The organism is Bifidobacterium intestinale (assembly GCF_023656765.1).
Classification (GTDB): Bacteria; Actinomycetota; Actinomycetes; order Actinomycetales; family Bifidobacteriaceae; genus Bifidobacterium; species Bifidobacterium hominis.
Window position 1 is genome coordinate 57,672 of sequence record NZ_JAMOKR010000004.1, and the last position, 115,343, is coordinate 173,014.

A 115,343-nucleotide genomic window follows, 5' to 3' on the forward strand; every position below is an offset into this window, starting at 1 on the left:
CGTAATGCAGTTGTCGCGAGTTAACGAATATGCCTTGCCCCTCATCGAGGCGGATTGTTTCGCCATTCACGAAATACCACATATGGCCGCGCATAATGTAAGTGAATTCGAAATCGATATGCCAATGGCATTCCGCACGCATGTTCGGATATTGGCTCAATAACGAATGCTCGGTGAATGAGAAGAACATCGGAGCGTCGTATTGCACCATTTCCGCACCATTGGGCAAACGTCCCCATCCAGTGATCGGCATGCATACACAAGAAACGTTCAAACCGCCTGTTGCCGCGCTTTCTGCTTGCGTCACGGTCATATCGCATGCCATATCATTCACCACTGTATTCCACCATTTCGGTAAATAATGCAAATTCTGGGAACGATAATACAGGCAGATACTGTGTTGCCGGGCAATCATGCCATTGAATGATATGCGTAAGACCATTATTGACCAGAAGGGGCGTGCGGCATGCTATCGCACGACTCATAACACAGGAGCATTACCATGGCAGATACTGCAAAGCAGCCAGCGGCAGATGAGTGGGAGCGCATGCTCTCCGGTGAACTGTATGTGGCCGATAGTCCACAACAGCATGACGCGAATATGCGCAAACGTCGCTTGGTGCAGGCCATCAACACATCCAAGTACGACGCGTTCAAGGAACGTGACGAGCTGTTTCACGAATTGTTCGGTGCCTTTGGAGAAGGCGGATTCGTAGAGCCACCGTTCAATTGCGATTATGGATGCAACACGTTCATCGGCAAGAATTTCTATGCCAATATGGATTGCATTTTCCTTGATGTGGCACGCATCACCATCGGCGACCGCGTTTTTTTCGGACCTCGCGTGGGCCTGTACACGCCGTATCATCCGATTGATGCGGCCGTACGTTCCTCTGGGCCGGAAGGTGCACGCCCGATCACCATCGGCAATGATGTCTGGTTCGGCGGCAATGTGGTGGTCGGCCCCGGCATTACCATCGGTGACGATGTGGTGATCGGCGCGGGATCGGTAGTGGTCAAGGATATTCCTTCGCATTCGGTGGCAGTCGGCAATCCATGTCACGTGATCCGTGAGATCACCGATGCCGACCGCGAATATTGGGAAGGCAAGGCAGCGGAATATCGCGCTTGGAAGGGTTCGATTCAGTAAATCGTTAGTTCACGCACCGCAATTTCACTCGGGTGCGGGCATTGGCTATCATCGACCACACCCCATCAATGTATTTCTCGTACATTTCCTACACGCACCAACCATTCTCACATCATCATGCAATCTTCCATCACTTGGCGCGAGTTTCTTCGACAGACGTTGACGCTCGCCCTGCCCATCGCGTTTCAACAACTAATGCTGGCGCTGTCATCGTGCGCCGACACTCTTATGCTGACGAACGTTGGTCAAAATGAGCTGTCGGCAGTGTCTCTTGCCACACAGTTCCAGTTCATTTTCAGTTTGTGTCTTGCCGCGCTCACGCTTGGCATGAGTATTCTGGTGGCCCAGTATTGGGGTGCGGGCAACACGAATGCCGTCGAACGTGTATTGGCGTTCATCATGCTGTATGCCGGCGGATTGTCGCTGGTGTTTTTCGCATTGACGCTACTCATTCCGGAAACGTTGATGTCGATTATGACGAACGACATAACGCTGATTGCTATCGGCTCACAGTATTTGCGGGTTTCGTCGGTTTCGTACCTGTTCATCGGTTTGTCTCAGATGTATTTGTGCCTGATGAAGAATGTGGGTGCGGCGGTCACCGGAATGACGATAAGCACGGTTGGCGTGATCGTGCATGTTGCGCTGAACGCGGTGCTGATCTATGGTTGGTTCGGTTTACCTGCATTAGGTATTTTCGGCGCGGCGATTTCCACGGTGATTTCCCGAGCTATCGAACTGGTGTGGTCTGTGCTTGTAGCCAGCCGCAATGGTCGCCCACATTTGCGGTTGTCGATGATGCTGCATCCGGATGTGGCGTTGCAGAAGGATTTTTGGAAGTATAGTCTGCCCGTGCTGGGCAATGAGCTGGTTTGGGGTTGCGGTTTCACCATGTACACCGTGATTATGGGTCATCTTGGTACGGATGCGGTGGCGGCCAATTCCATTGCGAATATCGTCAAGGATCTGTTGGTCTGTTTGAGTCTTGGCCTTGGCAATGCGGGCGGCATTCTTGTCGGTAATCTGCTTGGCCGCAATGCTTTCGATCAGGCGAAGGTTATGGGCGATAGGCTCTGTGTACTGGTGGCGGCAGTTGGCGTTGGAACCGGCCTGTTGATTATCGCGGTACGTCCTTTGGCGTTGCAGTGGGCGGGATTGACGCCGCAGGCCACGCATTATCTGTCGGTTATGCTGTTCATCTGCGCCTATTATGCTGCATGCGGGTGCATGACGAATCTGACTATCGCCGGCATTTTCCCTGCCGGAGGCGATTCCCGGTTCGGACTTGTCTGCGATGCGATCGTTATGTGGCTGATTGTCGTACCGGTCGGTCTGTTGGCGGCTTTCGTGTGGAAGCTGCCGGTATTGGCGGTCTATGCTTTGCTGAATACCGATGAATGCCTCAAGATGATCCCTGCTTTGCTGCATTATCGGAAGTATCGTTGGGTCAACAATGTGACGCGACAAACCGATTCCGCCGCAGTATCAAACGCATGAACAATCCGACATCAACAAAGCCCGCGTCATACTGCATTGCGCAGTGCGACACGGGCTTTGTCACTTGCCGATCTCAATCATTTGATATTTATTTCATGAGATTGCGCAGCACGTACTGGAGGATGCCTCCGTTGCGGTAGTAGTCGGCCTCGCCAGGAGTGTCGATGCGCACGACCGCATCGAATTCGGTCGTGGAACCGTCACCATGGGTGGCAGTGACATGAACCGTCTTCGGAGTGACGCCATCGTTAAGCCCTTCAACACCAGAAATATCGTATGTTTCAGTGCCATCAAGACCAAGGCTCTCATAGGATTCGCCTGCGGGGAACTGCAACGGCAGCACGCCCATGCCGATCAGGTTCGAACGGTGGATACGTTCAAAGCTTTCGGTGATGACGGCTTTGACACCCAGCATGACGGTTCCCTTGGCGGCCCAATCACGAGACGAGCCGGTACCGTATTCCTTGCCTGCGAGCACCACCAACGGTACATCATGTTCGATGTAGTCACGGGACGCCTCGAAAATCGTGGCCGGCTTCTGGTCAAGGAAATCATACGTAAAGCCGCCAGGAGTGACCTCCTCGCCTACAGATGCAAGCAGCTGGTTGCGCAGTCGGATATTGCCGAACGTGCCACGTACCATGACCTCATGGTTGCCTCGACGGGAACCATAGGAGTTGAAGTTCTTCGGTTCGACGCCGCGGTCGGTCAGGTATTTGCCAGCAGGACTGGAAGCTTTGAACGCGCCGGCCGGAGAAATATGGTCGGTGGTCACGGAATCACCGAGCAGCGCGAGCACGCGGGCGCCATGAATGTCTTCGACGGGGTCCGGAGTGGCCTTCATGCCATCGAAGAACGTCTGCTTACGCACGTAGGTGGAATCCTCATTCCATGCGAACAGTTCGCCTTCCGGAACGTCAAGTCCTTTCCAACGACGGTCGCCTTCGAATACGGAAGCGTAATCCTTCAGGAACATCTCACGGCTGACGGTACCATCCACCACGGAGGCGACTTCGCTATTGGTTGGCCAGATATCCTTCAGATACACATCATTGCCGTCCGAATCCTTGCCAAGCGGCTGGGTTTCAAAATCGAAATCCATGGTGCCTGCGAGCGCATAGGCGATGACGAGCGGCGGGGATGCTAGGTAGTTCATCTTGACGTCCGGGCTGATGCGGCCTTCGAAGTTGCGGTTGCCTGACAGCACTGAGGTGACGGTCAGATCGTTGGCGTTGATGGCTTCGGAGATTTCCGGCAGCAGCGGGCCGGAGTTGCCGATGCAGGTGGCGCAGCCGAAACCGACCAGCTGGTAACCGAGCGCATCGAGATCGTCTTGCAAGCCAGCCGCCTTAAGATAGTCGGCCACAACCTGAGAGCCCGGTGCGAGCGAGGTCTTGACCCACGGCTTGGGCTTCAAACCCTTGGCATGCGCGTTGCGTGCAATCAGACCGGCTGCGATCATCACGGACGGATTGGACGTATTCGTGCACGAGGTGATGGAAGCAATCGCCACATCACCGTTGGTGATGTCGAAGTCGCCGCGGAAGTCGGTGGAAACGGCAACCGGCTCCTGCACGGTCTTGTCCGTTTCGTACGCGGGCAATGTTTCGGCGAATTTCGCTTTGGATTCAGACAGTTTGATGCGATCCTGCGGGCGCTTCGGTCCCGCGATCGACGGCACGACAGTACCGAGGTCGAGTTCCAGATATTCGGAATACTGCGGTTCGACGTAGTTCGGATCAGTGGTGTCGCCCCACAGCTTGTTCGCCTTGGCATACGCTTCGACCAACGCGATCTGTTCTTCGGAACGACCGGTCAAACGCAGATAGTCAAGCGTGACGCCGTCGATTGGGAAAATGCCGCAAGTCGAACCAAATTCCGGACCCATATTGCCGATGGTGGCACGGTTGGCCAGCGGAACGGAGGCGATGCCCTCGCCATAGAACTCCACGAATTTGCCGACTACACCATGCTGACGAAGCATGTCGGTGATGGTCAATACCACATCAGTGGCGGTGACGCCTTCAGGAATGGAACCGGTCAGCTTGAAACCAACGACACGCGGCACCAGCATGGAAATCGGCTGGCCAAGCATGGCCGCTTCGGCCTCAATGCCGCCAACGCCCCAGCCAAGTACGCCCAAACCATTGACGGTGGTGGTGTGCGAGTCGGTACCCACGCAGGAATCAAGATAGGCAAGAGTCTTGCCGCTGTTTTCTTCAACCTTGGTCATGATGACCTTGGCGAGATATTCGATATTGACCTGGTGGATGATGCCCGTTCCCGGCGGTACCACGCGGAAGTTCTTGAATGCCTGCTGACCCCAACGCAGGAACTGGTAACGTTCGCCGTTGCGCTGGTATTCGATGTCCATGTTCTGTTCGACCGCGTCGGCGATACCGTACTTGTCGATCTGTACGGAATGATCGATGACCATGTCGGACTGTACCTGCGGGTTGATGACCTCCGGGTCTCCCCCAAGATCCTTGACCGCGTCACGCATGGTGGCGAGATCCACGATGCAGGGCACGCCAGTGAAGTCCTGCATGACCACACGGGACGGGGTGAACTGGATCTCATGGCTCGGCTGTGCAGCCGGATTCCAATCCAACAGTGCCTTGACATGATCATCCGTGATGTTGGCGCCATCGATGTTACGTACCAGGTTCTCGGCGAGAACCTTCAACGAATACGGCAGATGATCGATGCCCGGCAGATCTGCGATGCGGTAATATTCATAATCCTTGCCGTCCACCTTCAAGGTGTCGAGCTGGTCGTCGCGCACAGACATGCTACCTCCGAGCTTCTTGGCTGTATAACACAGCTGATTATTCGTTGCCTACGATACAGTCAAGTTAATTCAGCTCTGGCGTGTCTTCTTAAAGTATGGGACAATACTCAGAATTTTCGGCACCAAACGCAAACACACCAAGAACACGAGCGCCGAAAGCACCATTGCCACCGTCGTCGCAGCCAGCATCTGCCCGGTCGGCACCACCAGCGCGAAGAAATTCGCCACCGGTTTTACGAGCACGCCCCCGAATCCAATTGCGGCAAAGGCCAATACCAATATGCCACGCCACGAATGCAGCGGCTTTGCCACCCGCGCAAGCACGAACACTCCCATCATGAGCAGAATAATCGCGTTGACGCCACGCAGCATCGCCAACTGCGCACCCGAATCTTGCACATTCCACTTCATGAATATCGGCAGCAGCCACGACGTGGACAAAATCGACAATCCGACCGCCACACCGCAGGGCACGGCAAAATGCAGCACGCGTTTCAGGAATCCTGGAATATAACGACGCGTGTTCGGAGCCAACGCAAGAATGAATGCCGGCATGCCAATCGTCAATCCACCCACATATGTGATGTGGCGAGGCAGATACGGGAATGGCATCTGCGTCAACACCACACCCAACGAAATCAGTGCGGAATACACGGTTTTCACGAGGAATAGGCTTGCCACACGTTCCATATTGGCCATAACCTGACGCCCTCGCGCCACCACATCGGGCAGATGTGAGAACTTCGAATCGACAAGCACCACCTGTGCCACGGCCTTGGTGGCGGGCGCAGCATTGCCCATCGCAATACCCAGATCGGCCTCTTTGATGGCGAGCGCGTCGTTCACGCCGTCGCCGGTCATCGCCACCACATGCTCACCCGCATGCAACGCCTCCACGATCGCCTTTTTCTGATCGGGCAGCACACGCCCAAGCACATCCACGTTTTCCAGTACTTGCGCCAGTTCCGTAATGTCGGCAGGCAACTCACGCGCGTCCATGAATCGTGGTTCATGTTCGCCGGTCAGATGCACTTTTCTTGCGATCGCGCCGACGGTTACAGGATTGTCGCCGGAGATAATGCGGCAACGCACGCCTTGTTCACGGAACCATGCAAGCGTTTCTTCGGCGTCGGCACGAATATGTTCGGAACAGCACACCAATGCGACAGGGCACGATGCCGGATTGAGTTTTGGATCGGTTTCGTAATCGTCGGGTGCCGCACCGTCGATTCGCGCGACCAGAAGCACACGGTTGCCGTCGTTGGCGAAATCATTGACTTGCCTGAGTATGTCGGCATGGTCGCCGTTGATTTGGGAAAGAATGACTTCCGGCGCACCCATCGTCCATACTGCATTGCCGTCATAGATCGAACTCCACTTGCGTGCCGACGAGAACGGTACTCGTGCCTCGACAGTGCCATCCGCAAATCCCTGTTCCCATAGTCCAGACAGAATCGCCTGTCCTGTACCGTTGGGCTGTCCTTCGTTCGATAGGTCGAATAGAGCCTGTTTGACGTCATGCTCATTCACGTTGCCGCACATAGTGCCGGAGCTTCGAATATCCAGCAATTCCACAGAATCAAGTCGGATGGTGCCGTCGGTGACAGTACCGGTTTTGTCAAGGTTCAGGCAATCCACACGAGCGAGAGTCTCCACGGATTCCAGCTCCTGCACCAGCGTGTTCTTACGTGCCAAACGAATGGCTGCGAGCGCGAAATTCAGCGAGGTGAGCAGCACCAGGCCTTCAGGGATCATACCGACCACACCGGCCACTGCGGAAATAACTGCGGAACGCCATTCACCGGTTGAGATGGCCGCATTCCAGCCGCCAACAGTGCGTACCTGCGACCAGATGAGCAGCACGCAGAGCGGCACCACCAGGAAGGTCATGAATTTCAGAATCGTATTGATGCCCTTGTTTAGGTCGGATACGGTTTTCTTGTAGACCTTTGCCTGTGCGGTAAGTTTGGCTGCGTAGCTGTGTTCCCCGGTGGCGGTGACTTTCACCAATGCCATGCCGGAGATGGCGGTGGATCCGGAGAAAATGTCGCAGCCTTCGCCTTTGCGTACGGTCCGTGATTCGCCGGTGAGCATGGATTCGTCCAGTTCCAGTCCCCAAGTGTGCACGATCTGTGCGTCCGCGGGTACCTGTTCGCCGGAGCGGATCCACATGAGATCACCGAGCACGATATCGTTGTGTGGTACTTCAACGTCTTTGCCGTCGCGATGCACAAGGTAATCGGAGGCCACCAGAATCGATAGTTTGTCAAGCGTACGTTTGGCTTTCAGTTCGGTGCAGATGCCGATGCCGGTATTGATGATGATGATCAGACCGAACACCGCGTCTTTCCACGAACCGGTGATCAGTACCATGACCATGGCGGCGAAAATGATACCGTTGAACAGGGTGAACACGTTGGCTCGCACGATGTCGACAAGAGAACGCGAAGTCGATGCTTTGACTGTGTTATCCAGTCCGCTTTTTTTGAGGGTGATCACTTCGCCTTGTGTTAGCCCCGTCTCTTCGATGGGAGGCATTGTTCGACTTTCGCTCATAATTGCCAGACTACCGTCACAGTCCCGTTTTCTGGTCAACTTCTTGTGAAACACAGGTAAAAATCAGGGAATTTTCAGGGTACTCGCCGAGCACTGATTTGGCATCCATCTCACGTAGGCAAGGCACAGAGCCATGTCAGTGGTCGATTGTAGTCACCAGCATCTCACGGTCGTGGGGATCGTTGTTGGCTACGGCCACGACCGCATCGTCGAGCGGCGTCGCGTCGGTCATGCGGTCGTTGATGGTCATGGTTGCCGCATAGAGTTTGTTGTCTTCCGGCACAGCGATAGGATCGAGAAGCGCCACTGGAACGCCCGCTTTTCTTGCGGTTTCCAAAGCATCATTCCAGTTTTCGGCATTGGTTTTGTCCACGTCGATTCCTGCGATGACAATGAGGTCGGCCTTGCGTTGCGCCATGTCACGCACGCCTTGCTGCGCGGTGGATTGCGCGTCCACAGTGCCTGAGACGGTAATGTACACCGGCTTGAGCTTACCGGCTTTCATGGCATCCATTGCCATGGAATCGGCAGTGACATCATCCGATCCAATCATGGCGATGGACAGGCTGTCACGATCCTCCATGGAGTGCGCCACCGCGGTACCGGGAGATTGCGTATCCCCCACCGCGGCATTCGACGGCACGCAACCAGATAGCGACGCGCAAAGCAACGCAATCGCGGTCATTCCATAAAACGCACGACGTGCGAATAACGGCATGCTCACTGCTCGTGCTTTCTGAACAGCGCCACAGTCTCAACATGATGGGTCATGGGGTAAATGTCGAATGCGCGGATATCCGCCAATTCGTAGCCCAGCGACACGAGTGTGGCAGTATCTCTGGCGAGGCTTGCCGGATCGCATGCGATATAGACCACGCTTTTCGCTTCGGCTTCGGCAATCTGCCTGCACACTTTCGCACGAGCGCCGGCACGCGGCGGATCAAGCACCACCACATCGGGTTTGGCGAGATCATTGCGCACGTTGGCAAGTGTTTTCGCCACATCGCCCACACGTGCATCGACGTTGCCCAGATGAATGTGCCTCAAATTACGCTGCGCGTTCCTTACCGCGGTTTTGCCGCCTTCGACGCTCAACATGCGAGTGCGCTCCGCCGTCAGCGTAGCCAACGGCAGCGTGAACAGACCTGAACCGGAATACAAATCCCACAGGCATGCGGATTTGGCGCCGTCGAGCTCGCCGCGTGCCAAATCAATCACATGGTTGGTCAAAGCGATCGGCGCATGCCTATGCATCTGCCAGAAACCGCCTGCATCCACGTTGTATTCGAATGCACGGCCGGCAACAGTCACCTTTTCCGTAAGCTCACGGCTTCCAGCAACCACCTCACCGTTCACAAGCACGGCGTAATTGTCTGGAATCGGCGCATTATCGCGAGGTTCCGGAACGGATAGACGAATCTGGGAACCCGGCTCGAAGCCACCCTCCCATACATGCTCACGCTCGGCCACTTCCAGCAACCTACGGCTGGCCAACGGCATGGTATCAATCGGAACGCGCACATGCGTGCCCCGACGGCGCATCGACGGACGGCCATCTGCATCAGCGATCATCTCGATGCGAGTACGCCAATGCAGACCTTGCTCCGCATCGTCTTCCGGCATACGCTCAATGGGCACTTCCGTATCAACGTGGCCGAGTCTTGCCATCTGTTCCGCAACCGACGCGGCTTTCCACTTGAGTTGCCCGGCAAGCGACACATGCACCAGATCGGCGCCGCCGACGCCACCGCCCATGGCAAGGGGGCCTGCCAATGACCATATTGGATCAGTACGGTCTTCGCTCGCCTCGAGCACTTCCACCACTTCGCCCGTCCAGAAGCGATCCTCACGATCATGTGGCTCGTCCAATGCGACACGGACCAGTTCTCCGGGCAATGCGAATCGCACGAACACAACACGTCCGTCAATATGACCGACACAACGGCCTTGGTCGGCGTACCGTTCAATGCGGATGGTTGTTTCCATCAGTGTTCTTCCCTCATTTCGGTGGTTTGTGCTGCCTCAGCATCGTCCTCGGAAGCTTCCTGCACCATCTTATGCCGGTGCATTGGCGTCGCCACGATCAGATACGAGACCCAGATCGCGAGCGCCCAGAACGGAATGCCCATCAGCAGACGCGCCGTTCCCAGCCAGCCGACGTGATTGCCGAAATAGAGCGGCACCTGCACGATCAGACGCAGCGCGAACACCCCGATCCACATCGCGGTGATGATGGTATAGGCGCGATTGAGCGCCTTGTCACCTCGCCAATCGGCAAGCCAGGCACGAAAATGTTCGGTCGGTAACGTTCTGATGAACTCGATGACCAATCCTAAGCCAGGCACTCGGGCCAGCAGTGAAATCGTCAGCAGAATAACGTAAAAGGCGTTGGTCAGGAATCCGAACATGTAATAGTTACGTGCCTCGTGACTGTTCCATGCCCAAATCAGGCAGATACCTACTGCCAGCAAGCCTGATACCGCTCCCATGACGGACTGTCGTTGGCACAGGCGCACGATCACCTGCAGCACGGCCAACACTGCGGACACGCCGATGGTCAGTTGCAAATTGGACGTGATGACGAACAACACCACGAACACGACGCCCGGCAGCATTGATTCGATGACGCCTCTCGGACCGCCAATGGCGTCGATCACGGAAAAATCGTCAGTATTACCGGCATCGGCAAGCGCACCAAGACCGGTTCGTTTTTTTGCTTCGGTTTCAGCCATACGTATTAGTTATCGGTTCGAGCGGCTCAGCGCACTTCGGAGAACATCGGTCCACGAGACAGCGTGGTCTTGACCTCAACCTGCTGGTCGGAGTCGAATGGACCCTTCGGCTTGCCTGGAATCTCGGTCTTCTGCTCAGCCTCTTCCGCAGCGGCCTTCGCGGCCTTGCGTTCGGCCGGAGCGACCGGCGGATGCATGGGAATCAGGTCGCGCGGCGCCAACGGATCATCGCCTCGCTCCACCACAATATCGGCGAAGAACTGGTTCAACGCCTTTGCTTCCTCACCCTCAGGATCGGTGGCGGCCTTGCCGGAGAAGATGCCACGCAGCATCCAACGCGGACCGTCGACGCCTACGATGCGGGTAAGCACCTTGCGCCCACCTTTGACGGTGACCGGCAATGCCAGTTCGGTGCCGAACACACCTTCGACTTCTTTCGCGTCCTTGTTGGCTTCAATCAGGTCGGCGCGAACGTCATCCCACAATCCGAGCGTCTTCGGAGCCGCGAACGCTTCAATCTCCACGCTGGAGGAACCATAGGTGATGGTGGTGCCAAGAACCTGCTGAGTGGCACGGTTGGCTTTCACGCGCAATTCAATGCCCTTCAGGAACGGCAGATAATATGATCCCATATCGAGGTACTCGTCGTAATCAGGAACGTTCTCATCTTCCACGTCCCACGGACCATGCTTGTCACCGCGACCCTCGTATTCAGCGGAAGGCTTCGGAAGCGCCACGCCCTCCTGAGCTTCGTCAACATTTTCAGCTGCGTCGACAGCCTCTTCGTTTTCTTCGGCGGACGCTTCAAGAGCTTCCTCGCTCTGACGCTTCTTCTTACCGAATCCAAACAATCCCATGATGTTCCTCATTTCATAACGTTTGCAACCGTGACTAGCCTAGCACCCATGCTTAATATGGGCTGGGAATCGGGGTGTGATATTCCAATTCCCAGTCTGTGCACGGTAAACAGTGGCTTAAATGTCATACATAATGCTGAGCGGCGCATGATCGGACCAGCGCAGGTCGTAGGTCGGAGCCTTATCGATCATGAATCCGCAGGCCGTTTCCGCAAGTTCCGGTGTTGCGAACTGGTAGTCGATTCTCCAGCCGACATTGTTGTCGAATGCACGACCTCGCTGACTCCACCATGTGTACGGTCCCTGGATGTCTCCGGCGAGATCACGCATCACATCCACAAATTCCAGTTCTCCCAGCCATTTGTCGACATATGCGCGCTCTTCGGGGAGAAATCCGGCATGCGTTTCGTTGGCTTTGGCGTTTTTGATGTCGAGCGGCGTGTGCGCGATATTGAAATCACCGCACAGCACCGCTTGTTTCCCACCATGTGCAGCTTCATCGCGCAATTGCTCCATACGTACCAGCATGGTGTCGAGGAAACGGTATTTCTGCTTCATTTTTTCCGGATCATCGGTATTTCCCGCATGCACATACACGCAAACCACGGTAACGACATAGCCTTGCGGAGTTTGCACGTCCGCTTCGATCCAGCGTCCAGAATCAACATCCTCATCAAGTCCCGGCAAGCCATACCGCCGTTCGGCAACAGGCAATGCCGACAGTAGACCGACACCGGCACGCCCTTTGATGCGGCAGATCTCGTTCATGCGATGCAATTCACTTTGATCAGCGATACGGCCTGCAGTCGAATATTCAAAACCGAATTCGTCAAAGATGGGATCGATTTCGTTTTGCGGAGCACGTACTTCCTGCATGCACCATACGTCGGGAGTGTTGCGACCCGCCCATTCCTCGATGCCTTTGCGTTTCGCCGCGCGGATTCCATTCACATTAGAGGTTGTGATAGTGATCGTCATAGCGTCCTAGAGTAGCCGGAATACAAGAAAAGCCTCCGGCAATGCCGAAGGCTTTATTTTGAGACATATCGGTCGGATCAGTCAAGACCGAGCTGCAGCTTGCCGCCGGGGATGGCGTCAAGCAGATCACGAGTGTACTGCTTCTGCGGATGCTCGAAGACCTCGTCAGTGGTGGCGTGCTCCACAAGTTTGCCGTGCTGCATCACTACGACCTCATCGGCAATCTGGCGCACAACCGCCAAATCGTGGGTGATGAACAGGTAGCTCAGTCCCTTTTCCGTCTGCAGGTCATTGAGCAATCGCAACACCTGGTCCTGTACCAGCACGTCCAAAGCGGATACGGCCTCGTCGCAGACGATCACGTCCGGATCGAGAGCCATGGCTCGTGCGATGGCGATGCGCTGTCGCTGACCACCGGAAAGCTCGTTCGGGTAGCGGAAACGCACAGACCCCGGCAGTTCCACCATATCGAGCAACTCACGCACACGGGCAGCACGACTTTTCTTGTCTCCAATGCCGTGGATGCGCAGTGGTTCTTCGATGGAACGGTAAATGGAGTACATCGGGTCAAGCGAACCATACGGATTCTGGAACACCGGCTGCACGTGACGGCGGAAGTCAAGCAATTCCTTGCCTTGGAAGCCGGAAATGTCCTTGCCTTCATAGGTGACGGTGCCTGAGGTCGGTTCAAGCAGCTTCAGCACCATGTTGGCCACCGTGGACTTGCCGGAACCGGATTCGCCCACAATCGCCAGCGTGGTACCCTTTTTGACGGAGAAGCTCACATCGTCAACGGCCTTGAACATCTCCTTCTTGCGCGGCAGCTTGAACTCGCGCGTCAGATGATTCACCGTGATGATGGATTCGCCGGTCTTCAGAGAATCCTCATTCACCTTGTGTTCCATCACACGGCTGGCATCGCCACCATGCTCCTTGACGGAGATGATGCGCTGCGAGGCCAACGACGGCGCTGCCGACACCAGTCGTTTGGTGTACGGATGCTGCGGATGCTGCAGTACTTCCAGAGATGGGCCGGACTCAACGACCTGTCCCTTGTACATGACCACGATGTGCTGCGCACGCTCAGCCGCCAAGCCCAAGTCATGGGTGATGAACAGCACTGCGGTTCCCAACGAATCGGTGAGCATCTGCAGGTGATCAAGGATCTTCTTCTGCACGGTCACATCAAGCGCGGAGGTCGGCTCGTCGGCGATCAGCAGTTCCGGACGGCATGCCAAGCCGATGGCGATGAGCGCACGCTGGCGCATACCACCGGAAAACTCGTGCGGATACTGGCGTGCACGAGTGGCGGCATCCGGCAGACCTGCCTCAGAAAGAAGACCTGCGATGCGGTCGTCCATGGTAGAGCCGATTACATACTTCTTGGCGATGTACCAAGCGTCATCCTCGGCCACGCCGGCCTTGATCAGGTCGTCGGCCACGCGCCAACGCGTTTCAGATCCCGGGACCCACTCCGACTCGAAGTATGCCACGGTCTTGTCGAAGTCGTCGCCGGTCTTGCCGATCTTGGACAGCGCTTCCTTCGCCGCGGACAACAGCTCCGGAAGATCCTTGGAGCCAAGGAAAGTCTCATCGTCGTTGTTTTTAAGCTCGACATCAGCATCGGCGAGAGCCTTCGACAGCGAGGAACGCTTCTCATGGGCGATATCCATATTGTTGGCGACCAGCGCCTCCTTCACCTGGGTGCCGATACGCCACACCGGATTCAGGTTGCTCATCGGATCCTGCGGGACAAGACCCATCTTGTTGCCGCGCAACTTGTCGAAATCCCTCCGCTTGTAACCGGAGATTTCCTCGCCATCAAGCTTGATGGATCCTCCGACCACATGGCCTGTGCCTGGAAGCAGACCAAGCACTGCCATAGCGGACGTGGACTTGCCGGAGCCGGACTCACCAACGATAGCCACCCACTGACCCGGGTATACGCTGAAAGAGGAGTTGCGCACCGCATGTATCGGCCGGCCATCATCAGTGGTGAAGTCGACCTGGAGGTTCTTGACTTCCAGCAGCGGACCGTTGGCGCGTTGCATGGCCTCGAGCTTGTTTTCGGTATTCATTTCAGTCATCGAATATCCCTCACTTACACTCACGCACGGCTCTTCGGATCAAGCGCATCCTTCACAGCGTCGCCCATCATGATGAAGGCAAGCACAGTGATGGCAAGCGCCGCGGACGGGTAGAACAGCACCATCGGATCTGTACGCAGAATGGACTGCGCGTTGGAGATGTCGCCACCCCAGCTGACGGTAGTGGTCGGCAGACCCAGACCAAGGAAGCTCAACGTTGCTTCCAACACGATGTAGGTAGCCAGAGACGTTGTGCCCACCACAATGATCGGTGCCAAGGAATTCGGCAGAATGTGGCGGAACAGGTTACGCCATGGCGTTGAGCCAAGTGCGGTGGAAGCCGTATTGAACTCCAGATTCTTGGCTTCCATAACAGCGCCTCGCGCAATTCGCGCAACAGATGTCCAGCCGAACAACGTCATGACCAGAATAATCTTCCAAATGGAACCGTTGGTCTTGAACATCTGCAGCACCACGATGGCACCAAGCAAAATCGGCAAAGCCAGGAAAATATCGGTCAAACGGCTGAGAATGCCGTCAACCCAGCCTCCGAAGAAGCCGCTCAATGCACCGATCAGCGTGCCCAACAGCACCACCAGCACCGTAGCGAACACGCCGACGCTCAGCGAGGTACGAGTACCATACACCACGCGAGAGTACACGTCGCATCCTTGCAGATCGAATCCGAAAGGATGTCCCTTCGAAGCCGATTCCAAGGAGTTCTCAAGCGTGCAGTAATTCGGATTCTGCTTGGTCATCACTCCTGGGAACAGCGCCACGAAGATAATGAACACAATAAGCACAGCGGAGATGATGAACATCGGGTTCTTGCGCAGGGTACGCCATGCGTCAGCCCAAAGGCTTGAAGCCGGTACGGACTCGTCGACCGAGTCAACGTCCTTAAGCGGCGTCTCCTCAAGAGGAGCAACATATCGTTCCTGTCCCGGAAGTGCGTGGGAAAGATTCGTTTCGTTCATATCAGTCATTGTTCAATCCTCCCAACTCACGCGTAGCGGATTCGCGGATCAAGCGCCGCATAGAGCATATCGACCAGCAGGTTGCACACTGCGAAAATCAACATAAGCAGAGTCACAATGGACACCACCAGGTTGCCTTCGCCCTTGAGGATGCTTTGATAAGTCAGGTAACCAATGCCGTGCACATTGAAGATGGTTTCGGAAATCATGGCACCGCCCATCAGTGCGCCAAGATCCTGACCAAGGTAAGTGACGACAGGAATCATGGAGTTACGCAAAACGTGACGATTCATGACCGACCTATTGCTCATGCCTTTGGCGCGTGCGGTGCGCACATAGTCAAGCGCGATATTGGAGGAAATCTCCGAACGACTCAATCTGATGATATATGCCATAGACACAGATCCAAGCACTATTGCCGGCATCAGTAGATCGATGAATCCTGGATTGGCGCCGGCCGTAACTGGAAGCAGACGCAACTTCACGCCTAGGAAATACTGGGCAAGGAAGCCCGTGACAAAGGTCGGGACGGAGATGAGCAGCAGAGAGATGATCAGGATCACGGTATCGCACCACTTGCCCTTGTTCAGACCGGAAATCGCGCCGAAAATCACGCCGAATACGGCTTCGAACACGAAAGCCATCAGTGCGAGCTTGATAGTGACCGGGAATGCACGTCCGATCTGGTCGATGACCAGCTGGCCGGAGAAGGTCTTGCCAAAATCAAGAGTCAGCGCATTTTTCAGGAACAGCAAATACTGTACGATGAACGGTTTATCCAGATTGTATTCGGCACGAATCTGCGCAGCGACGGCCTCATTGACCGGCTTATCGCCAAACATCGCCTTAACCGGGTCGCCCGGCAATGCGAACACCAGGGCGTACACCAAAAGCGTCGTGCCGAGAACCACAGGGATCATCTGCAGAATGCGTCGCAGAAGATATCTGCCCATTGGTTTCTCCTTTTATTGCTTATTCATTGTCAACCTTTTCAGATTATTACTCATAATCATCGGGGAAGGTTAACGATTTACCCCGCAAGTTTTGTGGCAACACACAACAAACTGCTTTATATTGCAGTTTCATGGGAATCAGCTGGGAAAAATGCATTGGTTGCCGGCATCTATCCCTGACGCCTCTTGGCCACACTGATCTCACCCTAAAAAACGGTGCGTATTACATGGAAAGGAAGGAACGGATATGATCCGTCCCTTCCTTCAATTGGCTCAGCGAGATTCACTCACGAAGATCGGCTCACTTGCCGGACTTGGTCATGTTCTCGTAGACCGGCAGGTTCTGCCAGTTCATTTCGAAACCGGAAACGCCGGTAGCAGCCACACCGTAGGCGTTGGCGTAGTACAGCGGAACGGCCGGGAGATCGTTCAACAGAATCTCCTGAGCCTGCTGGTACAGCTTGTTGGCCTCGTCGGTGGTCTGAGCGGCAGCGGCCTTGGAGCACAGATCGTCGAACGCCGAACTCTTGTAATCGCCATCGTTGGAACCATTGCCATCAGCAGCGGAGGAAGCGAAGTTGGCCACCAGATAGTTTTCGGCGGACGGATAATCCGGCTGCCAGCCGCTACGGAACGCGCCCTGCACCTTGCGATCGGACACGGCGGTACGGTAATCGTTGAAGGTCGGGTACGGGTTGGTGGCAGCCACTTCGGAACCAAGCGTGTTGTTGATGGAGTTCACCACAGCGGTGTAGGTGGTCTCGTGGCCACCGTCAGCGTTGTAGGCGAAGGTAAGCTTGTCGTCGGAAGTCCACGGGCTGATGGCGTTGGCCTTCTCCCAGAGTTCCTTGGCCTTCTTCTCGTTGTACTTCAGATTCTCGCTACCCTTGAGAGAGTCGGAATAGCCCGGGGTCAGAGGAGAGGTGAAGTCGACGGCCGGAGTACCGGTGCCGTTGAGCACCTTGTCGCAGATGTTCTCGCGGTTGATGGCCATGGAGATGGCCTGACGACGCAGGGTGCCTTCCTCGGTACCAGCCTCGAAGTGCTTCAGGCTGGACGGAATGGTGAACTGCTGGATGACGGAACCGGCCTTGTTGTAGGCCTGTACGGTCTCATCGGTTTCGAAGGTCTTGGTGGCGGAGGCCGGCACGGACTCCATCACGTCGAGGGCACCGGACTGGATGTCGGCGTAGGCGGCGTCATCCTTGGTGTAAACCTTGAAGGTCACGCCGTCGTTCTTCGGGGTGCGGTTGCCCTTGTAGTCAGGGTTCTTCACGAGCACGATCTCGTTGTCGTGATCCCAGGACTGGAACTTGTACGGACCATTGCCGACCGGAGCCTCACCGAAGGCATCCGTGTCCTTGTAGAAGGATTCCGGCAGCGGAGCGAATGCGGAATAGCCCACCTTGATGGCGAACACGGAATCGGACTGGTTCAGGTCGACGGTGAACTCGTGATCGTTGACGATCTTCAGACCTTCAAGCTGCTCGTCACCCTTGAGGTTGTCGGTGTTCTGCAGTGCGTCATAGCCCTTGATGGTGGAGAAGAAGGAGGAGCCGACCATGCCATTCTTGGCGTTGGCCACGTAGCTCCAAGCCTTGGTGAAGGACTCGGCGGTCACATCGGTGCCGTCAGTGAACTTCCAACCATCCTTGAGCTTGATGTCGTACTGGGTGGCGTCATCGTTAGCCTCAATGGACTCAGCCACTTCGTTGGAAGCATTGCCCTGGGCGTCGAAGGAAATCAGGCGGGAGAACAGCAGATCAACCGGTTTGCCACCACCGGTCTCGTTAGTGTTGCCCGGAATGAGCGGGTGCTGCGGTTCGGAATTGTATGCGGTGATGATGTTGGCACCTTCAGCGGCGGTATCGCTGCCGTTGGAAGAGCCACAGCCGCTCAGCAGCATACCAAAAGCGCATGCCGCGGCAGCGAAAGCCAATGCTTTCTTCTTCATATAATCATTCTCCTATTCGATATCACATCGGGATTGTCCTCCCGCAAATGGAAACGAGCCGACCTACTCACCGACGCATCTCTATTTGGCGATAGTGCACTATTCTTGCTCAATTGACGGACAACCTTCCCGTGAAACCAAAAAACGCATACCGTTCCTTAACGATATGACGGCGGAAAACATACGTTTTCCACCGTCATATCGAACAATGTATCCGAGGAATAAGTCAGCTCTTCGAAATCTCGTTATACATCGGAACATTCTGCCAGTTCATGACGAAGTTCTTCACGCCGGATGCTGCAACGCCATTGGCATTGGAGTAATACAGCGGAACGGCCGGGAGGTCGTTCAACAGAATCTCCTGAGCCTGCTGGTACAGCTTGTTGGCCTCGTCGGTGGTCTGAGCGGCAGCGGCCTTGGAGCACAGATCGTCGAACGCCGAATTCTTGTAATCGCCATCGTTGGAACCATTGCCATCGGCAGCGGAGGAGGAATACAGCTGGTACAGGTAGTTTTCAGGAGAAGGATAATCCGGCTGCCAGCCGGTACGGAACGCGCCGGTCATCTTACGGTCGGTAACGTCGTTTCGGAATTCCTGGAAGGTCGGCACCGGGTTGGTGGTCACGTCGATACCAAGCGTGTTCTTCACGGAATTCACCACGGCTTCAAAAATCGGCTTGGCCCCGCCGTCTGCGTTATAGGAGAACGTAAGCTTGTCGTCGGAAGTCCACGGGCTGATGGCGTTGGCCTTCTCCCAGAGTTCCTTGGCCTTCTTTTTGTTGTACTTCAGATTCTCGTTGCCCTTGAGCGAATCGGAGTAGCCCGGAGTCTTCGGAGACGTGAATTCGACTGCCGGAGTTCCCAAACCATTCAGCACCTTGTCACAGATGGCCTGACGGTCGATGGACATGGACAATGCCTGTCGACGCAACTGGCCTTCTTCAGTGGATGTCTTCCAATGTTCAAGATCCGACGGAATGGTGAACGTCTGAATCACGGAACCGGCCTTGTTGTATGGCACCACGGAGGAATCGGATTCGAAGGTCTTGCTGTCGGCGGACGGCACGGTATCCATCACATCAAGGTTGCCGGCCTGAACATCGGCATAGGCCGCGTTGGCGTCCGTGTAGATCTTGAACGTCACACCGTCGTTATTCACCTTGCGATTGCCCTTGTAGTCGGGATTCTTGACCAGCTTGATTTCCTTGTCATGATCCCAGGAACTGAACTTGTACGGGCCATCGGAAACCGGCGACTCTCCGAAGGCCTTCGGATCCTTGTAGAAGGATTCTGGCAGCGGATAGAATCCCGAGTAACCCAGCTTGATGGAGAACGCGGAATCCGGCTGGCTCAGGTCGACGGTGAACTCGTGATCGTTGACGATCTTCAGACCTTCAAGCTGCTCGTCACCCTTGAGGTTGTCGGTGTTCTGCAGCGCGTCATAGCCCTTGATGCTGGAGAAGAAGGAGGAGCACAGCTGCGCGTTCTTCGCATTGGCCGTATAGCTCCAAGCCTTGGTGAAGGACTCGGCGGTCACATCGGTGCCGTCAGTGAACTTCCAACCATCCTTGAGCTTGATGTCGTACTGGGTGGCGTCATCATTGGCAGTAATGGAGTCGGCCACTTCATTCTTGGCCTTGCCATCCTTATCGAAAGACACCAATCCGGCGAACATCAGATCGATAGGACGACCACCGCCGGTTTCATTGGTGTTGCCCGGAATCAAGCTATTCTGCGGTTCGGAGTCAAATGCCGTAATGACATTCGACCCTTTAGCCGCGTCCCCAGATGTGGAAGATCCACAGCCGCCCAGCGCCATGCCAAGCACACAGGCCGCCGCCGCAACGGCAAACACCTTGCTTTTCCTCACATTCATTATGTTTCCCTTCATTATTTTGATTACCGGTCGGTATCGTTTCCCCGTACCAGCTCCACCTAGTAAATACACCCTAAATCAAGAAGAAACACCAATTTCTGTTACAGGAATGTAACGAAATATCCATGGACCGCGTCTACGCACGGGGAAAAGCCTGACCGTATCGGGTTTTCAGCTGTTCAATGGAGACATGCGTGTACCGTTGCGTGGTCTTCAGCGAGGAATGTCCCAAGAGCTCCTGCACCTCACGCAAATCCGCTCCCCCGTCAAGCATATGCGTGGCGGCACTGTGCCGCAGAGCATGAGGGCTAATGTCGGGAACGCCGGCATCACGCGCGCATGCGTGCACCACACGACGTACCATCCGCTGATCAATGCGTTTGCCTTGCATTCCAAGAAACAGCGCTGCCGCGGACTGCTCCCCCACCAACAGGGGACGCCCATCATCCAGCCAACGACATATCGCTTTTTGCGCCGGAGCACCAAATGGCATGACTCGTTGTTTGTTACCTTTGCCGGTCACTTTGACCGTTCGATTGGAAAAGACCACATCCGGCACATCGAGTCCCACCAGTTCAGCCACACGCATGCCCGTCGCATACAGCAGTTCCAGCATTGCTGCGTCACGCAGCTCAATGGCCTGCTGCTTCATGGTCCGCTCCTTCGAATGAGACGTTTCACCCTCCTCATCCACGCGTTCCATCAGTTGTTCGGCCTGTGATTCGCTGAGCACCTCCGGCAACGTATCGGGTATCTTCGGGGTCATGAGCACACAAGCCGGATCCGACATCGTCACGCCATGCTCATGCGTCCACGCGAAAAAACCACGTACCGCCACGGTTTTTCGGGCCATGCTGCTTCTCGCATGGTTTTTCGATGATTCTGCCATCCACATGCGAAGATCTTCGATGGTCACCTCGTTAAGATCCCTGCATCCAAGCCGTTCCAAGGCAAGCAGACATTCTTCGACATCACCTCGGTATGCCTTCCGCGTGTTTTCACTCAATCCACGGTTAGCTTTCAGATATGTATCGAATGCCTCTACACTCTCATCGAACAGCATGCCGATCAGCCTTTCCCGAGCTCAACAGCAAGCCCGAATCCATGAATTTCTCTCCATTATGTGTCCATTCTCCGATAGAAACCGCAATCCCGACACAACTTGAAAGGAGACCAACTATGCTATCCAGTAGCGTTCGCTTAGCGAATCCGTCGATAATCGTCTATTCGAAGGGGAGATTATGCCGATTCCAAACGAAATTCCAGCAGGCGCGCGCATTGTGGTGCGCACATGCGAAGGTGTTGATCCAAAGGACCAGCGCATGAAATTCCGCGATTATGTCGGTCACGTGCGTTCTTGGGACGGGCAGACACTGGAAATGACGCGCGATGCGGCAGCCAACGGTTCGCGTCCGGAGCAACGTGTCAGCATTCCCGCCGACACCGTCGTCACCATCAAACCGGTTCCGGAACGTTCCATGACCAGGCCGCGCCCATAGCGCGTCATACTGAGGAACGCACCTGTGCCATGGCTTGACGGTAGCCGTTGAATCGCACAATATGCTCTCCCCTGCGTGCCGAATCCAGCAGCATCTTCTGCCAACCGGTCTCAGGGATTGACAGTTCGGCCGTTTCGCAACGTTCTGCGAAATCAGGTTCTTTGGCGAGAGCCTTGTATTCACGGAATGGCTGTCCCTGTACGAAGAAACGCGCCATTTCCTTATCATCGCCCGCAGTAGGCGCGCCCTGCTGCGCGGTCATGCCATGCAACACATTGGCCATAAGCGTCAAGCGATTGGCCATGTTACGCAATAATGCTTCAACGTTGGCCGCGTCCTCTTCCACCATTGCACGGGTACGGTTCGGATCGGTCAGCGCAACACGGGTCATATCTCGCCACGAGCCGGCGGCGAGCGCTGCCGCGATGTTTCGATCGGGATTGGCCACCAGCTCGTTGATCATGGCCGTGGAAATGACGTGTGGCATGTGAGAGATCAGTGCCGCGCAACGATCGTGGGTCACATCGTCGAGTACGATGAGACGATTCGCGCAATGGTCGACGATCATTGTCGCAACGGCGCGGAAACGCTGGTATTCAGTGTTTCCATCCACGGTAATGGCCCAAAGGGCACCGTCGTAAAGCGTTGGATCCGACGATTCCCAACCGGAAAGTTCATTGCCGGCCATGGGGTGCGCCCCCACATAGCAGTGTTCCAGACCTGCGGCCCTGACCTGCTCCCTGACCATTCCCTTGACGCTGCCTACATCGGTGAGCGTGGTGACGCTTGGATCGATCAGCGGTTTGAGTGCACCCAGAATTTCCGGCATGGCTTTAAGCGGATTGCATAGCACAAGCACGTCAGGTTTTGCATCAGTAAGCACAGCCAGCGTGGGCACGCATCGTATGCCGTCCGCCTCCGCGGTTTCATATGGCCGATCGTTATGGTTCCATGCGACGACCTCGCAGCCCGCATTGACGAGCCTGCGCGCCAGGGACCCCCCAATAAGTCCGAGACCCACGATTGCGATACGTTGCTTCACCACATCAGCTCCTTTTTGGCCGTTTCACTGTCCTGCCAATCGTTTGGCAGATGCTGTTCGTCAAGACGTACGCCTCCCTGGGGCAGCATCCATGAGGTGACTGGAGGATTAGGGCGTTCTCTACGCGGATATACGGCCAGAGTTTTGGCCCAGTCACCATGTTCTGCGATTTCGACCAGAGCATCGTGGAAACGTTGCTCCCACGGTGCCGCATCGAACGTCGCAATAAAACTGTAGGTGCCTGTGCGTCCTTTGATTGGCCGTGAGATGAAGCTTGTCATGTTGAGTCCCGCGTCGCGGAATACGTCCAGCAGGTTCGCAAGTACGCCGGGGCCGGTGACGAGCGGGATAAGCGTCAACACGGATTCGTATTCCATACCGGCTTGGGAACGTGGCTGTTCCAACAGTTTCTCTGCTTCCCCGCGCGGGGCGAGCACAAGGAAATCAGTTTGCGCGCCTTGATAATCCTGCACGGCAGTGTCGATGCGTGTGACGTTGTAGAGTTCACCGCAGACCCTTGGCCCAAAGGCTATTTCGTTCGCTTTAATGTCTCGACATGCGGCGGCGTTGGATGGTGCTGGAACCGGCTGCAAACGGTGTTCCGCGATAAAACGTTTGCATTGCGCAAGTCCGTGCGAATGCGCGGTGGCCACGGTGGCATTTTTCGGATCGGATCCCGAACGCACGTACGCGTCAAAAGTAACATCGACGCCCACACGCGCGAATCCGGCCAGGTCTTTGGCGTCGATCAGCGCGTCCAAGTTCGGTACCACGAAGCCTTCGACATTGTTTTCCCATGCCACGACGCCCCAGCCCTCACCCTGCTGCACGGCTTCAAGAATCTGCGGCACATCGTCCAAAGCCACCAATTCGAACCCTTCAGGTTCGAGATGGGCCAGCTCCTGCGATGCATTGACCGCAGCCTGATGGGTGAAGGTGCCTTGCGGCCCCAGATAGAACAGCTTTCGTGCGCTCATTCAACCCCATTTCTTGTCTTGGTGTTTCCATGCACCTTATCTCATTGACATGGAATCAGCCGCCAATCATTTCACTGGTTGGGCGATGCCAGACGTTTCGGGCCCTCTCGTTTGGGTGTCGGCAACAAACGTATCATCATGCGTCTTCTTGCGCGGAGGCGTGACGAACCAACATTTCGGTAATACCAGCATCACGATCGGAATGAGCACGACTCCGTATAGCCAAAAATATCCCGCTTGTACACTGAAGAACGGCATGGGATCGTCTCCGCCGAATCCAACGGGAATCATGGCATCTCCGCCAGGGCCATACCCAGCCATCACTGTCCAGACCACCAGAGAAGAGCTAATCAGATGCAACGCGAGGCCTGAAACGCCGTCACGCGATCGAGCGGACCATGTTGAGATGATCACCATGAGATAGGCGATCAGCAATCCGTAGGGAACGTTCACGGACGCCCCCATACGGTGAGCCATGGTTCCCACCATGCCAACTACGATTCCAGAAGCAAGATCGATCAGGAATCGTCCCCACATCGGCAGGCGATACGACCATGGCATCAATCGCGCATCAGCCACCATCCGTTGATTGGATTCATCCGTATCATGCGATTGCTTCATCTGTTGCGTCATATCTCCACTATCTCTCGCTAACCTGAAAAGAAAAAGAGACACGTGAGAACACGTATCTCTTTTCGTAAAAGCAACGCGAAAATCACTTGTTATTTTGAGCGTTGTCCTGCTGAGCCGTCAAACGGAGAGCCCAGTGGGCTCACCGTAGGCGAAGTGAGCAAGCACACTACCGTGCTTGCGAAGCCGACAGAACAACGCGAAAATCACTTGTTATTTTGAGCGTTGTTCTGTCGGCGCTGCTTTGCGCGCCACTTATACCAGTCCTCACGGCTGAGAATGATCTTGCGCACGCGGATGGATTCCGGGGTGACTTCCACGCACTCGTCCTCGTTGGCGAAGTCCAAAGACTCCTCGAGGCTCATCTTGATCGGCGGAGTCAGAGTTTCAAGCACATCCGCGGTAGAGGAACGCATATTGGTCATATGCTTGGCCAATGTGATGTTCACATCAAGCTCGTCCGGCTTATTGTTCACGCCGACGACCTGACCCTCGTACACCGGAGACTGCGGCTCAACAAAGAAGTTGCCGCGCGCCTGCAGACGCTGCATAGCGTACGGGGTTGCGATACCCTTACGATCGCAGACCATGGAGCCGTTCTGGCGCGTCACAATCTGACCGGCCCACGGAGCGTAGCCGGCGGAGATGGAGGATGCGATGCCGGTGCCGCGGGTGGCGGACAGCAGCGCGGTACGGAAGCCAATCAGGCCACGGGACGGCACGGTGAACTGCAGACGGACCCAACCGGTGCCGTGGTTGGTCATGTTCTCCATACGGCCCTTACGGTCGGCAAGCAGCTGAGTGACGGTGCCCATGTACTCTTCCGGAACGTCGATGGTGGTGTTTTCCATCGGCTCGTTGATCACGCCGTCGATGGTCTTGGTGACCACCTGCGGACGGCCGACGGTCAACTCATAGCCTTCGCGACGCATCTGCTCAGCAAGCACGGCCAGCGCGAGTTCACCACGGCCCTGAACCTCCCAAGCATCCGGACGCTCGGTCGGCAGCACCTTGATGGACACGTTGCCGATGAGCTCGCGGTCGAGGCGATCCTTGATCATGCGGGCGGTAAGCTTGTGGTCTTTGCCTTCAGTGCCTGCAAGCGGGGAATCGTTGATACCGAAGGTCATGGAGATGGCCGGGTCATCAACGTGAATTAGCGGCAGCGGACGCGGATCAGACGGGTCGACGATGGTCTCGCCGATCATGATGTCGTTCACACCTGCGACTGCGACGATGTCGCCAGGGCCTGCGGAATCGACCGGAGTACGCTCAAGGCCCTGCGTACGCAACAGTTCGGAAACACGGAAGTTTTCAATGGAACCGTCCACACGGGACAGCCCGTAGGTCTTACCCTTCTCAAGGGTGCCATTGTAGATGCGCACCAAGCCGAGTCGTCCAAGGAAGTCGGAGGAATCGATGTTGGCGACGTGTGCCTGAAGAGGCGCACCTTCCTCATATTCCGGAGCCGGAATGTTCTTGATGATGGCCTCGAACAACGGTTCGAGATCTTCATTGTCTGGCAGACCGCCATTTTCCGGCTGGTTTTCAGAAGCATAGCCAGCCTTTGCCGCACAGTAAATGACCGGAAGGTCGAACAGTGCGTCTTCATCGAGGTCGATGCCTTCCTCGATAACATCCTGGGCCAAGCCGAGCAACAGGTCGGAGGATTCACCCACGACTTCTTCAATACGGGCGTCCGGACGATCGGTCTTATTCACGCACAGGATAACCGGCAGTTTGGCTTCCAGAGCCTTGCGCAGCACGAAGCGGGTCTGCGGCAGCGGGCCTTCGGAAGCGTCGACAAGGAGCACAACGCCGTCCACCATGGAGATACCGCGCTCGACCTCACCACCGAAATCGGCGTGGCCAGGGGTGTCGATGATGTTCAGGGTGATGCCTTCCGGATGCCCGTACTTGGCTGCCAGCGGACCGGTGTACTGCACAGCGGTGTTCTTGGCGAGAATGGTAATGCCCTTCTCACGCTCCAGATCATTGGAATCCATCACACGATCCGGAACTTCCTCACGCTCGTTGAACACGTGGGACTGTGCCAGCATGGCATTTACCAGCGTGGTCTTGCCATGATCGACGTGTGCCACAATCGCTACATTTCGAATATCGCCGCGAACCGCCATCGAAACCTCTCTTAGTATTACTGTTCTTGTTGCGTAATGTTCGGTACGTGATTGATTATCTGCACTTACACATAAACCGAGCCAATACTAGCGAGGTAATGCGACAGCGTCCGTGTGGGTGAGTAAACGGCAGGATTCCTCAATGGCCGCAGCAACGCGGTTGATCTGTTCGGACGTAAGCGGCGTGCGGAAGGTCATACGCAACGCCGATTTCGCAACCGGCGCGGTGAATCCCATGGCCAACAGCGTTGCGGGCGCCTCATGGCGGCCAAGCGCGCACGCCGAACCGGATGAGCAGGCGATGCCACGCGCATCCAGATCGACCAGCAGAGCCTCGCCCGACAGGCCGGGGAACACGAACGACGCGTGACCGGGAAGCCTGCGTTTCGGGTCACCGGTCACCTGCGCCCTCGGTTCGACGCGCAGCACGGCATCCATCAGCCTGTCGCGCGATTCGGTCAACGCCTGATATTGCCCGGCCATGCGCGTGTTCGATTCATGCAACGCGATGGCGAGCGCCACGGCACCGGCCACGTTTTGCGTGCCGGATCGCAATCCCCGCTCCTGCCCGCCGCCGGACAGCACCGGTTCGGCCGGCGTGCGACCGCGCAGCAGCAAGGCGCCGAGCCCTTTCGGGGTGCCGAACTTATGCCCGGATACGCTCAGCGCGTCCACATCCCAGTCGCGCATACGAATCGGGATCTGTCCGGCCGCCTGCACTGCGTCGACATGTATGGGTACGCCGTGGGCGTGCGCGATGTGCGCGATCTCATCGACGGGTTCGATGGTGCCGACCTCGTTGTTGGCGAGCATGACGGACACCAGCAGCGTACGGTTGGTCAGGGCAAGCGTACTTCCACTCCCCTGCCCGGCCATTTCGTGTTCGCCGTTGTCGATGCCGGTCATATCGCCTTGCGCGAGTTCACGCTCCAACGCCGCCATATCGATATGGGCCTGTTCGTCGACGGGGACGCGTACGACTGCCACGCCGAACCAGCGTTCCATCCAAGCTACCGACTGCAGTACGGCAGGATGTTCAATCGCGGAGACGATGATACGCGGTTTCACCGATTCGCCGTACTTGTCGCGCAACATGCGCATCCGGGCCATGCCGATGCCTTTGACGGCGAGATTGTCGGATTCAGTGCCACCCGAAGTGAAGATCACATCATCCGGACGTGCCCCCAAATCGGCGGCCAGCGAGGCGCGGGCCGCGTCGAGCGCACGCGCCGCGGTTTTGCCCGGCTGATGCACGCTCAGCGGATTCGCGTATGCCTCGGTGAGGAACGGCATCATCGCTTCAATTACATCGCGTGACACCGGTTCGGTGGACGCCGCGTCCAAATACAGTTCGTCCCCTGCTCCGTTCCCGCTCATCGCACCCAATCCAATCCCAAGTCGATGCTGCGCACGCTGTGCGTCAACGCGCCCACGGAGATCACGTCCACGCCCGTGGACGCCACTTCGGGTACGCGTTCCACCGTCATGGTGCCGCTGGCTTCCACAATCGCACGGCCATCGATCATATCCACGCCGGCGCGCGTATCCTCCAGCGTGAAATTGTCGAGCATGATGGTGTCTGCGCCGCCGTCGAGCGCCGCCGGAATCTGTTCGAGCCGGTCGACTTCCACCTCGATATGCGTGGTATGCCCCACCTGTTCGCGGATATGCCTGATCGCGCCGGCCATGTCGATGCCTTGTTCGGCAAGCGCGGCCAAGTGGTTGTCCTTGACCATCACCGCGTCGGACAGCCCGTACCTGTGGTTGTGCCCACCGCCGCAGACGACCGCGTATTTCTCGAACGGACGCAGTCCGGGCGTGGTTTTGCGCGTGTCGACGATGCGCGTGGCGTCGTAGGTGCGCGGGACGCGATACCCGGGCAGGGTTCTCGCCTGATCGGCCGCGGCCACGAACGTGTCGGTCATGGTGGCGATGCCGCACATGCGCTGGGTGAAGTTCAATGCCACGCGTTCCGCGGTGAGCAGGTCACGCACCGGGCCGCTCACGGTGGCGAGCATCCGCCCCGGTTCGAAACGCTCACCATCGGCGATTGCCGGCGTGACCACGATTTCGGGATTCTGCATCTTGAATGCCGCGGCAAACACGTCGATGCCGCTCATCACGCCACGCTCGCGGGCGACGAGATGCACCTCTCCCCATGCCTGCAGCGGAATCGTAGTGGCGCAGGTGATGTCGCCGTTGGGCGCATCCTCTTCAAGAGCGGCCTCCACGGCCTTGCGGATGACCTGACGGGTCAGCATGACGTTCCTTTCAGACGGTAGGCGATGGAATGCGCGATGGTCGGATTGACCGTCGCATAGTCGGTGCGGGTGTGCGCGCCACGCGATTCGCAACGGTTCAGCGCGGCGACGGCCTCGACGTATCCGACGGTGAGCAGATTACGGTTCTCCAGCACGGCGATGCAATCGGCATACGAACCAGCACCTGACATGCCGGGTACCGCGGCGTTCGCTCCGGCGAGCGCGTCGGCAAGATCCGTCACCGCAGCGGCAAGCCCGTCATGGTCGCGCAGCACACCGACATGCTTCCACATCTCGTCCTCGATGTGCTTGCGGTCCCATACGCCCGTGTTCGCGTTGCCATCATCATGGCTGGGCATGTCCAGCACCATCGGCTCTTGGGCGACCGGCAGGCTTGCAATCGCACTGTTGCTAAGAGTTTGCGGCTGCCATACGGCATCGTCCGTATCACGCACCGCGGCGAGTCCCGCGCGGTATCCGTAAACGAGTCCTTCAAGCAGTGAGTTGGAGGCGAGACGGTTCGCACCTTGCACGCCGGTTCGCGCACATTCGCCCGCGGCATACAGGCCGGGGATGCTGGACCGTCCGAACAGGTCGGTGCGGATGCCGCCCATCCAGTAATGCGCGGCTGGGGCGACCGGAATCGGCTCCTTGCTCCAGTCGAAGCCGAGGGAGCGCGTGTATGCGTCGATGGTCGGGAACCGGTGACGTAGGAACGCCGCCAAATCAGGGTTCTCTTTGGCCATGGGTGAAACGTCAAGCATGACCGGCTTGCCGCCCTGCGCCTGCATGGTGCGGAAGTTGGCACGTGCCACCACGTCGCGCGGTGCGAGTTCGGCCTTGTGGTCCACGTCGGTCATGAACCGGTGCCCATGCTCGTCGAGCAGTATCGCGCCTTCTCCTCGGACGGCTTCGGAGACGAGGAAGTGTTCGCCAATGGCCATGGCCGTGGGGTGGAACTGATAGAACTCAAGATCGGCGACCTGCGCTCCGGCACGCAGTGCGGCGGCCAGTCCATCGCCGGTGGCCACGGCGGGATTGGTGGTGTACGGGTAGAGTCGGCCCGCACCGCCCGTGGCGAGGATCACGCGCGTCGCGTCGATTGTGCGGGATTCGGCTTCGCCGTCCACGCCCCGCACGATGAGCCGCACGCCGGAGACATGCCCGTCGCGCACAATCAGATCGTTCAGAAACGCGTGCTCAAGCACGTGGATGCGCCGATTCTCACGAACCATGGCGCTCACATCGAGTTCGAGCACCTTGCCGGTGGCGTCCCCTCCGGCGTGCACCACGCGGGAACGGCAGTGCGCGGCTTCGAGCCCGCGCAGCACCGAACCGTCCTCGCCGCGATCCACATGCCATCCGGCGGCGATGAGTTCGCGCACGCGGCGCGCCCCCTCATCGGTGAGCACGTCCACTGCGGTGCGGTCGCATAGGCCATGCCCTGCGGCCATGGTGTCCCCGGCATGCAGCTGCGGGTTGTCGTCGCTGAAGATGGCACATGCCACGCCACCTTGGGCATGGTAGGTGTTGGACTCCACGAATTCATCCTTGCAGACGAGCAGCACGTCATCCGAGGAGTCGTTCCCGGCGATGTTCGCGTTCCCGTATGTGGTGAGGCCTTCCGCGCCTACGCGCTTGTCCCCCGCGGCCGCGAGCGCCGCGGACAGTCCGGCGATGCCGGCGCCGATCACGACGATCACGGGTGCACCTCCAGCATGCGCTGCAGGGCGATTTTGGCGTCGCGGGCTGTGGCGTCGTCCACGGTGATGCGGTTGACGATATTGCCTTGTTCGATGTTTTCCAACGCCCAGACGAGGTATGCCGGGTGGATGCGGTACATGGTGGAGCACGGGCAGACCACGGGGTCGAGGCAGAACACGGTCTTGTCGGGGTATTGCGCGGCGAGACGGTTCACGAGGTTGATTTCGGTGCCGACAGCCACGGCGGATCCGGACGGGGCGTTGGCGATTTCCTTGACGATGTAGGCGGTGGAACCGGTGCCGTCCGCCGCATCGACCACGTCCATCGCACATTCGGGGTGCACGATGACCTTCACGCCGGGGTATGCCTTGCGGGCCCGTTCGATTTGTTCGACGGTGAAACGCTGATGCACGGAGCAGAACCCCTTCCACAGGATCATCTTGGCATTGGCGTACACGGACGGGTCTTCGGCGCCGCCGGCGGGCTTGAACGGATCCCATAGTGGCATTTCTTCCAGCGGGATGCCCATGGCGCGGGCGGTGTTGCGGCCCAAATGCTGATCGGGGAAGAACAGGACGCGCTTGCCGCGGGCGAATGCCCATTCGAGTACGGCGTGCGCGTTGGATGAGGTGCATACGATGCCGCCGTTGCGTCCGCAGAACGCCTTCAGCGCGGCGGACGAGTTCATGTAGGTAACGGGCACGATCTGCTGGCGACCATCTGAACCGGGCTGGGTGCCGCAGATTTCGCCGAGCTGCTGCCAGCATTCCTCGACCTGGTCGATGTTGGCCATGTCGGCCATGGAGCAGCCGGCGGAGAGATTCGGCAGGGTCACGGTCTGTTCGGGCGTGGAGAGAATGTCGGCGGTTTCGGCCATGAAATGCACGCCGCAGAAGACGATATGGTCGGCGTCGGGACGTTCGGTGGCGTTCTTGGCGAGTTGGAAGGAGTCGCCCACGAAGTCGGCATGGCAGATGATTTCATCGCGCTGGTAGAAGTGGCCGAGGATCAGCAGTTTCTTGCCAAGGCGGGATTTGGCTGCGCGGATGCGTTCCTGCAGTTCCTCGTCGGAGGCGTTACGGTATTCCTCCGGGAGCACCTGCTGTCTGGGGGCGTTGCTCGGCAGCGGATCGAACATGGATGCGCCGGGTCCGTAGCTCGGCTTGGTGGTGTCGAAATGCCATGGATCCTGGGTGAGTCCGGCGTCGCAGGTGCTTTGTGCGCCGAGCTTGGCGATGATTTCGTCGACGGACGGCGAGGAGAGTGTTGCAGTCATGCTGCGTTCCTTTCATATGGTGTGTTCACGATGATGCCGACATGGCGCTGTGATGTGCCGATGCCGAAAGATTTCCGATGTGGCTCGCCGTGCCCTGTCACGACGGCATGAGCGCGGATAGCGCGTCGTCGGCAAGGGTTTCCGGTTTGCCGTGTTCCACCGTTGTGGGAAACGTGAATTCGGCGCGTGGCTCGCCGTCATGCCGGTACCGGTATATGGCCGCTGGGCGGCTGCGCCCCACGTGGAGTTTCCTGCCAGTATCTTCCAAATGTCCGGATGCGAGCATTTTTCTGCGGAAGTTCGCCAGGTCGATCGGCTGGCCGGTGACAGCCTCGTATACGTCGTGCAGCTGGCTGAGGGTAAATTCCTCGCCGACGAGTTTGGTGGCGATGTCGGGGTATTCGAATTTGCTGCGCGAGCGCCACAGGGCGTAGTCGATGATGCGTCGATGGTCGAAGGCGAGATCCGGCAGATCGTCGACCGGGAACCATTTGACGTTGTCCTTTTCGGCGAAATCCTTGGTTTCGGCTTCGCCGACGAGCGCCCAATACACGATGGAGACCATGGGAAGCCCACCGCTCGACCGTGAGGGGTCGCCGAACGTGTACAGCTGTTCGAGATATTTCGGATGCAGTTCGGTGGTGGATTCCAGAGCCTTGAACGCTGATTCCTCCAGGGAATGTCCTACACGCAGGTCACCGCCCGGTAACGCCCAGGAACCCATGAAGGGTTGTCTGACGCGGCGGACCAGCGGCAGCCATAGACGGCTGCTTCCGTTGGCCGCGCTGTCGCCATGCGGGCCGAGCGCGAGAATCACCACGGAGATGCCGATGCTCGGTTGCGCCAAACGCCTTTCCGAGACATTTCCGATACCCATGGCCGTTCCTTTCACGGCAGGGTATTTCCCTGCTATGAGACATAGCATAACACCATTTATAGTCAAGTCGACCATAAATGGTGTCACCATGGAATCATCGACTTCCCGCAGCCGGCCCACCGGGCATCAACACCTCTTGGCATACCCGAACAACTGGCTTTGCAGAACGAACGCACCCGCCATCACGGCAGCCGTCGCCATTGCCTGTTTACGCCGTTCCGAGGCATTTCCCATGATCCTTGCGACTTCACTCCTTCAAATTCCCGTCAATACGAATTGTTTCGAAATCACAACGTATCACTTATAGTCAATGTGACTATAAGTTGGGTGTTCCACCAATCAATCATCACAATTCAGCACACATCCAGCCAACGAAAAAGGCCCCGCAAGGGAGCCTTGAACATCTATGCGATAACGCCTTGGAAAATCAGCTCCCGGGCAACCTCACGGTATTCCTTCGCCGTCTTGTGATTCGGCGCATAGATGGTGATCGGCGCAGCAGCGACCGTTGAATCCGGCAACTTGATGGATCGCGAGATCACCGAGTGGAAGACCTTGCCTTGAAACGCCTCATAAATGCGCTGCAACACCTCATCGCAATGCAGAGTATGCGTGAACATGGTGACGAGCACTCCATACACTTCCAGACTCGGATTGATACGGGACTGCACCTTTTCTATGGATTGCATCAGCAAAGCCACGCCACGCAACGCAAAGAACTCGGCAGCCACAGGGATGATCACGCCATCCGCCGCGGTCAGCGCATTCACCGTAAGCAAGCCCAACGAAGGCTGGCAGTCAATGATGATCACGTCATATTCATCCTTGACCTGTCGCAGCACGCCAGCCAGCACCTGTTCACGTCCAACTTCGGTGACCAGCTGCACCTCGGCGGCCGATAGATCGATATTGGCCGGCATGATGTCGAGGTTCTCGAAATCGGTATGCTGAATCACGGTATGTACATCCATGCGCGGATTGAACAGCGCCGTGTACACCGTATCTTCCACGGCATTGGCGTTGATGCCCAGTCCCACCGTGGAAGCACCCTGCGGGTCGAAATCGACGATAAGCACACGACGACCGTACTGGCTCAACGCACCGGCGATATTAATGGAACTGGTGGTCTTGCCAACGCCACCTTTCTGGTTGCACATGGCGATGACCCTCGCCGGACCGTGCGTCTGCAGCGGCTCCGGAGCGGGAAACGTCTCATAATCTCGTCCAAGCAAATCCGTAGGCATACCGTTTACCTTACCAACATCCTTGTGTCAACTTTCACTGTAATCCATGCTAGTCCATTGCCGCCGTTCAAAACGGCAGCAACACCATCATCTGGCGCGGGGGTGAGACGTCAGATACGTTTCAATCAGGTTTTCGGGACTGACGTGCGTGTATATCTGTGTGGTGGTGACGCTTGCATGTCCAAGCAGCTCCTGCACGGTACGTACATCAGCGCCGCCTTGAATAAGATGCGTGGCGAAAGAATGACGCAACGTATGAGGATGCAACGGCTTGTCGATGTGCGCGCGTTCCCCCGCAATCCTTATGATCTCCCAAACCGACTGTCTCGACAATCTTCTTCCGCGCTTGTTGAGAAACAGGGCGCGACGCTCTTGAGGACCTTTCGACTTCGACTCCAGTATTGGGCGTCCCGAACGCACATACCGGCTGATCGCCTCGCATGCGTAGCTGCCGACAGGAACCAAACGTTGTTTTGAACCTTTGCCCATCAGTTTGGCGATCCTGGCTTCCGTATCGACGTCATCAAGATTCGCCCCGCATGCCTCCGACACTCGCGCGCCGGTCGCATACATGAATTCAAGCAGCGCCTTGTCTCGAAGCATCACAGGATCATCCGGGACCTCCAACGAAGCGTCGCCAGGAGCTCTGTTCTGGGAAACGGGAATCGCTTCCAATAATCTGGCGACCTCATCAATAGCCAGCACATCAGGAAGGGTGTTTGCACCTTTGGGAGCCTTCACCTGCGCGGATACATCGTCGGCGACGCTATGTTCGTTCACTGCGAAACGATGAAACGCGTGGATGCTGGCCAACCGGCGGGCCTTGCTTCGGGCGGATTCCCCGGATTCGTCAAGAAAAGCGACGTAGTTCTCCACATCCTGCGTCGTCACGGACGTAATGTCATTAATACCATGATCGGCAAGCCACTGCCGATATTTTTTCAGATCGGCGCCATATGCCGATACCGTTGCTTTTGACAATCCTCTTTCAACATCGATGTGTGCAAGAAACTGTCTGATCATCCGCTCGAAATCGTTCATCACCCTCCTTCCGCCGAAGGTTGCCCGTTTGCATCGTATACCGCCGTTGCCATGGCTATGAGATGGATGGTTTCCGATGCGCAATGCAAGAACCCCCGCCCATTGCTGGAGCGAGGGTTCCCATCAGTCACGCTGAATCAGCGAAGAAGCTCAGGCTTCCTTCGGAGCGTTCACATCAGCCGGAAGAGCAGCCTTGGCCTGCTCAACGATGGCCTTGAAGGTCTCCGGATCGGAGATGGCCAGCTCGGCGAGAGCGCGACGATCCAGCTCGATGCCAGCGAGGTGCAGGCCCTGGATGAAACGGTTGTAAGTGATGCCCTCTGCGCGGACAGCAGCGTTGATGCGCTGGATCCACAGCTTGCGGAAGTCACCCTTGCGAGCCTTGCGGTCGCGGAAGTTGTAGGTAAAGGAGTGAAGCAGCTGCTCCTTGGCCTTACGGTACAGACGGGAGCGCTGGCCGCGGTAGCCGGAAGCCCTCTCGAGAACGACGCGACGCTTCTTGTGGGCGTTTACTGCGCGCTTGACACGTGCCATATTTAATTCCTCAGCTTTCTATTAAGTCTTCTTATTGGCTCTCGCTATGCTCAGCGACCGAGCAGCTTCTTCATGTTCTTGCTCTGGGAAGTAGCCAGAACGCCGTCGGCCTTCAGTGCGCGACGCTTACGAGCGGACTTGTGCTCGAGGTTGTGGCGCATTGCGGAGCCAGCGTGCATCAGCTTGCCGGAACCGGTCACGCGGACGCGCTTGGAAGCGGCGGAATTAGTTTTCATCTTCGGCATTGCTGCCCTCCTTGTTTGTTACTTCGTTTCGGAAGTCTTCGGTTTGTCGGACGTCACTGCGGCCTTGGCTTCGGCTGCTGCCTGAGCCTGGGCTTCCTGCTTGGCCGCCAAGCGTGCGGCCTGACGAGCCTGACGTTCGGCACGGGACTGATCACCACGACGACGCTGCTCGGACTGGGTGTGGACCTTCTTGCCCTTCGGTGCGAGCGTCATGATGATGTTGCGGCCCTCCTGCTTCGGAGCGAATTCGACAGTGCCGTATTCCTCCACTTCGCTAGCAAGACGCTGCAGCAGCTCGACGCCACCAATTGGACGGGACTGCTCGCGACCGCGCAGCATGATGGTGACCTTGACCTTGTCTCCGCCATTCAGGAAGCGCACAACATGGCCCTTCTTGACTTCGAAGTCGTGGTCGTCGATCTTCAGACGGAAGCGAATTTCCTTGATTTCCGCAGTGCTCTGGTTACGACGTGCCTCGCGAGCCTTGATCTTCTCGTTGTACTTGTACTTGCCGTAATCGATGAGCTTGGCAACCGGAGGCTTCGCGTTGGGCGCCACCTCGACGAGATCGAGGTTCGCTTCCTTTGCCAGGTTCAGTGCGACGGAAGTCGCGATGACTCCCACCTGTTCGCCGTTCGGTCCGATCAGACGCACCTGGGAGACGCGAATCTCGTCGTTAATGCGTGGTTCGTCGCTGATGATGACTCCAATCCTCATGTTCCATTCAACGGAATGTTCCCAGATTGGCAGTTCTTCAACGTCTCAAAAGTCCATGGCATGCCAAACGCACCTATAAAGGCACACTGAAGAACGTTCTGATATGCTCTCCACTTCACTGTTCGCCACAGTGACAAGGCATTATGCCCGAACCCGAGGCCCTGAAAGGCTTCCAAGTGGGGATATCCCGCTTTCTTGATTTCTCAAGCCTTGTAGATAATACCACACACCACGACTACCGCGTGTCGTATTTGCAACCAGTTAAAGCGCACCTTACAACAACGCCGGCCAGCCTACTACACTGACCTTGCATGACAAATAATTTCAATACCTGTGTGATTTTCGCGGCAGGTGAATATTACGGAGAAACACCAATAGTTCCGGCGGGTTCGTTCGTCATCGCTGCGGACGGCGGGCTCGATCACGCCCGCGCCCTTGACGTAATGCCCGACGTGGTGGTAGGTGATTTCGATTCGATCACGGGCAAACGCCCCACACCAGACGAGCGCACCGTCGAACTGCCGCCGGAAAAAGACGATCCGGATCTGTTATCCGCCCTCAAAATCGGATGGTTTCACGGTGCGAGGCTTTTCCATATCTACGGCGCGCTCGGAGGGCGAATCGACCATACGATATCCAACATCCAATTGATGGCATTGCTCGCCAATCATGGCGCCATCGGTTTTCTGCATGGCAATGATTCCATTGTGACGGCGATATGCGATGGAGATCTCGACTTCGCAGCAAACGATGTCAAACCGGGTCGCATGATCTCCGTCTTCTCGCATTCCGACACTTCCGTCGGCGTTTGCGAAAAAGGATTGAAATACGAGATAAACGACGTGCTCATGACCAGCACCAAGGTCAACGGAGTCAGTAACGAGTTCCGGCATGGCCTGCCCGCGCATGTCGGGGTTACCCAGGGCACGCTCATCGTGACATTCCCAGCCGAGGCTCCTCTGCCGCAGGTCTCCTGGCATCATGCGTTCAAGGGCGATCTCGGCCCATTGGACACCCAAATCTCGTCTGCGCTTGTCGAATGCGGCCTGAAACCACATGCAGCGTGAGCGCTCACAGAAAATACGACGTTTTCTGAAACACACGCGCGAATGCGTTGCCTTAAGTACAGGTGACGCACTAAAGTGGGTGACGTTGGTAAACAATGGCTTCTGTGTGCCCAGCACACGTGTGGCCTACCCTAAAGGGAGAATTACATGACAGTTAAGATTGGTATCAACGGCTTTGGTCGTATCGGTCGTCTGGCTTTCCGCCGCATCTTCGAGCTGCAGGCTCGTGGCGGCCAGGCCGGTGACATTGAGGTCGCTGCAATCAACGATCTGACCACCCCGTCCATGCTGGCCTACCTGCTGAAGTACGACAGCACCCACGGCACCTTCCGTCATGACGATGGCACCCCGGTTGAGGTCACCTCCACCGAAGACTCCATCGTGGTTGATGGCAAGGAATACAAGGTTTACGCCGAGAAGGATGCCAACAACATCCCGTGGGTCAAGAACGATGGCGTTGAGTTCGTGCTCGAGTGCACCGGCTTCTACACCTCCGCTGAGAAGTCCCAGGCTCACATCAACGCTGGCGCCAAGAAGGTCCTGATCTCCGCTCCGGCAAAGGACGAGACCACCCCGACCGTCGTCTTCGGTGTGAACCAAGACATCCTGAAGGCTTCTGACGTGATCGTGTCCGCCGGCTCCTGCACCACCAACTCCATGGCCGCTATGGTCAAGCTGCTGGACGAGAACTGGGGCATCAAGGCTGGCTTCATGACCACCATCCACGCCTACACCGGCACCCAGATGATCCTTGACGGCCCGCGCTTCCCGAAGGCTCGCAACAACCGCGCCGCCGCAATCAACACCATTCCTCACTCCACCGGTGCTGCCAAGGCCATCGGCAAGGTCGTTCCGTCCGTGAACGGCAAGCTGCAGGGCCACGCCCAGCGTATCCAGGTTCCGGATGGCTCCGTCACCGAGCTGACCACCGTCCTGAACAAGGAAGTCACCGCTGACGAGATCAACGCCGCATTCAAGGCCGCCTTCTCCTCCACCGACTTCTACGGCTACAACGAGGATGGCATCGTATCTTCCGACATCATCGGCGACACCCACGGTGGCGTGTTCGATCCGACCCAGACCGACGTCAACACCGTTGACGGCGTGACTATGGCTCGTACCGTTTCTTGGTACGACAACGAGTACGGCTTCACCTGCAACATGGTGCGCACCCTGCTGTACTTCGCCGAGATCTCCGAGTGAATCAATAGCGGAACAATCCGCACGATTCTAAGTAGAACTTAGTGTAAGGGCTTTCGCTTCACGGCGGAAGCCCTTTTGTTAACCGACGCAAATACGTACCGATACAAATACGTTTTAGAGTAGAGCAACATGGGCAAGAAAAAGCATGAGAAGGGAGCCGGTTCAACACCGGCAACAGTGCAACTCGAACAAGCGGGAATCCCATTCAAGACTTACGAATATGCACATTCAAACGACCATATGGATGACGGCTATGGGGTCGAGGCCGCCACCAAACTAGGCTTTGACGAGCATCAGGTATTCAAAACGCTTATGGCCGATACCGGCTCCGAACGCGTAGTAGGCGTAGTTCCAGTAAGCGGACACATGGATCTGAAGGCGCTGGCCGCAGCGGTCGGAGCCAAAAAAGCCGCCATGGCCGACCCAAAGGTCGCCATGCGCGAATCCGGATATGTGGTTGGAGGCATCTCACCGCTCGGCCAACGCACACATCACAAAACCGTGCTCGACGAAAGCGCTTTGCAATATAGCGAAATACTGCTGTCGGGAGGCAAACGCGGCTTCTCAATCGGTGTCAATCCCAACGATCTGCTCAAAGTGCTTGACGGCGTAGCCGCGCCTATCGGCACTTGGTAAAGTACTCGACAATCGTAAGGTCCAATCAGCAGACCGGTTTCTTGCGAAGTTCACTGGGAAGCACGAAATGCATGTTTTCCTTGATGGTTTCAATGGTGGTCACATCATTGAAACCTTGACTTTGCAACGATTCGATCACGCCTGACACCAATTCGTCAGGTACAGATGCGCCCGACGAGATTCCCACGGATTCAACCCCCTCGAACCATGCGGGATCAAGCTCGGACGCATCATCCACGCGGTAGGCCTTTCCGCAAGCACCATCAAGTACACCGTCAAAACGCGTGTTCAGTCCCTCCTGCGCAACCTCCATCAAGCGTACAGAATTCGACGAATTCGCCGAACCGACGATCACCACGCAATCCGACTGCTCGGCAACGAGTTTGACCGCGGCCTGACGATTCGACGTGGCATAGCAGATATCGGAATTCGGAGGCATCTCAAGCCATGGGAAACGCTCTTTCAACGCGGTGATAGTGCCTGCCGTCTCATCCACGCTCAACGTGGTCTGCGAAAGCAGCACCAACTTCGTGTCCGAAGAAAAATTCAGCGAATCAACATCCGACTCATGCTCAATCAGATGCACATGTTCCGGAGATTCGCCGACCACGCCAACAGCCTCATCATGACCCTTATGCCCGATGTAGATGATTTCGTAGCCTTCTTTGACGAAACGCAACACCTCACGATGCACCTTGCTCACCAAAGGGCATGTGGCATCAACAATATGCATGCCCCGAGCCGCGGCCTCAGCCTTCACTGCAGGAGACACGCCGTGCGCAGAGAAGACAATCGGAATTCCTGCAGAAGCCGCGGAATCGGGAATCTCAGCCAATTCCTGCACGAATACTGCACCTTGAGCCGACAATTCTTCGACGACATGCTTGTTGTGCACAATCTGACGACGAACATACACCGGCGGCAGATCGTCATTCCGAGATGGATTGGCAGCCTTGAGAATCGTCTGCACAGTCAGAATCGCCCTGTCTACGCCCGCACAAAAGCCACGGGGATCCGCCAGTACGATGCGTTTGGTCATGATGGCCGCCTTTCGTCACTTCGTGAAAACCTCATCAATACTAAGACATGAACGGCACGCCGAAGAAACTGCATCGCCATACGACGTAAAACAGTTAGACTGTGGTGTTGGTGGTAACAATACCGTTACCGGAACCTATCCAACGGCACTATGGAGTGACTATGACCTGCATCAACCTGCCTGCCCGCACCGGACAGCAATTCTCCATCTCCCATGGCGACTATGAAGCCGTCATCACCGAACTTGGCGCAACTATGCGCAAACTGACCTATAAGGGCGAGGATCTGACCGTCGCCCTTGGCCCTGATGATCTGGTAACCTGCTGCCACGGCCAGATCCTCATTCCGTTCCCGAACCGTATCAAGGGCGGCGAGTACACGTTCGAAGGTAAAACCTATTCGCTGCCAATCGACGAGCATGACCGCAACACCGCCATCCACGGCTACGGCTACCGCTCGTTCTGGAAGCTGATCTCGCTTGCCGAAGACGCAGTCACCCTCGCCTGGCGCTCCCCCAACATGGTCGGCTACCCGTTTGACCTGTATGTCACCGCCACCTACAGCCTCGCCGATGACGGCATGCACTTGACCGTCAGCGCCTACAACAATGGCAACGCAAACGCGCCGTGGGCTTTGGCCATTCACCCGTGGCTTGCCAACAGCCTTAACGGCTATGGAGACGAGATCGACGAGCACAACGCCAAATGCAGCCTCACGCTGCCGGCTCGAACGCACGTCACCGTAGACGAGAACCTCATTCCGACCGGCACCGAGCCGGTTGACGGCACCAAATACGATCTGCGCGAAGACACTCTGCTTACCGAGCAGCCGTTCGACGATGCATGGACCGATCTGGAGCATGCCGAAGACGGTTCCATCACGGCAGTGTTCACCCGTGCCGACGGCAAGAAGGTCCGTGTTGGCGGCGATGAAACCATTACTTCGTTCCAGGTGTGCACAGGCACGAAGTTCCCCGCATCCCAGCATCCCGCCGGCGTTGCAGTGGAACCGCAGACCGCTTATGCCAACGCGTTCAACACGGGTAACGACCTGATTGTGATCAAGCCGGGCGAAACCACCAGCACGTCGCTGTTCCTCGGTATGGCCGAGTGATCTGATCGTCTGAATCAACCGACTTCGTTCACATCAAGGTCCACGGATAAGCCGAAATGGTCATGTATCGAACACAGGATTTGTCAAACGTCTTGCTTGTGTGCGATAATCCCGAAGGCTTGTTAATCGTAAGTAAAGGAGTCCATCATGGGCATGCGCGGACGTAAGCGCAAGGATCGTCGTAAGAAGGCCGCCAATCACGGCAAGCGTCCAAACGCCTGATCCCTGCCAGCGTGAATAACGCTACAGAACATTGAAAACCCCGCCGAATCACCATTGATTCGCGGGGTTTTCTCATATCTCCCTTCAGTCTGTCACAAGTCCGTCGTGCCAACTGCCACTGCCGATACCAATGCCACTGTCAAACGGCATGCACGAGCTCACTCGCCACAGCAATGGTCGAGTGTGGCTTCAAGACGGTCAATCAGACTCTGCGGGGCGTGTTGCGGACGCAGATACGCGCGCATGGCCGCGATCAATGCCCTTTCATGCTCGTCGCAGCAACGTTCGGGGTCGAAACAATCACCGGAGGCGCTAACGCGCACGCTGGTATGCGTAACCCGGGTCACAACAGTGCCGCCCTCGCTGGTGGTGACAGTGGTGATATGCCGTTCGATCGATTCACTCATGCTCTGCCCTTCCCCGCCGTGGCATAGCCACGTTCCTTCGCATAGTTGGCAAGTTCTCGTTTCAACTGCGTGCGCGCGCGATTGAGACGGCTCATCACCGTACCGATTTTCACACCCTGCTCGTCAGCTACCTGCTGGTATGACTTGCCGTCGATCGCAGCGTCGATGAACACCTGACGGCGTTCCGGCGAAAGCTTGGCGAGCGCCGCCATGATTTCTTCAGGCGCGTAAGCGTCCAAATATTCCTGTTCCGCTGATTTAAGCTCTTCCGGTGAATGCCCAGAAGCCGAATAGATGTCCCAATCGTCGTATTCGCCGGTGGAATCGTTGGCCCGCTGCGGTCTGCGCTTGGCTTTGGCGTATTGATTGAAGTAGGCGTTGCGCTCGATGGTCGTCATCCATGCGGCGAAGTTCGTTCCCTCTTGGAAGGAGTCGAATGCCTTGAATCCTCGTTCGAAAGTATCCTGCACCAAATCTTGGGCGTCGTCGGGATCGTTGGTCAGCTTCATCGCCTGCCGGTACAACGCATCAACCACAGGCATGGCAAGTTTTTCAAAACGCGCCCTTTTGCTTGCCATGGTTTCCGTTCGTACTTCAGTCACAGCTTCATTGTAATCACATCGACTTCCACATGCCATGCACATAGCTGACGGTAGAATGGCTGTTCGGTATCCGAAGAACAGGGAGAACACGAAATATGGCTTTGACTCTGGCATCTGCAGCGCGTCTGCTCAGCGAGTACGGATTGCTGCGCGAAATCATCCAAGGAGACGCCTGGACGCTTGACGTGCAGACCATCAACGGATTCGACAAGCCGTTCGGTTCAATCACCTACGACACCAGGCAGGTCGTATCTGGCACGCTCCTGTGCTGCAAAGGCCGTTTCAAAGCGGAATATCTCAATGGCATCGATGATCGTGGTCTTGCCGCATACGTTGCGGAAAACGACTTCTCCGCAACAACGACGGCCCCTGGACTCATTGTGAACGACGCACGCAAGGCCATGAGCCTACTGTCCGCCGCGTTCTACGGCCATCCGCAGAATCAACTGAAAGTCGTCGGCATTACCGGTACCAAGGGGAAAACCACCACCGCCTATCTCACCCAGGCCATGCTCAACGGCTGCTCCGGAGGAAAATGCGCACTATTCTCCTCCGTCGACAATTGCCTTGACGGACATACCTATGTCGAATCCGACCTGACCACTCCGGAATCCATGGATGCGTTCCGTATGATGCGCGAGGCTGTTGACAATGGCATGGAATACCTGGTCATGGAGGTTTCGTCGCAGGCGTACAAAGTCGACCGTGTTTTCGGACTCACCTTCGACGTCGCCGCATTCCTCAATATCAGCCCGGACCATATCAGCCCCATTGAGCATCCGACATTCGAGGATTACTTCCACTGCAAACGTCAGATCGTAAAGAATTGCCGTTCTCTGGTTCTCGGCACGGCATGCGCACACGCCGATCTTATTCGTCAGGATGCTGCAATCGCCGATATTCCCGTCGCCACGTTCGCTCTTGGCGAAGCATCGGCCGCAGATGTGACCGCGTGGCCGAAATCCGCCGACCATAGTAGATTCGCCATTGCGCTGGAAGGTGAACAGATTGGCTCTCTCAGCCTGCAATTGGATGGCGATTTCAATTATGCGAACGCCGCCGCGGCCATTGCCATTGCGCATGCCGTTGGATTCGATTTCCACGAAACCGCCGCGAAGGAAGCGCTGCGCAATATGGAACCGGTACGTATCGCCGGTCGTATGGAGCATTTCCACGATACGAAATCGAATACCATCGCCATTGTCGATTACGCGCACAATTATGCTTCCGTAACGGCGTTGCTCGACTATGTTGACCAACGTTACGGCAAGGACGATCCTGAAGTCACGCTGGTCACTGGATCCGCAGGCAATAAAGCGTATGACCGCAGATCAGAAATCGTCAGGGCCGCGCAGAATCGCATCGACCATCTGATTCTCACCTTCGAAGACACGGATGATGAGCCTGTGGAACGCGTCTGCCAAGACATGCTTGACAGTGTCACCAATCCTGATCTGGATGCGAGAATCATTCTCGACCGTACGGAAGCAGTGGAATCGACCGTAGCAATCGATCGCAAGAATCCCAACCGCCTCCATATCATCCTCATCATCGGCAAAGGCAACGAGCGCTGGTTCAAAGACCACGGCAAGCATGTTCCCTTCGAAGGCGACGACCACATTGTGGAACGTATTTTTGAACTTGCCTGACCTGCGGCAACAGCCGACCAACATCGAGTAATCACCAACCATAAGGAACAATCCAACAATCATGATCACTCTTGAATTCACCGACGCGGCCACCATGGAGCAGCAGGCTGTGCAGGCGGGTCTTACCCTGCCCATCGAACAGACCGCAGTGTGGGCCAAATATCAGAACACCATTGACGGACGTACGCCGTGGGGTGCGTATGTGGTGAAGCAGGACGACGCCCCAATCGCATTCATCTCATTCATAGATTACGAAACCCATGGCTACCACTATTTGAGGTCCGTTCATGGTCCGGCTTGGCTTGACAAGCCTTCCGCACAGCTGGAAAAGCAGGTTCGTGACCTGCTTGTTGAGGATGTACGCAAGCGCGATAAAAACGTTGTGTTCCTGCGTATCGATTTATGGGATTTCGAAGGCTCGTTCCCGGTGCTTTCCACCGTTCCTTACAACGAGACCGTGTATGTGGACATCACCGGTGGTGATGAGGCGGTTCTTGCACGCATGAAGAAGCGTGGCCGCCGCGACGTACGTAAGGCGTTGAGGGAGAGTCCTGCCGCTTGCGCCGATGAGACCGCGCAGGCGATGGCTGATTTCTCCGAATACTACGAGGTCATGGTTGATACCGCCCGCCGTGATGGCTTCTCCCCCGCCCCGATGAGCGACTACGTCGATATGATCAGCAATCTTGGTCCTGATCATGCTCGCGTATTCGCGGCACGTATCGACGGCAAGGTCGTGGCATGGTCCATCGTCACCATCAATGGCGATCACGCGGTCTATTACTATGCGTGCATGCGCACGGAAATCATGAGCCAGCATGTTCCTGACAAGCTGATTTACGTTATATGCTGCGCGCTTGGAGAGCAGGGCTGCACTGTTCTCGATTTGATGGGCATCGGCAACGATTTCGCCCCTTCGCTCAAGAGCCTGAATGGGTTCAAAACGAAATTCTCAGAGAACATCGTACAGATTTCCGCAGGTCGCGATATCCCAGTCAAGAAAGCGTTCTACCGTTCGCTCACATTGCTGCAGTCGCTGCGTCGCAAACTGCGCAAGTAGTGATCGCACTGCACAATAGATAGTGCAAATATCATAACAAGAAGGATGCCGCGAAACCAGTTCGCTGCATCCTTTTTGTATTGCTTATGGACTGTTTACGAATGCATCGCCGATTGCAAGGATCTCAAGCGACGATGCACCATTCACATGCGTATATGCGATTACCGCACGCCATCGGAAGATGCATCATCCGCACGTTCAGTATCGGCAGCATCTTCGGAAACGTCAGTATCTTCATTTTCAGCAAGATCAGGACCGACACTGCCGAAATCGTTGATATCGAAATCAGGATTGGCGTCGGATTCGAAATCGAGATCCGCCTCGTCCTGATCCTTACGCGGCTCCGGCTCAACAGCCTCCTGGAAGACACGTTCCGACTTCGGCTTCTTCAAATCGGGATTGACTTTCTCTTCCAGCATGAGACGCGCATCGCCAGCCGTAGTGAAGCTACCGCAAATCAGCACACCGTGACCATAGCCAACGCCAAGCTCATCATCGGCGTCAACCATATTAACAGCCTCCTGAATGGCGTCCGGCAGTTCAGGAACACACGTAACCCTTTCCGCCCCAAACACGCGCTCGGCAATCTTTTTCAGATCTTCCGCAGGCATCACACGATCACGCCACGAATTCTCCGTAACGATCACATGGCTCAATAGCGGTTCAAGCACGCCCAAATACTCTTCGACCTGCTTGTCTCCCATCATGGCGATCACGCCAACGAGCTGCTGGAAATCGTAATTTTCCTCGATAGCGGCGCGCAACGATTCCGCAGCATTCACATTATGACCGCCGTCCAAAATAATGGTGGGAGACGTACGGATCTGCTCGATGCGGCCTGGAATCTTCACCGTGCTCAACGCCTCGGCCACAAGATCGCCATCGAGCGCACCGTTGACGGGAATCACCACTTCCGCCGCACACAGGGCCGCGAGCGCATTATGCGCCTGATGTTCGCCGAATTTGGCGACCGGCACTTCCGCGTATGTGCCATTCGGCGTACGCAAGGTCACAACCTGACCGCCGACTGCCGGAATGCGGGTCACGACTTCCGCTTCGATGCCGTCCCTCACCAGATTGGCATGGTTCTGCTTCGCCGCTTCTTCAATGATCGGCATGACGGCCTCTTCATGCGGTTGACGCCCGATGACCGCAGTGCAGCCAGGCTTGATAATGCCGACCTTTTCGGAAGCGATCTGTTCCACGGTATTGCCAAGCCATGCCATATGGTCCATATCGACCGGTCCAATAATGGCCGCATCGGCATCAAGCACGTTGGTGGCGTCCCAGCGGCCGCCCATGCCAACTTCAACGATGGCCACATCGACCGGAGCGTCGGCGAACTTCCAGATGGCCATGGCGGTGAGCACTTCGAAGAAGCTCATTTTCGGCTTGTCGAGTTCTTCCATCTTCATGTCGACCATGGCTACAAGGTCCTTGATCTGATCCCAGGTATCAACGAAATCGTCGTCGGAGAGCTGCTGCCCGTCGATGGCGATGCGCTCGTTGACATGTTCAAGATGCGGTGACGTGTACAAGCCGGTTCGCATGCCGTAGGCACGGCAGATCGCCTCGGCCATGCGTGCGGTAGACCCTTTGCCGTTGGTTCCGGTGATGTGAATCACACGGAACGACTGTTCGGGATGTCCCATGATGTCGAGGATCATCTTCATGCGTTGCAGGTCAAGATTGGTGGTATTGCGCTCTGATGGGCGGCTCATGATGTCGCGTTCGACGTCGATCATGCTTTCATTGTTGCGATTCGGATGTTCGAATGACATATTCTTTCGAATTCCTCCCCTACCTTGGAATTACTCACTCAATCTCCCTTATTCTATGTGCTTGCATGAACGTTGCGCGGCACAAAAAGTTATAGGATGGTTTGCGGTAATTGCGTAAGCATGGATAACAATATTCAGGAGATGTGATGAACGAAGTCATTACCGATAAAGACAAGGAGTATGAAGCCATGGAGCAGTCCAGCGCCCCCGGCCCCGATCAGGCGATGAGCGACCGTGTGAACAATCGTTCGCTGCGCCCGCGTTCCGAGGCGTTCAAGGAGTTCATGACCACCGGTTGGGATGATAATGAGCCGACTATTGAACCGTTGGAATCTTCCCATTACATTCAGGCTCGTCTTGACACGCTGGGTAAGGCTTTTCCCGGAGAGCGCATTGTAATTCCGGCCGGTCAGCCGAAGGTGCGCAACAACGACTGCGATTATGCGTTCCGTCCGGATACGACGTTTTCGTATTACACCGGTTTGGGTGAAGACTACGAGGCCGGTGCAGTACTGGTGTTGAATCCGGTTGATCCTGATTCTCCGGAGGCTGCGGCCGGCAAGACGCATGTGCCGGAATTGTTTGTGGCTCCGCGTGCGAACCATTACACGCAGGACTTTTTCATGGATGCCCATTATGGAGAATATTGGGTTGGACCTCGTGCCGGATTGCGGGAGATGACTGCAATGACCGGTATTGAGACCAATGACATTGCACAGCTGGCTGATGCATTGAGCAAGGATGTCGGTTCTGAGGCTGGTGCCGTGCGCGTGCGTGTGATTCGCGAGGCTGATCCGCAGATCACCGAAATGGTGGAGGATATTCGCGAGGCAAACGGCTTCGCCGATCCGGATGGCAATACCAATGCCGATGACAAGCTTCATGAGTTTGCCGCCGAGGCTCGCATGTGCAAGGACGAATATGAAATTCGTGAGATGCGCAAGGCCGTTGCCGCAACCAAGCATGGTTTCGACAATATTCTGCGCAAGCTGCCGTCATCGCTCGACAAGCCTCGTTCGGAACGTATGCTGGAAGGCGCGTTCAATGCCATTTCCCGCGAGGAAGGCAATGAGGTCGGCTACGATACGATTATCGCTTCCGGCGCTCATGCGCCGATTCTGCATTGGATGCGTAACACCGGTACCGTGGAGTCCGGCGATCTGCTGCTGATTGATGCCGGCGTGGAAGTCAATAGCTTGTATACGGCCGATATCACGCGCACGTTCCCGACCAACGGCAAGTTCACCGATTTCCAGAAGAAGCTGTATCAGGCGGTTTTGGATTCTCAGCAGGCAGGCTTCGAAGCCGCCAAGCCGGGTGCCACGTATTCCGACATTCATCATGCGTGCATGCGTGTGATCGCCGAACGTCTGCATGATTGGGGTATTCTCCCGGTCGATGTCGAGGAGTCGCTTTCTCCGGAAGGACAGCAGCATCGCCGTTGGCTCGCCTGTGGTGTGGCCCATCATCTTGGTTTGGATGTGCATGATTGCGCTCAGGCACGTTATGAGTCGTATCAGGGTGCCGCGATTCGTCCTGGCATGATTTTCACGATTGAGCCGGGTCTGTATTTCCGTGAGGATGATCTGTTGATTCCACCGGAGTATCGCGGCATCGGCATTCGCATTGAAGATGATGTGCTGATGACTGAGGATGGTCCGGAATGGATTTCCGCCGGCATTCCGAAGCAGATCGATGAGGTCGAAGAGTGGATGGCCAACATGGCTGCCGAAGGCGCAAAGGCCTGATATGCCAACGCCTGAATTCATTCTCGAGTTACGCAAGAAAGTCGGTCATGATCTCCTGTGGCTGATGGGCGTCTCCGGCTATGTCGAAGACGAGCAGGGTCGCGTGCTGCTCGGCAGACGTTCCGATACCGGGGAATGGGCCATGGTATATGGCATCAATGAGCCTGGCGAGGAACCTGCCGACACGGTGGCGCGTGAGGTCAAGGAAGAAACGGGCGTGGATGTTATCGTCACCGACTTGGTGTCGGTGAAGTCCTCACGCAGGGTGCTTACCTATGCGAACGGCGACAACACCATGTACATGGATCACCTGTTCGTGTGCAAGCCAGATCCGAATGGCAATGCCGAACCGTTCGTAGGTGACGAGGAAAGCCTCAACGTGGGCTGGTTTTCCCCCGACGACCTGCCTCAGCCCTTAGCCGACACCACAGTGGAACGCATGGGCTACGTGCGCGAGTACCTTAAGAACAGGGCAAACGGAGACGCACACGCACAGTTCTCCTTCAACGGCACGATTCGCTGAACACAGTCACAATTGAATATATAAACCAAGAGCTGGTGTGACGATCATGAACCGTCACACCAGCTCTTGTGTATGTCAGGAAGCCGCGAAACTCACTCCGGAATTAAATTCCTTTGGCGAGCAATTCGTGCAGCTGGGCGCGATGTTCTCGCTGTTCACGCGGATCAGGCACCGGCAGCGATGCCAACAACTTCTGCGTGTAGGGATTCTGCGGGTTATTCATAACCTGATCGGCATCACCATGTTCCACAATCTCACCCTTATGCATCACCATAATGCGATCGGCCAGCATATCGACCACAGCAAGATCATGGGTGATGAACAGGCATGCGAAACCTATTTCCGCCTGCAGTTTCTTGAACAGTTCCAACACCTTCGCCTGTACCGACACATCCAATGCAGAAGTCGGCTCGTCGGCGATAAGCAGGCTTGGCTTAAGCGCCAGTGCTCGCGCCAAGGAGGCACGCTGACGCTGACCGCCGGAAAGCTCGTGCGGGAATCGGTTCATATACGCACGCGGCAACTGCACCATTTCGAGCAGATCTCCCACATAGTCGCTCGCATCCGACACGGACGAGTACTTTTTATGCACAATCAGCGGTTCTGCCACATTCTCCGCGATTGTCATCAGCGGATTGAATGAGCTACCCGGGTCTTGGAACACAAAGCCAATATCAGCACGCTTGGGTTTGAACTGACGTTCCTTGACACCGTTCATTTCTACACCCAACACATTCAGGGAGCCACCGGACACCTTCTGCAAGCCCGCGATGGCACGACCAGTAGTGGATTTGCCTGAACCGGATTCGCCGACCAATCCCAGCACTTCAGAACGGCGAATAGTGAAATCAATGCCATTGACCGCCTTGAAATCAGGCTGCGTCAAATGCCCCGGATAGGTGATAGTCAGTCCCTTGGCCTCGACGGCAATGGGTTGGTCATGCCAATCCTTGCTGCGTTCAATCACCTTGCCCTGCTCATCACGAACGACCAGTTTCTGCCCGATACGCGGCACAGCTGCGAGCAACCGCTTGGTGTAATCGTCTTTTGGCGAGTAGAAGATCTGTTCGACGCTGCCCTGCTCGACCACATGACCTCGATACATGACCACCACTTCATCGGCGATATCGGCGATCACACCCATATTATGAGTAATAATCAGCACGGAAGCGCCGAATTCGTCGCGGGCAAGACGCAACAAGTCAAGGATTTCGGCCTGCACAGTCACGTCGAGTGCAGTAGTCGGTTCATCAGCCAGAATCAGACCTGGATTGAGCACCAACGCCATGGCGATGACGATACGCTGTTTTTGGCCGCCTGAGAACTGATGCGGATAGTAGTCAATTCGAGTTTCGGCATCAGGAATACCTACTTTTTTGAGGATATCCACGGACTTGGCACGAAGCTCCTTCTTGTCTTTCATGCCGTGAGCGCGAAGTCCCTCTTCGATTTGCCATCCGATGGTATACACCGGATTAAGTACCGAATTAGGTTCCTGGAACACCATGGCCGCTTCCGATCCGCGCATACGGCGCAGATCTTCTCCGGAAAGGGACAGCACGTCAAGCTGCTCATTGCCTTCACGGTTCGACAGATAAATCACGCCGGAAGTGGTTGCCGTCTCCGGCAACAGCTTGATAATCGAACGCGCGGTCACGGATTTTCCGGAACCTGATTCGCCAACCACACCTACCACGGTTTTGCGTGGGATGGTGAAGTTGATTTTGTCGATGGCTTTGATGGATCCTGCGTCGGTCATGAAGGAGACGCTCAGATCCTTGACTTGCGCAAGATTGGTTTGTTCGTCACTCATTGCGTCACTCTTCTTCCTTGGAGCCCCATTCGGAGGCGGTAAATGACGGGTCGCGATCCGTAACGGTCACTGGCTGATCGCTGGCTCCCATTGGATTCTTGGCGGCCTCGAGCTCGGCTACGACCTCGTTGCGAACGCCCGGCTTCTGGGTGGGATCAACCGAAGTATCTTCGATGGATCCAACCACCTCACCAGCGGATTTGCGTGCACGCAGACGCGGGTCGGCAAGGTCATTGAGGGATTCGCCCACCAAGGTGATGCCCAGAACAATCAATACGATGGCGATACCCGGGAACACTGCGGTCCACCAAATGCCTGCGGTGACGTCCGACACGGAACGATTCAGATCGTAACCCCATTCAGCGGCTGCGGTAGGCTCGATGCCGAATCCGAGGAAGCCCAATCCTGCAAGAGTCAGAATCGCTTCGGACGAGTTCAACGTCAGAATAACCGGTAACGTTCTGGTGGAGTTCTTAAGAAGGTGCTTGGTCATGATGCGCCATGTCGACGCGCCCACCACGCGAGCGGAATCAACGTAAGCGGATTCCTTGATGCGAATGACTTCGGATCGAATGGTACGGAAATACTGCGGAATATAAACCACGGTGATGGAGATACCCGACGCGAAAATGCCACTCCACAGACCAGACTGACCGCCGGAAATCATAATGGCCATCAAAATCGCAAGCAGCAGCGAGGGGAAAGAATAGATGGCGTCGGCGATCATGACAAGCACACGATCCACCCAGCCACCGAAATATCCGGAAACCAAACCGAGCAATACACCCGCGAAAATAGAAAGCAGCACAGCGATCACAATCGCAATGACAGCAGTACGAGAGCCCCAAATCACACGGCTGAACACGTCATAACCACCTGCGGTGGTACCCCAAATATGTTCGGATGAGGGTGCTGACTGAGCTGGGAATGAAACTCCATTGGCATCTTTGAGCTGCGCATAGCCGTACGGCGCAATCACGGGCGCAAACAAGGCCACGAGCAGGAAGAACGCAGTAAGCGACAGGCCGGTAATCAGCATGCCTTTCTGCCAGCCGACCGCTACGTGAAGCTCCTTGATGATCGGAATCTTGGTCCAGAACGGAGCTTTCCTGCTGATTTTGAGATCGTTCAGACGAGTGTCACCCGGGACGGTGACGTTATTTGCTGATGCAGTCATATCAGTACCTCACTCTCGGATCCACCAACGCAGCGATAACGTCAACGATGAAGTTGACGACGGCCACGATGATGGCGATCAGAATCACAATGCCCTGCACAGCTACGAAGTCACGCGCCTTCAGATATTGGGACAACATGAATCCGAGTCCCTTCCATTCGAAGGTGGTTTCGGTAAGCACCGCGCCGGCGAGCATCAATGCGATCTGCATACCCATAACGGTGATGATTGGAATAAGAGCCGGCCTCCATGCGTGCTTGCTGATCAGACGCTTTTCGGAGACGCCACGCGAACGCGCAGCCTCGACGTAGCCGGAATTGTAGGTGGAAATCACATTGGTACGTACCAAACGAATAAACACGCCTGCGGTGAGCAATCCCAACGCCAGTGCAGGAAGTACGGCGTGACTCAACACGTCGGTAAGCACGCTCATATCACCCAGCTGCAGTGCATCGATAATGTAGAAGCCGGTCGGAGAGACGAGTCGGCTGAACTGCATTTCCGAAGACAACGAGCATCGACCGGATGCCGGCAACACGTTCAGCCAAATGGCGAAAATGAGTTTGAGGACCAATCCCAAGAAGAACACGGGGGTGGCGTAGCACAGAATGGCAAAGGTTCGAATGCCCGCATCGGCAGCGTGATCGCGTCTGCACGCAGCTACACGACCTAAGCCGATACCTACGATCAAAGCAACAATGAGCGATAGGAGCGCCAACTCGAAAGTCGCTGATCCGTAATGAACAAGAATGCTGATAACCGGCTGATTATCAGTCAATGTAGTGCCGAGATCCCCATGGAGCAAACCCCCAAGGTAATCGATATATTGCACAATAAGAGGACGGTCGTAGCCGGCCGCATGAACACGCTTTTGCAACTCGTCAGGGGTAAGACGACCACCCAATGCCGCAGAAATAGGATCGCCTGTAGCTCGCATCACAAAAAACACGACGGTGACGAGAATGAAAACGGTTGGAATAATGAGATAGTTAAGCCCATATCAGGAATCGACGTTCTTCATGACACGCCGAAACACGGAACTTGCATCAAGTAATTAACGTCGTTAATATATCAACTAGTTCAACGAGGGATCCATGCACTGTCGCAGGGAGGTGTCATGAGTAGTTACAGCGCTCAGCAGTCATCGATTTCAGAAAACAATCGTTCCAGGATTTTGCAATACCTCTATCACAACGGCATCAGCTCACGTGCGCAGATCGCCAAAGCCATCGGACTTACGCCCGCGGCCATCACGAAAATCACCGCGAAACTGCTATTCAGAAACGTTATCGAAGAAACCGGAGATATGGAAGGCGATAAGAACCGCCGTTCCATCGGACTGAACCTCAATTGCGCGAAATACCATGTCGTAGGAGTGAAATTCGCACGAAGCCTGGTTCAGATCGCAGTGTTCGATCTGAAATGTAACCGCATCTCGCTTACCGATCTGCCGACCGTCGACGAAAAGAACATTCCAGAAACGGTGGAACAGATCCGCTCCACCGTGCGCCAGCTCATTGCCGACGATCCAAGCATCGTGGCGGTCGGCATGGCCGTTCCCGGTCCATATTTAGTGGAGGAAGGCCACACCGCGCTCGTCTCATCCATGCAGGGTTGGAGGCGAGTCAACTTCATCAAGGAATTCAGCGAAGCCTTCAATGTGCCCGTATTCGTGGAGCAGGACGCACGCGCAGGCGCCCTGGCACAGTTCCTGTTCAACCCGGAGCTGTCCGAAGGATCCCTCGCCTACTATCTGCTTGGCGAAGGCATTGGCCTCGGCATCATCGATAACGGTTCAATCTATTACGGGGCGCATGGCACGGCCACCGAAATCGGCCACATCTCCGTCGACGTCAACGGCAAACCCTGCGATTGCGGCAATGTCGGGTGCCTGGAACGCTACTGCTCGGCCAATGCGATCCACGAGCGGCTCAACGAGCAGCCAAGCATTGTCCCAGGATGCGAAACCATGACCCACGCACGGGCATGCACCGCACTGTTCGCCAAGGTTTCCGCGGGAGACAAGGCAGCCACGGAACTGACTTCCGAAGTCGCACGATATATCGGTTATGGCGCGGTCAACATCATCAACGCCTTCAATCCGACGCATATCGTGTTGGGAGACATCATTTCCCAAGCAGGCCAACCCCTGCTCGACGAAGTCAAGAAAGTCGTTCGTGAGCGCACCATTCCCGAAGTCGGGAACGATACCGAAATCACTCTGTCCAGCCTTCCAACGGACGCCACCGTCACCGGCGCCGCAGCCGTGGCCATCACCAGTTTTCTAGAACATCCTTCGATGTTCTTTGACGTCGCATAGCACGCCACAACCAAAGAAAGGAACACCATGTCCAAGCCAATCGTCATCTCTCTCGGCGAAATCCTATGGGATATGCTCCCCACCGGCAAGCGCGCCGGCGGCGCGCCCGTCAATTTCGCATATCATGCGTCCCAGAATGGCGCGGAAAGCTTCGCCATCAGCGCGGTCGGCAACGACGAGCTGGGCAATGAGCTGCTTGCAGACGCCCACAAGGCCGGCGTCAACACGCTGGTGCAGGTCAACGAATACCCGACCGGCACGGTTGACGTGGCCCTGACCAACGGCATTCCGGAATACACCATCGTCGAAAACGTGGCTTGGGACCACATCAAGCTCACCGACGAGCTCGTCGAAGCCGTGTCCAAGGCCGACGCCGTCTGTTTCGGCACCTTGGGTCTGCGCTCCCCCGAATCCCACGACACCATCGTCGAACTGCTCAAGCACACCAAGGAAAGCGCACTGAAGTTCTTCGACATCAACCTGCGCGCCAACTTCTACTCCAATGAGCTCATCGAAGAGCTGCTCGACTACGCAAACATCTTCAAGATCAACGACGAAGAGCTGATCATGATGCGCGACATGTTCTCCATTCCTAAGTGCAATGACGAAGAGGCATGTAAGTGGTTCATCGACCGCTTCAACCTCGAGTACATCATTCTGACCGGCGGTGCCACGTTCAGCACCATCACTGCCAAGAATGGCGAAGTCTCCACCCTGCTGACCCCGCATGTCGAGGTTGCAGATACCGTCGGTGCCGGCGATTCCTTCTCCGGATCCTTCACCGGCAAGCTGCTGAACGGCGCACCGCTCAAGGAAGCGCATCGTGCGGCTGTGAACACCGCCGCCTACGTGTGCACCAAGGAAGGCGGCTGGCCAACCTACCCTGCGGAAGGCGTTCCGGATTATCTCGCCGAAGCCGGCAAGTAAGCCCAGATTTTCCTTTCATCATCATCAACGAGGCCATGTCTGCCATCATGGCCTCGTTTTTCATACCCATATTCAATCTGCAATTGGTGCAATCACGATTGTCACGATATACGCACCTCAACGAAGAATGATGCCATGAACGACACCAGCAACACCACAAACGCCGCTTCACAATCCGATATTCCGCAGTCAGTTTCCGATTTCATGCAGCATATCACCGACTTGTGTGGCGGCGAACACGCAAGATGGGCCGAAAACTTCAACGCAGGATTCGCCAATACACTCACCACCACCGTGAGACGGCATGATGACGGCACGACGTTTCTGCTGACGGGAGACATACCTGCCATGTGGCTGCGCGACTCCTCAGCGCAATTCCGACCATATCTCGCCGTAGCCGTAGATGATCCCGAGCTCACCGCACTTATTACCGGGCTTGTTCGGCAGCAATTCAGGTTCATCAATATCGATCCATACGCAAACGCGTTCAACGAAAAACCCAGCGGCGCTACCTGGGATCCGAACGATCAGACCGATTCGTTCGGACCATGGTTGTGGGAACGCAAATACGAGGTGGACTCCCTGTGCTACCCCATTCAGCTGGCGTGGCTGTTGTATCGCAATACAGGAACCACCAGCCATTTCGATGATGCGTTTGTAAGCGGCATCCGTCGAATCCTTGACGTGTTCGAAACCGAGCTTGACCATTCGAATTCGCGTTACCGCTTCTTCCGTCCGAATGACGATCCGCGCGACAGCGTGCCCAACCATGGTGCCGGAGGACCTTTTGCCGTCACCGGCATGACATGGTCCGGATTCCGCCCCAGCGACGACGCCTGCGTCTACCCATATCTCGTGCCGTCCAACATGTTCGCCAGCGTGGTCATGGGATATGTGCAAAGGATTTTCATCGACGTACTTGACGATCGTGAAATCGCCGGTCGTGCCGCGGCGCTGCAGCATTCCATCGATGATGGTCTTGCCCATCACGCAACCATCCACAATGCGGCCGGAAACGCTATCTACGCATACGAAGTGGACGGTCTCGGCAACGCGTTGCTTATGGATGACAGCAATGTGCCGAATCTTATGTCGGCACCTTATCTCGGATTCTGCGAAGCGGACGATCCGCTGTATCTCGAAACGCGCAATACTTTGCTGAGTCAGGAGAATCCTTACTATTTCGAGGGTGACTATGCACATGCCATCGGTTCTCCGCATACGCCAGAAGGTTATGTTTGGCCGATCGCCATGGCCATGCAAGGATTGACAAGCCACGACAAAGCCGAAAAAGAACGTATTCTTGATCAACTTGTCGCCGCCGACGCCGGCACGCATCTCATGCACGAAAGCTTTGACGCGAACGACCCGAACTCCTATACCCGTCCGTGGTTCAGCTGGGCCAATATGATGTTCTGTGAATTGGTCATGGATTATTTCGGTATTCACGTCAAGCTGTGAGTGGCTATCAGTTTAAGCTTTGGCTTCGCTCACAGCGCAAGAATTGCGGTAGATGATTTGCACTTATTGACATTCCATGATATCTTGAAAAGTCCGGTCTTGCACCGGGTGCTTGATAATTCAAGATTGGGGATGATCGGTTTCGACGGTGACCTGTTCGTCGCAGGGAAGCGTGCCGAGAACGTAGGGTCCGCTCGTGGATGCCCCCTACAAAAGAATAAGTGCTAAATCTAACCGCACTGAGTTCGCTCTCGCTGCCTGAGCTTCGCGCCAGGATTAACCAGTGAGCAGCCGCTCCGTTCACTCCTTCTCGTCTTTGGGAGGATGCTGAGCGTCGTTTAGAAGACTTGCTTTGTCGACTGAGCCACAGGGCCGGCAAGGGACTTTTACTGTAGATATGCCCGCCATCAGTTGTCTGCGATATCGATGGGAGCAGAAAAACCGCCGCACGGCCAGCAGACTACGCACGTAGAAGACTGAGGGTTCGGTTATCGGACCGGGGTTCAATTCCCCGCATCTCCACAAGTTGAAAGCCGCCAGAAATGGCGGCTTTTCTTTTATTTCCAACGGTTTTCGAAGATTCCTGGGTTTACTCCAAATTACCCCCGATGTGCCGGATATTCTAAAAAATGTGGGCAAAAATCCCTCCTCCGGCTTGCTTAATCTCTTCCAAATTCCATCTGTCTACCACCCTAAACAGCATGCAAGGTACGTTTTTAGGTACTCCTCTTCACAAGACAACCTCGTCAAATCAACATACGAAGAATCCAGCTCTCCCCCATCACAAATCATCAGAATCCCACCACCAAATTCCGCGTGTCGACTTGCATTAACCGCTTAAGTGGTTAACATAGTTAATACATCAACCTAGTTATCACGTCACAGCAGACGACGTCAAGGAAGGACTTGATCGATGACCTGCACTTACTCTCCCGAAGCCTACGTGTTCGACTCCGAAGAAAACCATGCCCTGCTCGAGGCGGAAACCAACGAGCTCCTGCATTTCGGACACAATTTCCCCGCCCCGCAGGGTGGCTCCTACTGGCTGGACGATACCGGCAATCCGGATCTGACCCAAAACATCCACACGTGGATCACCTGCCGCATGGCGCACGTGTATTCCTTGGGATTCCTGCACGGCGAGCCGGGTGCCGCAGAACTGGTTGACAAGGCCATCGCCGGCCTGCGCGGTCCGCTGCATGACGATGAAAACGGCGGATGGTATCCGTCCATTTCCGCAGACGGCTCCACCCATGAAGCAGGCAAGGTCTGCTACGCCCACGCTTTCGTGATTCTTGCCGCCACTTCCGCCAAGCTCATCGGCCGCCCGGACGCGGACGAGCTGCTCGAAGAGGCTCTGGCAACCTACGACAAGCATTTCTGGGATGACGAGATCGGTCTGGCCGTCGATACTTGGAACACGGAATTCACCGAGCTTGACCCCTATCGCGGCATCAATGCCAATATGCACACCACCGAAGCATTCCTTGCCGTTGCCGATGTGACCGGCAACGAGGAATACCGCGAGCGTGCGGGCCGTATCATCGACCATGTGGTCGGCTGGGCGTCCAACAACAGCTGGCGCATTCCAGAGCATTTCACCGCCGACTGGCAGCCGGACCTCGAATGCAACCACGACAAGCCGGATGACCAATTCAAGCCGTACGGAGCAACCCCAGGCCATGGCATTGAATGGGCTCGTCTCATCACCCAGTATGCGCTGAGCTCCAAGCAGCGTTCCGAAAAAGGCAAGCAGCAGCTTATCGAGGCAGCCGAAAACCTGTTCGCTCAGGCACTTTCCGACGCATGGAACGCCGAAGGCACCATTGGCTTGGCCTACACCACCGATTGGAACGGCAAGCCCGTCGTCACCGACCGTATGCATTGGACCCTCGCCGAATCCGTGAACACCTCCGCCACGCTGGCCACCGTCACCGGCAAGCAGATGTACAAGGACTGGTATGCGACCTTCTGGAAGTACATCGACGAATACCTGATCGACCACGAGAATGGTTCCTGGTTCCACCAGCTGAACAAGGACAACGAGGTCATCGGCACCGTCTGGCCAGGCAAGTCCGACCTATACCACGCCACGCAGTGCACGCTGATTCCGCGTCTCGATCCGGCGGTTTCCGTCGCTCCGGCGCTGAAGGCCAATCCGAACGCCTGACGGCACGCAATAATAGAGTCCCCTCTTTCTCTCTCTTCTTTTCTCTCCTCCTATTTGCGAAGAACCCCGGTCACGGCAAAGCGACCGGGGTTCTTCGCATACCAAACCAGACTACTCAACGTATGCAATTCCCCTAATTTCCCATGTCTTCACCACTATTTGATGATCGGGCGTAGAGGCGCAGACACGTCGACGTTGTGTTTGTCTCCAATCACATTTGGATCGTTGATGATCTTGTCGACAACGGCTTTCTTCAACTTAAGATCGGAAGAGTCACCCCATACGATCACACGGTCTCCCCCATTGATTTCCGTGGTGATGGAATCCTGGGTTTCAGCCGTCACCTTGGTAATGGAGTTACGCATAGATTCAGGAAGCGAGCTCAAAATCTTCAGTGCCTCTTTAATGGAGCGGTGGCTCAGACTCGTCTCGACATCCTTCACTTCGATGACGGGAATTCCATCCACGGAGGCACCGCTGACGGAATTCAATATACGGCCCTTGCTATCGACCGCGGTCATGCTGTCTTCACCTGTCTTAAGCATCGCAGCCGGCTTCTGCGCTTTGATGGTCACTTCAAGGGAATTAGGAAGTTGCTTCTTGGATTGCGCGGTGGTGACTCCCGGTATTTCCTTGATTTTCTTCTCCACATCATTGTTTGATACCAGCAGAATCGATTTGCCGGCCTGCTGACCGGCAATATCCAATACTTGCGACTCGCTCACCCATTCGTTGGCTCCGACAACGGAAATATTGCCAGCTTCAAGACGAAACACCGATGAGAAGAAAAACAACCATATCAGCGCCACCACGACGGCCGCAACCGCGGCCGACACGAAAGCTCGCATCGCTACAACACGTGCATTCGCCTTACGTCGTTCTTTCAACCGCGCTTTGAAATCAACCACTTTCGGACGGGTGACCACCCCCAAAGTGCCAGTGGTTTCCTCCAGCGTCTTCGCAACGAAATCCTCACCCGCAAGATTGCGCGCATCCACGAAGTCACCTGACCGGGAGCGACTTGCCTTGTTCTTGCCTCCGTGCGCCATTTTGGCTTCCGCCTGCGCATGACTCACTGAAGAAGACGAACGTCCCGCTCCTCCGGCAATGGAACGACCATTCGGCTGAGACTGAGCCGGGGAGTCGGAATGTTTCCGGCTTTGAATGCTCCTGCCGCGCAACGCATGCTTTTCAGACGTCGTTTCAGAACCATCCGACCCCGTACCGGAGCTGACGACCCTTCGCGCCATCAGCCCTCACAATCCCAGCGATGAGCCTGCAGCGCGTGCAATATCACCTCGTCCATCTGCGTGATATCACCCGCACCAACGGTGAAGATGACATCACCATGATGGGCGCGCATCACCATCATCTGCGCCGCGGTATGCATGTCTTCCACACCACGGATCCAATCCTCGGCAGGCGTATGGTCGAGCTTAAGAGCCTCATCCACAATGGTGGCCGGGCCGACCGTCGGATAATCCTCCTGCTTTTCACGTGCGGGGAAAATGCCAGTGACGATCACATCATCCGCCTTGGCCAGCGCCTCCGCGAATGCTTCCGCGAAGAACTTGGTGCGGGAGAACAAGTGCGGCTGGAAAATCACACGAATCGCCGATTGCGGATATTTACGGCGGGCAGCATCCAACAAAGCCGAAATCTCAGTGGGATGATGCGCGTAATCGTCAACGACGGTCACCTGGCTGACGGTGCCGCGCACTTGGAAGCGACGGGCTGCGCCGAGGAACGACGTGGCCGCTTCAGCGGCCTTCTCAATGTCGACTCCCAGCAATGCTGCCGCGATAATCGCCGCAGAAGCATTGCGCGCATTGTGAATGCCTGGAACGGCGAGCGTCACGGGAACCATACGTTCCTGTTCGCCCAGCAGTCCCGCAGGCACATGCAAGGTGAAATGTTCGGCGCCGCTTTGCGCGCTTTCACTTTCCGATTCGATATGTACGAATGCCGCACCGTTCAGATCACCCAACGAAGCCGCATCCTGCGTCGCATACACGACCGTATGTGCTGCCGCAGACGCGTCAAGAGCGCGCAACACAGCCAGATTCCCTTCGTCGTCACCACACATCACCACCGATTTGATGGCGTGCTGAACATGGTTCACGAAAGCCGCCCGATAGTTTTCCTGCGTTCCATAATGGTCAAGATGGTCAGCTTCGGAATTGGTGACAATCGCGATTTCCGGATGATATTTGGCAAAGCTTCCATCGGATTCGTCGGCTTCCGCCACAAGCACATCGCCTTGGCCTGCATGGCCTCCGTCAAGTATCACGCCATCCTTGCCTTGGATGGATCCGCCAATGGCATAACTTGGATCAGCCAGATTTCCCTCACCGGCATGGGTGAGAATATGGGCGAGCATGGAACTGGTCGTGGTTTTGCCATGGGCTCCCGCAACCGTTACCGCACGTTTCGTATTCATCAGCAACGAAAGAATGTCGCTGCGGTGCACGATGCGTTCGCCCGCCGCATGCGCTGCGACGATTTCCGGATTGTCAGGCTTGATGGCACTGGAAAAAACAATAGTTTGTTTGCCTTCGACGTTTTCCTCGCGCTGCCCGAATTCGACGGCAATGCCAAGCCCCTGCAAACGATCGGTTTTGGCGCTGGGCTCGCGATCCGAGCCATCCACCTCCACACCCTGCTCATGCAGCATCTCGGCAAGTACACTCATGCCCGCTCCTCCGATGCCGATGAAATGGGTGGCCCCCAAATCGTTCACGCCTTCCTGCTGGCTGAATGACACATGGGTTGGATCAAGAATAATGGTACCGGCCTCACGCTGGTTGTCAGTCACGACTGCTCCTCTTGCATATTATGTTTAGCTTGTTCCATTATGGTCTCACCCATGGTCTCGCACTTGGCCGATCATGGGTGAGATTCGGAACGCGACTTCAAATGCGACGGACACACCTGCCGCCGCTACGGCTTACCTTTCGTCAATCATGGAAAGTACACGCTTGGCCATGACTTCGGCGGCATCTCGAATACCATATTTCCAAGCGTTATCGCCATACCTGGCAAGCGCATCCGAATCGGCTAGCAGATTCGGCACATGACGTTTGACCCATTCGGCAGTGAAGTCAGCGTCCGCCACCATCAGGCCACCTTCCGCATCGACGACCGGCTGAGCGTTGAAACGCTGCTCGCCGTTGCCGATCGGTAATGGAACATAAATCGCAGGAAGTCCCAAAGCAGTCAATTCCGAAACGGTGCCCGCTCCGGAACGGCAGATAATCAGATCGGCACAAGCGAACGCAAGATCGATACGTTCCAAGTAAGGCGCGACTCGATAATCACCGTCGTTGGCATGCTCTGGTCCAAGCTCACCAAGCACCTGCTCTCCGGCACTCACCGACACCAACGAACGCACCTCATCGTCTTTGCCTTTTCCCGTCAGGTGAATCACCTGCGCATGTTCCAGCAATTCCTTGGCGGAAGCCGCCACCGCACGATTCACGTTCACAGCACCCAACGATCCTCCGGTCACCACCACCAGAGGACGGTTCGGATCGACTCCCAGCTGCGCTGCAGCCGTTTGCCTTGTGGCCGCACGGTCATGTTCCATACCTTCGGCTATTGCCGCAATTTCAGCACGCAACGGCAATCCCACACGTTCGGCTTCAACACCCTTGCGTGGTTTCAAACCGGTTTGCGCGTACGCGGTGCCGATCATGGACGCCCAGCGTGCACCCAGCTTGTTGGCCATGCCGGCACGGGCGTTCTGCTCATGCATCGCAATCGGAATGCCCATCTTGTGCGCGGCCGCATACACGGGAGCCGACGTGTATCCACCGAATCCGACGACCACCTGCGTCTCGTGGCGGGTGAGAATATCACGTACCTTGGCCGTTTCAGCCTTCCACTGCGCAGGGAACTTCAATGCCGCCATATTGGGTCTACGGGGGAAGGGCACCTTTTCAATGGTTTCCAGCTCGAAGCCCGCTTGCGGAACCAACTCGTGTTCCAGACCGACTGCAGTGCCCACCACCGCAATATCGGCATCCGGCTCAAGCTCGCGAATCACATGTGCCACGGCGAGCAGAGGATTGACATGACCTGCCGTGCCACCGCCGGCTAGAACGATATGCTTCTGATTGCTCATAATGTACGAGCTTAGCCCCACGGTATCCCGGCACACCATGCGCCATACCGATGCTCACAAGGATACTCACATTTCATCTACGTTTGGTTGCCGCCGCATGCGACAGCACCCCGCAGGCAACAGTGGCTTTTCAGACTCTCTGAATCTCCGCTTGGATCTGCGGCTGCTGTTTCATCATGCTGATGGTCACGCCCGCAGCGCCCAAACACAGAATCAACGACGAACCACCGGCCGACACGAAAGGCAAAGGCACACCCATAACAGGGAACAGCCCCACCACGACACCAATGTTCACAAACGCCTGGCCGACGATCCACACGGTAATATTGGCCAGCACCAAAGTGATATATCTGTCATGTGCTTGGATAGCCACCACCAGCATGCACCATCCAAGCACAAGGAACAGCAGAATCACCAACGAAGCGCCGACGAAACCCGTTTCCTCACCAATGATGGCGAAAATGAAATCGTTGTGCGCTTCCGGAAGATATCCCCATTTTTCTCCGGAATTGCCGATCCCAACGCCCAGCAACCCTCCGGAAGCCATGGCGTATTTGCCATGCACCACCTGATAGCAGACACCCTCCATATCAGCTGCGGAACAAGTCTGATATGTAGCCATGACGCGGTTAAGTCGATTCGGACTGCTGATAACAAGACCGCCGACCAAAGCCAGACCGCCACATGCCACAATAGCCAGCCATTTGCCAGGAAAATTTCCCAGCAACAACGCGGTTCCCGCAATCGCAAAGAGAATCATGGCCGTACCAAGATCCTTGCCGCCCATAACCAACAGCAATGCAAGACCAAGCCACGTAATCAACCTGCGATATGCATTGACCGGCCCCACCTTATTTACCCGCTTCTGCGCGCTAATCAGCTCCCGAGGCAGCCATACGCATAGCGCAAGCTTGACGACCTCAGCCGGCTGGAAGGTAAATCCAAAAAGACCAATCCAACCTTTATTACCCTGAGCATCAATACCTAACGGCGTAAATGTCAACGATTGCAAGAACAAGGCGACGAGCAGAAAAGCGAAACTGGCCCTTCTGATAAGCTCCGCCGGAACCATCATGCAGGCCACGCCCACAATAAGTCCGAGAACGCAGAATGCGCCCTGCTTAATCGCTTGCGACCATGGAGATTGGTCATTGGCAATCATATACACCGAAGAGCTGGAAAACACCATGATCACACCGAAAATGGTGAGGATAACCACAGAGACCCTAAACCCGTGAAAACACCAAATCGGATTAAGCATGCTTCGCAGACCGACATAACCACGAAAATCGTCGACCCGTTCTTCAGCAGCAGCCTGCCTCTTCTGACGGGTACCGTCGCTCTGCTTGGTTTTAGGCTTCTCCATGCTCATTCACCCAACGCTGAGCCTGCTGCGCGAACTGGTTTCCACGATCGGCATACGACTTGAACTGATCCATGGACGCACAGGCAGGCGCCATCAGCACCACATCGCCGGATTGGGCATATTCACCCGCAGCATCGACGGCTCGTTCCATAATGACGTCATTATTCGCCGGATCGATGATGGTCAGCGGAATGTCGGGAGCACTCGCTGCGAACGCGTCCAAGATGGGCTGCTGATCTTTGCCGATGACGACCGCGGCTTTGATGGTGTGCGACTGTTCTGCCACCAACTGTTCGAAACGGCTGCCTTTGGCCAATCCGCCAGCGATCCATACCACGGATTTGTCTGCAAAACTATTGAGCGATGCCTTGGCTGCATGTGCATTGGTCGCCTTGGAATCATCTACGAAACGAATGCTGCCCCCATCTGGCGTGGTGGCGGTGGCGACAGTCTGAATGCGATGCCCGCCTGGCGTGAATTGTTCCAGAGATGCGATGGCTTTCTCTTTGTCTGCGCCAAGCCCCAGCACCAGCGCCAATGCGGTCAACGCATCAGCAAGCAAATGCGGGTACACCGTGCCATCAGGCTCAGTCAGATGCGTAAACTCAGACACCTTGGCGACCTGCTCTGGCATTCCAGGCTCGCCACCTGCGATGCCAGACATATCGACGATCCAACCGTCCTTCACGCCGATCTGACCATCTTGCGGCTCAGACAGAGTGAATCCGACCTTGCGGCAGCCTTCCGCCGTCTCGGCTGCGAACGCCAGCCTGGTCACACGCTCGTCATCGGCGTTATATACCAAAGCCTTCTTGACGCGGTGGAAGACTTTCGCCTTATCCGCCGCATAATTTTCAATGCCGCCATGCCAGTCAAGATGATCATCCGCGATATTGGTGATCGCAGCGCAATCCAAAGCCAGCGAATCGGTGAAATGCAACTGGAAGGAACTCAGCTCAACGCATAGCACATCATTTGCCGGATCGACCACGGCATGGGATACCGCCTTGCCGATGTTGCCGACAGCCGGTGCCGTCAGGCCGCAAGCCGTCAGCATTTCCGAAGTCATTTCCGTAGTGGAGGTTTTGCCGTTGGTGCCGGTGATGCCGATCCATCGTGCTGGTTCGCCGGTGGAATCGCAATTCACTCGCAGCTGCCAAGCAAGCTCAACCTCGCTCATCACAGGAATGCCACGACGCTGCGCCTCAAGAATAAACGGAGTCCTCGGATTGAACACCGGCGAAGTCATAACCAAATCAACATGATCCCAGTCGATGCGATCAAAGGAGTGCAAATCAGCATCGGGCTTCTTTTCATCCACGCCAAGCACTTTTTCGGCGCGGGACCCCAACACTTCCATCATGCTTTGGCCAGAAACTCCAAGACCCGCCACAATCACGGTCTTACCGCTCATATCCATATCCATCATCCTTCGATTGTCGGCACCTCATATGCCTTGATATTCCTTACAGATCACAGTCATGTTGCAGCCGTTCACATATCAATGGAACGCAACAGCCGTCACAGACCGGAACGGGAGACCCAATCGCCGTAGAAAATCACCAACGCAATTAACACGAACAGCAATTCAATCATCCAGAAGCGAATTACAACCTTGACTTCCGGCCACCCCTTCAATTCGAAGTGATGATGGATCGGAGCCATCTTGAACACACGCTTGCGAGTCATCTTGAAATAGCCGACCTGAATAACGTCGCTCATGGTTTCAATCACAAACAGGCCGCCAAGGATAATCGCCAAGAATTCCGTATGTGTGGCGATTGACATGGCCGCAAACAAGCCGCCAAGCGCCAGAGAACCGGTATCTCCCATGAAAATGGATGCTGGATTGGAGTTGTACCACAGGAATCCGAAGCACGCCATCGCCGCGCAGGCCGCGATGATGGTCAGATCAAGAGGATCGGACACCGCGTAGGCGAAGCCTTCATGTCCCAAACCCTTGAGGTGGTAGAACTCCCAAAAAGTGATCACCGCATATCCCATGAATGCGATCATCGAAGAACCAGCAGCCAATCCGTCAAGACCATCGGTCAGGTTGATGGCATTGGTCCATGCGGTCATCAGGAAGTTCACCCAGATCACGAACAACACGATGGCCACGGCTTTGCCTGCGAACTCGAAACTGAAAAACGGCTCTTCAATGAAGCTCATGCCGGCCTGCGCGCTGGGGAAGCCGGAATTCGTCGGCAGAATCAACGCCAGCACCGCATAGATGGTGGCGAGAATGAACTGGCCGATGAATTTGCCTTTGACCGTCAGGCCTTCGCTCTGCTTTTTGCGAACCTTCGCGAAATCATCGATGAATCCCAGCATACCCATCGATAGCATGGCGAACAGCACCAGCAGCGCCGACCATGACGGCACCTCTCCCCTGGTGATGAAGCGATACAGTGCCGACGAGCCCCAACCCAACACAACCGCCAGATTGATGACCACGCCACCCAACGTAGGCGTGCCACGCTTGACCAGATGGGACTTCGGACCATCTTGGCGTATGTACTGCCCGTAATTAAGCTTGTGTACCAAACGAATCAGCAGCGGTGTTCCCACAATCGTTACGACCAGCGACACCACAATTCCGATGATGAGCGAAATCACCTGATGTTCTCCGTTTCAGTCAGACATTCTTCAGATAACGTCGATTATTCAAATCTTGCCAAATGCTTTTGTTCTATTGTGCAGCCAGGGCCTGCCAACGTTCGGCCAGAGCGCTCAAGCCGGAAGCGTGGGAACCTTTAAGCAGCACCACGGCACCTGGATGTTCGACGGCGAGTCGCGTCACAAGACGATCGGCCTCATCGATATCGTGAACCCAATCGACATGAGAAGCGTCTCCCGCCGAGGATGCGCCGTCCGCCATGGCACCTGCCAGAGCGTCCAGGGAAGCATCGGATGCACTGCCAACCGTCAGCAGCGCATCAACCCCGCCTTCCAACGCATACCGGCCGATGCCAACATGCAAATCCTTTTCATCCGGACCGAGCTCAAGCATGGCGCCCAACACCGCAACACGGAATGGCTGGCTTTCGGAACCAGCCTTCCAACGCAGCAATCCGTCAAGACCGGCTTTCATGGAATCAGGATTGGCGTTGAATGAATCATCGATCAGCGTGAATGACGTTTCCTGCTTGTTCACGATGGAAACAGCCATGCGATGGGGACTGATGGCCGTCACATCCGACAATGCGGATGCGACATCGCCAATCGACATGCCCAAACGCATCGCCACTGAAGCGGCGGCAAGCGCATTCATGACATTATGCTGACCGCAGATGCCCAAGGTGACTTCGGCATGCTCGCCATCACCGTTTTCTAAAGTGAAGGACGGATGATCCAACTCGTCGCAACGCACATGCTGAGCGGTGATCGCAGGATTGCCACCTTCACCATTCGGAAGTCCGAACCACATCACATCGCCCGGCGCGAAGGCGCTCATCGCAGCCACATGCTCGTCGTTCGCATTCAGCACGGAAAGACCGCCGGGAACGAGACCATGAATGATTTCCGACTTGGCCTGCGCGATGCGTTCCGCGGAGCCGAATTCACCCAAATGCGCAACGCCGACTTTCAGCACAACCGCGATGTCCGGCGGCACCAGCGACGTCAGATTGGCGATTTCCCCAACATGGTTGGCGCCCATTTCCGCTACCAGAAAACGAGTTTCGGCATTTACTTTGAGCGAGGTCAGAGGCAGGCCAATTTCGTTATTGAACGATCCGACCGGCGCAACCGTCGATCCCATGCGAGACAGCAGCGCCTTCATAAGATCCTTAGTGGTGGTCTTGCCGACGGAACCGGTGATGCCGACCACCGTAAACGGAGTTCCCAGCGCGCGACGGCGCTCGATATTATGCTTGGCCAACGCCCCCAAGGCCAGCACCGTATCCTCCACCACAATCTGAGGCACACCGGCGTCGGCGATCTCATGGTCGACTATTGCGGCAACGGCACCTTGAGCGCCCACACGCGGCACGTAATCGTGACCGTCCACACGTTCTCCGGCAATCGCTACGAAAACCGAACCTTCAACGATCTGTCTTGAATCGGTGAATGCGCTGGTGGCCGCCGGCACATTCACTGCCGCAGTTCCGGCAATCAGCCGTCCCTGAACCGCCTGGGCGATCTCCTCCAAGCTCATTGGCATCATGGTCGGGCTGCTCACTGTGTTTTCTCCTCTGTGTTGCTGTTCCGTTTACTGTTCACGTTGTTTTGCGATTATCGTGTGCGTTTTACGCATCCGTTCCGATTGAAACTAGTTCAGATCTCGGGATACGCGCAACGCACTTTTGATGTTGGCCTTGCGCACACCCGCCGCAAGCACCATCGATATGGACAGCGACAATGCGCTGCTGTTCGTCTGCCCGTACGCCGCTGCCGCTTGCGATGCGAGCATATCGGATTCCGGCGTACGGACGGCGATACGGGTCCGCTTCCCGACGGTGCATCCGAATCGCGCAACCGATTTGACGATATCGGCTTCGCTTAGACCATTGTCATCGCAACCAAGCACATCGACACTTACCGACTGTAATGCGTCGTCTTTCAACGTCTCCTCGCTCAGAGCGAGAATCGCAGCCGCAGCACCGTCTTCAGCGCACACGGCCATCGTACGCTGCACGTCAAGAATCGACAACGGATAGTTCAGATCAAGATATCGTTCCAACGATTGCGAGTTGCCCGAGCTGATCACACCAACCGGATTACCAAGCATATGCAGGAAATCAGCGAGATCCCTCACCCCTTGGTCCACCGCCTGCGTATCGCTTCCCGCCACGGCGAACACCGCTAACGAATCGGACGGACTACCCGCCATTTCGCTGGCAAGCCTACCCAACTGCTGTGCGGTCGGCTCGGCATAGATCACAGGAATCTGTATATCTTCTGTCTTTCCACGCAACGCATGAGGTACCACCGCACCATATGCGCCAAGTGCCTGAGCCTGACGCAGCTGTTGCTCATCCACCGGTGCGGACGGCATGAACAACGATCCCGGCCGTACCGAATCGATATCGTCCGCAATGGACGTGATCGTCACTTCAGTGGCAAACGTAGGATCCAAGTCAAAGCCATATCTGCTGGCAAGCAGACCCAATGTCATTCGTCTGTTCATGGACTCACTGATCGCGCTCATCTTTCCACCCCTCCGTTCTTCATGCTTGCATACTCACCAAGTTACTGGAATAGCATCAGTTCGCGGGCTGGACGCAGGCACTTCATACTTCTGCATAAGGAATTCACCAATCTCCGCGGTGACCGGACCTGCCGTCAGACCACCAAAACCGCCTTGCGGGTCCTTCAACACCACCGTGACGACAAAGCGAGGATTGTCCGCAGGAATAATCGCCGAATAATCGCTGATAATCGACGACAGTCTGCCATCGGCACCAGCGACTTCCGCCGTACCGGACTTTGCTGCGACACGATAACCATCCACCTTGACGAACTGGGAGTAATGGTCGGACACGGATTCCATGGCGTTCAGCACCTGAGAGGCCACCTGCTCGTCAATCACGCGCGTTGCCTCGCCCTCGGGCTTTTGCTCTTCGGAATGTCCTTCGGCATCGCTGATCGCCTTGATGATGCGCTGCGGCTTCTTAACGCCCTTATTGGCGATCACGGCAACCGCATTCGTCAGCTGGAGTGCATTGGTCGTGTAAGCCTGGCCGAACAACACAGTGTTCTGGGTTCGCAGATCCCATTGACCGGCCGAATATAGCAAACCATCCGATTCGCCAGGAAGCCCGAGCCCATTGTCCTGGCCGATGCCGAATTTGCTGATGAAATCGTATCGCTGCTCGTTAGACATCTTCTCCCCTGCGATGATCATGCCGACGTTCGACGATTGCTCGAGAATGCCCGCAAGGGTCCAGTGTTCGTCACCGTGGGTGGTCGCGTCGCTGTAGGTCTGCCCGTTCATCGTGATATGGTCCGGTACAGTGAATTTGTCTGACGCCTGATGCAATCCAAGCTGGATCATTCCCGACATTGTGAAGACCTTGCCAATGGAACCTGGCTCAAACGTTTCGCTGACGGCCCTGGAAACCGTCATCTTCGCCTGATCGCTGCCGGCTTCGATCTCGTCACTGTCTGCGAGCGCGAGAATATCCCCTGTTTGAGTGTCCTGCACCACGGCGATTCCCCATGGCGAACTGTATTTTTCGCAGCTTTCTCTCAGTATTTTTTCGACATACCACTGCACGTCGTGGTTGATGGTCAGCGTGACATCGGATCCATTGACCGCATCTTTCGATTCGGTCATGGTTCCTGGGATTTCGACGCCGTTGTTGCCTTGTTGGTAAACCTGGTATCCGTCTTCGCCAGTCAGCGTCTTATTTTCCATTTGTTCGATACCGGCGACGCCTTTGCCTTCGCCATCGACGCCTCCCAGCAACGCTCCCATCAAGGTTCCGTTGGAATAGATACGTTCGTTGCTGAGTTCCGCATAGACGATACCGTCCAAATTGAGCTTGGAGATTTTGCGTTTAACCGCCGGCGTCACGTCTTTCTTCAGTACCGCGTATTGACCTGTTCCCGAGAGCATGGCACCCAATTCGGTAGCATCCATGTCCAGTACCGGGGCGAGCAGCCTGGCCACGGCCGCGGCTCCTGTGGCACCTACCGGTTTGCCGTTGATCTGGTGGCAGATGTCTCCGGTCTGTTTGGTGCACGTTATCGGCGTGAAGGCCTGCGCCCCCTCGGGATTGCCGATGATGGTGTATCGTTCCACGCTCTGTGCGAGGATAGAACCGTTCGTGTCCATGATTTTTCCGCGGCTCGCCTTTAATGTCACTGTGATGGTTCTGCTTTGCGCCGCGGCTTGCGCCATGCTTTTGCCGTTGATCAGCTGAACGTTGGCCAATTGGATAAGGCATGCCGTGCCCATCAGCGCCAGAAGGACGCCGATGGCCATGGTTTTTGTGAGCAGCTTCTTATGGAAACGCGTGTACGTACTGCGAAAAGGATTCACTGAGCGTCGTCTCCGCTTGGCTGATAGCCGTTCAGATCAATCGTCAAGGCACCTTTTTGAGGCACCATACCCATTTCCTCGGCTTTGCTTGGTAGCGAGGCCTCAAGCTCGTCGAGCTTGGTCTGGTCATCTCCCACGTCTTGCGTCAAACGGATGATGTTCGACTCGATCCTGTTCGCGTCGAAGGAATCCTGCACCATTTGGGTGCGTAGCATCAAGGATCCCACAAGGCAGATTCCAAGGAAAATGACAGCAATGACCAAATGCAGCAACGGGGTGCTTCTGGTGCGAGTCCATGTGATGAGCTGTTTGAATCCTCGCTTGACACCATTGCCTTCGGCACGCGTTCCTTTGACGACATGCAATTCAGGGCGAGTGGTGCCTACAGTTTCGGTTTGGTCCCGGCGTCCTGCGGGAGCCGCGTTTGATGCGATCGTTCTTGGTGCAGCCACGTTCAGCCCCTCCTTCCTTGCCGTTTCATGCTTGCGTAGTCATTGCCCTGGTCGAATCGTTTTCGCCAGCGTTCGGGAATTGGCCTGGTCAGTTCCACTGCACGCAATCGTACGGAAGCCGACCTCGGATTCATGGCGATTTCCTCCTCGTCGGCTTTAATGGCGCCTCGCGTGAGTTCCTTGAAGAATGGCATCATATCCGGCGGAACCACCGGCATGTCCGCAGGTACGTCGGCTTTCAGACCTTGGTTCATGAATGTTTTGACGGTTTTGTCTTCCAGCGAATGGTACGACTCCACCACCAAACGCCCTCCCACCGCGAGACGGTTGGCGATCTGGGGCAATGTTCCCGCCAATTTGTCGAGCTCACCGTTGACTTCGATGCGCAACGCTTGGAACACTCGTTTGGCAGGATTTCCTGCAGGACGGTGCGCCTGCGGCACAACCTCATCCACAAGACGGTTAAGCTGCCCTGATGTGGTCAACGGCTCGACCTCACGCCTACGCACGATCGCACGGGCGATCTGCTTGGAGAAGCGTTCCTCACCATACGTACGGAAAATGCGTGCCAGATCGGCAAACGAATATTCGGCAAGCACCTGCTCGGCGGTCAATGGCTGGGTCACGTCCATACGCATATCCAAAGGCGCATCGTGGGAATACGAGAATCCCCGCTCCGTCTCATCAATCTGCAGACTTGACAATCCCAAATCCATGAACACGGCGTTCACTTGATCGATTCCCTGATCATCAAGCACTTGCGCAAAATCGTCGAACGCGGCATGCACAGGTATGAAGCGATCGGCAAGGCCTTCCATCTGCATTCGCTGTGTGGCAAGCGCAAGCGCCTCGGTGTCTCGGTCGATGCCGATCAGGCAAGCATGCGGGCTCGCTTTAAGGAATGCCGTGGAATGCCCGGCCAAGCCAAGCGTGCAATCCACGGCGATCGACCCTGGCTTCGCCAATGCAGGCGCCACCAGATCCACGCAGTCACGCAGCAACACTGGCTGATGAATCGTTGTCACATCTGTCATCAGAATTCCACCGCCGGTAATACGTCATCGGCAATATCGGAATACCCCTGCTCCTTTTCGGCGAGATATTCCTCCCATGCCTGCTTATTCCAAATCTCCGCTCGGGTTCCCACACCAATCACCACAATGTCGCTTCCCAACTTCGCGTAATCGCGCAACATCTGCGGCACGAGCACACGTCCTTGCTTGTCCGGCTCCTGGTCAACAGCACCGGAAAGGAATACGCGCAAATAGTCGCGCGCGGCCTTATTGCCCATGGATGTGCGCTGAATCTGCAACGCGATCCGGCGAAATTCCGATTGGGGCAGCAGGTAAACACAACGCTCCTGACCTCGGGCCATCACCATGCCCGGTCCCAATTGACTGCGAAATTTCGCAGGCAGTGCCATGCGTCCTTTGGCGTCGATTTTTGGAGTGTATGTTCCCAGCAACAATGGCGGCAATCCCACCATCATGTTGCCTGCCTGCATTGCATCGTCCTCGGAGAATGGTGTGGTTTCAACACTTTGAACCATCACCACACCTCCTTATCCGACACACATGAACACCTCAGGCCCGAGACTCTTTCCCACTTTACCCCACAGGTCACCATAAATCCCCACGTAAATGGAAAAAATCAGCAAATAAAAGTCCGTTTCTCCCCACAATGAACAAGCTCCGTCGAAATTCACTCATCATCCTGCCCTAGAAACATCGCTTTTCGTTTGACAATAATGTTTTCGTAGAAGCCTCGGGGTACATTGGAGTGCCTAAGTTTTGTGAGGAAGGGATTGTAGATGTCGAGTTATTCCGCCCAGTTGCGTGAAGAACAACAGGCCGTCAGCCGCGCGTATGGCCGCTTGGACGACCTACGGGCTCAAGCTCGCGCCCGTCTCGACACCGTGCGGGCAGCGGGCTCGCACGGTTCGCCCACGCAACGCACCGAACGCGACTCCTTCGCCACCATGTACGAGGACCGTCTCACCCAGTTGCGTGCGGTCGAGGACCGTCTGGTGTTCGGCAGGCTCGATGATGTTCACGGCACGCACCGGTATATCGGTCGTATCGGATTGTCCGACGAGCACCATGAGCCGATCCTCACCGATTGGCGAGCCGACGCGGCACGCCCGTTCTATGAGGCGACGCCTTCGCACCATGGCGATATCGTAATGCGTCGCCATATCACGCTGAGTTTCCGTGAAGTGGTCGGTGTCGAAGATGAGGTGCTCGATGTGCATTCCGACCAAGTAGGTCAAGCGTCCTCGGACGGCACGCTAACCGGTGAAGGCGCGCTGCTTGCATCATTGAACGCCAAACGCACCGGCAAGATGACCGACATCGTGGCCACCATCCAAGCCGAACAGGACCGTATCATCCGTGCAGACCTCAATCAGGCCGTGGTGGTGCAGGGCGGTCCGGGTACCGGCAAAACCGCCGTTGCCCTGCATCGCGCCGCATATCTGCTCTACACGCATCGAAGAATGCTCGAACGTTCCGGCGTGCTGGTGGTTGGTCCGAGCTCCACGTTCCTGCATTACATCGACCAGGTGCTTCCCTCCCTTGGTGAGACCGGAGTAGTCAGCCGCACCATCGCCGATCTCATTCCCGGCGTAATCGCGACAGCGCATGACGATCCGTTCGTGGCAAAACTCAAGGGCGACCGACGCATGGCCAAGGCCATCGCCAACGCCGTCGCAGCAAGGGAACGCGTTCCTTCGCAATTGCCGTCGATTCGTATCAACGGATTCACTGTGCCCATCGTGCGCACGGATATTGAACAGGCCATCACCGATGCCAAACGCACGCGACAGCAGCACAACAAAGCACGCGAAACCTTCGTGCACAGCATGCTGATCGCCATGCGCAACCGTTATGTGGACAAACTTGATTACGAACCGGAACAAGCCGAGTTGACGGATGTGATGCAGCAGCTGCGCATGAACGACGCACTGCGTAAGACGTTGAATCTCGCCTGGCTGCCGATGACCGGCGAATGGCTGGTCGACCAATTGTTCTGCAAGCCGCAGCAGCTTCGCCGTTTCGCACCTTGGCTTGAGGAACGAGACATCGAAGCGCTGACGCGCCCGAAGGGATCGCCGTTCACAGTCAGCGACGTTCCCTTGTTGGATGAGGCCATGGAGCTGCTTGGCCCCGACCCGAAGGCGGTCGCCCGTCAAAAGGCGTTGGACGCCAAACGCGCCGAAGAAGAGCAATTCGCACAAGACACGTTGGCACAGGCTGGCATCGGGTCCGGCATCGTTACCTCGCAAATGCTGGTGGACAATATCAATGGTATGGACGCCGAACTCACCGCGCAGCGCGCCGCCTCGGACCGCGAATGGACGTATGGCCATATCGTCGTCGATGAGGCTCAGGAGCTCACCGCCATGGATTGGCGTATGCTCATCCGCCGTTGCCCATCGCGTTCGTTCACCATTGTGGGCGACGTAGCGCAAACGTCCGCGTTGGGCGGCACTCGTTCGTGGCGACGCATGATGGATCCTCTATTCGGTCCCCGCAATTGGCAGCTCAACGAATTGACGATCAACTACCGTAATCCAAAGGAAGTGTCGCAACTCGCCTGCGATTTCGCGGCCGCCGAAGGTTTGTACATCTCCACCGTCAATGCGGTTCGCGGCGTGCCTGATTCGGTCAAGCGTCTCACCTTGGCCGATGAAAGTCTGATTTTCGACGCCGTGGCGCAGCAGACCGTCGATCTGGTTCGTTCGTACATATCCGCCGACGGCACTGGACGTGTGGCCATCATTGCGCCTGATGATATGGTCAAGTCACTGCGTAGGCGCGTGTACGAACAGTTGCGTGAAACATTGCCGACAAAGGAATTCGACCGTCTTGATGCGCAAAGCTCCTGGGATGAGCAGGTGACCGTCTGCTCCACCCAAATGGTAAAGGGACTGGAGTATGACGCGGTGATGGTGGTACAGCCGGGAATCATCGAGGAGAACGCTCCTTCGCGCATTGTGGCAGCCGCCGATCTGTATGTCGCCATGACCAGACCGACGCAACGCCTGCTTATAGTCCGGACAAATGCTGACGAAAAACTGCTCAAGCTATAAGGTAGGAATCATGCCTAAAGCATTGTTACTTGAAAACATTCATCCCGACGCGGCGCAGTCGCTGCGTGACCACGGCTTCGAAGTCGAGTGCCTCAAGGGCGCTCTCAACGAAGACGAACTCATCGACGCTCTGGAGGGCGTTGACCTCCTGGGTATCCGATCCAAAACCAGCGTGACCCGCAAGGTCATCGATGCCCGTCCGACGCTCACCGCGGTCGGATGCTTCTGCATAGGCACCAATCAGGTCGATCTTGACTATGCGGGCAAGCATGGCATCGCCGTGTTCAATGCCCCATATTCGAACACCCGTTCCGTGGTGGAACTGGTCATCGGCGATATCATCTGCCTGATGCGCCGCATTCCCGCGCACACCCATCACATGAAGCATGGCATGTGGGATAAGTCCGCTTCCGGCTCCCATGAAGTGCGAGGCAAGACGCTCGGCATCATCGGCTACGGCAATATCGGTTCCCAGCTTTCCGTTATCGCCGAGGCGCTTGGCATGCGTGTGGTGTTCTACGACATCGAAGAGAAGCTTGCCATGGGCAATGCTCACCGTTGCTCCACACTGAACGAGTTGCTTGAGCAGTCCGATGTGGTCACCTTGCATGTCGATGGCCGCAAGTCCAATACCGGTTTCTTCGGTGAGGACCAGTTCTCCCATATGAAGCAGGATTCGATTTTCATCAATCTGTCCCGCGGTTTCGTGGCGGATTTGGACGCGTTGAAGAAGCACTTGGATTCCGGTCATATTTCAGGCGCTGCGGTGGATGTGTTCCCTGTCGAGCCGAAGAAAAGCGGCGATGAATTCCTGACGAGCCTTTCGGATGAAGACAATATGATTCTGACCCCGCATATTGGCGGCTCCACGCTTGAAGCGCAGAAATCCATCGGCCAGTTCGTTTCACAGCGTCTTGAGGATTATTGGTTCAAAGGTTCCACGATGTTGTCGGTTGATCTTCCGCAGATCACCTTGTCCGATATCCGTTCGAACTTCCGTATCGCGCATCTTCATGCGAATCTGCCTGGCGTCCTCGCCAAGGTGAACCACGTGCTTGGCGAAGAGAACATCAATATCGCAGCCCAGGCGCTTGGCACCGAAGGTGAAATCGGCTATGTGGTCACTGATGTGGCGCAGCGCCCGAGCCAGAAGGCTTTGGACGAGCTTGCAGCCATTGAAGGCACGATTCGTATGCGTGTAATCAGCTGACGGTCTGCAATACGACATACGTCAATACGGCATAAATGCATTGTGGGGGTTCCAGCCTAAGCGGCTGGAACCCCCACAATGCATAAATCGTCATGTCATGCCGTAATCGCCCAACTTCTGCGTCACTTAGTCCATCCTTAACGAGACAACGCATTGCCACACGTTTCGATAGCGACTGTCAAACTACTTCAGCGCGTCAGCTTTCAGCTCATTGATAGCGTTCTGAAAATCCCCAAGATTCTCAAAGTTCTGATACACACTGGCGAAACGCATGTAAGCAACCTCGTCAAGATCACGCAACGGTTTCAAAATGGCTTTGCCGACCTCATCAGACTTGACCTGGGCAAGACCTCGAGCACGAAGGTCCTCTTCAACCTGCTGCCCGAGCGCCTTCAAATCGTCTTCCTTGATCGGGCGACCCTGGCATGCTTTTCGAACGCCGGAAATCACCTTGTTCCTATCGAACTGTTCGACGTTGCCGGAACGCTTCACCACCAACAGCATGGTGGTCTCCAGCGTAGTGAAACGCTTGGAACATTTCGGGCACTCTCGCCTACGGCGAATGGAGTGGCCGTCATCGCTGATGCGGGTATCGACCACCTTGGTATCTGGATTCTGACAAAAAGGGCAATGCATGATGTCAAGAATAGCCTGAGCCATTGAACTAGGACAATCCCACGTGAGTTACACCTCGTCAGGAACGATAAGCCTTTGCCCACCCTTAACGAAACAGAATCCAGATTATTCAAGCGCACCAGCTCGTTCACCGCACACGAATCATCACGCCGCCCCTTCTCAAACAGCTGTTCTATCGAACGCACGTTCTGAGTATAGCACATATGTTCGATAATTGCAAACACACCTCGAACAGATGTTTGATTTTCTCAGCGTTTCACGTTATGCTTATCTGAGATCTGAAAGGAGCCCACCGTGAGCACCGTCCCATTCACACCCAAAAAGGATGCTGCGCGTCCGGACGAAAGCACGCTGACCGATCGTCAGCGCAAGGTGCTTGGCGCCATCAAAAAGCATCTGGCCGAACAAGGTTTCGCCCCTTCGTTCCGCGAAATAGGCGAAGCTGCAGGGCTGAAAAGTCCGTCATCCGTCAAACACCAGCTGCAGGTACTTGACGAAAAGGGTTTTATTCGCATGAATGCGAACAAGGGCAGGGCGATTGAAGTCGTAAGCTTTGACGATGAATCCTCGTCAGGCAAGGTGGCACAGGTCATTCCATTTCCAAGCCAATCAAATTCCAGCGGTTCCATCATGGCCTCACGAGATGTTCCTTTGGTGGGGCGCATCGCCGCGGGAGTGCCCATCACCGCCGAACAGCATGTGGATGATGTGATGCGATTGCCCGAACGACTCACCGGTACCGGAAATCTGTTCATGCTTGAGGTGCACGGCGATTCCATGATCGACGCGGCCATTTGCGACGGCGATTTTGTGGTGGTACGCGAGCAAAACACCGCGGAGAACGGGGATATTGTGGCAGCACTGCTCGACGACGAGGCCACGGTGAAGACGTTCCGCAAGGATCATGGTCATGTCTGGCTCATTCCGCACAATCCCGCTTACTCCCCCATTGATGGCACGCATGCTGAGATCATGGGCAAGGTGGTCACCGTGCTCCGCAAAATCTGAGGCATAAGGATCACCTTGTCCTTTACGCAACCGCGCTCTTGGATGTGAGTCAAACGTTTGATTTTCATGTCCAAGAGCGCGGTTTTTCATGACACAGCAGGCTTCCCGTTGGTCAAGAATGCATTTCGGATTTGCTCGCCGAACTGTATCCCTCCGGTTCAAGCTGGAAGGTAGTGTGTGGCACCGACACGGGGAAATGTTCACGTAGGCAATCCTGTAGTTGGGCGAGTATTTCCGCGGCCTCCTTCATGGTGAGGTCTCGTTCGACCACGACATGTGCCATGAGGATCGGCATGCCGGTGGATACGGTGCTGGCGTGAAGGTCGTGCACGGCGATAACATGTGGCACTTGTTCCAAATGCGTCCTTACTTCGTCAAGGTCAAGTCCGTTGGGTGTTTCTTCCAAGAGCACGCGAACCGCGGTGCGCAGGAGTTTGATGGCGCGTGGAATCATCATGAGCGCGATGATGCCGCCTGCAACCGCGTCAAAGCCGGACCAGCCGGTGCAGATGAGTACGATTGCCGATACGATTACGGCTACGGATCCCAAGGCATCGTTCATGACTTCGAGGAACGCCGCTTTCATGTTCATGTTATCTTCGCTTTGCGATGCGAGGATGAAGATTGATCCGATGTTGGCAGCGAGGCCGAGTATGCCCATGAAGAGCAACAGTCGCACGTCGTTTATTTCGTCAGCAGACCCTCCGAAGAGTCTCATGCCTGCTTCCACGAGCGCGTAGATGCCGACGATGAGGAGTATGAGGGCTCCGACTGCCGCGGTGAGCACTTCGAGCCGTGCCCATCCCCAAGTGCGTTTGTTGCTGGGTTTGCGTCGCATCAGCATTGCGGTGACGGTTGATGCGATGAGTACGGACATGTCGGTGAGCATATGGCCTGCATCCACGAGCAGTGCCAATGATCCGGTGATGATTGCGCTGGCGACTTCCGCTATGAATACCGTCGAGGTGAGCCCCAGTGACATCATGAGTCGTTTTTGATGTTCCGCTCCTGCGTTCGCTGTTGTTCCGTGCGAGTGGTCGTGTGCCATGTATGGAATCCTTCAACCTAATTGATTGAGGAACTTATTGAAATTGTTTCTCAATACCATTTTCATTGCTTGTAAAACGCAAGAAACCCCAGCCAAAGGCTGGGGTTTCCGTTATTTCTGCTTGCAGTCTAGCGACTCATCATCCGTCTGTCAATACCCAAGTCAAACAAAAAAACGCGGCAACGTGTGCGACGGCAAGGCGCATATGACGAAGACATACAAAAGTACGTCAAAATCCATGTAACGCAGCTGGCACTCCGTTACCGCGTTTTCTATCAGAAGCCGAATTGGGCGGCAGTTTCCTTCAGCGTCTCTGCAGAGCGCTTAAGGGCTGCGAGCTCGCGGTCAGACACCGGGGTGTTGATGGCGGTGTTGACGCCGGAGCGGTTGAGGAGGGTCGGCACGGACATGCAGACATCGGAGATGCCGTGGAAGTCGTGGAGCATGGAGCTCACCGGCAGGATACGGTTGGAATCGCGCATGACGGCTTCGATGATGTCGACGCCGGACATGCCGATGGCGTAGTTGGTTGCGCCCTTGCCGTTGATGATCTTGTAGGCGGCGTTCTTGACGTCCTGGTGGATCTGCTCACGGACTTCGGCGTCGAGCGGGGCGTGGCCCGGCAGCGGAGTCCAGTCGCACATCGGAACGCCACCGATGGTGGCGGAGGCCCACAGCGGCACTTCGGAGTCGCCGTGTTCGCCGGCGATGTAGGCATGCACGTTCTTGACGTTGACGCCGGTCTGCTGGGCGATCAGGAAGCGCAAGCGTGCGGAGTCCAGGTTGGTGCCGGAGCCGAAGACCTGGTTTGCCGGCAGGCCGGAGATCTTCTGGGCAACATGGGTCGCGATGTCGACCGGGTTGGTGATGAGCATGTAGATGGCGTTCGGAGCAACCTTCACGAGGCCTGGAATGATGGCCTTGAGGATGTTGATGGTGGCACCGACCAGTTCAAGGCGGGACTGGCCCGGCTTCTGACGCGGACCTGCGGTGATGACGATCATATCGGCATCGCGGCAGATTTCCGGATCGTCGGCGCCTGCGATGGACACGGTCGGGAAGAAGCTGGAGCCGTGCTGCATGTCGAGCACTTCGGCTTCGACGCGCTCCTTGGCAATGTCTTCGAGCACGATCTCACGTGCGACGCCACGCTGAGCGGCAGCGAAAGCGAGAGTGGAGCCGACTGCGCCGGCACCGATGATAGCGAGCTTTGTGGGCTTGATTGGTGAATCCACCATGTGCTTACCTCTCTTATAAGAAAAGAATGTCCCGCTAGTAGCAGGTTTTCTCTTAGAACTTCATCTTTACTCTATCCATACAGCATGACGTTTTGACATGCCGTAACACGACTTGCAAGTACTGAAAAAGTGATTTGCCTCACAAAGTATGTGAACGCTCACAAACGCTGTGTCCGTTGCGTTGCACTGTTTTGCAAGGTTTTCAGTCGATTGACTGTTCCACGATTTGCGCAGCCAAATGATCGTCCACTTCCGCTGCGAGCATCATGCCGTCGTCACGGTATTCGACGTTGATCACTTTGCCGTATTCACGTACGCGCGACACCAATGAACCGGCAGTGTATGGCAGCAACGCCTCGACATGCACATTCGGCGTCGGCAGCATGGACTCCACCTGTATACGCAGCTCATCGACACCTTCGCCGGAAAACGCCGACACGATGTGCGCTTCCGGCATCAACGCCTCGATACGCTCGCGTGCAGCCTCATCCATACGGTCGGCCTTGTTGAACACGATGATCGTGGGAATGGTTTCAACGCCATCGATGTCGGCAAGCACATCGTCGACCGCATCGATTTGCGAGAACGGATCCGGATGCGACCCGTCCACCACATGCACGATCAGATCGGCTTCGGCGACCTCCTCCAACGTGGACTTGAACGCTTCAATCAGCTGCGTAGGCAAGCGACGCACGAACCCGACAGTATCGACGTACGCATATTGACGTCCATCTTTGGCGCGCGCCCTGCGCACTGCGGTGTCCAGTGTGGCGAACAACGCATTCTCCACCAGTTCCGCGGAACCAGTCAGCCGATTCGTCAACGACGATTTGCCCGCATTCGTATATCCCACCACGGCAACGGTCGGCAATCCGAAACGACGGCGAGCGCCACGTTTGACGTCACGTGCAGGAGCCATCTGTTCGATCTGTTTGCGGAGTTTGGCGATTCGACTGCGAATCACGCGGCGGTCCATTTCGATTTTCGTTTCGCCTGGTCCTCGCGAGCCGATGCCTGCGTCGCCTGCGGCTCGGCCGCCTGCCTGTCGCGACAGTGATCCGCCCCAGCCTCGCAGTCGTGGCAGCATGTACTGGAGTTGCGCCAGTTCCACTTGGGCTTTGCCTTCACGTGAGGTTGCGTGTTGGGCGAAAATGTCAAGGATCACGGCGGTGCGGTCGACGACTTTTACTTTGGTGGCGTCTTCCAAGGCACGACGTTGGCTTGGCGGCAGGTCATCGTCCACAACGATGGTGTCGGCTTCCTCTTGCGCCACGATTCCGGCGAGTTCGCGGGCTTTGCCGGAGCCAACGTATGTGGCTGCGTCCGGCTTGATACGATGCTGCAGCAGACCGTCGCACACTACGGCGCCTGCGGTTTCCGCGAGCGCGGCAAGTTCTCGCAATGATTCTTCGGCTTGCGCCTGTGTGGTTTCACGGCTTGACCATACGCCGACGAGCACGACGCGTTCGAGGCGGACTTTTCGGTATTCAACTTCGGTAACGTCTTGCATTTCACCGAGTCCGGACACATGCTTCAACGCATTGCGGGATTCTCGCTCCTGCCATTGTTCGTCATGGGATTCGTTGAAATGGTTTTCGCCGTTGGTATCAAGCAGCACTTCGGACTGGTCTGCAAGCACGCCTGACACGTCGTTGGCGCTCATGCTATGCTCGATGTCGTTTTCTTGGCTCAATGGCACCTCTCACGGTTAAACTATGGTGTCTTTATTATCATCATTCTCTAGAGACATGGGTATCGGGCATTCGCCACGTGGACAAGCGTGGCTTGCGTGGTGCCGGAGGCAAGCGTTTGCAAGGAGTGGGTATGGCACAGGCCGAACAGTATTTCGCGGCTGATCCGCAGTCAAAGGACGTGCGTAAGAGACTGCATGTTGTGTTGCGTGGCAATGAGGCCGATGTTGAGGTTTCCAATGGCGTGTTTTCCGGCAATCGTGTGGATTTGGGAACGTCCGTGCTCCTTCGTCAGGCTCCGGAGCCTCCTGAGGAAGGGACGTTCCTTGATTTGGGTTGTGGCTGGGGTCCGATTGCGTTGACGTTTGGTTTTGCTTCGCCGAAGGCTGATATTTGGGCGTTGGACGTGAATGAACGCGCGTTGGATCTGACGCGTCGCAATGCCGAGCTCAATGGTGTGGGGAACATTCGTGCGGTCACTGCCGATGAGATTCCTTCGGATGTGACGTTTGACTTGATTTGGTCGAATCCGCCGATTCGTGTCGGCAAGGATGTGCTGCATGAGCTGTTGATGACATGGCTGCCACGTCTGAATGCGGGTGGTGCCGCCTATTTGGTGGTGCAGAAGAATCTGGGGTCGGATTCGTTGATTCCGTGGCTTGCCACGCAGCTTGGCGATGGTTATGAGGTGAGTAAATACGCGAGTTCGAAGGGCTTCCGCGTTATCGAGGTTATGAAGGCATGAAATTCGAATATCCTTCCCAACTGCCGGTTTCTGCTGCGCGCGGCGATATTGCCGAGGCGGTGAAGTCGAGCCAGGTGGTGATTGTTTCCGGTCAGACTGGTTCCGGTAAGACCACGCAGCTGCCGAAGATTCTGTTGGAATTGGGTCGCGGATCGCATGGCAGGCAGATCGTGCACACGCAGCCGCGTAGGCTGGCCGCGCGTACCGTAGCCGAACGTATCGCCGCGGAGATGGGCGTGCGTCTGGGTGACGAGGTCGGCTATCAGGTGCGTTTCACCGATGAAAGTTCGCCGAAGACTCGTCTTCGTGTGGTGACGGACGGTATTCTGCTGGCGCAGATTCAACGTGATCCGAAGCTGATGCAATACGATACGATCGTTATTGACGAAGCGCATGAACGTAGTCTCAATATTGATTTTCTTCTTGGATATTTGACTGCACTGTTGCCGAAACGTCGTGATCTGAAATTGGTGATCACGTCGGCGACGATTGATTCGGTGAAGTTCCAAGAGCATTTCGAACATGCTTTGCATACGAAAGTACCGGTTATCGAGGTTTCTGGGCGCACCTACCCCGTGCAGGTCGTGTATGAGCCGTTGGGTACCGCTCCCGCGTTGATGCGTTCCGTGCCTGGTTTTGAAACTGGCGCGATGCCGGGCGATGCTGACTATGAAGCATTGTCTGCCGCCCCCGATGCGAAGGATTCTCGCGAGCCGAATGTTGATATGCCGACGGCTGTGGCACGCGCCTGTGCCGAATTGGTGATTCATTCGAGTCATGACCGTGGACCGCGCGATATTCTCGTGTTCGCTTCCGGCGAGCGCGACATTCATGATTTTGAGAATGCGTTGCGTCATCATTATGGCCCGCGTGCTGTTGATATGCGTCGTCCTGATGCGATTGAGATTGTGCCCTTGTTCGCACGATTGTCTGCCAAGGAGCAGCATCGTGTGTTTGAGCCGCATGATCATCAGCGTATTGTGATCGCTACGAATGTGGCTGAAACGTCGTTGACGGTACCGGGCATTCGTTATGTGGTTGATCCTGGTACCGCCCGTATTTCGCGTTATTCGAAGAGTGCGAAGGTACAGAGGCTTCCGGTTGAGCCGATCAGTCAGGCGAGTGCGAATCAGCGTTCGGGCCGTTGCGGCCGTATTGCCGATGGTATTGCGATTCGCTTGTATTCTCGTGAGGATTTTGAGACGCGTCCGGAGTTCACGGAGCCTGAGATTCTGCGCACGTCGTTGGGTGCGGTTGTGTTGCATATGCTATCGGTGGGTGTGGCTCGTACCGCGCAGGATGTTACGGATTTCGGCTTTATCGATCCGCCTGATATGAAGGCGGTGTCTGATGGTTTCAATGAGTTGACCGAATTGAAGGCTGTGGCGCGTAAGCATGGCGAGGTTGTGCTGACGCACACGGGCCGTATGCTCGCGCGCATTCCGATCGACGTGCGTTTGGGCCGTATGGTTATCGAGGCTGCAAAGTCGACTACGCCGAACACGTTGGCCGCGGTGCTGGTGGTGGTCGCGTTTCTGAGTTTGCAGGATCCTCGCGAGCGCCCGGATGAGAATCGTGAGGAGGCCGACCGTATTCATAACCGGTATGCCGATTCGTCCAGTGATTTTCTGACCGCGTTGAACTTGTGGGATCGTGTGTTTCAGGCTGACGGTGAGCCCAGTAATTCCGCGCTTCGTAAGATTTGCAAGACTGAATATTTGAGTTGGCTGCGCATTCGTCAGTGGAAGGATCTGGTCACGCAGTTGCGTGAGATGTGCAAGGAATTCAAGTTCAAGGTTGGTGATCCGATTCCGGTTTCACGTCCACCGCTTGAGATTCGTCAGCTTCCGTTGAACCAGCAGGCTGCGCATTCGCTGTGTTGTTCGTGGGATGCGCAGGGTATTCATACGTCGATGCTTTCGGGCTTGTTGTCGATGATGGGCATGCAGATCGTGCGCGAGCCGAAGGCGTCTGATTTCGCTGGTTTGAAGGGTGCCGCCCGTGCACGTGCCATGAAACGTGCGCAGAAGATGGCGAAGAATGATTATCAGGGTGCGCGTGGCACGCATTTCGCGTTGTTCCCGGCTTCCGCGGTTGCCAAGTCGACGCCGCAATGGGTGATGAGCACGGAGTTGGTGGAGACGAGCCGCTTGTGGGCGCGATATTCCGCCGAGATCGATCCGGCTTGGGCTGAACCGTTGGCGGGTTCGTTGACGCGAACCACGTATGCGGATCCGCATTGGTCTGGTTCGCGTGGTTCCGCGGTGGCGAGCGCGAAAGTGCTGTTGTATGGTCTGCCGATCGTGCAGAATCGTACGGTGCAGTGGGGTCGTATCAACCCGCTGGAGGCCCGTGATTTTCTGATTCGTCAGGGTTTGGTCGAAGGAGATATTCAGCAGCGGTTCTCGTATGACGATTTCATTGCGAAGAATCGTGACGTGCTGGAGGATGCCGCAGACGATGCGAGTCGTACACGTCAAATGGCGCAGACAGTCAGCGACGAGGACCTGTTCGATTTCTATAATTCGGTGATTCCCAATACTGTCACGTCGGTTGCCGATCTTGCGAAATGGTGGAAGTCGAAGCATGACGAGCAGCCGGATTTGTTGGATTTTGATCCGGAAAAGGTGGAGCGTCTTGCTGATGCCGAGTCGGTGTCGTTGGCTGACTATCCAGATCATTGGCATACGTTGGGCACGGACGGCTCCCCTATCGATTTGCGGTTGAGTTATGTGTATGACCCGCATGATCCGCATGATGGCGTGACTGTGCATGTGCCGTTGAAGGTGTTGTCTCGTTTGACACCGGAGCAGTTCACGTGGAATGTTCCCGGATTGTTGGATGAGTTGATTGTCGGCATGATCAAGTCGTTGCCGAAGACGCTACGTGTGCAGTTTGTTCCCGCTCCTGATACGGCTCGTAAGATTCGTGCGTGGATTGATGAGAGATATCCGGATCTGCCTGGTTCTGGTAGCCAGCAGAAACCGAATCTTGCTCCTGCCAATGCGGAGGGTGTGAGCACGTGGCCGGATTTGCCGCATGTGTTTACGCAGGCGGCCATCAGCATTGTCGGCGCGCAGATTCACCCTGAAGTGTTGACTGGTGAATTGTGGAGCAAGCTCACACCGTATTTGCGCGTGACGTTCTCAGTGGAGCAACAGTTGCCTCCGAGTCGTAAGAGTCAGCATGGCAGGCGTCATGCGCGGGGCCCCGTCAAAGTGCTTGGCACGGGAAAATCGTTGGTGGAGTTGCAGCGCAAGTTTGCGGAGCAGGCTGAGGCTTCCGCACGGCAGATGGTGAAGAAGCAGGCGGAGAATGCCGGGAATCAGGGTAAGCTTGTGGAGCAGGCCAATCTGCTGCACAAGGCTGGTGCCACTACTGAAGCCCGTTCCACCATGCTGTGGCGCGGTGCGCTTGATGTTTTGCGTATGCCCAGCGAACGTATTTCGTCGCGTTGGTTGGGTGCGGAGGCGTTGATGTTGGCGTCCGCACCATATCAGTCCACGAAGGATCTTACTGAGGATCTGCAGTTGGCTGCGGTGAAGCGTTTGCTGCCGAATGTTGATGAATTGCCGGATGATGAGGCGTTGGCGAATGCGGTGCTTGATGTGCGTGAAGTGTTCGAAGATACCGTGTATGCGGTTGCGCATGATGTGATTGCTATTTTGAAGCGGTATGCGGAGGTTGATAAGGCCGTGTCAGGCAAGGCTGATCTGCCGATGTTGAGCGTTTTGCAGTCGATTCGTGAGCATATCGCCACGCTGGTGTATCCGGGATTCATTGGCAAGACCCCTCCGGATGCGTTGGCGTCGATTGAACGGTATCTGCATGCCGACGTGCTTCGTTTGGGTAAGGCGAAGAACGACAAGAATCGTGATGTGCGTTGGGCTTGGGAAGCTGATGAGGCCAAGCAGTTGGCTGACAAGGCCATGGCGAAGGCCGAGCGTGAGCCTGCAGGTCCGCGTCATGAGGCGTTGATGAAGCAGGCGGTCACCGCACGTTGGATGCTTGAGGAATTCTACGTATCACTGTGGGCGCAGGAACTCGGCACGCCGAAGCCGATCAGCCTGCAGCGCATCAAGAAAGCGTTGAGCTAACGCATCATCATCTTTCGCATTCCATTGCCGTCGATACTTACATTTTTCCAGTGTCGACGGTGATGGGACCTAATGAAATCATCCTCAACCGAACCATGGTTAGCACTGTCTAGCGTTGCTTGAAGAAACGGAACAACTGCGTTTCACGTATCGTTATACCGACGAGCACGCTTGATACCATCACTCCAGCGAATATCGCACATGACGTGCGCATCGCCCCCAACCATACGGTCATCACATCGGCACTGCTCATGCGAACGCAATACGCGCCCAGCAGCGCGGCCGAAGAGACACACGCCAAACCGCTCCAAATCAACGTTTCCATAGTGATTTCCAGCAATTGCGCACCTTTGGACTGCCCTGAATGCAACGCACCAGCATATTCCAATCTACGATGACGTACGCTGAACGCGCCGAACATCAGCCCCACAGCCAATCCCAGCCACGGCATCCAACGGGTCATACGCTGCCCGTACGAAACCTGCGCATCGTAATGCGAATCGAAACTCTTATTCACCTGCGTCACGCCGGCATTGGATGACGACCCCGACGCGACCAGCGTGGAATATAACAAATCCCCCGTCTGCCCGCTTTGCGGCCACTGTCTGACCCAACATTCGTCGAATGTGCCATTCGACGCGGATACAGGCACAAGGAACGCGTAGGCGAATCGCGTGTCACGACTATCGTTCGGCCAATCAAACACGCCTGCGACGCTCATCGTTCCCTGTTCGGTCTGCATTACGCTGCCTTTGGTGAGACCAAAATCCTCGGCCACGTCGGTAGATACCCACACGCCGGACACATCGGACTTCGTGCTCCCGGCGATCATCCTGATCATGCCGGGCGTCACTTCATACGACGATATATCCTTGCCAGGCGTGGCAAGCGGTACAATCTGTTGACCAGCACGCATCGCACCGGCCAAGGTGCTCATCACACCGCCGCCAGCGTTGGCGAGCCTGTCGCATGCGGCTCCGTCCACCGTTCCCCCGACGATGGCGTTAACGTCGGCATAGGCGTTGATACGTTGTACCGCCTCGGTTTCGAGCCCCACCACATTGACAGCCTCATATCCGCCGAGCAATGTAGACGCAAACAATACCGCTGCGAACATGAGCATCGCATGACTCACTCCCGCGCCAATATTGCGTAACGCTTCGGAAAGTACCGATCGTAATCGCATAATCGTCTACTCGCAGGTGAAATTGTTGAGTCCGCTGCCGATTTCCACATTGGAGATCGAAGCGATGTCTTCGCTGTTGGCTTGCACGAGGCTCACGCCAAGTTCGCCTCCCACGATCGACACTTTCACGGGAGTGTTGCCATGGTTGTTGGATTTGGGCACGATGCAGCCGGTTGAACCGTTGATGCCGAATACCGCGCCGGCGGGAACTCGCAGCACTCGCATCCGTTCGCTCAAGGCCAGAGTGGCGTCCAATCCTGCTTTTTTGGATTCCACATCCACGGATTGGTAGCTGTCGTTCGCTTCGACTTGTTGCAGGAACCCGGCATCCGTGATTTCAGTGGCATGAGCTGGCAATGTTCCCGTAATGCCGAATATCGTCAACGAACGGTCCTGCGCGAATGCAGTGCCGTTTTTGATGGTGAGTTTCGTCAATGATCCGGGGATTTTGCCGATTGCGGTGCCGCCCGTCACCATGGATCCGGCGGTTGCGCTCCACTCGTCAACGGCGACTTCGTGTGCAGGAATCCACAATGTGTCAGCCAATGACAATGATCCGTCCGACGTATTGCCGTTGTCGGCCATCAACTGCTTCCACCCGTCCGATGTGGCCCACCGATAGGCATCCGATCCGGGAACGCTGTTGTAGCCAAGTAAGCTGAGTTCATTATTCAGGGCGAGCACATCGCCGCCGGTGTCTCCGGTCTTCAAATCGCGATACAAGGGGGTTGCGGTGTTCAACGCCACTACCGTGCGATCGTTCACCTGGTAGGCACCTTTGCCTGAGGTCAGGCCGTTGCCGGACCAGTCCGCGGTGACCATGCCACTCGCATTGCCGGAAAGGTCACGGTCACTGGAGATGGTGGGCACCACAGTAACCTGCTGCGTGCCCGCGTATTCCTGTACGCTGGCGGGAGCCACAGCCTTTTCCCCCGCCGAACTGAGCAATGTCGGAGTGCGGTCAGGCAGCCACAATGCGCAGGATCCGACCGCAATACAAGCTGCCGTGACAGCCGCCAGCAGAGTCCAAGTCACAGCAGTGCACTTCGAACGCTTACCGCCCGTCCTTTGTTTCATTCCGAATCGTCGCGTCATACTCACATATACCCATTCACTCACAGCCAACAAGCACCATCAGCGAACACATCACCATGATTCCCCTGGAATCACTTACCTTCTCACCACAACTGTTCCGTATCGTCGGTCGCATATCCCACGTTGTAGCCGTTCGACACAAGGCAACTGCGCACTTGCAGGTTCTGCATGTCAAACGAAGTGTTGCCATCCGTTCCGGAAAACTCCTTGTTGAACCGGCTTACGGTATAGTCCTTCGGCACGAACGAGTCTCTATGCAAACAATCGACCACGGCTTGCGCTTGATCGGCATACAGATTCGGATTGCCTACGATAATGCCGTACACATCTTGCACATCTGCAACATACTCATCGCCGCATTCCGTGGAATCATCGGAATATCGGGATTCCTGAATGGTCGTTCCCTGTTTGTGTCCAGCTTCGGCATAGAGTCCGCTCGGATATTTGATGAGTTTGATTTCCTTATATCCTTTGTCGATCATGCATTGCCGGTAATCGGACCAGGCTTTCTCATAATCCGACGTTGAAATCTCACCCGTACTCTTGACTTTGTCCAATATCGTTTTCTGCGATTCAGCGATATTACCTTGCGATTCCCGCTGTTCAATCCATTCACTCAACGACGCCGCCAACTTCTGTCCGCTGGTTGACCCCTGCTGTGCAGCTCCCGACTGCGCAGCAGAAGACGAAGCTTCAACTTCCTCACCTTTTTGTCCATCTACGATAGACGCGCAAGACATCAATGACAACGTCAAGCCAACTACGCTAATTAGAGGAATAATCCGAAATCGATGCGGCATCTGCCATCAGCCCCACACTCTGGCGCTATCAGTATGATTGCTCGCGCGTGCGGTATGCTCCAGGCCGAGCATGTTGCTAGTTGATGAGCCGACCGCCCAGTTGGATACGCGTACATCGCATTCCGTAAGCCATGTGCTCGGCAATCTGGCCGGTCAAGGCATGATCGTGCTAGTGGCAACCCATGATCCGGACACGCGGGACGCCTGCGCTCGTGTAATCGACCTAGCCGACTACGCTCCGCAAACTGACGAGCCCACTGCCCAGCCCGCCAACATCGCAGTCCACTAATCGTTTTCCGCAATCTCAACGAATTACAGATAAAACTTCTATAACTTTGCCGCTTTCAGAAACCGCTCGTTCAAACCCGACCAAATGCCATCAGGCTTGCTGTTTGGCGTAGAAATCGCGTTCTCGAGCTACGAACGGGCGCAGCAGTGTTGTGGTGCCAACCGCACACAGCAGGAAGATCGCGCCCACAGGGCCAAGCCACATCAATCCCAAATGGGTGTTGACCAGTCCGCCGACCGCGGAGCCGACCGCAATGCCGATGTTGAACGACATGGAATTGAGCGACGCAGCCAGATTCAACGATCCCGGATGCGACTGAGAGGCAACATCCATATATAGCACCTGCGAGGCGGAATTCTGCAAATACATGAACATGCCAAGCACCACCAGCAGCAACGCACCATACACCGGCACCCAATGCGTTACGATCAGCGATGCCATAAGCACGGCGTGCGCGCAGTAGATCGGACGAATATGCGTCAGCGGTTCCACTCCCCTGCCACGGTCGGCAAGCTTGCCGCCATACAGGTTGCTCCACAGGCAGGCCGCGCCGAAAATCACCAGGCCAACGCTTAAATACTGTTCGGGAACATGCACTTCGTCTCGCATGATCGGCGTCAGATACGTATAGAACACGTAAGTTGCCGCCGCGCCAAACACCACGGCAAGCACGCCCAACTGAATACGACGGTCGAAAAACAGGCGGAATTGCGGCAGAAAACCAATCTTCACAATACGGCTGTTGCGCGGCAGCACCATCACCATGAGCACAATAAGTGCCACCGTAAGCACGTTCACCAAATGGAACGCCCAACGCCAGCCGAACGTGTTCGCAACCCACGTGCCAACCGGCACACCCACCACGGATGCGATGGAGAAGCCGGAAAACACCCATGCGATGAACTTCGTGCGGTACTGTTCAGTTGTTACATCGGGCGCGTACGTCATGGCGATAGCCACCAGCGTGCCAGATACCAATGCGATGAGAATTCGCGCCACCACGAGCACGCCATAATTCGGCGCGAACGCGCACAACACGTTGCCAATAAGGAACACCCCAACCAGCGTCAGATGCGTGGCAAAACGCGGAAAACGAGCCGACAACGCCGATCCGAGCGGCGTGACCGGCGCATACACGAACGCGAACAGCGACACAAGATTGCCGACCGTCACCTCCGACACCTTCAAACCGGCCGCGATATCCGGTAGAATGCCAACGACAATGAACTCGCTCATGCCCAACATGAAACTCAGCGAGATCAGCACAATCACAGGCAGATTGAAAAACCGTTCCTTCGCCACATCACTCCTCGCCATGCTCTTCTCCTCCATGACCCCTCACGCTCCCCACGCCTTGCCAGACTCACATTTTCCTTGAATCTTCTCACGTCAATCGTTTGACGAATCAATCGTCAAACAAACGATAAGCCAAACGCGATACAATGACGCGCGATGACACGCAAAACAACCACCACAGCCAAAAACAACCGCAAACCCAAGAAAAACAACCAGCCAAGCTTCACCAAACTCCATAACGTCTGGAAAAAAGCAAACACCAAAAAGCGCATCCTCATAGTCGGCGAAACAACCGTAGCCATTATCGCCACGCTCGCGTTGATCGTTGGATTGGTGCGATTCATCGGTTGGCGTGTGCAAGTGGACGAAGCGGTCGCCTCGCAGGAACAATTGCAGACGAAATACGATTTCAATCCGGGCAACATCATTTCAGATGGTCTGTTCTTTAACGGGAACGCGCTGAGCGAGCAGCAGGTGAACGCCATCATCGAAGAGCAGGGCGCCGCATGCAACGGCGAGAAATGCTTGAAATCCATGACGTTTAGTACCGAATCGCAGCCTGCCAACGAATACTGCGAAGCATATGAGGGAGGGTCGAACGAAAGCGCCGCGGCGATCATCTACAAGTCGGGAAAGGCGTGCGATATCAGTCAAAAAGTGTTGCTTACCGTGCTGCAAAAGGAACAGCATCTGCTTACCGCCACCGATCCAAGCGACTTCCAATTCAAGTCGGCCATGGGATTAAGCTGCCCGGACGACGCGAACTGCGATCCGGAATATGCAGGTTTTTTCAAACAGGTGTATGGCGCGGCGAAACGCTACCAGTATTACGTGCATCATGAGGATCGCTACGGATACCATGCGGGCACGCTCAACTATATTCAATACAATCCGGACGCCAGCTGCGGTGGCAGCAACGTGTACATCGAAAACAAGGCGACCGCACTGCTGTACATTTACACGCCTTATCAGCCGAATACAGCCGCATTGGATGCGGGAGTCGGCGAAGGAGACGCCTGTTCGACCTACGGCAACCGCAACTTCGCAATCATCTACGATTCGATGTTCGACTCTCCTCGAAGCTAATCAGCAATTGTAGATACGTAAATACAAATTTTCAGGCATACGAAAACCCGCTGTGTGATCATTTTCGATCACTACAGCGGGTTTTTGATATGCGATTTTCGATTATGGGAAACCGTTACAGCCTCGGCAAGTACTTCTTCAATTCGAACGGAGTGACCTGCTTGCGATACTCCTCCCATTCCTGACGCTTGTTGCGCAGGAAGTATTCGAACGCGTGCTCGCCGAGCACGCTGGCCACGAAGTCGGACTTCTCCATAACCTTCAACGCCTCGTCAAGAGACTCCGGCAGCGGCTGGATGCCCATGGCCTGACGTTCCGCATCGGTAAGCTCCCAGACGTCATCGCTGGTCGGCTCACCCAACTGCATCTGCTTGTCGATACCATCGAGTCCCGCGGCCAAAAGCACGGAGTATGCGAGGTACGGGTTGGCGACCGGATCGAGCGCACGGAATTCCATGCGGGCGGAATTGCCCTTGCCCGGCTTGTACTGCGGAATGCGCAGCAACGCGGAACGGTTGTTGTGTCCCCAGCAGATGTAGCTCGGAGCCTCATTGCCGCCCCACAGGCGCTTGTAGGAGTTGACGTACTGGTCGGTGACCGCGCAGATTTCAGCCGCATGGTACAGGATGCCGGCGGCGAACTGGCGTGCGGTGACGGACATGTTGAATTCCTGACCCGCCTCATAGAACGCGTTGGAGTCACCTTCGAACAGGCTCAAATGCGTGTGCATGCCTGAACCCGGAGCGTCAGAAAGCGGCTTCGGCATGAAGCTGGCATGAATGCCGCGCTCCAGCGAAATCTCCTTGACGACGGTACGGAAGGTCATGATGTTGTCGGCCGTGGTGAGCGCGTCCGCATAACGCAGATCAATCTCATTCTGGCCTGGACCCGCCTCATGGTGCGAGTATTCCACCGAAATGCCCATCTGTTCGAGCATGTTGACGGTGGCACGGCGGAAGTCCATGCCAGGGCTGCGCGGCACATGGTCGAAATAGCCGCCCTCATCGATTGGGGTTGGCGTCTGGGACCAATCATCCTGCCTTTCGAACAGATAGAATTCAATTTCCGGATGCACATAGAAGGTGAAGCCCTTCTCCTTGGCTTTCGACAGAGCCTGCTTCAGCACATGACGCGGATCACCCAACGACGGCTCGCCATCAGGGGTAAGCACGTCGCAGAACATGCGTGCAGTGCCCTGCGGACCGCCGCGCCATGGAAGAATCTGGAAGGTCGACGGATCGGGTTTGACGATCATATCGTCTTCGGACACACGGGTGAGACCTTCCACCGCGGAACCATCGAATCCGAGCCCTTCCTCGAACGCAGCTTCCAATTCAGCCGGTGCGATAGCCACGGACTTCAATGTTCCCAACACATCCGTGAACCACAAACGAATGAAGCGCACGTCGCGTTCTTCGACTGTGCGCAAAGCAAACTCTTGCTGTTTATCCATAGTGCCCCATCGTTCCATGCGCATGTTACGAAAGTCGTTAACACGCGCCGCAATACGATAGGACCGTCCACGTTGCGAACGATCCTATCATCATTGGCTTGTCGAACAATGTTCAGCGTGCGACTTCAAGAGCCTCTTCCAAGGTGAAAGCGCGTGCGTACAGCGACTTGCCGAGAATGGCGGAGTCCACGCCCAAATCGGCGAGCTCCTTGATGGCACGCAGGTCATCGAGCTTGGAAATACCGCCGGACGCGGTGACCTTCGCATCGGTACGTTCCGCGACTTCACGCAGCAGGTCGATGTTCGGGCCGCTCATCATGCCGTCGCGGGCCACGTCGGTGACCACGTAACGGGAGCAGCCGACGGAATCCAGGAACGCCATGGTTTCGAACAGGTCGCCGCCTTCCTTCACCCATCCGCGTGCCGCGAGGGTGTGGCCACGCACATCAAGGCCGACTGCCACGCGATCACCGTACTTCTTGATGACGGAAGCGGTCCAATCCGGATTCTCAAGAGCGGCCGTGCCAATGTTCACACGGGCTGCTCCTGCTTCCAAGGCCGCATCGAGCGATGCATCGTCGCGCACACCGCCGGACATTTCAATATTGACCTTGTCGCCCAGTTCCTTGACGATGGCACGCAGCTGGTCACGGTTGTTGCCCGTGCCGAACGCGGCGTCAAGATCGACCAGGTGAATCCATTCCGCACCGGACTCAGCCCACGTGCGAGCGGCCTCCAACGGCGAACCGTAGTCGGTTTCCGAACCGGATTCACCCTGACGCAGGCGAACGGCCTTGCCATCACGAACATCGACGGCGGGAAGCAATGTCAAAGACATGTCTGTACCTCTCTGTGATCAACCGATCGCCATTACATGACAATCGCAAGTATGTGCATCAAATAGGCGTGTATCAATCGTATATATGAAGTCATCGTCAAAACAGGCGATGACGGTCTCATATCATCAGAATGTCGCAATCCAATTGCGCAGCAGCTGCGAACCAGCTTCGGCGGACTTTTCAGGGTGGAACTGCGTGGCGAACAGAGGACCGCGCTCGTAGGCCGCCACAAAACGGCTACGTCCGTACGTGCACCAGGTCACGCGCTCCTCGGCGTCACCGAAATCAAGCTGGTCGCCGGACGTGTCGGCGGAAGCGGCGCCCATCGCGGCGAAGGAATGCACGAAGTAGAAACGTTCACCTTCCACACCCTTCATGAGCACGGAACCTTCCGGTGCCTCGACGGTGTCCCATCCCATGTGCGGCACCACATCGGCGTCAAGCAGTTCCACGTCTCCCTTGATCAGACCAAGGCCCGGAGTGTCGGCGCCGTGTTCCATACCACGTTCGAACATGATCTGTTCGCCCACGCACACACCGAGCACCGGTCGCCCGGCACGCAGACGATCTTTGATCACGGTGTCTCCGCCCACCGACTTGAGACCTTCCATGCATGCGCCGAAAGCGCCCACGCCGGGCACTACCAGACCGTCGGCTTCCAAGGCCTGCCGATGGTCGGAAGTGAGGGTCACGTCAAGGTTGAGATTGGCCAGCGCACGAACCATGGAACGCACGTTGCCGAAACCATAATCGAAAACCACCACGGATGTCATGGGCGTTCTCCTTCTTGTGTCATTCGTTGTTCTATGGCGTGAGTCGTCTTGTGTCGCGTAACGCATGTTCGGCAGGATGACTCACGCTTGCCGTCGTTAACTGATGCTTGATGCACCGCGTCCGAACCGCGTATGCTCGGCGATAATGCTCATCGCTGCATCCCGATCGAGGTCGGCGGAATCGAAAATGGTCATATCCGCCTGTTCCAGCGCGTTCATATCGGTGATGCCAAGCATGAGATCTTCAACGAACGGCGCAGTGGAGGTGAATAGCACCGGCGGAGCGAAGGTTTTGCCCGCCTTGCCTTCCACGTACATCGTCGCTTCGAGCTTGTCCGCACGGTTGACGGCAAGAATCGCGGGCATGCCGGCAACGACGATCGTCATGTCTTTGACCGCCGCTTCCGGACCGTCTCCGTCGAGATTGCGCAGCACCGCGACAGCACCTTGCGCCGATCCGATGCACTGTGCGGAAATATCGGACAATTCGCAGAATGCCGCCAGCAATCGTGGCGAGGTCAGTCTGGTGATGATCACAGCCACTTTCGCACGATTGCCAAGCAGTCCCTGCAGCTCGTCTTCGAATTTCAACGAATCCTCAGCCGCGTTGAGCATGTCGTCGATTCCCGAGGATTCGGAGGATTCCGCATCATCGGAAGCTTCGGAGGAATCGAGAGCTTTAGATGGCGGATTGTCCGTCCGCTCATTCTTGCTTGCCTCGGCATCTTTGAATTCCTGCTCGAAGCCGGCCATAGCCGCTTCCAATTCCTCTTCGCTGAAATGCATGCCGTCAGCGTTGGGATCGCCGAAATCGTTGGATCCGTCGAATCCTTGGAAATCGTCGAAATCGTTATTTCGATCGTCGCTCATCACAGAGCGCCCTTCGTGCTCGGAATACCATCGACACGCGGATCCGGCTCGATGGCGAAACGCAGCGCACGCGCCAAGGCCTTGAACTCGGCTTCGGCGATATGGTGCGGATCACGGCCAGAGATCACCTGCAGATGCAGGCAGATTCCGGCATGCATGGCGATGGATTCCATAACGTGACGCACGAGGGAGCCAGTGAAATGGCCGCCGATCATGCAGTATTCGAAGCCTTCCGGCTCTCCGGTGCACACACAGTACGGGCGTCCGGAAATATCGACCACAGCCTTGGCGAGCGCCTCATCCAACGGCACGGTGGCGTCGGCAAAACGACGGATGCCACGCTTGTCACCCAACGCCTGCTTCAACGCCTCGCCGAATACGATGGCGATGTCTTCGACGGTGTGGTGCGCGTCGATGTCGGTGTCACCGGTGGCTTTGATAGTCAGGTCGATCAGCGAATGCTTGCCGAGTGCCGTCATCATATGGTTGTAGAACGGCACCGAAGTGTCGATGTCGGTTTTGCCTGTGCCGTCGAGATTCAGGCTCAGTTCGACCTTGGATTCGCTGGTTTCACGAACGATGGTTGCGGTACGCGCCATGTTGCGACTCCTTTTGAAAATGCTCGATCCTGCTTTGGTGCAGTTTTTACGTATGTATTTCAGTCCTGTTCCACAATACGCAGCACTTCGACCAATGCTTCGCGGAAACGCGCCATTTCCTCGTCGGTGCCCATGCATACGCGCATCCAGCCGTCAGGGCCGACGGTACGGATGAGCACGCCACGCTTGAGCAGTTCGTCGAAGATGCGGCTGCGATCGTCGAAATGACCGCCAAACAGGATGAAGTTGGACTGTGTTTCGGCCACTTCGAGCGGCTGTCCCTTGTAGGTTTGTTCCTTGAGCCACGCTGCGGTCTGATTGCGAATGTCACGCAGGTGTGCCACACGGCTGAGCTGCTCGTCGGTATGTTCGAATGCGGCAAGCGCGGCTGCCTGGGTGACGGCCGACAGGTGGTACGGCATGCGCACGATGCGCACGCAGTCGATGATGCCCTTGTTGGCGGCCAGATAGCCGACTCGTGCGCCTGCGAAGGCGAACGCCTTGCTCATGGTTCGGCTCACGGCGAGATTCTCATACTCGTCGATGAGTTCGAGCGCGGTGGGCGTGCCCGGATCACGGAATTCGATGTAGGCTTCGTCCACCACGACCACCGGATGCACACCCTCGGCGGCACCTTCGACTTCAGCGGTTTTGGCGGCGTCGAGCACACGCTTGAGATCGTCCATCTTCAGCGGAGTGCCGGTCGGATTGTTCGGGCTGGTGAGCACGATCATGGCCGGCTTGACGTCTTCGATCGCTTTGATGGTGGCGTCGACGTTCAGTGAGAAATCCTCGTTGCGGTGCGCAAGCTTCCACGTGGTGAACGTGTCGCGGGCATATTCCGGATACATCGAATACGTCGGATCGCAACCGAGCGCAATGCGCCCTGGACCGCCGAAAGCCTGGAACAGCTGCAGCATGATCTCGTTGGACCCGTTGGCGCCCCACAGCTGGTCGACTTCCATCTTGACGCCGGACTCGCGTTCGAGATAGTCGCAGAACGCCTGACGCAACGCGATATGCTCACGATCCGGGTAACGGTTGAGCGACGGGGCGATCTCCTTGACTCGCTGCGCGATGGTTTCGACCACTGCCGGTTCCGGCGCATACGGGTTCTCGTTGACGTTGAGGCATACAGGCACGTCCAATTGCGGCGCACCGTACGGCTCTTCGCCGATCAGATCGTTGCGCAGCGGGAGATATGCCGGAATGGCGTTGCTGGAAGTCTCACTCATCGAAGGCCTGCCTGCTCTTCCTGTTCCTTGATGGTTTCCTTGTTGTACGGATCGTCGATGAAGCGGCTCAGCACGCTTTCGCCGTGTGCCGGCAGATCTTCCGAAACGGCGAAGGCGTTCACGCGAGCAGCGAGGGTCTTCAGGCCCTGCTCGTCGTATTCGATGACTTCGACCGGCTTCATGAAGGTGTGCACGCCCAGGCCGGAGGCGAAACGTGCAGTGCCGGAGGTCGGCAGCACGTGGTTGGAGCCGGACATGTAGTCGCCCAGCGGCACCGGAGAGTACGGGCCACGGAAGATGGCACCGGCGTTGCGGATCTTGGCGATCACGGCATCCGGGTCGGCGGTCTGGACCTCAAGGTGTTCGGCGGCATACGCGTTGGCCGCGTCGATGGACTGTTCGATGCCATCGGTGAGGATGATGCCGGACTGACGACCACGCAGCGACGTGTTCACACGCTCGGAATGCTCGGTGCGAGGCACGCGGTACTTGAGATCCTCCTGCACCTGTTCGGCGATCTCTTCGCTGTCGGTGATGAGCACGGAACCGGCGAGTTCGTCATGCTCGGCTTGGCCGATCAGATCGGCGGCCAGCCAGCTCGGATTGGCGCCCTTGTCTGCGATGATGGCGATTTCGGTCGGTCCTGCCACGGCGTCGATGCCGACAATGCCCGACACCATACGCTTGGCGGTAGCGACGAAAATGTTGCCAGGACCGGTGATCTTGTCGACCGGATCGCACAGGATCTCACCGTCCTGCGGTTCAGAACCCTTGGCACCGTAGGCGAACATGGCCACGGCCTGAGCGCCGCCGACCGCATACACTTCATCAACGCCAAGAATGGCGCAGGTGGCGAGAATGGTCTTGTCAGGCAGACCATCGGCATTGTTACGGCTCGGCGGGGTTGCGATGGCGAGAGATTCCACACCGGCGGCCTGTGCCGGAACCACGTTCATGATAACGGAGCTCGGGTAGACAGCCTTGCCGCCAGGCACATACAGACCGACACGCTGCACCGGAATCCAACGTTCGGAAACGCGGGCACCCTCAGCCAGATCGGTGTGGAACGGTGCCGGCACCTGGGAAGCGGACACGGCGCGGGAACGACGCACGGACTCTTCGATGGCGGCACGCACTTCCGGATCCAACTCGTCGACGGCGGCCTTCATGGCTTCCACCGGCACGCGCAGATTCTCCGGACGGATATGGTCGAATTTCTCCGCGAAGTCACGCAGGGCCGCAGCACCGCGGGCCTTCACATCGTCAAGAATGGGCTGCACGAGATCGGTCGCCTCGTTGGTGCCCATCTCGGCGCGGGGCATAGCCTCCAGCATTTCAGCTCGGGTCAACTTCTTGCCGCGCAGGTCAATGATTCGCATATAGTTTTCTTCGCTCATAACGCCCCATGGTAACAACGTAATGTCACGAGAACGCCTGCACGTCTCAAGTTCAGCCGCATAGTGAGATATTCGGCTGAACTTTCGGCATCATCCCCACGACCGGTCAGCCCAAAGGCAGAGAACTGGGACCGAAAAGGATTTTGATTTCAGCGAACAGACTCGTGTCGCGGCGCACGCGGAAACGGTCGCCGAACGTCAGTACCTTGGCGTTGCCCTTATCGTCCATCAATGCGAGCTTCACTTCGCAGGGTCCAGGATGATTCGAGAGAATCTGCCCTAACTGCTGCACATGCGATTGGTCAAGCGCGATCGGCGGCAGCATAATCGTCACCGGCTTCTCATCTTGCGCCTCCAACGTCGGCACGTTGAATTCCGTGGCACGCATGCTCACCGTCTCATCGCGTTTTTCGACCTGTCCACGGATCTGCACCACCGTATCGACTGCCAGTTCGGGAGCGGCGGCCTCGTATACCTTGCCGAAGAACATGCACTGGATGGAGCTTTCCAAATCCTCAATCGTCACAATCGCCCAAGGATTACCCTTCTTCGACACGCGACGATCCACATTCGTGATCAAGCCCGCCACCGTCACCTGCTGACCGTCAGGCATATTTGCGGCACGATCAATCAGATGCGCGATCGACATTTCACGCAACGACGCCAGAATCGACTGCATGCCGCTCAATGGATGGTCGGACACATACAAACCAAGCATTTCACGCTCGAAATTCAACTTGGTTTTCTTATCCCACTCCTCCACGTCAGGCACGTTCACCATGGCATCACCCATGCCGGCATCATCTTCGCCGGAATCCTCCAAATCGGCGAACAAATCAAACTGGCCCTCAGCCTGCTTACGCTTCAAACCGACCACCGAATTGATCGCAGCCTCATGAATCGTAAACAACGCACGACGGTTCGGATCAATCGAATCAAACGCACCGGCCTTGATCAACGATTCAACCAATCGACGATTCAATGCCTCCATCGGCACACGCTTGATGAAATCAGGGAAATTCACATACTTGCCATGACTGCCGTCACGTTCCTTGACGATCGCATCAACCGCAGCCTTGCCAACGTTACGAATGGCGCCAAGACCAAAACGCACCACATCGCCAACAGCGGAATACTCATACACCGACTCGTTCACATCAGGCGACAACACCTGAATGCCCATGCGGCGAGCCTCGCCCAAATACAACGCGGTCTTATCTTTGTTCGTGCTCGCACCCTGCAGCAAAGCCGCCATGAACTCCACCGGATAGTGCGTCTTCAAATACGCGGTCCAATACGAAATCAAACCGTATGCGGCCGAATGCGCCTTATTGAACGCGTAGCCTGAGAACGGCACCAAAATATCCCACACGGCCTGAGCCGCCTCCTGAGAATACCCATGCTCCTTCATGCCCGCGAAGAACGGCACCTTCTCCTTGGCCAGTACCTCAGGCTTCTTCTTACCCATCGCTCGACGAAGCACATCTGCCTTGCCCAACGAATAACCAGCCAAAATACGCGCAGCCGACTGTACCTGCTCCTGGTACACAATCAGACCATACGTCTCATCAAGCACCTCCTTCAGCGGCTCAGCCACCTCAGGATGAATCGGCGTGATCTTCTGCAAACCATTCTTACGCTTCGCATAATTCGTATGCGAATCCATATCCATCGGACCAGGACGATACAACGCGATCAATGCGGAAATATCGTTGAAGTTATTCGGCTTCAACGTTTTCAGCAACGAACGCATACCATCGGAATCCAACTGGAACACACCAAGCGTGTCACCTCGCGACAACAGATCGTACGTGGCACGGTCATCCAATGGAATCTTCGTATGGTCGATACGCTCCTTGCCATTCGCCTCGATATTATTCAACGTATCGCGAATAACCGTTAAGTTGGAAAGACCAAGAAAATCCATCTTGACCAAACCAAGCGTTTCACACGTATGATATTCCAACGTGGTCGTAACCGTACCATCGGTACGTTCCAGCAGCGGCGACGTATTCGAAATCGGCTCGCTACCCATGATCGTGGCGCACGCATGCACGCCGGTCTGACGAATCAGCCCCTCAATACCCATCGCCTCATCCGTAACACGCTTCGCATCCGGATCGGAATCATACAATTCACGGAATTCACGAGCCTCCGCATAACGTTTCGACGTCGGCTCGAAAATATCGCGCAACGGAATATCCTTGCCACCCGTCTGCGCCGGCGGCAACGCCTTGGTGATACGCTCGCCCATGGAGAATTCGTAGCCCATGATTCGCGCGGAATCCTTCAGCGCCTGCTTGGTTTTGATGGTGCCGTAGATCACACATTGCGCGACCTTGTCTCGACCGTACTTGTCGCCGACGTAATCAAGCACTCGGCCGCGGCCATCCGGATCGAAATCGACGTCGATATCAGGTAGTGACACACGTTCCGGGTTAAGGAATCGTTCGAAGATCAGACCATGTTTAATCGGGTCGAGTTCGGTGATGCCCATGGCGTACGCCACCATGGCTCCTGCCGCGGATCCACGGCCCGGCCCCACCATCACGCCATGCGATTTGGCCCAATTGATGTAGTCGGCCACCACGAGGAAGTATCCGCAGAACTGCATCTGGCAGATCACACCGCATTCGTAATCGGCCTGCTTAAGCACTTCGATCGGCGGATGCCCGTCATAGCGCTGTTCCAAGCCTTCCTCGACTTTTCGCAGGAACAGCGAGGTCTCGTCCCAGCCTTCCGGGCAGTCGAATTGCGGCATGAACGCGCCGTCCTCATGATCGTCGAACATGACATTGCAGCGTTCGGCGATTTCCAACGTGTTGTCACACGCTTCGGGAATGTCTTTGAACAGTTCGCGCATTTCTTCGGCGGATTTCAGGTAGTAGCCGGTTCCATCGAATTTGAATCGTCCCGGCTCGTCCAACGTGGAACCCGAGTTGATGCACAGCATGGCGTCCTGCGAGCCCGCGTCTTCGGCACGCACGTAATGCGAATCGTTGGTGGCAAGCAGCGGCGCGTTCAGTTTTTTCGCAATGTCCAGCAGACCGTCGGTCACTTGCCTTTCGATTTTCAGACCGTGGTCCATGAATTCGATATAAAAATTGTCGCGTCCGAAAATATCCTGTAATTCCCCTGCGGCACGCAATGCCTCGTCGAATTGGCCGAGCAGCAGTCGCGTTTGGATGATTCCTGACGGGCATCCGGAAGATGCGATGATGCCTTTGGAATATTTGGCAAGGATTTCCTTATCCATTCGGGGGTATCGCATGACACGTCCCTCAAGATTCGCGTCGGTGGACGCTTTCATAAGATTGACGAGGCCTTCGTCGGTTTCGGCCCACATCGTAAGGTGGGTGATCAGGCCGCCGCCGGATACGTCGTTAGGGTTGCGCCGGCGATGCTGCGGATCGATATCGGGATTCCAGTTGGTGTCCCAGCTGACGCGGGTTTGGTCCTGTCGCGCGGTTTCCGGCGTCACATACGCTTCGATGCCGATGATCGGTTTGACGCCCTCTTTGACCGCGGTGCTCCACATTTCGTATGCACCATGCATGTTGCCATGGTCGGTGATGCCGACGGCGGGCATATTGAGTTCTTTGGCACGCTTGACCAGATCCGGAATTTTCGATGCGCCGTCAAGCAGCGAATAATGCGTGTGATTATGCAGTTGTACGAAATTTCCGGAAGTAGCCATGCGTTCCAATCTACCGGTGATTGGTGACGTGCACTCACGCTTCGGGCTTGTCTTGTGTGTCGTGTCTGTCGCGCATCACATCAAGCGCATGCTCCAGATCAGCTGGGTAATGTGATTTCACCGTAGTCCAGACACGGGTTCGCGGATGGCGGAATTCGAGTTGCATCGCGTGCAGCCACTGCCGTTCCAGTCCTAACGTTTCGCTCAGTTGCGGATTGGCGCCATACATGGCGTCTCCGGCAAGCGGATGCCCGATGGATGAGAAATGCACGCGAATCTGATGCGTACGCCCGGTTTCAAGGTTCACGGAAACTAGTGTCGCCTCACCGAAACGTTCCATCACATCCCAATGGGTAATGGCCTCTTTGCCGGCAGGAGTCACGCAAAAACGAAAATCGGAGACTTTGGCGCGACCGATCGGTGCTTCGATGGTTGCTTTGTTTTCCTTGAGATTGCCTTGCACGAGCGCATGATAGGTTTTTACGACTTCATGTTCGGCGAATTGTCTGCGCATTTCCACATAGGCGAGATCGGACTTGCATACGAGCATCAATCCGGATGTGCCCACGTCGAGGCGGGATACGATGCCTTGACGCCCTGCAGCGCCATAAGAAGTGATGTGCACTCCCCTGTCGAGCAGACTGCCGAGCACCGTCGGACCGGTCCAGCCGACGGAAGCATGAGCCGCCACACCCACCGGTTTGTCAACCACCACCACATCGTCGTCTTCATAGACCACGGCCATATCATGCGCGATCGGTTCAGGATCGGTTCGTTCCTCGACGATATCGAATTCCACGGTTTCGCCTGATTGCAGAGTCGACGATTTGGAAATGTCACGGCCAAGTACACGCGCCTGCCCGCTTTCGATGAGTTCCGCTGCCTTGGCACGGGAAATGCCCAGCATTTTGGCAACGGCGACATCGAAACGTTTGCCGACAAGCGCGTCGGGTGCGGGAACAAGACGGCTCATGTGCTCTTCTCTCCAGCCGTCCGTTCCATCTGTTCCTTGTTCCGTTCGTCAAGTTCCTTCTGACTGAACGGTTCTCCTACGAGCAGCAATGCAACTGCGGCAACGCCCGCCACCATCAGGAAAATGTCAGCAACATTGCCGACCGACCATCCGTAGTTGAGGAAGTCGACGACTTTGCCGTTGAGGAAACCTTCGGCATATGCAACGCGGTCGATGAGATTGCCTAACGCTCCGGCGAATGCAAGAGCGAACACCACCGTCCATTTCATGGAAATGGTACGGATCTCCAGTACCACCAGCGCCACGCAAGCCACAATGGCAAGCAGGGAAATCAACCACGTCATGTTGGATCCCATACCCAAGGACGCGCCCGGATTATGCACCAACGTGAATGAAAGCATTCCCGGAACCACACGTACCGTATGCCCGTCGGCAAGCGCCGACTGCGCCCATGCCTTGGTGATCTGATCAAGTACCAGCGCCGCAACGGCGATACACGCAAAGACGGCCACGCGAGTGCGCAGCCGTCTTTGATCATTTGTCATGATGTCAGACACAGCCTAATCTCAGTCGTTCTGGGAATCCTGATCATAGTTGTTCGTGTCGGACACCTGCGACACGAGCTGTCCGAGGAATTCGGTAAGACGCGCGCGGTATTCGGTTTCGAACTGCTTGAGGCCCTGAATGTTACCTTCGATGACCTTGGTCTGCGCTTCGAGATTGTCGCGGACCTGCTGAGCATAATCGTCGGCTGCGGTACGGGTCTTCGAATCGTAGTCGAAGGCACGCTTCTGCACTTCGGACTCGTACTCGTCGGCTTCGTTGTGCTTCGTGGAGAAGTAGGTATCGCCATCCTGGGTCTTCTGTACAAGGTAGGCATCGCCCTCCTGAGTCTTCTGATCCAGATAAGCATCACCATCCTGGGTCTTCTGCGCAAGATAAGCATCGCCCTCCTGAGTCTTCTGATCCAAGTAGGCATCGCCCTCCTGAGTCTTCTGATCCAAGTAGGCATCGCCCTCCTGAGTCTTCTGATCCAAGTAGGCATCACCATCCTGAGTCTTCTGATCCAGATAAGCATCACCATCCTGGGTCTTCTGCGCAAGATAAGCATCGCCTTCCTGAGTCTTCTGATCCAAGTAGGCGTTACCCTCCTGAGTGCGCTGTGCCAGGTAGTCATCGCCTTCTTGGGCACGCTTGGCCAAGTACGCGTCGCCTTCCTGAGTCTTCTGGTTCAGGTAACCATCAGCCTTGGCACGGGTGTCGGCCGAATACTGATCAGCATCGGAACGGGTGCTTTCGGAATAGTTGTCAGCCTCGAAACGAGTACGGTTGGAGTAGTCGTTGGCATTGCCGATGAGCTCATCGTACTTACGCTGGGACTCGTCGGTAATTTCCTTGGCCTTGGCCTTGCCCTTGTCGACATACTGGTCGTGCAGCTGCATGGCCAAGGTCAGCATGGCGGTGGCGCGCTCCGGCTCCGTATTAGCGGTGGCTGCGGCTCCTGCGATCTTCTGCAGGCTTCCGGTTTCGGTGCTCGGCTCGACCTTGGCGACCTGCTCGCGCAGCTGGGCTTCACGCTGCTGCGATTCCTGCAGCTGCTGTGCAAGCTGCTGAATCTGCGCGGCCTGCTGCTGGGCACGCTCATCCTGCTGCTGGGACTGTGCCGCATGCTGCTGCGTGAGCTGCTGAGCTTGGGCGACCTGCTCCTGAGCCTCTTCAAGCCTTGCATTGAGCTGCTGGATCTCAGCCGCCTGCTGCTGGGCCACCACAACCTGCTGCTGGGCGGAAGCCAGCTGACGGGACAGGTCTTCGGTCTGCGCACGGAATGCGTCGCGCTCATGCTGCATGGATGTCAGCTGTTCGCCCAAATCCGCCTGGCCGGCAGCTTCAGCCGCCTGTGCGGTGAGCTGGTCAACCTGTGCGGACAGACGATCCACCTGATCCTTGAGCTGTTCGTTCTGAGCCGACAGAGCACGGTTGCTTTCCTCAGCCTCGGTAAGCTTGGCTGCTGCGACCTGAGCTGCCTGAGCTGCCTGATCACCAGCGCCGGCTGCCTGCTCAGAGGCGGACTTCAATGTCGCGTTCTCCTGCTGCAGGGACTGAACCTGAGCGCTGAGCTCGGAAATCTTGGAGTTGAGCCCCGCAACATCCGGGCCGAGGGCCTGAGTGGACTGGCCGCTGGCGACTGCCTGCTTGCCTAGAGCCTCCACCGTCTCGGTTACCTGATCGAGAAAATCGTCGACTTCGTCGACGTCATACCCCTCTTTGAACCTTACGGTCTGGAAAGTATGCTCTCTGATATCTTTCGGCGTCAACAGAGCCATAAATCTTACACCTCGCTTTGGGCTTGATGCCTTGCTGTTGTTGCTTTCATTTGTTGACTCTAGCACGGAACCACCGATTTTTTGCGAAAAATCGGCATTTGACATGCATTAAATGAGGAAATCAATAACAATGAGAATGAAATAAAGAACGATGAATGCCACATCGAAATAAATAGGACCCATTGGAATAGGGCGGATATATTGGCGTAGCCAGCGCAGTGGAGGCTCTGTCAACTGGTAAACCGCGTCAATCAGCGACGACGCCAACCCCCGTGGACGCCATGCCGACGCCAACACAGCTACCCAATCGAGAATCATGCGAATGAACAGCACCAGAATGTAGGCATTCACCAGAAAGTGAACGACGCTACCGATCAAAGTCAAAATCATGGAGCACCACCATAGCAACAGAACATAACAAAGCCCCCATCACGAGTGATGGAGGCTTTACGCAGTCTGATTTCGCAATGGCTTTCGTCTGCGTCAGTCGGCGAACAAATCGTGCGACGAGCTATTCACCTGCGGTTCCTCAACCTTGATATTCACTTGAGCTGGGCTAAGCAGGAACACACGCGGAGTGACACGTTCGATGGAGCCACGCACGCCGAAAACCACACCCGCGGAAAAGTCCACAATACGATACGCCACGGCCTCGGCAACGCCAGTTAGGTTCAGCACCACCGGAACGCCGTCGCGAATGGCACGTCCGACCAGCTGCGCATCCTCATAGGACTTCGGGTGAATCGTGGTGATACGGCTCACCCTTCCACCTTGGAACGGGTTGGCTTTGGTCTGCTCGCGCGGTGCGGACGTCGCGGCAGGCGTCGAAGCCATCGGGGTCACGGAATGATCGGAATCGAACGAGGTTTCGCCGCTCTCAGCCTCCTCGTTAAAATCCTCGTCACCCTCGGCAACGTCGGTCATGCCCAAATAGGACATCGCGCTTTTCATAAAACCTGCCATGAACGATCCTTTCGCGTCTTCGCGTTGCTTTTAGCGCAGGAAATCCGGAATATCCAAATCGCCGGCGTCGTTCGAAGACACCACTTCATGCTCGGTGGTCTGATCGAATGACGGAACGACGGGTTCCGGAGTGGACGGAACATAAGTGGACAGCGGCTGCACCTTCGGGGCTTCCGGAGTCTGAATGAGCTGAGGCTGCTGCGGAGCCGCCGCCCTCGGAGCAGCAGCTCTCGGAGCCGCGGACAGCGCCGACAGCGGAATCGTATCTTCCGCAGGCTCGGCCTGCTTCTGGGCCTCGGCCTGAGGGGCCTTCTTGGAGTTGGCATCGAAGCCTGCGGCGATGACAGTGACACGCACTTCGTCGCCATAGGCGTCGTCGAGGGAAAGACCCCAAATGATCTGCGCTTCCGGATGGATGGCCTTGCCCACCAGCTGAGTGGCGGCAGCCGCTTCCTGCAGCTTCAGGTCGGACGGACCCGCGATGTTGATCAAAGCACCATGAGCACCCTCGATGCTTTCTTCCAGCAGCGGAGAGCTGATGGCGATTTCGGCGGCCTGGGTGGCGCGATCCTCGCCCCGGGCGGAACCGATGCCAAACAGTGCGGTGCCTGCGCCACGCAGAATGGCGTTGACGTCGTTGAAGTCGACGTGAATGTAAGAATTGGAGGAAATCAGGTCCGTGATGCCCTGCACACCTGCCAGCAATGCAGTGTCGGCGGTCTTGAATGCGTCGACGATACCAATGGTGCGATCGGAAAGCTCAAGCAGTCGATCGTTCGGAATCACAATCAGTGCATCGACTTCCTTGCGCAGATTCTCAATGCCAAGTGCTGCGGAAGCCGCACGCTGGGGACCTTCAAAGCCGAACGGACGGGTAACCACCGCAATGGTCAACGCACCCTGCTGGTGTGCGGCACGAGCTACGATCGGGCTTGCGCCGGTACCGGTGCCACCACCCTCACCGCAGGTCACGAACACCATATCGGCGCCCTTGAGCGATTCCTCGATATCAGACTGATGATCCTGAGCGGCTTTAGCGCCCTTCTCCGGGTCGGCACCGGCGCCAAGACCACGGCTGGTGGCATCGTTCAAGGAGATCTTGACATCAGCGTCGGAACGCATCAGATCCTTCGCGTCGGTATTGATCGCAATAAATTCAACACTTTGAAGACCCTCGGCAATCATGCGATTGACGGCATTACCGCCAGCTCCACCAACACCGACAACCTTGATATTCGTCTTGTCGTTGAAATTGTCAGTCTGGGCAATCTCGCTCACCATAGTCTCCTGTCACTCGCGTTTACGCACAACTTTATCGCAGACACGCCGTAATACGCGCGCTTTTCGCCGTGTGTAACGACGTTTTTTCACTTTTTATTGCTAACGTGTTCATTTCGCCTCAGATGTACCCTCTTTCGGCGCCCCACACGATTTAACCACATCAGCATGTCATGTTCAATAACTGGCATCCATAGGATCATCGCCGAACAGCGCCTGACGTTCATCATGCGTCGTTTCCCGTGATTCCAACCATCCGTAAGGCAAATGCACTTTCTTTGCGAAGCGCACGCGCCCCCTTGGCTTGTCGACCACTCGTTCGGGGAAACGGGTGTCGGGATCCAGCTTGCCTATTTCGGTTCTGACATCCTCAAGATTTTCACATTCCATGAAAGCGCGACGGGTGGAGCCTCCAACGGGGAATCCCTTGAGATACCACGCGATATGCTTACGCAGATCATGCACGGCCATCTGCTCGTCGCCATCATAAAATTCGGTCAACAGTTCCGCATGGCGTTCAACCACACGGCACACGTCTCCCAATGTAGGGTCGACACGCTTGTCGCTGCCGGCGAACGCGTTCTTGATATCGGCAAACAGCCACGGCCTGCCTTGACAGCCACGGCCGATCGCAACACCAGCGCAACCGGTTTCGGCAACCATGGCAAGCGCATCGTTCGCACCCCAAATGTCACCGTTGCCGAACACTGGAATATCTAGCGCTTCGACCAGTTCACCGATTCTGCTCCAGTCGGAATGCCCACCGTAATATTCGGCGGTGGTACGCGCATGCAGGGTAACGGCCCTGCAACCTTCCTCCTGCGCGATATGCCCGGCTTCAAGGAACGTCTCATGCTCGTGGTCGATGCCGACACGAATCTTCGCCGTAACAGGCACATTGGCCGCATCACAGACCTTGACCACGCGTTGGATAATCTCACGGAACAGATCCGTCTTCCACGGCAACGCCGAACCGCCGCCACGCCTGGTCACTTTGGGTACGGGGCATCCGAAATTCAGATCGACGTGGTCGGCCATGTTTTCGTCGATGACGATTTTCGCAGCCTGTTCCACGATTGCTGGATTCACGCCATACAGTTGCAGCGAGCGAATCTTCTCGCTTGGAGCGAAATGACACAACCGCAATGCTTTGGGATTGCGGGCAACCAACGCGCGCGCGGTGATCATTTCAGCTACGTACAGACCGTCAGGCCCGTAGCTTTCGCAAATCACGCGGAACGGCCAGTTGGTCACTCCCGCCATAGGCGAAAGCACCACCGGCGTCTCAACATGCACCGACCCTAAATCAACAGGCTTAATAACCGGAGGAACCGACGGCCTCACCGCGTCGGTACGCGGGTCGAGCACGTCGGATTCCTCGTAAGCAGTCACAATGCTATCTGGCATAAGAACGCTATGGTAACCAGTAACCAGTTTTAGTACAAGCCACCGGCTTCGGCGATCTTGACGGACTCAGGCCAAGCCTCGCCGCCCATCTCGACCGGTACCTGCGGGTAGCGCACATGCTTCTCGCCAATGCGTGCAGACACGTAATCGGCCACCTTGTCGAGTGCGACGCGCTCCTGCTGCATGGTGTCACGTTCACGAATGGTGACGGCCTGATCGTCGAGCGTATCGAAGTCGACGGTGATGCACAGCGGGGTGCCGATTTCGTCTTCGCGACGGTAGCGACGACCGATCGCACCGGCCTCGTCGTAGTCGATCATCCAATCGTGCTGACGCAGGTCGGCTGCCAGATCATGTGCCACGGTCTGCAGCTCCGGCTTCTTGCTCAACGGCAGCACTGCGGCCTTGACCGGAGCCAGGCGCGGATCAAGACGAAGCACGGTACGCTTGTCGACGCCGCCCTTGGTGTTCGGCGCCTCGTCAACGTCGTAAGCATCAACAAGGAAGGCCATGAGAGAGCGGGTCAGGCCTGCGGCCGGCTCGATGACGTACGGCACGTACTTTTCGCCGGTGGCCTGGTTGAAGTAGCTCAGGTCCTCGCCGGAATGCTTGGCATGTGCAGAAAGGTCGAAGTCAGTACGGTTGGCCACACCTTCGAGTTCACCCCAATCGGATCCTTGGAAGCCGAACTTGTATTCAATGTCGACGGTACGCTTCGAATAGTGGGCCAGCTTCTCCTTCGGATGCTCATAGTGGCGCAGGTTCTCCGGTTTCACGCCAAGATCGATGTACCACTGGGTGCGTGCGTCGATCCAGTACTGGTGCCATTCCTCATCGGTACCCGGAGCCACGAAGAATTCCATTTCCATCTGTTCGAACTCGCGGGTACGGAAGATGAAGTTGCCCGGGGTGATTTCATTACGGAAGGACTTGCCCATGTTGGCGATGCCGAACGGCGGCTTGGAACGAGAAGAGGTCATCACGTTCTTGAAGTCCACGAAAATGCCCTGCGCGGTTTCCGGACGCAGGTAGTGCAGCGAATTCTCGTCTTCGACCGGTCCGAGGTGGGTGCGCAGCATCATGTTGAAGTCGCGCGGTTCAGTCCAGTTGCCACGGGTGCCACAATCCGGGCACACAATATCCTTGAGACCGTTTTCCGGCAGCTTGTCGCCATGCTTTTCGGCATAGGATTCCTCAAGCTTATCCGCACGGTGGCGCTTGTGGCAGTTGAGGCATTCGATCAGCGGATCGTTGAACACGGACACGTGGCCGGAAGCCACCCACACAGCCGGCGGAAGAATAATGGACGTGTCAACGCCCACCACGTCGCCACGGGTGACGACCATGGAACGCCACCATTCGCGCTTGATATTGTCTTTCAGCGCAACGCCGAGCGGACCGTAATCCCACGCGGAACGGGTTCCACCGTAGATTTCACCGGCGGGGAAAACAAAGCCACGACGCTTGGCGAGGGATACGACTTCATCGAGTTTGGATACAGCCACAATGCACCTTCTGGTTTGAACGGTTTGGGGTCTTTACAAGCGCAAAGCCTACCTTCACGCGGTGACAGAACGCCACCCAATTGGGTCGTATCTCGCCTGCGTATGGCAGATTCCACATCTCGACATGAGGTTTCTCGCTTATATATGGTAGGTCAAATAGTCAAACCGGCCATTTTCACACCCCCGATATGGCTTTTCTTCGGAGAGGACTGCCATATATAAGCGAGAAGCCTCCGTACAAACCCCATACACATATTTACATATCCATGGTTTAGCAGAATCTAAACAACAATAACTATGTAATTATCTGCTGTTTAAGCTGGATCATAACCACAGATGTGAATCACCTCGAGCAAGGCATCCACGTCAGTAGTACAGTGTCAGGGCCTTTGTATAGGTTGGATACGTTATGTACATGCAGGGGGGCTTCCGACGAAAGTGGGAGCTGAGATAGGCGAATGCCTGACCCTTTGAACCTGTTGGTTAGGACCAACGTAGGGAGCAGACAATGAGCGATAACTCGTTTTCGGCAACGTTGCGTGAACAGATTGCACAGGCAGTCAACAACGTACGAACGACCACGCCTTTGGCGCAGTCGTTCACCAATTTCGTCACGATGAATCTTGTGGCCAACGCGCAGCTTGCCGCCGGAGGCACTGCCGCCATGAGCTTTCTACCGGACGATGTAATCGACACCGCGGAAATCGCAGGATCGAACTACATCAATGTGGGCACGTTGCTGCCGTTCTTCAAAGATGCGCTGCCGGAAATCGCCTACAAACTACACAAGAACGGCAAGACGTGGGTGCTTGACCCGGTCGCCGCGGGCATCGGAAAAACCCGTACCGCCGTTCTCGAATCGTTCCGCACCTATCCGCCGACCATCGTGCGCGGCAATGCGAGCGAGATCATCGCACTCGATGCGATGTGGGGTCTTGCACAAAACGATTCCACCGTTCCCGGCACGCGTCCGGCAGGCGCGGAGGCTGTGGACGAGGTCGATGCAGCTGTTGACGCAGCCAAACGAGTGGCTCGTCATCTTGCCAAACACTCCCCCACCGGTGCTGGTGCGGTGGCCGTTTCCGGAGCGGTCGATCTGGTGACCAACGGCGAGCATGTGTTCCGTCTGCCAGGCGGCAGCGCGATGATGACGAAGATCACCGGCGCCGGCTGCTCACTTGGCGGCGTTACCGCAACATACTTGGCCGTAGCGGAACCGTTGGTAGCTGCGATTTCCGCTTCACTGCTGTACAACAGGGCTTCCGAAATCGCCGAAGCGAAATCTTCAGGCCCGGGGTCCTTCCAAGTAGCGCTGCTTGACGCGCTTTGGAACGTCACAGCCGAGGAAGTCGCCGCCTCCGAAATCATCGTCGACTAGACTTTGCCGAACCCTGCACACTATGCGGCATGTTATGCAGGGTTCGGCAATTGCGTATGCGGAGTATTTCAAAACTTCAGATCACAAGTAAGCAAGAGCAAGTAAGGAGTCATTCATGACCAGCACATTGCCACCGGTATTGAGCATCGCGGGATCGGATTCCTCCGGTGGTGCCGGCATTCAGGCGGATTTGAAAACCATGATCGCCAATGGCGTGTTCGGCATGACCGCCATCGCTGCACTGACCGCGCAGAACACCACAGGCGTGACTATGGTCACGAACACTCCTCCGGAAATGCTCGCCGCGCAAATCGACGCAGTATTTGAAGATATTCCGCCGGTCGCCGTGAAGATTGGCATGGTGTCGAGCGTGGAGCTCATCAACGTGATCGCCGACCGTCTGATTGCGCATGGTGCCACGAATATTGTGCTTGATCCGGTAATGGTGGCAACGTCCGGCGCGAAGCTTATCGAAGATGACGCGATTGCGGCACTGACTTCCAAGCTGTTCCCGCTGGCCACCGTCATCACGCCGAATATGCCGGAAACCCAGGCGCTGTGCGAGCTGGCCGTCGAACAGGGTGCCGACGCGATCGACTACGAGAATGGCGAGAGCATCTCCAGCGAGAACGACATGGTGACTGCAGGCCATATGCTCGCCGGCCATTTCGGCTGCGCGGTGCTCGTCAAGGGCGGTC

At 56.2% G+C, this 115,343-nt stretch carries 95 protein-coding genes, 1 other RNA gene, 1 pseudogene and 1 riboswitch (2 of these 98 cut by a window edge); of the genes and pseudogenes, 26 read left to right on the plus strand and 71 right to left on the minus strand.

The window, feature by feature from the left end:
- On the minus strand, positions 1–337 hold the start of the coding sequence (locus NBH13_RS06200) for an AraC family transcriptional regulator (RefSeq protein ID WP_350446137.1). 743 nt of this gene lie to the left of the window's left edge; only the first 337 of its 1,080 coding nucleotides appear in the window; its start codon is at positions 335–337; the stop codon falls past the left edge of the window.
- Between the two features lie 165 nt (positions 338–502).
- Here NBH13_RS06200 and NBH13_RS06205 point away from each other — a divergent pair, with 165 nt between their 5' ends.
- Positions 503–1,150 (plus strand): sugar O-acetyltransferase, encoded by a 648-nt coding sequence (locus NBH13_RS06205; RefSeq protein WP_099571282.1) that lies wholly within the window; start codon positions 503–505, stop codon positions 1,148–1,150.
- Positions 1,151–1,267: 117 nt separating this feature from the next.
- A complete protein-coding gene (locus NBH13_RS06210; RefSeq protein ID WP_154035285.1) occupies positions 1,268–2,647 on the plus strand; it encodes an MATE family efflux transporter in 1,380 nt (459 codons plus the stop codon).
- Between the two features lie 88 nt (positions 2,648–2,735).
- On the opposite strand, the gene acnA is transcribed toward NBH13_RS06210, so the two are convergent.
- From acnA to NBH13_RS06275, 13 genes are all read right to left on the minus strand, one after another.
- Complete coding sequence (gene acnA, locus NBH13_RS06215) at positions 2,736–5,438, minus strand: aconitate hydratase AcnA (RefSeq protein ID WP_250779302.1); 2,703 nt, start codon at positions 5,436–5,438, stop codon at positions 2,736–2,738.
- 69 nt (positions 5,439–5,507) lie between these two features.
- A complete protein-coding gene (locus tag NBH13_RS06220; RefSeq protein ID WP_250779304.1) occupies positions 5,508–7,994 on the minus strand; it encodes an HAD-IC family P-type ATPase in 2,487 nt (828 codons plus the stop codon).
- 136 nt (positions 7,995–8,130) lie between these two features.
- The gene (locus tag NBH13_RS06225) at positions 8,131–8,712 is read right to left on the minus strand and encodes a type 1 periplasmic-binding domain-containing protein (protein WP_250779305.1); all 582 of its coding nucleotides are present in this window, start codon (positions 8,710–8,712) and stop codon (positions 8,131–8,133) included.
- A 2-nt stretch (positions 8,713–8,714) separates the two neighbouring features.
- Complete coding sequence (locus NBH13_RS06230) at positions 8,715–9,980, minus strand: class I SAM-dependent RNA methyltransferase (RefSeq protein ID WP_250779306.1); 1,266 nt, start codon at positions 9,978–9,980, stop codon at positions 8,715–8,717.
- Positions 9,980–10,726, minus strand: a complete 747-nt coding sequence (locus tag NBH13_RS06235) for a DUF3159 domain-containing protein (RefSeq protein ID WP_099571288.1) — start codon at positions 10,724–10,726, stop codon at positions 9,980–9,982. Before NBH13_RS06235 ends, NBH13_RS06230 begins: the two co-directional genes overlap by 1 nt.
- 26 nt (positions 10,727–10,752) lie before the next feature.
- Positions 10,753–11,583, minus strand: coding sequence for a DUF3710 domain-containing protein (locus tag NBH13_RS06240; RefSeq protein WP_180753393.1), 831 nt, complete (start codon positions 11,581–11,583; stop codon positions 10,753–10,755).
- Between the two features lie 117 nt (positions 11,584–11,700).
- Positions 11,701–12,561 carry an exodeoxyribonuclease III gene (locus tag NBH13_RS06245; protein WP_250779308.1) on the minus strand — a complete coding sequence of 287 codons (861 nt, stop codon included), beginning with the start codon at positions 12,559–12,561 and terminating at the stop codon, positions 11,701–11,703.
- 77 nt (positions 12,562–12,638) lie between these two features.
- A complete protein-coding gene (locus tag NBH13_RS06250) occupies positions 12,639–14,648 on the minus strand; it encodes a dipeptide ABC transporter ATP-binding protein (protein WP_250779309.1) in 2,010 nt (669 codons plus the stop codon).
- A 20-nt stretch (positions 14,649–14,668) separates the two neighbouring features.
- Positions 14,669–15,634: an ABC transporter permease gene (locus NBH13_RS06255; RefSeq protein ID WP_099571292.1), complete on the minus strand. Its 966-nt coding sequence runs from the start codon at positions 15,632–15,634 to the stop codon at positions 14,669–14,671.
- A 17-nt stretch (positions 15,635–15,651) separates the two neighbouring features.
- Complete coding sequence (locus NBH13_RS06260; protein ID WP_099571293.1) at positions 15,652–16,578, minus strand: ABC transporter permease; 927 nt, start codon at positions 16,576–16,578, stop codon at positions 15,652–15,654.
- Positions 16,579–16,879: 301 nt separating this feature from the next.
- Positions 16,880–18,532 carry a peptide ABC transporter substrate-binding protein gene (locus NBH13_RS06265; RefSeq protein ID WP_099571294.1) on the minus strand — a complete coding sequence of 551 codons (1,653 nt, stop codon included), beginning with the start codon at positions 18,530–18,532 and terminating at the stop codon, positions 16,880–16,882.
- Between the two features lie 226 nt (positions 18,533–18,758).
- Positions 18,759–20,408: a peptide ABC transporter substrate-binding protein gene (locus tag NBH13_RS06270; protein ID WP_099571295.1), complete on the minus strand. Its 1,650-nt coding sequence runs from the start codon at positions 20,406–20,408 to the stop codon at positions 18,759–18,761.
- A 136-nt stretch (positions 20,409–20,544) separates the two neighbouring features.
- Positions 20,545–21,471 carry a tyrosine recombinase XerC gene (locus tag NBH13_RS06275; RefSeq protein ID WP_250779311.1) on the minus strand — a complete coding sequence of 309 codons (927 nt, stop codon included), beginning with the start codon at positions 21,469–21,471 and terminating at the stop codon, positions 20,545–20,547.
- A 178-nt stretch (positions 21,472–21,649) separates the two neighbouring features.
- Here NBH13_RS06275 and NBH13_RS06280 point away from each other — a divergent pair, with 178 nt between their 5' ends.
- Complete coding sequence (locus tag NBH13_RS06280) at positions 21,650–21,907, plus strand: DUF6725 family protein (protein WP_099571297.1); 258 nt, start codon at positions 21,650–21,652, stop codon at positions 21,905–21,907.
- A gap of 4 nt (positions 21,908–21,911) precedes the next feature.
- Here the strand turns inward: NBH13_RS06280 and NBH13_RS06285 are convergent, their stop codons facing one another.
- The 14 genes from NBH13_RS06285 to infC all read right to left on the minus strand — a co-directional run bounded on the left by NBH13_RS06285 (position 21,912) and on the right by infC (position 36,593).
- On the minus strand, positions 21,912–22,949 hold the full coding sequence (locus NBH13_RS06285; RefSeq protein ID WP_250779399.1) for a prephenate dehydrogenase: 1,038 nt from the start codon (positions 22,947–22,949) through the stop codon (positions 21,912–21,914).
- On the minus strand, positions 22,946–23,926 hold the full coding sequence (locus NBH13_RS06290) for a prephenate dehydratase domain-containing protein (protein ID WP_144171369.1): 981 nt from the start codon (positions 23,924–23,926) through the stop codon (positions 22,946–22,948). Before NBH13_RS06290 ends, NBH13_RS06285 begins: the two co-directional genes overlap by 4 nt.
- Before the next feature lie 66 nt (positions 23,927–23,992).
- Complete coding sequence (locus tag NBH13_RS06295; protein WP_250779312.1) at positions 23,993–24,559, minus strand: hypothetical protein; 567 nt, start codon at positions 24,557–24,559, stop codon at positions 23,993–23,995.
- A 203-nt stretch (positions 24,560–24,762) separates the two neighbouring features.
- The gene (gene typA, locus NBH13_RS06300) at positions 24,763–26,694 is read right to left on the minus strand and encodes a translational GTPase TypA (protein ID WP_099571301.1); all 1,932 of its coding nucleotides are present in this window, start codon (positions 26,692–26,694) and stop codon (positions 24,763–24,765) included.
- Between the two features lie 87 nt (positions 26,695–26,781).
- Positions 26,782–28,071 (minus strand): cysteine desulfurase family protein, encoded by a 1,290-nt coding sequence (locus tag NBH13_RS06305; protein ID WP_250779313.1) that lies wholly within the window; start codon positions 28,069–28,071, stop codon positions 26,782–26,784.
- Positions 28,068–28,955, minus strand: a complete 888-nt coding sequence (nadC, locus tag NBH13_RS06310; RefSeq protein ID WP_250779315.1) for a carboxylating nicotinate-nucleotide diphosphorylase — start codon at positions 28,953–28,955, stop codon at positions 28,068–28,070. The genes NBH13_RS06305 and nadC overlap by 4 nt, the downstream gene beginning before the upstream one ends.
- The gene (locus NBH13_RS06315; protein WP_410050779.1) at positions 28,949–30,550 is read right to left on the minus strand and encodes an L-aspartate oxidase; all 1,602 of its coding nucleotides are present in this window, start codon (positions 30,548–30,550) and stop codon (positions 28,949–28,951) included. The genes nadC and NBH13_RS06315 overlap by 7 nt, the downstream gene beginning before the upstream one ends.
- Before the next feature lie 104 nt (positions 30,551–30,654).
- Positions 30,655–31,935, minus strand: coding sequence for a quinolinate synthase NadA (gene nadA / locus NBH13_RS06320; protein ID WP_250779317.1), 1,281 nt, complete (start codon positions 31,933–31,935; stop codon positions 30,655–30,657).
- A gap of 97 nt (positions 31,936–32,032) precedes the next feature.
- The gene (locus NBH13_RS06325) at positions 32,033–32,812 is read right to left on the minus strand and encodes an NUDIX hydrolase (RefSeq protein WP_099571306.1); all 780 of its coding nucleotides are present in this window, start codon (positions 32,810–32,812) and stop codon (positions 32,033–32,035) included.
- A 404-nt stretch (positions 32,813–33,216) separates the two neighbouring features.
- Entirely contained in the window at positions 33,217–34,056 is an 840-nt protein-coding gene (locus tag NBH13_RS06330) for a ParA family protein (RefSeq protein WP_099571307.1), read from the minus strand.
- 87 nt (positions 34,057–34,143) lie between these two features.
- A complete protein-coding gene (xerD, locus tag NBH13_RS06335; protein WP_144164771.1) occupies positions 34,144–35,097 on the minus strand; it encodes a site-specific tyrosine recombinase XerD in 954 nt (317 codons plus the stop codon).
- 150 nt (positions 35,098–35,247) lie between these two features.
- Positions 35,248–35,631, minus strand: coding sequence for a 50S ribosomal protein L20 (rplT, locus tag NBH13_RS06340; RefSeq protein ID WP_003834366.1), 384 nt, complete (start codon positions 35,629–35,631; stop codon positions 35,248–35,250).
- A 50-nt stretch (positions 35,632–35,681) separates the two neighbouring features.
- Entirely contained in the window at positions 35,682–35,876 is a 195-nt protein-coding gene (gene rpmI / locus NBH13_RS06345) for a 50S ribosomal protein L35 (RefSeq protein ID WP_003834365.1), read from the minus strand.
- Positions 35,877–35,894: 18 nt separating this feature from the next.
- A complete protein-coding gene (infC, locus tag NBH13_RS06350; RefSeq protein WP_004220560.1) occupies positions 35,895–36,593 on the minus strand; it encodes a translation initiation factor IF-3 in 699 nt (232 codons plus the stop codon).
- A gap of 311 nt (positions 36,594–36,904) precedes the next feature.
- On the opposite strand from infC, the gene NBH13_RS06355 reads away from it, so the two are divergent.
- The 3 genes from NBH13_RS06355 to ybaK all read left to right on the plus strand — a co-directional run bounded on the left by NBH13_RS06355 (position 36,905) and on the right by ybaK (position 39,499).
- Positions 36,905–37,660, plus strand: a complete 756-nt coding sequence (locus tag NBH13_RS06355) for a thiamine diphosphokinase (RefSeq protein WP_250779318.1) — start codon at positions 36,905–36,907, stop codon at positions 37,658–37,660.
- Between the two features lie 147 nt (positions 37,661–37,807).
- Positions 37,808–38,863 (plus strand): type I glyceraldehyde-3-phosphate dehydrogenase, encoded by a 1,056-nt coding sequence (gap, locus tag NBH13_RS06360; protein WP_099571310.1) that lies wholly within the window; start codon positions 37,808–37,810, stop codon positions 38,861–38,863.
- 129 nt (positions 38,864–38,992) lie between these two features.
- The gene (gene ybaK / locus NBH13_RS06365; protein WP_099571311.1) at positions 38,993–39,499 is read left to right on the plus strand and encodes a Cys-tRNA(Pro) deacylase; all 507 of its coding nucleotides are present in this window, start codon (positions 38,993–38,995) and stop codon (positions 39,497–39,499) included.
- Positions 39,500–39,524: 25 nt separating this feature from the next.
- On the opposite strand, the gene NBH13_RS06370 is transcribed toward ybaK, so the two are convergent.
- Positions 39,525–40,538 carry a 4-hydroxy-3-methylbut-2-enyl diphosphate reductase gene (locus tag NBH13_RS06370; protein ID WP_144090223.1) on the minus strand — a complete coding sequence of 338 codons (1,014 nt, stop codon included), beginning with the start codon at positions 40,536–40,538 and terminating at the stop codon, positions 39,525–39,527.
- A gap of 161 nt (positions 40,539–40,699) precedes the next feature.
- Here NBH13_RS06370 and NBH13_RS06375 point away from each other — a divergent pair, with 161 nt between their 5' ends.
- Positions 40,700–41,650 (plus strand): aldose 1-epimerase family protein, encoded by a 951-nt coding sequence (locus tag NBH13_RS06375; protein ID WP_144164763.1) that lies wholly within the window; start codon positions 40,700–40,702, stop codon positions 41,648–41,650.
- Positions 41,651–41,797: 147 nt separating this feature from the next.
- Positions 41,798–41,872, plus strand: coding sequence for a 50S ribosomal protein bL37 (locus NBH13_RS08780; protein WP_003817083.1), 75 nt, complete (start codon positions 41,798–41,800; stop codon positions 41,870–41,872).
- Positions 41,873–42,030: 158 nt separating this feature from the next.
- On the opposite strand, the gene NBH13_RS06380 is transcribed toward NBH13_RS08780, so the two are convergent.
- Both NBH13_RS06380 and NBH13_RS06385 read right to left on the minus strand, forming a co-directional pair.
- Entirely contained in the window at positions 42,031–42,279 is a 249-nt protein-coding gene (locus NBH13_RS06380) for a hypothetical protein (protein ID WP_144164761.1), read from the minus strand.
- On the minus strand, positions 42,276–42,917 hold the full coding sequence (locus NBH13_RS06385; RefSeq protein WP_081995949.1) for a sigma-70 family RNA polymerase sigma factor: 642 nt from the start codon (positions 42,915–42,917) through the stop codon (positions 42,276–42,278). Before NBH13_RS06385 ends, NBH13_RS06380 begins: the two co-directional genes overlap by 4 nt.
- A 59-nt stretch (positions 42,918–42,976) precedes the next feature.
- On the opposite strand from NBH13_RS06385, the gene NBH13_RS06390 reads away from it, so the two are divergent.
- Both NBH13_RS06390 and NBH13_RS06395 read left to right on the plus strand, forming a co-directional pair.
- Positions 42,977–44,530 carry a UDP-N-acetylmuramoyl-L-alanyl-D-glutamate--2,6-diaminopimelate ligase gene (locus NBH13_RS06390; RefSeq protein ID WP_099571314.1) on the plus strand — a complete coding sequence of 518 codons (1,554 nt, stop codon included), beginning with the start codon at positions 42,977–42,979 and terminating at the stop codon, positions 44,528–44,530.
- A gap of 61 nt (positions 44,531–44,591) precedes the next feature.
- Complete coding sequence (locus NBH13_RS06395) at positions 44,592–45,590, plus strand: lipid II:glycine glycyltransferase FemX (RefSeq protein WP_099595191.1); 999 nt, start codon at positions 44,592–44,594, stop codon at positions 45,588–45,590.
- 161 nt (positions 45,591–45,751) lie between these two features.
- Here the strand turns inward: NBH13_RS06395 and NBH13_RS06400 are convergent, their stop codons facing one another.
- Entirely contained in the window at positions 45,752–47,371 is a 1,620-nt protein-coding gene (locus NBH13_RS06400) for a bifunctional folylpolyglutamate synthase/dihydrofolate synthase (protein WP_236824323.1), read from the minus strand.
- Between the two features lie 146 nt (positions 47,372–47,517).
- Here NBH13_RS06400 and NBH13_RS06405 point away from each other — a divergent pair, with 146 nt between their 5' ends.
- Together NBH13_RS06405 and NBH13_RS06410 are read left to right on the plus strand one after the other, a co-directional pair.
- The gene (locus NBH13_RS06405) at positions 47,518–49,119 is read left to right on the plus strand and encodes an aminopeptidase P family protein (protein WP_250779319.1); all 1,602 of its coding nucleotides are present in this window, start codon (positions 47,518–47,520) and stop codon (positions 49,117–49,119) included.
- Between the two features lies 1 nt (position 49,120).
- Positions 49,121–49,642, plus strand: coding sequence for an NUDIX hydrolase (locus NBH13_RS06410; protein WP_099571317.1), 522 nt, complete (start codon positions 49,121–49,123; stop codon positions 49,640–49,642).
- 103 nt (positions 49,643–49,745) lie between these two features.
- On the opposite strand, the gene NBH13_RS06415 is transcribed toward NBH13_RS06410, so the two are convergent.
- Genes NBH13_RS06415 through NBH13_RS06425 form a run of 3 tightly spaced genes read right to left on the minus strand, consistent with a single transcriptional unit; the run spans position 49,746 to position 53,614 of the window.
- Positions 49,746–51,455, minus strand: a complete 1,710-nt coding sequence (locus NBH13_RS06415; RefSeq protein WP_099571318.1) for a dipeptide ABC transporter ATP-binding protein — start codon at positions 51,453–51,455, stop codon at positions 49,746–49,748.
- A gap of 4 nt (positions 51,456–51,459) precedes the next feature.
- The gene (locus NBH13_RS06420) at positions 51,460–52,632 is read right to left on the minus strand and encodes an ABC transporter permease (protein ID WP_099571319.1); all 1,173 of its coding nucleotides are present in this window, start codon (positions 52,630–52,632) and stop codon (positions 51,460–51,462) included.
- Position 52,633: 1 nt separating this feature from the next.
- The gene (locus NBH13_RS06425) at positions 52,634–53,614 is read right to left on the minus strand and encodes an ABC transporter permease (protein WP_294447910.1); all 981 of its coding nucleotides are present in this window, start codon (positions 53,612–53,614) and stop codon (positions 52,634–52,636) included.
- A gap of 135 nt (positions 53,615–53,749) precedes the next feature.
- Here NBH13_RS06425 and NBH13_RS06430 point away from each other — a divergent pair, with 135 nt between their 5' ends.
- From NBH13_RS06430 to NBH13_RS06450, 5 genes are all read left to right on the plus strand, one after another.
- Entirely contained in the window at positions 53,750–54,952 is a 1,203-nt protein-coding gene (locus NBH13_RS06430) for an ROK family transcriptional regulator (RefSeq protein WP_250779321.1), read from the plus strand.
- Between the two features lie 27 nt (positions 54,953–54,979).
- Entirely contained in the window at positions 54,980–55,879 is a 900-nt protein-coding gene (locus NBH13_RS06435; RefSeq protein WP_144171355.1) for a carbohydrate kinase family protein, read from the plus strand.
- A gap of 135 nt (positions 55,880–56,014) precedes the next feature.
- Positions 56,015–57,340, plus strand: coding sequence for a glycoside hydrolase family 125 protein (locus NBH13_RS06440; RefSeq protein ID WP_144164539.1), 1,326 nt, complete (start codon positions 56,015–56,017; stop codon positions 57,338–57,340).
- 128 nt (positions 57,341–57,468) lie between these two features.
- Positions 57,469–57,865: a transfer-messenger RNA gene (ssrA, locus tag NBH13_RS06445) on the plus strand.
- Between the two features lie 388 nt (positions 57,866–58,253).
- Positions 58,254–59,510, plus strand: a complete 1,257-nt coding sequence (locus tag NBH13_RS06450) for an AGE family epimerase/isomerase (protein ID WP_250779322.1) — start codon at positions 58,254–58,256, stop codon at positions 59,508–59,510.
- Positions 59,511–59,665: 155 nt separating this feature from the next.
- On the opposite strand, the gene NBH13_RS06455 is transcribed toward NBH13_RS06450, so the two are convergent.
- The 12 genes from NBH13_RS06455 to mraZ form a co-directional block, all read right to left on the minus strand.
- Complete coding sequence (locus NBH13_RS06455; protein WP_410050775.1) at positions 59,666–60,760, minus strand: cell division protein FtsQ/DivIB; 1,095 nt, start codon at positions 60,758–60,760, stop codon at positions 59,666–59,668.
- On the minus strand, positions 60,760–62,325 hold the full coding sequence (gene murC / locus NBH13_RS06460) for a UDP-N-acetylmuramate--L-alanine ligase (protein ID WP_144171351.1): 1,566 nt from the start codon (positions 62,323–62,325) through the stop codon (positions 60,760–60,762). Before murC ends, NBH13_RS06455 begins: the two co-directional genes overlap by 1 nt.
- A gap of 132 nt (positions 62,326–62,457) precedes the next feature.
- Positions 62,458–63,633: an undecaprenyldiphospho-muramoylpentapeptide beta-N-acetylglucosaminyltransferase gene (gene murG / locus NBH13_RS06465; RefSeq protein WP_250779323.1), complete on the minus strand. Its 1,176-nt coding sequence runs from the start codon at positions 63,631–63,633 to the stop codon at positions 62,458–62,460.
- Positions 63,634–63,763: 130 nt separating this feature from the next.
- Positions 63,764–65,005, minus strand: a complete 1,242-nt coding sequence (locus tag NBH13_RS06470) for a peptidoglycan glycosyltransferase FtsW (RefSeq protein WP_144171349.1) — start codon at positions 65,003–65,005, stop codon at positions 63,764–63,766.
- Positions 64,986–66,425, minus strand: a complete 1,440-nt coding sequence (gene murD, locus NBH13_RS06475) for a UDP-N-acetylmuramoyl-L-alanine--D-glutamate ligase (RefSeq protein ID WP_250779404.1) — start codon at positions 66,423–66,425, stop codon at positions 64,986–64,988. The genes NBH13_RS06470 and murD overlap by 20 nt, the downstream gene beginning before the upstream one ends.
- A gap of 95 nt (positions 66,426–66,520) precedes the next feature.
- Positions 66,521–67,618 carry a phospho-N-acetylmuramoyl-pentapeptide-transferase gene (gene mraY, locus NBH13_RS06480; protein ID WP_099595199.1) on the minus strand — a complete coding sequence of 366 codons (1,098 nt, stop codon included), beginning with the start codon at positions 67,616–67,618 and terminating at the stop codon, positions 66,521–66,523.
- A 73-nt stretch (positions 67,619–67,691) separates the two neighbouring features.
- Complete coding sequence (locus NBH13_RS06485; protein WP_250779406.1) at positions 67,692–69,167, minus strand: UDP-N-acetylmuramoyl-tripeptide--D-alanyl-D-alanine ligase; 1,476 nt, start codon at positions 69,165–69,167, stop codon at positions 67,692–67,694.
- A gap of 105 nt (positions 69,168–69,272) precedes the next feature.
- Positions 69,273–70,151: a UDP-N-acetylmuramyl peptide synthase gene (locus tag NBH13_RS06490; protein ID WP_250779324.1), complete on the minus strand. Its 879-nt coding sequence runs from the start codon at positions 70,149–70,151 to the stop codon at positions 69,273–69,275.
- Positions 70,152–70,184: 33 nt separating this feature from the next.
- A complete protein-coding gene (locus NBH13_RS06495; protein WP_250779325.1) occupies positions 70,185–71,930 on the minus strand; it encodes a peptidoglycan D,D-transpeptidase FtsI family protein in 1,746 nt (581 codons plus the stop codon).
- Between the two features lie 53 nt (positions 71,931–71,983).
- Positions 71,984–72,439, minus strand: a complete 456-nt coding sequence (gene ftsL, locus NBH13_RS06500) for a cell division protein FtsL (RefSeq protein ID WP_099571326.1) — start codon at positions 72,437–72,439, stop codon at positions 71,984–71,986.
- Between the two features lie 2 nt (positions 72,440–72,441).
- Entirely contained in the window at positions 72,442–73,473 is a 1,032-nt protein-coding gene (gene rsmH, locus NBH13_RS06505) for a 16S rRNA (cytosine(1402)-N(4))-methyltransferase RsmH (protein WP_250779326.1), read from the minus strand.
- Complete coding sequence (gene mraZ / locus NBH13_RS06510) at positions 73,473–73,943, minus strand: division/cell wall cluster transcriptional repressor MraZ (protein WP_250779408.1); 471 nt, start codon at positions 73,941–73,943, stop codon at positions 73,473–73,475. Before mraZ ends, rsmH begins: the two co-directional genes overlap by 1 nt.
- 306 nt (positions 73,944–74,249) lie before the next feature.
- Between mraZ and NBH13_RS06515 the strand changes: the two genes are divergently transcribed.
- Entirely contained in the window at positions 74,250–76,529 is a 2,280-nt protein-coding gene (locus NBH13_RS06515) for a HelD family protein (protein ID WP_250779327.1), read from the plus strand.
- Between the two features lie 10 nt (positions 76,530–76,539).
- Complete coding sequence (serA, locus tag NBH13_RS06520) at positions 76,540–77,739, plus strand: phosphoglycerate dehydrogenase (RefSeq protein WP_099571330.1); 1,200 nt, start codon at positions 76,540–76,542, stop codon at positions 77,737–77,739.
- Positions 77,740–77,922: 183 nt separating this feature from the next.
- On the opposite strand, the gene nrdR is transcribed toward serA, so the two are convergent.
- Positions 77,923–78,375, minus strand: coding sequence for a transcriptional regulator NrdR (nrdR, locus tag NBH13_RS06525; RefSeq protein WP_033500596.1), 453 nt, complete (start codon positions 78,373–78,375; stop codon positions 77,923–77,925).
- A gap of 294 nt (positions 78,376–78,669) precedes the next feature.
- Here nrdR and lexA point away from each other — a divergent pair, with 294 nt between their 5' ends.
- Positions 78,670–79,383 (plus strand): transcriptional repressor LexA, encoded by a 714-nt coding sequence (gene lexA / locus NBH13_RS06530; protein WP_144171345.1) that lies wholly within the window; start codon positions 78,670–78,672, stop codon positions 79,381–79,383.
- Positions 79,384–79,495: 112 nt separating this feature from the next.
- On the opposite strand, the gene NBH13_RS06535 is transcribed toward lexA, so the two are convergent.
- The 3 genes from NBH13_RS06535 to hflX form a co-directional block, all read right to left on the minus strand.
- Positions 79,496–80,431: a cation diffusion facilitator family transporter gene (locus tag NBH13_RS06535; protein ID WP_099571332.1), complete on the minus strand. Its 936-nt coding sequence runs from the start codon at positions 80,429–80,431 to the stop codon at positions 79,496–79,498.
- A 275-nt stretch (positions 80,432–80,706) separates the two neighbouring features.
- Complete coding sequence (locus tag NBH13_RS06540; protein ID WP_099571333.1) at positions 80,707–81,669, minus strand: L-lactate dehydrogenase; 963 nt, start codon at positions 81,667–81,669, stop codon at positions 80,707–80,709.
- A 202-nt stretch (positions 81,670–81,871) separates the two neighbouring features.
- Positions 81,872–83,332, minus strand: coding sequence for a GTPase HflX (gene hflX / locus NBH13_RS06545; protein ID WP_250779410.1), 1,461 nt, complete (start codon positions 83,330–83,332; stop codon positions 81,872–81,874).
- Between the two features lie 161 nt (positions 83,333–83,493).
- On the opposite strand from hflX, the gene NBH13_RS06550 reads away from it, so the two are divergent.
- Entirely contained in the window at positions 83,494–84,105 is a 612-nt protein-coding gene (locus NBH13_RS06550) for a class I SAM-dependent methyltransferase (RefSeq protein WP_250779328.1), read from the plus strand.
- A complete protein-coding gene (gene hrpA / locus NBH13_RS06555) occupies positions 84,102–88,202 on the plus strand; it encodes an ATP-dependent RNA helicase HrpA (protein ID WP_099571336.1) in 4,101 nt (1,366 codons plus the stop codon). The genes NBH13_RS06550 and hrpA overlap by 4 nt, the downstream gene beginning before the upstream one ends.
- A 109-nt stretch (positions 88,203–88,311) precedes the next feature.
- Here the strand turns inward: hrpA and NBH13_RS06560 are convergent, their stop codons facing one another.
- The 3 genes from NBH13_RS06560 to NBH13_RS06570 all read right to left on the minus strand — a co-directional run bounded on the left by NBH13_RS06560 (position 88,312) and on the right by NBH13_RS06570 (position 91,223).
- Positions 88,312–89,388 carry a hypothetical protein gene (locus NBH13_RS06560; protein ID WP_250779330.1) on the minus strand — a complete coding sequence of 359 codons (1,077 nt, stop codon included), beginning with the start codon at positions 89,386–89,388 and terminating at the stop codon, positions 88,312–88,314.
- A gap of 6 nt (positions 89,389–89,394) precedes the next feature.
- Positions 89,395–90,423 carry a hypothetical protein gene (locus NBH13_RS06565; protein WP_250779331.1) on the minus strand — a complete coding sequence of 343 codons (1,029 nt, stop codon included), beginning with the start codon at positions 90,421–90,423 and terminating at the stop codon, positions 89,395–89,397.
- A 143-nt stretch (positions 90,424–90,566) separates the two neighbouring features.
- Positions 90,567–91,223, minus strand: a complete 657-nt coding sequence (locus NBH13_RS06570; RefSeq protein ID WP_180753703.1) for a hypothetical protein — start codon at positions 91,221–91,223, stop codon at positions 90,567–90,569.
- A 97-nt stretch (positions 91,224–91,320) separates the two neighbouring features.
- On the opposite strand from NBH13_RS06570, the pseudogene NBH13_RS06575 reads away from it, so the two are divergent.
- Positions 91,321–91,572, plus strand: a pseudogene (locus NBH13_RS06575) (ABC transporter ATP-binding protein); the annotation flags it as partial.
- Between the two features lie 90 nt (positions 91,573–91,662).
- Here the strand turns inward: NBH13_RS06575 and NBH13_RS06580 are convergent.
- Positions 91,663–92,889, minus strand: a complete 1,227-nt coding sequence (locus NBH13_RS06580; RefSeq protein WP_250779333.1) for an MFS transporter — start codon at positions 92,887–92,889, stop codon at positions 91,663–91,665.
- A 135-nt stretch (positions 92,890–93,024) separates the two neighbouring features.
- Between NBH13_RS06580 and NBH13_RS06585 the strand changes: the two genes are divergently transcribed.
- Positions 93,025–93,954, plus strand: a complete 930-nt coding sequence (locus tag NBH13_RS06585) for a hemagglutinin (RefSeq protein ID WP_250779334.1) — start codon at positions 93,025–93,027, stop codon at positions 93,952–93,954.
- A gap of 115 nt (positions 93,955–94,069) precedes the next feature.
- Here the strand turns inward: NBH13_RS06585 and glnA are convergent, their stop codons facing one another.
- From glnA to NBH13_RS06665, 16 genes are all read right to left on the minus strand, one after another.
- A complete protein-coding gene (gene glnA / locus NBH13_RS06590; RefSeq protein WP_099571341.1) occupies positions 94,070–95,407 on the minus strand; it encodes a type I glutamate--ammonia ligase in 1,338 nt (445 codons plus the stop codon).
- 112 nt (positions 95,408–95,519) lie between these two features.
- On the minus strand, positions 95,520–96,245 hold the full coding sequence (gene priA, locus NBH13_RS06595; RefSeq protein ID WP_144171342.1) for a bifunctional 1-(5-phosphoribosyl)-5-((5-phosphoribosylamino)methylideneamino)imidazole-4-carboxamide isomerase/phosphoribosylanthranilate isomerase PriA: 726 nt from the start codon (positions 96,243–96,245) through the stop codon (positions 95,520–95,522).
- A 126-nt stretch (positions 96,246–96,371) separates the two neighbouring features.
- Positions 96,372–97,019, minus strand: coding sequence for an imidazole glycerol phosphate synthase subunit HisH (gene hisH / locus NBH13_RS06600; RefSeq protein WP_250779335.1), 648 nt, complete (start codon positions 97,017–97,019; stop codon positions 96,372–96,374).
- Positions 97,020–97,115: 96 nt separating this feature from the next.
- A complete protein-coding gene (locus tag NBH13_RS06605) occupies positions 97,116–97,889 on the minus strand; it encodes a hypothetical protein (RefSeq protein WP_099595222.1) in 774 nt (257 codons plus the stop codon).
- A complete protein-coding gene (hisB, locus tag NBH13_RS06610; RefSeq protein ID WP_003834316.1) occupies positions 97,889–98,488 on the minus strand; it encodes an imidazoleglycerol-phosphate dehydratase HisB in 600 nt (199 codons plus the stop codon). Before hisB ends, NBH13_RS06605 begins: the two co-directional genes overlap by 1 nt.
- Positions 98,489–98,547: 59 nt before the next feature.
- Entirely contained in the window at positions 98,548–99,723 is a 1,176-nt protein-coding gene (locus NBH13_RS06615) for a histidinol-phosphate transaminase (RefSeq protein WP_099571346.1), read from the minus strand.
- Positions 99,720–101,102 carry a histidinol dehydrogenase gene (hisD, locus tag NBH13_RS06620; protein ID WP_186277572.1) on the minus strand — a complete coding sequence of 461 codons (1,383 nt, stop codon included), beginning with the start codon at positions 101,100–101,102 and terminating at the stop codon, positions 99,720–99,722. Before hisD ends, NBH13_RS06615 begins: the two co-directional genes overlap by 4 nt.
- A gap of 124 nt (positions 101,103–101,226) precedes the next feature.
- Entirely contained in the window at positions 101,227–104,817 is a 3,591-nt protein-coding gene (gene dnaE / locus NBH13_RS06625; RefSeq protein WP_250779337.1) for a DNA polymerase III subunit alpha, read from the minus strand.
- Positions 104,818–104,851: 34 nt separating this feature from the next.
- The gene (locus NBH13_RS06630) at positions 104,852–105,790 is read right to left on the minus strand and encodes an RluA family pseudouridine synthase (protein WP_099571349.1); all 939 of its coding nucleotides are present in this window, start codon (positions 105,788–105,790) and stop codon (positions 104,852–104,854) included.
- Complete coding sequence (locus tag NBH13_RS06635) at positions 105,787–106,335, minus strand: signal peptidase II (protein WP_099571507.1); 549 nt, start codon at positions 106,333–106,335, stop codon at positions 105,787–105,789. The genes NBH13_RS06630 and NBH13_RS06635 overlap by 4 nt, the downstream gene beginning before the upstream one ends.
- A gap of 21 nt (positions 106,336–106,356) precedes the next feature.
- Positions 106,357–108,114: a DivIVA domain-containing protein gene (locus tag NBH13_RS06640; protein WP_250779338.1), complete on the minus strand. Its 1,758-nt coding sequence runs from the start codon at positions 108,112–108,114 to the stop codon at positions 106,357–106,359.
- Positions 108,115–108,222: 108 nt separating this feature from the next.
- Positions 108,223–108,504: a YggT family protein gene (locus NBH13_RS06645; RefSeq protein WP_144165509.1), complete on the minus strand. Its 282-nt coding sequence runs from the start codon at positions 108,502–108,504 to the stop codon at positions 108,223–108,225.
- Between the two features lie 93 nt (positions 108,505–108,597).
- The gene (locus NBH13_RS06650; RefSeq protein WP_099571352.1) at positions 108,598–109,077 is read right to left on the minus strand and encodes a cell division protein SepF; all 480 of its coding nucleotides are present in this window, start codon (positions 109,075–109,077) and stop codon (positions 108,598–108,600) included.
- 30 nt (positions 109,078–109,107) lie between these two features.
- A complete protein-coding gene (ftsZ, locus tag NBH13_RS06655; RefSeq protein ID WP_180753397.1) occupies positions 109,108–110,358 on the minus strand; it encodes a cell division protein FtsZ in 1,251 nt (416 codons plus the stop codon).
- 174 nt (positions 110,359–110,532) lie between these two features.
- A complete protein-coding gene (gene dusB, locus NBH13_RS06660) occupies positions 110,533–111,762 on the minus strand; it encodes a tRNA dihydrouridine synthase DusB (protein ID WP_250779340.1) in 1,230 nt (409 codons plus the stop codon).
- A gap of 29 nt (positions 111,763–111,791) precedes the next feature.
- Positions 111,792–113,267, minus strand: a complete 1,476-nt coding sequence (locus NBH13_RS06665; protein WP_099571354.1) for a glycine--tRNA ligase — start codon at positions 113,265–113,267, stop codon at positions 111,792–111,794.
- A 409-nt stretch (positions 113,268–113,676) separates the two neighbouring features.
- Positions 113,677–113,785: riboswitch (TPP riboswitch) on the plus strand.
- Here NBH13_RS06665 and thiM point away from each other — a divergent pair.
- Together thiM and thiD are read left to right on the plus strand one after the other, a co-directional pair.
- Positions 113,776–114,645 (plus strand): hydroxyethylthiazole kinase, encoded by an 870-nt coding sequence (thiM, locus tag NBH13_RS06670; RefSeq protein WP_250779341.1) that lies wholly within the window; start codon positions 113,776–113,778, stop codon positions 114,643–114,645. Its footprint overlaps the riboswitch before it by 10 nt.
- Before the next feature lie 115 nt (positions 114,646–114,760).
- Positions 114,761–115,343: the 5' portion of a bifunctional hydroxymethylpyrimidine kinase/phosphomethylpyrimidine kinase gene (thiD, locus tag NBH13_RS06675; protein WP_099571356.1), read on the plus strand. The gene runs 260 nt beyond the window's last position; the window shows 583 of its 843 coding nt (coding positions 1–583); it begins with the start codon at positions 114,761–114,763; its stop codon lies beyond the right edge, outside the window.

Excerpts from the sequence above, each read along its gene's own strand:
- NBH13_RS06205 (WP_099571282.1), top strand. The coding sequence starts at position 503 with ATGGCAGATACTGCAAAGCAGCCAGCGGCAGATGAGTGGGAGCGCATG.
- NBH13_RS06210 (WP_154035285.1), top strand. The coding sequence starts at position 1,268 with ATGCAATCTTCCATCACTTGGCGCGAGTTTCTTCGACAGACGTTGACG.
- acnA (WP_250779302.1), bottom strand. The coding sequence starts at position 5,438 with ATGTCTGTGCGCGACGACCAGCTCGACACCTTGAAGGTGGACGGCAAG.
- NBH13_RS06220 (WP_250779304.1), bottom strand. The coding sequence starts at position 7,994 with ATGAGCGAAAGTCGAACAATGCCTCCCATCGAAGAGACGGGGCTAACA.
- NBH13_RS06225 (WP_250779305.1), bottom strand. The coding sequence starts at position 8,712 with ATGCCGTTATTCGCACGTCGTGCGTTTTATGGAATGACCGCGATTGCG.
- NBH13_RS06230 (WP_250779306.1), bottom strand. The coding sequence starts at position 9,980 with ATGGAAACAACCATCCGCATTGAACGGTACGCCGACCAAGGCCGTTGT.
- NBH13_RS06235 (WP_099571288.1), bottom strand. The coding sequence starts at position 10,726 with ATGGCTGAAACCGAAGCAAAAAAACGAACCGGTCTTGGTGCGCTTGCC.
- NBH13_RS06240 (WP_180753393.1), bottom strand. The coding sequence starts at position 11,583 with ATGGGATTGTTTGGATTCGGTAAGAAGAAGCGTCAGAGCGAGGAAGCT.
- NBH13_RS06245 (WP_250779308.1), bottom strand. The coding sequence starts at position 12,561 with ATGACGATCACTATCACAACCTCTAATGTGAATGGAATCCGCGCGGCG.
- NBH13_RS06250 (WP_250779309.1), bottom strand. The coding sequence starts at position 14,648 with ATGACTGAAATGAATACCGAAAACAAGCTCGAGGCCATGCAACGCGCC.
- NBH13_RS06255 (WP_099571292.1), bottom strand. The coding sequence starts at position 15,634 with ATGACTGATATGAACGAAACGAATCTTTCCCACGCACTTCCGGGACAG.
- NBH13_RS06260 (WP_099571293.1), bottom strand. The coding sequence starts at position 16,578 with ATGGGCAGATATCTTCTGCGACGCATTCTGCAGATGATCCCTGTGGTT.
- NBH13_RS06265 (WP_099571294.1), bottom strand. The coding sequence starts at position 18,532 with ATGAAGAAGAAAGCATTGGCTTTCGCTGCCGCGGCATGCGCTTTTGGT.
- NBH13_RS06270 (WP_099571295.1), bottom strand. The coding sequence starts at position 20,408 with ATGAATGTGAGGAAAAGCAAGGTGTTTGCCGTTGCGGCGGCGGCCTGT.
- NBH13_RS06275 (WP_250779311.1), bottom strand. The coding sequence starts at position 21,471 with ATGCTGTTCGATGAGAGTGTAGAGGCATTCGATACATATCTGAAAGCT.
- NBH13_RS06280 (WP_099571297.1), top strand. The coding sequence starts at position 21,650 with ATGCCGATTCCAAACGAAATTCCAGCAGGCGCGCGCATTGTGGTGCGC.
- NBH13_RS06290 (WP_144171369.1), bottom strand. The coding sequence starts at position 23,926 with ATGAGCGCACGAAAGCTGTTCTATCTGGGGCCGCAAGGCACCTTCACC.
- NBH13_RS06295 (WP_250779312.1), bottom strand. The coding sequence starts at position 24,559 with ATGACGCAACAGATGAAGCAATCGCATGATACGGATGAATCCAATCAA.
- typA (WP_099571301.1), bottom strand. The coding sequence starts at position 26,694 with ATGGCGGTTCGCGGCGATATTCGAAATGTAGCGATTGTGGCACACGTC.
- NBH13_RS06305 (WP_250779313.1), bottom strand. The coding sequence starts at position 28,071 with ATGAGCGGGAACGGAGCAGGGGACGAACTGTATTTGGACGCGGCGTCC.
- nadC (WP_250779315.1), bottom strand. The coding sequence starts at position 28,955 with ATGCTGACCCGTCAGGTCATCCGCAAGGCCGTGGAGGCCGCTCTTGAA.
- nadA (WP_250779317.1), bottom strand. The coding sequence starts at position 31,935 with ATGACTGCAACACTCTCCTCGCCGTCCGTCGACGAAATCATCGCCAAG.
- NBH13_RS06325 (WP_099571306.1), bottom strand. The coding sequence starts at position 32,812 with ATGGGTATCGGAAATGTCTCGGAAAGGCGTTTGGCGCAACCGAGCATC.
- NBH13_RS06330 (WP_099571307.1), bottom strand. The coding sequence starts at position 34,056 with ATGCCTACGGATTTGCTTGGACGAGATTATGAGACGTTTCCCGCTCCG.
- xerD (WP_144164771.1), bottom strand. The coding sequence starts at position 35,097 with ATGAACGATTTCGAGCGGATGATCAGACAGTTTCTTGCACACATCGAT.
- rplT (WP_003834366.1), bottom strand. The coding sequence starts at position 35,631 with ATGGCACGTGTCAAGCGCGCAGTAAACGCCCACAAGAAGCGTCGCGTC.
- rpmI (WP_003834365.1), bottom strand. The coding sequence starts at position 35,876 with ATGCCGAAGATGAAAACTAATTCCGCCGCTTCCAAGCGCGTCCGCGTG.
- infC (WP_004220560.1), bottom strand. The coding sequence starts at position 36,593 with ATGAGGATTGGAGTCATCATCAGCGACGAACCACGCATTAACGACGAG.
- NBH13_RS06355 (WP_250779318.1), top strand. The coding sequence starts at position 36,905 with ATGACAAATAATTTCAATACCTGTGTGATTTTCGCGGCAGGTGAATAT.
- gap (WP_099571310.1), top strand. The coding sequence starts at position 37,808 with ATGACAGTTAAGATTGGTATCAACGGCTTTGGTCGTATCGGTCGTCTG.
- ybaK (WP_099571311.1), top strand. The coding sequence starts at position 38,993 with ATGGGCAAGAAAAAGCATGAGAAGGGAGCCGGTTCAACACCGGCAACA.
- NBH13_RS06370 (WP_144090223.1), bottom strand. The coding sequence starts at position 40,538 with ATGACCAAACGCATCGTACTGGCGGATCCCCGTGGCTTTTGTGCGGGC.
- NBH13_RS06375 (WP_144164763.1), top strand. The coding sequence starts at position 40,700 with ATGACCTGCATCAACCTGCCTGCCCGCACCGGACAGCAATTCTCCATC.
- NBH13_RS06380 (WP_144164761.1), bottom strand. The coding sequence starts at position 42,279 with ATGAGTGAATCGATCGAACGGCATATCACCACTGTCACCACCAGCGAG.
- NBH13_RS06385 (WP_081995949.1), bottom strand. The coding sequence starts at position 42,917 with ATGGCATGTGGAAGTCGATGTGATTACAATGAAGCTGTGACTGAAGTA.
- NBH13_RS06390 (WP_099571314.1), top strand. The coding sequence starts at position 42,977 with ATGGCTTTGACTCTGGCATCTGCAGCGCGTCTGCTCAGCGAGTACGGA.
- NBH13_RS06395 (WP_099595191.1), top strand. The coding sequence starts at position 44,592 with ATGATCACTCTTGAATTCACCGACGCGGCCACCATGGAGCAGCAGGCT.
- NBH13_RS06400 (WP_236824323.1), bottom strand. The coding sequence starts at position 47,371 with ATGTCATTCGAACATCCGAATCGCAACAATGAAAGCATGATCGACGTC.
- NBH13_RS06405 (WP_250779319.1), top strand. The coding sequence starts at position 47,518 with ATGAACGAAGTCATTACCGATAAAGACAAGGAGTATGAAGCCATGGAG.
- NBH13_RS06410 (WP_099571317.1), top strand. The coding sequence starts at position 49,121 with ATGCCAACGCCTGAATTCATTCTCGAGTTACGCAAGAAAGTCGGTCAT.
- NBH13_RS06415 (WP_099571318.1), bottom strand. The coding sequence starts at position 51,455 with ATGAGTGACGAACAAACCAATCTTGCGCAAGTCAAGGATCTGAGCGTC.
- NBH13_RS06420 (WP_099571319.1), bottom strand. The coding sequence starts at position 52,632 with ATGACTGCATCAGCAAATAACGTCACCGTCCCGGGTGACACTCGTCTG.
- NBH13_RS06430 (WP_250779321.1), top strand. The coding sequence starts at position 53,750 with ATGAGTAGTTACAGCGCTCAGCAGTCATCGATTTCAGAAAACAATCGT.
- NBH13_RS06435 (WP_144171355.1), top strand. The coding sequence starts at position 54,980 with ATGTCCAAGCCAATCGTCATCTCTCTCGGCGAAATCCTATGGGATATG.
- NBH13_RS06440 (WP_144164539.1), top strand. The coding sequence starts at position 56,015 with ATGAACGACACCAGCAACACCACAAACGCCGCTTCACAATCCGATATT.
- NBH13_RS06450 (WP_250779322.1), top strand. The coding sequence starts at position 58,254 with ATGACCTGCACTTACTCTCCCGAAGCCTACGTGTTCGACTCCGAAGAA.
- NBH13_RS06455 (WP_410050775.1), bottom strand. The coding sequence starts at position 60,760 with ATGGCGCGAAGGGTCGTCAGCTCCGGTACGGGGTCGGATGGTTCTGAA.
- murG (WP_250779323.1), bottom strand. The coding sequence starts at position 63,633 with ATGAGCAATCAGAAGCATATCGTTCTAGCCGGCGGTGGCACGGCAGGT.
- NBH13_RS06470 (WP_144171349.1), bottom strand. The coding sequence starts at position 65,005 with ATGAGCATGGAGAAGCCTAAAACCAAGCAGAGCGACGGTACCCGTCAG.
- murD (WP_250779404.1), bottom strand. The coding sequence starts at position 66,425 with ATGGATATGGATATGAGCGGTAAGACCGTGATTGTGGCGGGTCTTGGA.
- NBH13_RS06485 (WP_250779406.1), bottom strand. The coding sequence starts at position 69,167 with ATGATGCCAATGAGCTTGGAGGAGATCGCCCAGGCGGTTCAGGGACGG.
- NBH13_RS06490 (WP_250779324.1), bottom strand. The coding sequence starts at position 70,151 with ATGAGCGCGATCAGTGAGTCCATGAACAGACGAATGACATTGGGTCTG.
- NBH13_RS06495 (WP_250779325.1), bottom strand. The coding sequence starts at position 71,930 with ATGGCCATCGGCGTCCTTCTGGCGCTGATGGGCACGGCATGCCTTATC.
- rsmH (WP_250779326.1), bottom strand. The coding sequence starts at position 73,473 with ATGACAGATGTGACAACGATTCATCAGCCAGTGTTGCTGCGTGACTGC.
- mraZ (WP_250779408.1), bottom strand. The coding sequence starts at position 73,943 with ATGCAGGCAGGCAACATGATGGTGGGATTGCCGCCATTGTTGCTGGGA.
- NBH13_RS06515 (WP_250779327.1), top strand. The coding sequence starts at position 74,250 with ATGTCGAGTTATTCCGCCCAGTTGCGTGAAGAACAACAGGCCGTCAGC.
- serA (WP_099571330.1), top strand. The coding sequence starts at position 76,540 with ATGCCTAAAGCATTGTTACTTGAAAACATTCATCCCGACGCGGCGCAG.
- nrdR (WP_033500596.1), bottom strand. The coding sequence starts at position 78,375 with ATGCATTGCCCTTTTTGTCAGAATCCAGATACCAAGGTGGTCGATACC.
- NBH13_RS06535 (WP_099571332.1), bottom strand. The coding sequence starts at position 80,431 with ATGGCACACGACCACTCGCACGGAACAACAGCGAACGCAGGAGCGGAA.
- NBH13_RS06540 (WP_099571333.1), bottom strand. The coding sequence starts at position 81,669 with ATGGTGGATTCACCAATCAAGCCCACAAAGCTCGCTATCATCGGTGCC.
- hflX (WP_250779410.1), bottom strand. The coding sequence starts at position 83,332 with ATGAGCGCCAACGACGTGTCAGGCGTGCTTGCAGACCAGTCCGAAGTG.
- NBH13_RS06550 (WP_250779328.1), top strand. The coding sequence starts at position 83,494 with ATGGCACAGGCCGAACAGTATTTCGCGGCTGATCCGCAGTCAAAGGAC.
- hrpA (WP_099571336.1), top strand. The coding sequence starts at position 84,102 with ATGAAATTCGAATATCCTTCCCAACTGCCGGTTTCTGCTGCGCGCGGC.
- NBH13_RS06560 (WP_250779330.1), bottom strand. The coding sequence starts at position 89,388 with ATGCGATTACGATCGGTACTTTCCGAAGCGTTACGCAATATTGGCGCG.
- NBH13_RS06570 (WP_180753703.1), bottom strand. The coding sequence starts at position 91,223 with ATGTCTTGCGCGTCTATCGTAGATGGACAAAAAGGTGAGGAAGTTGAA.
- NBH13_RS06580 (WP_250779333.1), bottom strand. The coding sequence starts at position 92,889 with ATGGCGAGGAGTGATGTGGCGAAGGAACGGTTTTTCAATCTGCCTGTG.
- NBH13_RS06585 (WP_250779334.1), top strand. The coding sequence starts at position 93,025 with ATGACACGCAAAACAACCACCACAGCCAAAAACAACCGCAAACCCAAG.
- glnA (WP_099571341.1), bottom strand. The coding sequence starts at position 95,407 with ATGGATAAACAGCAAGAGTTTGCTTTGCGCACAGTCGAAGAACGCGAC.
- priA (WP_144171342.1), bottom strand. The coding sequence starts at position 96,245 with ATGTCTTTGACATTGCTTCCCGCCGTCGATGTTCGTGATGGCAAGGCC.
- hisH (WP_250779335.1), bottom strand. The coding sequence starts at position 97,019 with ATGACATCCGTGGTGGTTTTCGATTATGGTTTCGGCAACGTGCGTTCC.
- NBH13_RS06605 (WP_099595222.1), bottom strand. The coding sequence starts at position 97,889 with ATGAGCGACGATCGAAATAACGATTTCGACGATTTCCAAGGATTCGAC.
- hisB (WP_003834316.1), bottom strand. The coding sequence starts at position 98,488 with ATGGCGCGTACCGCAACCATCGTTCGTGAAACCAGCGAATCCAAGGTC.
- NBH13_RS06615 (WP_099571346.1), bottom strand. The coding sequence starts at position 99,723 with ATGAGTGAGACTTCCAGCAACGCCATTCCGGCATATCTCCCGCTGCGC.
- hisD (WP_186277572.1), bottom strand. The coding sequence starts at position 101,102 with ATGCGAATCATTGACCTGCGCGGCAAGAAGTTGACCCGAGCTGAAATG.
- dnaE (WP_250779337.1), bottom strand. The coding sequence starts at position 104,817 with ATGGCTACTTCCGGAAATTTCGTACAACTGCATAATCACACGCATTAT.
- NBH13_RS06630 (WP_099571349.1), bottom strand. The coding sequence starts at position 105,790 with ATGAGCCGTCTTGTTCCCGCACCCGACGCGCTTGTCGGCAAACGTTTC.
- NBH13_RS06635 (WP_099571507.1), bottom strand. The coding sequence starts at position 106,335 with ATGACAAATGATCAAAGACGGCTGCGCACTCGCGTGGCCGTCTTTGCG.
- NBH13_RS06640 (WP_250779338.1), bottom strand. The coding sequence starts at position 108,114 with ATGGCTCTGTTGACGCCGAAAGATATCAGAGAGCATACTTTCCAGACC.
- NBH13_RS06645 (WP_144165509.1), bottom strand. The coding sequence starts at position 108,504 with ATGATTTTGACTTTGATCGGTAGCGTCGTTCACTTTCTGGTGAATGCC.
- NBH13_RS06650 (WP_099571352.1), bottom strand. The coding sequence starts at position 109,077 with ATGGCAGGTTTTATGAAAAGCGCGATGTCCTATTTGGGCATGACCGAC.
- ftsZ (WP_180753397.1), bottom strand. The coding sequence starts at position 110,358 with ATGGTGAGCGAGATTGCCCAGACTGACAATTTCAACGACAAGACGAAT.
- dusB (WP_250779340.1), bottom strand. The coding sequence starts at position 111,762 with ATGCCAGATAGCATTGTGACTGCTTACGAGGAATCCGACGTGCTCGAC.
- thiM (WP_250779341.1), top strand. The coding sequence starts at position 113,776 with ATGAGCGATAACTCGTTTTCGGCAACGTTGCGTGAACAGATTGCACAG.